Raw genomic sequence first — 115343 nt, 5'->3', positions numbered from 1 at the left:
GCTATTACACAAAATATACAAAAGCAAAGAATGCCCTTATTATGGTGCAAGAACAGTTAGAAAAAACGAAGGAAGAAATAGCTTATTTTGAAATGCTTGCTCAGCAAGTACAACAAGCTGCTCCTGGAGATATAGAAGAAATTCGCGAAGAATTAGCAGAACAAGGTTATTTGAAATTACGTCATGCAAGAAAAAAGAAAAAACAAACGAAACCAGAGCCTGAACGTTATGTCTCTTCTACAGGTGTAGCGATTTCTGTTGGGAAAAATAACAAACAAAATGACATGCTTACATTTAAAATGGCTAAACGTACAGATACCTGGTTGCATACGAAGGACATTCCTGGTTCACATGTTGTCATCCATACAAGTGAACCTGACGAAACAACATTACGAGAAGCTGCAACGCTTGCTGCCTATTTTTCAAAAGCAAGAGAATCTTCTTCTGTTCCAGTAGATTACACAGAAATACGTCAAGTAAAAAAACCAAATGGTGCTAAACCTGGTTTTGTTATTTACTTTGAACAAAAAACTTTATACATTGATCCAGATGAAACTGTCATTTTACAATTAAAAAAACAGTCTTAAAGCGTTGGAATACGATACGAGTTGTATCGTGTTCCTTTTTTATGGTGATAACCACGTAATCTGTACTATACAGCTATTGATTATAGTAACGTTAAAAAAACTTGTGATTATTCCGAACTGTTTATTTCGAGCGTTATTGACTTCTTCCTTTCTAAATTGCTAAATTTAAGTAAAAAAAGTAAATAGCATCTCAGAAAGGACGTAACTTTATGTCTGTAGGCAAAAAATTAAGCTTTGGTTTTTTAACCATCCTCCTGACCTTAATTATTTCATTGGTCATTATGTTTATTCAATTCTCAAATATTGATAAGAAGGTAGAAAATGCGCTAGAAAATCGTGTAGCTCTAGTAGAATTAGCTAATAATATTCAAACTGCTCGAGCAATGCAAGGTCTTTACATTCGGGCAATACTCATCGAAGACTCAGCAACTAATAAAGATAACTTTACAAAGTATTCTAAAATGCTAGATTCGTATGTAATTGAGACGATGGAAAAATCTGATTCATCCGAAATGGAGACTTATGCAAAAGATTTAAATACATATAATGAAGCTTTTAACAAAGCCGCTGAAGAAGCACTAGCACTTTATGATGCCAGAAAATTAGAAGAAGCGATACAAAAAGTTAATGGCGATGTCCAACAAGCAAATACAGATTTATTAGCAGTATCAGAGAAAATTGTAAGTTATCAAAAAAAACAACTTGATATTGTCACGAAAGAATCTAAACAAGCAGTGTCCATTTCACAAACAATCTCAATCATCGCTATCATCATTGGTGTAATACTTGGAGTATCACTGATGTTATATGTCCAGCGTACAATTTCACGACCTTTAAAATCCATGGTTCTTGCTGCCAATAATATTGCGAATGGTGAATTATATCATCAAGATATTTCCTATCAATCTAAAGATGAAATTGGACAACTATCTACAGCTTTTAACGTTATGAAAAGTAGCTTACGAGGTTTATTAACACATATTCAAGGCAATGTGGAACATTTATCAGCTTCCGCTGAAGAACTATCCGCCTCTATCGAAGAGATTTCAGCTTCTGCTGATGAAATTACGGTACGAATTAACGGGACGGCAAATGCGGCATCTACTGCTACAATTGCTGCCAATGAAAGTGCACATGCTATGGATGAAACAGCCGTAGGTGTACAGCGAATAGCAGAGGCTACTCAACAACTCCACCAAAGCGCAGTGACAACAACTGAATTGGCGAGTAACGGTACTAGTACAGTTGATGAGGCTCAACAACAAATGAACGTAATTTATGATTCTACCCAAATGATTAACAATCTCGTTCAAAAACTAAGTAAGCAATCAGAAGAAATAGGCAATATAACTACAGTCATTACTGCCATTACAGATCAAACGAATTTATTAGCGCTAAACGCTGCAATCGAAGCTGCACGTGCAGGTGAACATGGAAAAGGCTTCGCTGTCGTAGCTGACGAAGTTCGTAAGCTAGCAGAAGAATCAAAGCAATCAGCCAATCAAATTGTTACCTTAACACAAGAAATCCAAGAAGATACCCAAAATGTAGAAAAAGCTGTCGAAGATGGGCTACAATCTGTTACAGATGGTGTAAAAATCATTGGGGATGCTGGTAACTCTTTTGAAGCAATCGTAAAAGCGATTAATATGATGACAAATCAAATAGAAGACATTTCAGCTACTTCTGAAGAAATCTCTGCAAGCGCTGAGCAAGTAGCAGCCTCCGTTTCAGAAATTGCTCATGGTGCTTCTTCAAGTGCTGCTAATACACAAATCATAGCCGAAGCTAGTGAAGAACAAGCAGCAACTATGCAACAAATAAATCACGTTGCTACAGATTTAAGTGAAAAATCCTCAGACTTACAAACCCAAATTAACCAATTTAAGCTTTAATCATTTCAAGCAGAGAATTTTTTATTCTCTGCTTGTTTTTGTCCTAGTCCGCATTTCTAATCAAAAGCGTGAGGGCAACGAGAGGACACTAATAGTGACTAATATCGTTTAACACTTTGGTTACCCCCTACTTACTTAAGAAATCGTCCATCTATAACTATTGATTCAAATCACTTTGCTGTTTATTTTTAGGAAAACCTCCATTTAGCAATTAAAATATGGTAGAATTAACCACGTATATAGACAAAGTAATTTTCCACTTACGTAATTTTTAGTAACTATATGAAGAAGCTTTCCTCCTAAGCAAGACAAATGGACTTCTCCATAAAACAACAGCATAAAAGTAATGATAATTATGTATTTTTTTCATTTAGTATAAACTCAACCCTACACACATATAATTGATTCCATGCAACGTTTTTTTATACAATATTGAATATTCCAGTAATGTGTAAATTATTTCAAAAAAACATATTTTCATTAACTAACGTACATTTATTCTTTAAGAGTGGCACATTTTGTCATACATATACTCTACCTCTTCTTTGTTCTCTCTTATACTGGATATTCTTAAAAAAATACAAAACAAGTTTCTTATATATCATTAATAGATAAAAATATTCATCCTTCGAGATTATAATTTGCAAAAAAACACCTCCCCAAGAATCGAAATTACTCGATTTTGCGATAATCTTCTACAAATCGACACCAACCACCCATGTTATCAATATATGACTTTTGACTCATTTTTACTATAACAATAATATTATCTAAACAATATGAATTTTCTATATAGTAAGTCATTTCTGTATTTTTATTCTTTTTTTGATATTCAGAACGAATTAATATCAAATTATTGTTATGAAAGCGCTTTTATCCTTTAATGTGATGAATAGAAAAAATTTATTATCTTCTCAAATGTCAGATAATACTATATAAATTTGAATCTTTTTTATTTTGTACACAATGATTTTTTGGTATATTAAATAAGAGCTTCACAAAAGGCTTAAAATTGTATAAGGGGGATTCACATGGTTAAAAACAAAAAGTTTTTATTATTAACTGTCCTTGCAGTATTCTCACTGGTATTAGCTGCATGTGGCTTCGGTGGTGAAAAGTCTGATAATTCTTCATCTTCAGACGGCAAAAAAGATTCTGGTTCAAAAGCTAAAGAAATTAACTTAGCAATCGCTTCAGAACCACCATCTTTACACCCACAACTTGCAACAGATACTACATCTAGCGCAATCCTAATTAACGTTCTTGAAGGTCTGACTGTTTCAGACATTGATGGTAAACCTACTCCAGGTATGGCTGAGGATTGGACTATAAGTGAAGATAAAAAGACTTATACGTTCAAATTACGTGATGCAAAATGGTCAAATGGTGATCCAGTTGTAGCAGGTGACTTCGAATATTCTTGGAAATGGGCGTTAAATCCAGAAAATCTTTCTGAGTATGCTTCTATTTTCTACCCAATTAAAGGGGCTCAAGCATACAACGAAGGAAAAGGTTCTATTGATGCTGTTGGTATCAAAGCTGAAGATGACAAAACTTTAGTCGTAACTTTAGAAAATCCAACTCCGTATTTCTTAGAATTAACAGGATTCAAAACTTATTTACCAGTTAACCAAAAAGTGACTGAAGCTAATAAAGAATGGTACACAGACGCAGGTGAGAACTTCGTAACAAATGGTCCTTATAAATTAAGCGATTGGAAACATAATGAATCTATCGTTCTTGCAAAAAATGCAGATTATTGGGATGCATCAAATGTTGATCTTGATACTGTAAATATTGATATGGTTGAAAAAGAAGCAACTGTTGCTACTAAGTATAAAGGTGGCGAGCTTGACTATATCGGTGCACCATTCCAAACAGTAGATCTTAATGCTATTGATGAGTTCAAAAAAGATAAATCTTTAAGAATCAAAGACCAAGCATCTATTTATTGGTACAAATTCAATACAAAAGACAAAGTTATGTCTAACGCAAATATCCGTAAAGCTCTTACTCTAGCAATCGATCGTCAAAAATTAATTGACAACGTAACTAAAGGTGAACAAAAACCAGCTACAGGAATGGTACCTATAGCAGTTCCTAATTTTGAAGATGACCGTGGTTACATGAAAGATAACGATGTTGATGGAGCAAAAGCTGCTCTTGAAGCTGGTATGAAAGAACTTGGCATTAAAGACCCTAAAGATATTCAAGTGAATATTTCATTCAACACTTCTGAAGCACATGCTGCAATCGCTCAATTTATTCAAGAAGAATGGAAAACAAAACTTGGTATTACTTCTCAGTTAGATAATTCAGAATGGCAAGTTTATCTAGAAAAAATCAACACTGGTGACTACCAAGTAGCTCGTATGGGTTGGGTAGCTGACTATCTAGACGCATATACATTCCTTGAAATGTTCGATACTGCTAAAAACGGTAATAACGATACAGGATGGGAAAGCGCTGAATACAAAGGCTTCTTAGATAAAGCTATTGCTGAAGTAGATGAAGCTAAACGTATTGACTACTTAAAGCAAGCAGAAGCAGTCATTATGAAAGAACTCCCAGTTGCACCTATTTACTACTACACTAACTTGTCAGTAGTTAATGATGATATCGAAAACTTAGATCCAAATCCAACTGGTGATATTCATCTTAAATATGTAAAGATGAAATAATGATTTCTTTTTAAGCTCTAAGCGGAGAGCTGCCTCGTGGCCACTTCGGCGCGAGTCAGCTCTTTTTAAAATACGAAGGCACTTATTTGTCAGATAATTGACAAGTAGAAGGAGGAGTTTTATGTGATTAAATATATTTTGAAAAGGCTGATGTATATACTTCTCGCGCTTTTCGTCATCGTAACGGCTACGTTTTTCCTATTGCGTCTCGCTCCTGGTAACCCATTTGCATCTGAACGTAATTTCCCTCCTCAAATAGAGGAAAAGTTAAACGAAACGTATGGATTAAATAACCCTTGGTATATTCAGTACAAAGATTATTTAATCGATGCGGCCACTTTTGATTTCGGTGAATCTATGAAATATAAAGCGCGTTCTACTAATGATATGATTGCAGAAGGCTTCCCAGTATCTTTAACTTTAGGGATTGAAGCTATGCTGCTAGCTATTGGATTTGGTGTATTAATCGGTGTAGTGGCAGCGCTTTATCATAATAAGTTCCCAGATTATTTGGCAACGACCTTTGCGGTGCTCGGAATTTCCGTTCCATCTTTCATTTTAGCTGGTCTCATGCAGTATTTCCTTGCATACAAACTTCAGTTATTCCCGATTAGTGGATGGAAAGGCTTTAGTTATAGTATATTGCCAGCCTTAGCTATTGCATTTTCGCATATGGGCTTTATCGCTAAACTGACACGTTCAAGTATGCTTGAACAAAACAATAGCGATTATGTAAAAATGGCTCGTGCAAAGGGTTTAGGCAAATGGACAGTCGTCTTCCGCCATACTTTACGCAACGCCCTTTTACCAGTTGTTACCCATTTAGGTCCATTAACAGCCGGTGTTGTTACAGGAAGCTTCATTGTAGAGCAAATCTTTGCGGTTCCTGGTTTAGGTAAGCACTTTGTACAAAGTATTACGAACCGTGACTATACAGTTGTTATGGGGACAACCGTGTTCTACGCAATCATTCTTTTATTTGCGGTATTCATCGTAGATATTTTATATAGTGTAATCGATCCGCGAATTAAGCTGAAAGGAGCGAAAAAGTAATGACACAACAACAAATCGAAAAAGATAAGTTTAAAATCGTTGGCGGAAATCATGAAGCAACTGATAAATTAGCTGATAAATCTGTCTCCTTTTGGAAGGAAGTATTTCTTCGTTTTTCCCATAATAAAATGGCGATTTTTGGTTTAATCGCTTTAATAGGTATTGTGTTAATGGCTACCTTTGTGCCAATGTTTTCACAATACCACTATAGTGAGCAATTAGGTTCGTATAATGCTCCACCATCGGCAGAATTTTGGTTTGGTACAGATGATTTAGGTCGAGACATTTTCGTTCGAGTATGGGCTGGCGCTCGTATTTCTTTACTCATCGGTTTTGCTGCTGCCATTATTGATTTGATTATAGGCGTATTATGGGGAAGTATTTCTGGTTTAGCAGGCGGTCGTGTTGATAATATAATGATGCGTATTGCAGATGTTCTAACAGCTATACCCTACCTTTTAGTTGTTATTGTACTTTTAGTAGTATTAAAACCAGGTATTGTACCAATGATTATCGCATTATCTATTACAGGTTGGATTCAAATGGCTCGTATTGTTCGCGGTGAAGTTTTAGCTATTAAGAACCAAGAATACGTACTTGCTGCTCGTACTTTAGGTGCACGCACAGGGCATTTAATTTTAAAACATTTAGTGCCAAATGCACTTGGTGTAATTTTAGTAACAATGACATTAACAGTACCATCCGCTATTTTTACAGAGTCTTTCCTTAGTTATTTAGGGCTTGGAGTTCCTGCTCCACTTGCATCTTGGGGAACAATGGCTTCTGAAGGTAATGGTGCAATTGCAAATGCTCCTTGGCGTTTAATATTCCCTGCATTGTTCATTTCACTAACAATCTTTGCGTTTAACGCAGTTGGTGATGGCTTACGTGATGCATTAGATCCAAAACTACGTAAATAAGGAGGTGGCCGAAAATGAGTAAAACAATTTTAGAAGTAAAAGATTTAAAAATAAACTTTAAAACGTACGCAGGACTTGTTCATGCTGTTCGTGGTGTAAACTTTGACTTAAAAGAAGGTGAAACACTAGCAATCGTTGGTGAATCCGGTTCTGGTAAGAGTGTTACGAGTAACGCATTGATGAAACTAATTCCACAGCCACCTGGTATTTATGAGTCAGGACAAATTTTATTTAACGGTCGTGATTTAGTTCCTTTAAGTGATAAAGAAATGTCAAAAGTACGCGGAAATGAAATTGCAATGATTTTCCAAGATCCAATGACAAGCTTAAACCCGACGATGAAGGTCGGACGTCAAATAACTGAAGTTATTTTACAACATAAAAAAGTATCAAGAGCTGATGCTAAAAAACGTGCAATCGAACTTTTAACGCAGGTAGGTATCCCCTTCCCTGAAAAACGTTATACCCAATATCCGCATGAATTTTCAGGCGGTATGCGCCAACGTGTTGTAATTGCCATCGCACTTGCAGCTGATCCAAAGCTTCTAATTGCCGATGAACCAACAACAGCATTAGACGTTACAATTCAAGCGCAAATTTTAGAGCTAATGAAAGAAATCCAAAAAAATTCGAAAACATCTATCATTTTCATTACTCACGATTTAGGTGTAGTTGCAAACATTGCCGACCGAGTTGCAGTTATGTATGCAGGTCAAATCGTCGAATATGGTACTGTTAATGATATTTTCTATAATCCTAAGCATCCGTATACATGGGGTCTGCTTGGTTCAATGCCAGACTTAGATAACGATAATGATGAGCTACTACGCACGATTCCTGGTTCACCACCAGATCTTACTAACCCTCCAAAGGGAGATGCGTTTGCCGCTCGTAACGAATTTGCAATGGCTATTGACTATGAGCAAGAACCACCGATGTTCCAAGTAAGTGAAACGCACTTTGCAAAAACTTGGTTGATGCATCCTGACGCACCAAAAATCCCGCTTCCTGATGCGGTTGCTAAACGTATTGAAGGATATTTAGCAAAGGAGGCACAATCAAATGACTAAATCGAGCACAAAAAAAATTCTTGAAATTAAAAATTTAAAGCAGCATTTCGGTTCAGCAGGTAACCCTATTAAAGCTGTCGATGGTATTAGCTTCGATGTATATGAAGGTGAGACACTTGGTCTTGTTGGAGAATCCGGCTGTGGTAAATCGACAACTGGTCGTTCCATTATACGCCTGTACGACATTACAGATGGTGAAATTATTTTCGATGGTGAGAACGTCCAAGGGAAAAAATCTAAAAATGATTTAAAGAAATTTAATCGTGAAATGCAAATGATTTTCCAAGATCCATACGCTTCATTAAATCCGCGTATGACAGCTGGAGAAATTATTAGTGAAGGCTTTACGATTCACGGTCTTTACAAAGATAAAAAAGAGCGTCGTGAAAAAGTTAATCAGCTGTTAGAGGCTGTTGGCTTAAACAAAGAGCACGCAAACCGTTATGCACACGAATTCTCTGGCGGCCAACGTCAACGTATTGGAATTGCTCGTGCGCTAAGCTTAGATCCAAAGTTTATTATCGCCGATGAACCGATATCAGCACTTGACGTATCTATTCAAGCGCAAGTTGTTAACTTATTAAAGCAACTACAAAAAGAACGTGGCCTAACATATCTTTTCATTGCCCATGACTTATCGATGGTTAAGTATATCAGCGACCGTATCGCTGTTATGTACCGCGGTAAAATTATGGAAATAGGTAAAGCAGATGATATTTACAATCACCCTGTTCATCCGTATACAAAATCATTATTATCAGCAATTCCACTTCCTGACCCAATGTCAGAAAAACGTCGTCAACGTATTCCGTACAAGCATACGGAAGTTGACGATAGCGCAACATATCACGAAGTTGGCGAGCAGCATTACGTTTATGGTACTGCTGATCTTGTGAAAACTTGGGTTGCTAGTCGATAATAACTTACAAATCCACCCATTAGTATTTTCCAATGGGCGGATTTTTTGTTTCATTGAATGGACTATTTTAATAGATATTAATTATACTTGATAATAATGCTATGTTAATTTTTAATAGGGCGGTCATTTGGTTTTACCCTTTCTGACATATGTTACGCCTAGAATTGTATATATGTTTGCTTTATGAAAAACAGTCTTTCTCATATAAAGAAAGACTGTTCCTTCCATTCAATTATTTCAATGGTGCATCTGCTGTTAATTCAATTTCTTGCAGCTCTGTAGAATTTCCATACTCAACATTATAATTTTTTACACGCTTATTCACCGGAATAACTTCAATGCGGAAGAATGTTGGGAATACCATAGCTTGTTCACTCATATATTCTTGCCAAGCACGAAATGCTTTTGTACGTTTTTCTATATCCATCGAATCTTTAGAGTCGATATCTTTTAATAATTTTGTTAAATCGGCAGATACGAAACGGCTAAAGTTAAATTTAGCATCATCACTATATAAACCTGCTGGAGATGGGTTTGTCCCTGTGCCCCACGCTGCCATAAACATATCGATTTCAGGATCATCCGCTTGGACTTTATCATAGAAAGCATTAAATTCAATAGGGCGACCTGTAGTTAATTGCACATCTAAGCCAACATCTTTCCAGTTCTGACGGAAATATTCCCCAATCGCATCGTCCGTTTCAGAGCCAGCCTTTGTAGCTACACGAACTGTGAATTTTTTGCCAGCTTTATCTTCACGAATACCATCGCCATCCACATCTTTATAGCCTGCTTGATCTAATAATTTTATAGCTTTTTCAGGGTCATAATGATAGCCCTCTAACGTTTCATCATAGAATGAAAATACTGGCGGAATTAAAGAGTTCGCACGAACACGTAAACCTTGATAGAACTTTTCTGCAACACCCTCAACATCCATTGCATAGGCAATCGCTTGACGCAACTCTACATTATTCATTTTTGAATTTTCATCAAAAATATTAACTTTGTTTTCTGTATCATATTTCCCTAATTTAAAGCCGACATAATCATAAGCTAATTCCGCTCGACCTAATACAGATAAATTGTTTAAATCTTTAATATTATCATATTGGGTTGTGTCGAAACTTGATGCAAAATCATATTTCCCTGTTCTTAATGCTTCACTAATTGAAGCTGGTGGTACAACCTCAAGTACAACTTTATCAACTTTTGGCTTTCCTTTAAAGTAATGCTCATTTGCTACAAATTGTACAGACTCACCATTAACAAGTTTATCTATTTTAAATGCTCCAAGCGTTACAGGTTTTTTTCGTACCGCGTCGGAAGAAATTAATTCTTTTACTGGAATAGACTCTAATTGATGCTTCGGTTCCGCATACCCCCATAAACCATCACCACCATAATAAATAGCAGGTGATACTTCCTTAAATTTAAGTTGAATTGCTTTATCATTCAATTTTGTAATACCTGAAATTGTATCTGCTTTACCGTTATGATATTCTTCTGCACCGACAATATTTTTGAAATCACCATCATAACGTACACCAGGATAATCTGGGTGTCCGATAATTAAATATGGGTATATTAAATCATCTGCAGTTAATGGTGTACCGTCAGACCAGTTATAATCCCCTTGAATGGTTACTGTTGCTGTTTTCGCTTCCGTATCAACCTCTAATTTTGCAGCACCTTCATCATTAATTATAAAGTCGCCATCTACATTAAAAATTGAGTTAGTCATATAACCCATTATTTCTGAATCATATCCATCTTCATAAAGTTCTCTGTTAAAAATTCCTTGGAATGGTGAACTTGTGACGAGACCTACTCGCAATGTACCGCCCTGAATCGCTTCTCCTTCATTTGTCACTTCTGTTGGTAGTAAACTTTCCGTTTCTTTAGTTATTTCTTTTTCTTCTGTTTTCTCTTGACCATCAGATTTCGAGCCTTTATCAGTCCCACCGCCGCCCGTACAGGCCGCTAAAATAAGCATGAATGCAAACAGCACGGACAAGAATAACCAGTTTTTCTTCATGTGTAAATCCTCCCTTTTATCCTAATCGTTGTTTTGCGTCAGCCGAACGTCGTAGCGCTTGACCGACATAATTTATACCAAGCATCAATATTAAAATTAAAAATGATGCAGGCAACCATATCCACCACTTAGTAGATAACACAATTGGATTCGTTGCATAGCTTACGAGAGTCCCTAAGCTAGGTGTAGTTGGGGGTAAACCAAAGCCTAAAAATGATAGACCTGTTTCAATACCAACATTCCCTGCAAAATTTAAGGTTAATTCTACAATAAGCAACGAGCTCAAATTTGGTAATATCCCCTTAAACATAATGGCAATATCACTAGTGCCCATTGTTTTAGAGGCATTCACATAATCACGACGTCCTTCTGATAAGGCTTTACTACGGATTAAACGCGCTGTCCCTATCCATTGAAATGCACTTAATATCAGAACCAACTCAATAACACCATATTTAGGAATGATTGTAACTAGCACAATGATGATCATTAAGGTTGGTAATGTCATGAGAAAATCGATGATACGCATAAAAAAATTATCAATAAAGCCGCCATAATAGCCCATTATAATACCGAGTGCAATCCCGATTGTATTGGCGATAAGCGTAATAGCTATTGCAATTAAAATAGAATTTTTCGCACCGATTATAAGTTGTCCAAACATATCACGCCCAGCTTCATCCGCCCCAAGAACATAACCATTTATACCCGGCTTTGTAAAACGTTCAAATAATTTAATTTTTAATATTTCATCTTGGTTCATAAGCATTGCCATAATTAATATCGCAATAATTAGTAAAATTATGCCGAAGAATGAAAATAACGCTAGCTTATCTTTTCGAAATTCACGTATGATAACTTGTATCCCTGTTGACGGGGTACTTTCAATTGTCATTTTGTCATTTTTTTGTTTCATTTTTATTCACCTCTCCTTAAACATTAAATTTAACGGTTAGTCTATGCGGATACGTGGATCAACAATACTCATAATAATATCTGACAGTAGACTACCTAATAATGCTAAGAAGCCATAAAGCATAACGAGAGCAGTAATCACACTATAATCACGACTCGTTATAGAATGGATGAATAATTGTCCCATGCCTGGGAAGCCAAAAATCGTTTCTATGAAAATCGAACCACCCAATAAACCTGTAATTGTAAAACCAAGAAAGGCTGCAATGGGCAATAAGGAATTGCGAAAAATATGTCTTCTATAGATTCTTTTCATCGGTACACCTTTACTACGTGCTGTTTTAACGTAATCCTGTGTCTTAGCATCGATAATTTCCGAACGCAAATATTGAATAATCGTCGTTGTACCTAAAATTGCATATGTCATTGCTGGTAAAATTAAATGAAAGAGACGATTCCTGTAATATTCAAGCGTTCCTGGTTCTACACCTACATCAACTGTTCCACTCGTCGGGAACCACATTAAACGATAACCGAAAATATATAAGAAAATTAACCCCAATACAAAAGTGGGTATCGCGTAGCTTATAAAGCTATATAGTGTAATCGACTTATCGAACAAAGTATCTTGTTTGCGGCCAGCAATCATTCCTAATGGAATAGCAATCGTATAAACTAGAATCGCACTTAATAGAGCGAGCCAAAATGTATTTAATGCGCGCTCACCAATCAGCGTGGATACCGCAATTTTATATGTATAGCTTTGTCCAAAATCACCTTGAAAAGCATTTGTGATCCAATGGTAGTATTGCACATACCAAGGGTCGTAATAGCCTGCCTGAATTCGCAATTCTTCGATACGTGTAGGATCTGTTTCTGGTGTAATCAGCCCTGTAAATGGGTCACCTGGCATTTGCTTCGCCAAAATAAAGATAATTAGACTTAGCACAAACATTTGAGGAATCATTAAAATTGTTCGTCTAGCAATCGTTTTCCACATTTTAAATACCCCCTGACATCGCAACCATATGCGTTTCTGAAATGGATTTTAGCGGGTATACTTTTCCATGCTCATCATAATATTGATGTTGCTCATTCTGATAGTTCTCTTCTTCTTTTTGTCGAATTAATTTACGCTCCAAGCGTGTCTCTGGCGCAATATTTGGAATGGCAGACAAGAGACGTTTTGTGTAAATATGTTGCGGATCCATATAAATATCACTTCTCGTTCCTGTTTCCACGAAGCGTCCTTTATACATAATGGATATATGATCACACATATGTTTTACAACACCTAGATCATGTGAAATGAATAAATAAGTAAGTTCATACTCATTTTGAATATCTTTCATAAAGTTTAGCACCTGTGCTTGTACGGATAAATCCAGTGCAGATACAGGTTCATCAGCAATAATCATTTTTGGATTACAGGCAACAGCACGCGCGATTCCAAGACGTTGTTTTTGACCACCAGAAAATTCATGCGGATACTTTAACAATACATCTTCAGACATACCTACAATTGCAAGTAACTCTTTAATGCGCTTACGTTCCTCTTGATCACTCAGCTTCATAAAATTTCGAATAGGCTCTGCTAAAATGTCTAATACACGTTTTCTAGGATTCATACTTGAATGAGAATCTTGGAAAATCATTTGAATATCTTTGTTATAAGGTGAATCACGATTTCTGCGCTTGTTTGTAACATTCTCACCTTCATAGAGAATCTGACCCGAGGTGATTTTTTCTAGACCTATAATGGCCTTCCCAGTTGTCGATTTTCCAGAACCTGATTCTCCTACTAAACCATATGTTTTTCCTTTTTCAAATTCCATTGTGACACCATCAACCGCATATACCTTATCGATTACTGTATTAAAAAAGCCCCCTCGAATTGGGTAATGAACGTTTAAATCATTAATTTGCATAAAGCTCATATAGCCCCACCTCCTTCTTCACCTTCAAGATGAAAGTGTTTCCAGCAGGTACATCTAACAAAATGACCAGGTGCAATTTCATGTAATTGTGGTTTTCTTTCATGTGCAGATGTATCAATCCACGGTATTCGTGCTGAAAATCGGCAACCTTCCCGAGGTAAATTCACCAGCGATGGCACCATACCTTGAATAACTTCAAGCCTTTCATTTTCACTATGTGTTTGTGGAATAGAATTCAATAATGAACGAGTGTATGGATGTTTAGCATTTGTAAATAATTTTTGAACAGGCGCTTCTTCTACTACTTCACCTGCATACATTACCGCAACTCGATCAGCCATTTCTGCCACAACGCCTAAATCATGTGTAATTAAGATAATACCTGTTTCGGTTTCTGACTGAAGTGCTTTTAATAGATCAAGTATTTGAGCTTGAATAGTCACATCTAGAGCCGTTGTCGGTTCATCTGCAATTAAAATAGATGGTTTACATGACAATGCAATGGCAATCATGACACGCTGCCTCATCCCTCCTGACAATTGATGAGGGAATTGTTTTGCCACACGCTCTGGTTTCGCGATGCCTACTTGATTCAATAATTCTAATACTCTCTCTGCTCGCTGTTGCTTTGAAAGCTTTGTATGATACATTAGTCCCTCTGCAATTTGTTCACCAATGCGCATTAATGGATTTAGAGCTGAAAGTGGGTCTTGAAAAATAAAACCTATATCATTACCACGCAATCTATTAAAATTTTGTTCATTTAGTTGCGCTAAATTTTGATTATTGTAAAGAATATCCCCTGTTACCTTTGTGTTAATTTCATCGTTCAAACCTACAATAGTAGTTGCTAATGTACTTTTACCACAACCCGATTCCCCAACGATTGCTAATACTTCATTCTTTTTAAGTGAAAGAGAGACATCCTCTACAGCAGCGTGGTAAGTTTCTTTAATACGAAAACTTGTAGTGAGATTTCTAATTATTAATAAGTCATTTGCTGTATTCAAACAATCTCCCCTTTCTTAATAATAAAATTACGTTAATGTTTCAAATTGTTTATCCTTCCGTTCAACTGACTGCATAGCCACCATTGCTCCTCTAATCAATAATGCAAATTCACGCTTTTGTTGAGGTGTCAACATTTTTAAAAAAGCATCTACTTGTTCCACAACTTCTATTTCTTCTACTCTAAGGATTCGATCACTCATTTCACTCATCCCTTTCATATTCGATTGACGTTGCTACCGTCACGTAAACTTTAAACTTGAATAAGTTTTCGCTTTATCACCTCATTGGGTTGAATATATATTCTATTGAGGTAAAAGTCAATGTGTTTCAATTAAAAAAATATTGCAATGAGTTAAAAAGTAATATACAATAACTGTAAGAAAGGGGAAATATTTTTGAATAAGCGCTTAAAGTCACTAAGAAAGAGTCTTGGTTTAAATCAAAAAGAAATGGGCTACAGACTGAAACTTTCACAAACGCACATTTCTTCTTTAGAAAACGGGGCTAGAGAGTTAACGGATAGAATAATTTCTGATATTTGTCGAGTATTCAATGTAAACAAAAATTGGTTACACACTGGCGAAGGCGATATGTTTGTCCAATCCGCTACTTTTTCCTTAGATGAATACGCACAAAAAAACCAGCTCACTGAATTAGAACTGGATATCATTAAGAGTTATATGGATTTAAATAAAGAAGTGCGTCAAAGCATTCTTAACACTGCACAACAAATTTTCGGAAAACATGCAGAGACTACAGCTACTGTTGATGAAATTGATGTGGAAATAGCACATTATCGTTCGGAATTAGAGACTGAGAAAAAAACGAGAACGGCATCATCTTCACAAAGGCGCGAAACCAGTTAAGAAAGTTCAAATATTGGAAATAAGAAAGGTTTTGAATGGCTACTGAGTGATGATTTCTGATTGTTACAGCTATATAATCAGTTATCTGAGGGCGATAAAAAATCAGTATTTGACTTCATGGGCTTTACGACATTCGAACAAATCATTTACATCCGTGTTCTAATGGGTTTTTGAAAACCGGTCCATCTCGTATTGTAATGGAACATTTAAATGTAAATTATATATTTGATTTGTGGATTAAAGCTGGATAGAGATTTGAGCGCAAACATTAACGTAGCAAATTATTCAATCCAAGGATTTAACTGAAACTCATCTTCCCCCACCTACAAACATAAATATTCATGTAAATAAAAATGAAACACCTTTAAAAGTAAGAGCTAATTACTTTTAAAGGTGTCTCATTATCTCTAATAATGAATTCCTATTTTAACCAATTACCTTCTTGATTTTGGATTTAATGCATCCTTTAATCCTTCTCCAATAAAGTTAATTGACAAAATAACTAATGAAATAGCTGTTGCAGGTGGTACCCACATCCAAAGCTTATCCTTTAGTACATCTGAGTTTCTAGCCTCAAATAGCATATTGCCCCAGCTAGGTGTATCAGCCGGAACCCCGAGTCCTAAAAAACTTAAACTAGATTCTGCAACAATTGTCACCGCCATCAATAATGTTGCCTGTACAATAATCGTCGATGCAACGTTAGGCAATAAGTGCTTAACGATTATTTTTGAAGGTTTACAGCCAATTGACTGAGCAGCTAATATATACTCATTTTCCTTTTCAGTTAAAACCCTACTTCGTACTATCCTAGCAACACTTCCCCACATTAAAAGTGAAATAACAATTATTAATGTCCATAGACCAGATATTTTTCCTGAAAGTATCGTATTTAAAACAATACAGAAAACTAAAAATGGAAACATTAATACGAAGTCAGTAAATCGCATTAACATTTGATCTATTTTTCCTCCAAAATACCCTGAAATAGCGCCAACAGCTGTTCCAATCACTACAATAAAAATCATACAGCCTAATCCAACTGTTAAAGATGATCTACCAGCGTAGAGCATTCTAGTAAAAACATCTCGTCCATTCGTATCTGTCCCTAACCAATGCTCGCTTGATGGAGGTAGACTAATTTTCATAAAGTCGACACGTACAATATCTTTTGTTGTAATATATGGAGCTAAAAACGATAGAATGATAACTATTAGTAAAAAGATAAGACTAAGCATCGCTAATTTATTTTTAAAGAACTTCCGTCTCGCTATCACCCATGGCGAGGGGCTTTTTTTCGGTGTTTTTGGAGTTATAACTTCTTGATCAGTTACCAATGTCATAATACCCCCTCCTTAATCTAGTCTAATACGCGGATCTACCACACCATATAATATATCCGCTACCAAATTTCCAAAAAGTGTTAAAAACGAAAGTAACATAGTTATCGACATCATCACTGCATAATCTCTTCTTCCAACTGATTCTAAGAAGAGTGCTCCTACTCCTGGATAAGTAAAGATCGTTTCTGTTATTACTGCGCCACTGATCAATGTTGCGATATCAAAACCAAGAAACGTAATAATCGGAATGATTGAATTGCGTAAAATATGTTTGTTATAAATTTTTGTTTCCTTTGTTCCTTTTGCTCTTGCAGTTCTTACAAAATCTTTTCTACTATTTTCAATAATGTCATTTCGTAAAAATTGTGTATAGGACGCCGTTCCCATTAATCCTAATATAAGAGCTGGTAATAAAACATGATGGAACCTACTCAGGTAATATTCCAAAGTTCCTGCTTCCATGCCTACACCTACGGAGCCATTGAAAGGGAACCATCCTAGTTTAAAGGAGAAAAAGTAAATAGCAACAATCCCTGCAACAAATGATGGAATTGCTAAAGCTAAATAGTTATAAGTCGCAATCAAATTATCCCCAAGTGTATAAGGTTTTCTTCCCGCATACATTCCCATAAGAAACGCAAAAATGTACGTGAAAATTAATGATGTTAATGCCAAAAATATTGTATTAGGTATCCTCTGAGCAATAATCTCTGCTGCTGGTTTTTTATAAACAGTCGATTTTCCAAAATCCCCTTGTGCAAAATTAGAAATCCATCTACCATATTGCTTGATAACCGGATCATTATAGCCTAATTTTTCTCTCATTTCTTCGATGTATTGTGGATTCGTATTAGACGGATTGATTTCTCCACCAAACGGATCTCCTGGCATCATTTTAGCTAAAAAGAATACCACCAACGAAATAAGGAGTAGCAATGGGATCATGCCTAGTAATCTTCGAAGTGTGTATTGAAGCATATGACGTCTCCTTATCTAGAAATTTACTAACTAGGCCCAATTCAAGAAGTGGACCTAATTAGTAGGTTTAGTTAGTTTACAATTTATTCCTTAATGTGCCATTTGTAAACATCTGTTTGGAAACCAACAGCGTTGATATGAACACCTTGTAATCGATTATTAATGCCATATAAATCTAAATTTTCCCACAATGGAAGGGCTGGTAATTCTTCATTGAAGTATTTTTGCCATTCCACATAAGTCTTCATACGCTTCTCTTTATCAAATGCTTCTTCATTTAAGCCTTTTTCTAATAAATCTTGATTCTTAACATCTACATAGCGACCAAAGTTCCATTCTGCATCGTTACCCCATAATCCAGATGGGTCAGGATCTGCACCTGTACTCCAAGAGCCGAAGAATGCTTCTAGTGCAGCATCGTCATTATCTTTCATATCATTATATAGGTTAAATTCTATTAATGTACCAGTAGCTAATTCTGTTTTCACTCCGATATCATTCCAAGCTTGAATAATTGCTTGAGAGCGACCTTCGAAGGCAGCAGGACCTGCATAGTGACCAAACGAAATTTTAAATGGTTTACCTTTAGGATCCTCCACAAATCCATCGCCATCTGTATCTACATAACCAGCAGATTTAAGTAGCTCTTTAGCCTTTTCTGCATTGTATTCATATTGATTTAAGTCAGATTCCTTTGCAGCAGTCCAGAAGGCACGTGGAACTACAGTATTCGCAACGTCAGCTTTTCCTTCTAAGAAAGCATCGATCATTGCTGGACGGTTAATCGCGTATAATAGTGCTTGACGCAATTCTTTTGATTTAAACTTATCAAAATCTGCTACATTTTTAAGAGTAGCTTTATCACGATGACCAAAACGAAGACCGATATATGAGTAACTTACACCATTCGTTTCTTCAATGCGTACATTATCTAATGCTGACAATTCTTTTACAGCTTGTGGTTTAATGTCCATGATGTCAATTTCTCCGTTTTGGAACGCACCAGCTGCCAATGATGGGTCAATTACTTTTACAATTATCCCATCAAGCTGTGGCTTGCCCTTCCAGTAATCATCAAAACGCTCTAATTCAGAATATTCACCGTCTACAACCTTTTTCACTTTAAAAGGTCCTACGCCAACAGGATTTTCACGAACTTGTTTCGACTCGCTTAAATCTTTAACAGCAATACCTTCATAATGTTTCTTTGGCATAGGATACTGCCAAAGGTTTTCTAGGTTATTAATTTTCACTTTTTCAAAACTAATTTTCACAGTATATGGATCAACGACTTCAATTCCTTCGATTTTGTCAGCTTTCCCTGCTTTTTTTGCTGCTGCACCTTTGATATTCTCAACATAATTGTATCGTGGGCCATCGTAGTTCTTATCAGCTAGTGTCTCTAATGCAAATACCCAGTCATCAACAGTTAGCTCCTCACCATTGTGCCATTTTACACCTTTCTTAAGGTTAAACGTATACGTTAACTTATCCTCGCTAATGTCCCAAGTTGCTAAATTAGGAACATATTCTAAGTTATCATTTACATCATAAATACCATCAGTTGTAAATTTTTGGATATAAGAATCTACAATACTTCCACTAAAGGCCGGATCATATACACCTTCAGGTGCTTGGTCAGTACCAAAAGTTACAACTCCACCTTTTGCTGTTTCACTAGTCTTCGTGGAATCCCCCTTGTCTTTTTCCTTATCTTTGTCAGTTGTTGCGTTGTCGCTATTACATGCAGCTAAAAACAAAGCCATAACTAGCATAAGCATGAAAGACCATAATGCTGATTTTTTCATTCTTTATCCCCCTTGAATATTATTTTGAAAATAATTATTACACTATTCTTTTTGTTATTTTTTAATATAAATGGCACGCAACTCTATGCCCCTGCTTCACCTCCTTTAAAGTTGGTTTTGATAATGAACACTCTGTCATTGCCTTCGGACACCGTGGATGGAAAGGACACCCTTTTGGTGGATTAGCCGGACTAGGGATATCCCCTTCTAATACTATACGACTACTCTTTTTCCTTGGATCAGGTACCGGTATTGCGGAGATTAATGCCTGTGTATAAGGGTGCAATGGTTCCTCATAAATATGTTCCTTATCTGCAATTTCCACAATATTTCCTAAATACATAACACCGATTCGATCACTCATATGTTTTACAACACTTAAATCATGAGCGATGAATAAAAATGTTAAGTCAAACTCATCTTGTAACTCTTTTAGCAGATTCAGAACCTGCGATTGTACAGATACGTCTAAGGCTGAAACTGGTTCGTCTGCTATAATTAGTTTTGGCCTAAGTGCAAGTGCTCTCGCAATACCGATCCGTTGTCGCTGACCACCTGAAAATTCATGTGCATACTTGTAATAAGCATCTTCTGGTAAACCTACTTTTTGTAAGAGCTCCATCACTTCATTTTTTAAAGATTTCAGTGATTTTTTATGGAAATTCATGATCGGTTCAGCTATGATACTACCTACCATTTGCATCGGGTTTAACGATGCATAGGGATCTTGAAATACCATTTGGATATCTTTCCTTATTTCCCTTAATGATTTCCCATGTAATTTTGTAATATCCTGACCGTTAAAAATGATTTTTCCATCCGTTGAATCTAACAATCTTAAAATAGTGCGACCTGTTGTAGATTTTCCACAACCCGATTCGCCAACTAATCCTAATGTTTCACCGCTTTTTATGGAAAGAGAAATATTATCAACAGCTTTAACATAGCCAACCGTATGTTTGAAAAATCCACCTTTAATCGGGTAATAAGTTTTTAAATCAATTAACTCCAATAAATTTTCGTTATTTTGTTTCATTGTAGTTTGCTCCATGTTGTCAGCTCACACCCTTTCTAGAATTACAGCCTTCAAAAAGTAAACAAGAAACTTCATGATTGTCACCTATGAAGGCAAGTTGCGGCGTAACCTTGCTACATTCAGGCATAGCCGACGGGCATCTATCAATAAAACGGCAGCCTAGTTGAGGCATATTTTTTAAAGAAGGTACAATACCTTTAATAGTGGTTAATTCATTCACTTCTATATCAATCCTCGGAATCGACGCCATCAAGAGTTTTGTATATGGGTGTTTGGGATTGTGAAACAAATTATCAACATTTGTCCGTTCTACAATCTTCCCCGCATACATAATAATTACTTCATCACACATCTCCGCAACTACACCTAAATCGTGAGTTATTAATACAATAGACATGTTATTTTCTTCTTGAATATTTTTCAATAAATCTAGTATTTGAGCCTGTACAGTTACATCAAGTGCAGTAGTTGGTTCATCCGCTATTAAAAGTCTAGGATGACAAGCGATGGCGATAGCAATCATTACTCTTTGTCTCATACCGCCTGACAATTGATGAGGGTATTCATCTATAATTTTTTCAGCTCTTGGAATACCAACCTGTTTTAATAATCCAATCGCTTTATCTTTAGCCTCAGCCTTCGAAATCTTACTATGATTAAGCATAATCTCTTCAATTTGTGAGCCTATGGTAAAAACTGGGTTAAGGGATGTCATAGGTTCTTGAAAAATCATGCTTATATCTTTTCCCCTAATTTTATTCATCTCATCGATTGAATAACTTTCTATGTTTTTCCCATGGAATTTTATTTCTCCACCAGTGATTTTACCAATTCCGTTGGGAAGGAGTTGCATAATAGAAAGTGACATTACACTTTTTCCACAGCCAGATTCACCAACTACCCCAACAATCTGCCCTGATTTAACTGAAAATGAAACATCATCCACTGCATGATATATTTCTCCATCTATATCAAAGCCAGTCTTAAGGTTTTTCACTTCTAACATTAAGCTCATTTTATATCACACCTTTTAAAAGTTTTTACTTAACTATTGCTGCAAATGTAGTGAGTTAGATACGGCGCGCCAAGATTTTTTACAAAAAATCACTTTCGGGTTTTATTGATTTAATATTCCGAAAAAAATGTCGATTTCGATAAACTTATTTCACAATCATATCAAAATAAAAAATCATCAATTTACAATACTTTTAAAAACATTATTTCTTCTTTATAAAGGTTTTCTTACAAGTACCAAATGATATAATATTCAGATAATTAAGTATGCTATCATTTTATATAGAAATCATACATATAATCAAGAGAATTTTTACATTTCTTATATTCTTATATACAAAATAAACCATACAACTATTCCGATTTTTCTTAATAAATTTATTTTTCTCTTAGATACAAACTTGTTCAATCTTCACTTTATTGGTTTAAAGTATTATTTTTTTATTATCATAATATAGCAAATGATTTATTTACTCATTTTTAATCTCCCTCTCAATATCTAAATTTATTAGAATTTCTTTATTATAAAAGCTATTTAAACGAATTTTTATAAATTGCCATATTTAACCTCATTACCCAATTGCTATTAATGTATAATTTTTTTCATTTATCGCATTAACTCCCTGAAGCACAGAATGTTACCGCAGAAAAATAATTTAATCCAATTTCTCAAGTGATTTTTTTACGGACTTCTTCTTAATTTTTTTATGTAATAAATAAATAATTTCTTTGTATAAAAATAGATTTTAATTCTGATTCCGTTTTAATTTGATGAAAATAAAACTTTACTATCCCTAGCGCAAAGATTATTTTTCTTGCCCCTTAAGATAAACCAAGTTCAACATTTTGAAACAGCCTTATTAATATTTGGCTTCTTTTTATCGTGATTGTCCTTTTAAACGCTGACTACATTTTCATGTTCCCGGGCCCGCCCAAGAATCAAGAAGGAAACTTCCTATATTAAGTAATTTCGTAGATCCTATTTTAATACTTGAGGATTAATTCTCGTTATTTTAGCGATATGATTCGCTCATAACACTTAAAACGTAACAAGACACGTTGGCGTAGAAATGTCTCTATTGTAAAAAAAAAGAAAACATTTTATCATGAAGCTATTAACGTACAACTTTCTCTTGATTATATGTAAGAAAGAATAGGTGAAATGTATACATATGAAAAATCGCGTTGTCCAATTGCTATTTGTATTTTCAATAGCAGCAATTATGCTCATATTTTTAAATAAGTCCATTATTCCTTTATCTACCTTAATCGGCTTACTATGGCCTATCACACTTATTGGGATTGCCTTCATTATTTTTATTGAAAATCGTTCCCCGCAAAGTACATTGGCTTGGTTTTTAGTATTAACCATTCTCCCTGTTATCGGTTTACTTCTGTACTTACTATTCGGAAGAAGTCGCTGGAGAAGAAAGAAACATTTATCTCGTTCAGAAGAAAAAAGAAAGTTATTCCGCGAACTTTTAGCAGGAAGAAGTTTTAATTTAGAACCCTCTTGCCCTTTAAATGAACGATCCACCTATTTAGCACAAGTTATCCAAAAATTTGGCGGCGGTCCTCTTGCTAATGAGACAGCAACAAAACTCTTAACAAACGGAGATGAAACATTTACTGAAATCCTACAAGCGATTGAAAATGCTACACATCATATTCATATTCAATACTATATTTATCGATCAGATGAAATCGGCACTTCAATTCGAGATGCCTTAATAAGAAAAGCAAATTCTGGTGTGATCATACGCTTTCTTTACGATGGACTTGGAAGTAGTAAATTACGTAGGAGTTTCTTACAACCAATGAAAGACGCCGGAATTGAAGTAGTCGAGTTTGATTCTATTCTTTCACCTTGGCTATTAGAAACCGTCAATTATCGTAACCACCGTAAAATTGTTATTGTAGATGGGGCAATTGGGTTTACAGGTGGACTTAATGTCGGGGATGAATATCTTAGTCGATCGAAGAAATTTCCTATTTGGCGTGATAGCCATTTAAAAATAGAAGGAAGAGCATTATATAAGCTGCAGGCCATTTTCCTAGAAGATTATCTCTATGCCACTAGTAGTTTAAATACTGAGTCTTGGAATCACTTTATGAACAGCACGTACTTTCCAAGTCAAAAATTACATCAAGCAGAAGGTGCCGTACAAATCGTTGCGAGTGGACCTAGCTCAGAAGATACAAATATTCGAAATGCTTTATTGAAAATTATGGGCTCTGCTCAAAAGTCTATTTGGATTGCTACTCCATACTTCATTCCTGATCAGGAAACATTAACATTATTACGTTTGAGCGCACTTTCCGGCGTAGATGTCCGTATTTTATATCCTGGAAAAGGCGATAGCATCATTAGTGATCAAGCATCCCAATCATACTTTACACCACTATTAAAAGTAGGTGTCTCCATTTACCGCCTTAATGATGCGTTTATGCATGCAAAGATTGTTCTTGTTGATGATGAAGTTGCAACAATTGGTACAGCAAATATGGATATTCGTAGTTTTGAGCTTAATTATGAACTCATTGCAGTCTTATATGAAACTAAAACAGTTCTAGATATTAAAAATGATTTTGAACAAGATTTTAAAGACTCCATTGAAATTACATGGGCGTCATTTCAAAAGCGAAGTATTCAAAAACGCATGCTTGAATCTCTTATGCGACTCATTTCTCCGCTACTGTAAATTTAAAAGGATTCACACACAGTTTTGTGTATGAATCCTTTTTCGCTCTTTGGGCGGTGGATGTCGATAAAAATGAAAAGTTGGGTGATAAACTTCAAAATTTGGTCGATAATTCTTGAAAGTGTTTCGATAAAACTAAATTAATGATCAACATCAACAATGCGCCTAGCCTAGCGGAAATCAACCCCTCGTTTTGATCAAGGACTAACTTTATTTAACAGGACACCTTAATTTCAATAGCGTTTCAACAAATGAAAGAGGCTGGGACACAAGGATTTAGCCAATGAAAAACCCGAACTATATCACGAAACGCTCAGCCTGTGTTTCGTAATTGTTCGGGTTTTCTGTTTATATTCATTGCTAATTTAAAAATTATACGTTTTTCATAAAGTACAAATTAGTTATGTCCCAGCCACTTTTTTTCATTAAAGCTCGCCTGCTTTTAACTTTCCATGCCAGTCTTTTAGGAATGGAATATCTTCTTCTTGAATAGCACCTGATTCATTTGCTGCTTCAATTAAATAATCGAAATTTGTTAGCGATACATATTGAATGCCTGCCTCTTCAAATGCTTGTTCAGCACGTGGCAGATTGTATGTGTAGACACATACAACGCCTAGTACTTCACAGCCTGCTGCGCGTAAGGCTTCTACAGCTGTAATCGATGAGCCGCCTGTAGAAACGATATCTTCTACTACTACGACTTTTTGACCTGCTGCGTATTTTCCTTCGATTTGGTTACCACGGCCATGCTCTTTTGCTTTAGAGCGTACATAAACCATCGGTAAATCTAAAATATCACTTACCCAAGCGGCATGTGGAATGCCTGCTGTTGCTGTACCTGCTACGATTTCTGTTGGTCCAAAGTTTTCTTTAATAAGAGATGCTAGACCGTTTGCTAATTGCTTACGAATTACAGGGTCAGAAATTGTTAGGCGTGTGTCACAGTAAATTGGGGATTTAATGCCTGATGCCCATGTGAATAGTTCTGTTGGATTTAGTTCGACTGCGCCTACTTTTAACATTGCGTGTGCGATTTCATTTTGTAATGTCATATTTATGCCTCCCATAATTCATTTACGATTTTATATGCTGCTACTGGATCTTGTGCACCTGTAACGGCGCGCCCAACGACTATTAACGAAGAACCGTCACGTTTTGCGCCGTCTGGTGTTGCGATGCGCTTTTGATCGTGTGCGTCGCCACCCGCTAATCGAATACCAGGTGTCACACGTAAAAAATCTTCACCGCACACTTCAGCAATCGCTTGTGCTTCATGTACGGAGCAGACAACACCATTTAAGCCAGCCTGTTTGGTTAAGCTTGCGTAATGTAATACAGATTCCTGTAGAGATAAAGCAATTTTTTGCTCTGCTTGCATTTGCTCTTCTGTTGTAGAAGTCAGCTGTGTTACAGCAATTAATGCCGCACGTTCACGCCCTGTAGGAGTACCCGCTTCAAGCCCCTCAAGTGCTGCCTCCATCATCGGACGTCCGCCTGCCGCATGAACGTTGACTAAATCTACCCCTAATTTTGCTAGACCCTTCATAGCAGAGCCCACTGTATTAGGAATATCGTGTAGCTTTAAATCAAGGAAAATATCATGACCTAGATCTTTTACTTTACGGACAATATCTGGGCCTTCCTGCATATATAATTCCATACCAATTTTCACGAAAAGAGGCTCATTAAAATGTTTTAGAAAGTTAACTACTTCTGTTTCTCCAGGGAAATCTAGTGCAAGTATTGGTTTTGTATTCATGAACGGTGGCTCCTTCCGATAATTTCTGAAATATGCTCTACTCCTAATTGATCGAGCTTTGCTGGTAGTTCATCAATTATAGTTGGACAAACGAAATGATCCACAAAGTTTGCTGTTCCTACAGCAACTGCAGATGCGCCGGCCGACATAAAGTCTATAACATCCTGTGCTTCTGACACGCCACCCATCCCAATTATCGGAATATTGACAGCCTTATACACCTCATAGACCATACGAATCGCCACTGGCTTTACGGCAGGACCTGATAAGCCGCCTGTACCATTGGCAATCACTGGCTTACCTGTACGCTCGTCTAAACGCATACCGATTAGTGTATTAATCATTGTAATGCCATCTGCACCACCCGCTTCAACAGCTTGTGCAATTTCTACGATATTCGTTACGTTAGGAGACAATTTCACGTATACAGGCACTTCAGAAACAGCTTTGACAGCTGCCACTAGCTCACGTGCAGTTGCAGGGTCTGTACCAAATTGAATACCACCACATTTAACGTTCGGGCAAGAAATGTTAAGCTCAAGTGCTTTCACATTAGATGCAGTAGAAATGCGTTGCGCTACTTCTACGTAGTCAGCTGTCTCTGTACCAGCAACATTTGCAATAATTGGCACATCATATGCTTCTAGAAACTTTAATTCTTCGTTCATTACTTTTTCGATGCCGGGATTTTGTAAACCAATGGCATTCAACATCCCTGCCGCTGTTTCTGCGACACGTGGAGTTGGATTGCCAGGACGTGTTTCCACAGTCGTAGCTTTAATCATAATAGCGCCAAGCTTAGATAAATCATAAAGCTGTGCATATTCACGTCCAAAGCCAAAGCAGCCGGAAGCTGGCATTATTGGATTTTTTAAATCTAAACCTGGTAATTGAATGTTTAAACGACTCATAATGCCACCGTACCTTTCGGGAAAACTGGACCGTCAGAGCATACTTTGACATAGTCTTTTGCTACTTGGTCTGTTGTTTTACATACACAAGCGAAACAAGCACCGATACCGCAGCCCATACGCTCTTCAAATGATAAATAACCTTCTTTTTCTGGATAGAAGCCTTCAAGTGCTTTTAACATAGGTAGAGGACCGCAAGAATAAAAGACATCAAACTCCGGTGCTCGAGACTCTAAAACATTTGTCACAAAGCCTTTAGTTCCTTTAGAGCCGTCAACCGTTACATAATGCGTTTCTCCAAGGGCACTGAATTCTTCCTCATAGAAGCATACATCTTCCGTTTGAAAGCCAAGGACATGAATTGTTTTTACACCACGTGCGTTCAATTGCTTGGAAAGCTCGTGTAATGGAGGTACTCCGATTCCTCCACCAACTAGTAGGGCTGTGCCTCCCTCTTTTACTGCTTCTACCGGGAACCCATTACCGATCGGACCAAGGACATTGACAAGCTGCCCTTCACGATTTGTCGCTAAAACTTGAGTTCCGCGACCTTCCGCGCGATAAATCATTGTAAATTCGTTGTTGTCTTTATCTATGTTTGCAATACTAATTGGTCGACGTAAAAGCGGCTCCATTGAATCTGACACCTTTACATGGACAAACTGGCCAGGTGTCATATCCTGAACCAGTTCTCCACGAAGTGTCAATTCGAAAATGTTTGTCGCAATTTGCTTTTGAGAGACGACCGTCATTTTCTCTTGACGAATCATATTAATGTACTACCTCCGCTTTTGGCATATGTTCTGCTGTGAATGTCATCGATTCAATAACACGGACCATCGCTTCTGCTGTGTCTAATGAAGTTAAACAAGGTACGCCGTTTTCTACAGACTCGCGGCGAATTCGGAAGCCATCACGTGCCGGTTGCTTCCCTTTCGTTAATGTGTTGACAACAAGCTGTGCCTCACCGTTTTGAATTAAATCGATTAAAGTTTCACCTTTTGCACCGATTTTGCCAACTACATCTGTGCGTACGCCAGCAGCTTCAAACGCTTGAGCTGTACCTTCAGTAGCGACAATACGATAGCCTACTGTTGAGAAGCGTTTTGCAAGTGCAATTGCTTCTTCTTTATCTTTATCGGACACTGTGAACAATACTGTTCCTTCAGTGCGAATTTCCATACCTGCTGCAACTAAGCCTTTGTATAGTGCTTTTTCTAATGTTGCATCTTTACCCATTACTTCACCTGTTGATTTCATTTCAGGGCCTAGTGTAATGTCAACACGGCGTAATTTAGCGAATGAGAATACTGGTACTTTTACGAAGACACCATTTTGCTCTGGCGCTAAGCCTGTTGGATAGCCTTGTTCTACGATTGATTTCCCAAGAATCGCTTTCGTTGCAATATTCGCCATCGGAATGTTAGTAATTTTACTTAAGAACGGTACTGTACGAGATGAACGCGGGTTCACCTCGATGACAAACACTTCGCCTTTTGAAATAACATATTGAATGTTCATTAAGCCTATGATGCCCAGACCTTTTGCAAGGCGAGTTGTATAATCCACTAGCGTATCTTTTTGCGCTTGTGTTAATTTTTGTGGAGGGTATACAGAGATAGAGTCACCAGAGTGAACCCCTGCACGCTCGATATGCTCCATAATACCTGGGATTAATACATTTTCACCGTCACAAATGGCATCTACTTCGATTTCTTGACCAGTTAAGTAGCGGTCTACTAATACTGGATGATCTGGAGATGCTTCTACCGCGTTCTCCATATAGTGTTTTAATTCCTCTTGGTTGTAGACAATTTCCATCGCACGACCACCTAGCACGTATGAAGGACGAACTAGTACAGGGAAGCCTAGACGTTCACTAATCGCAAGAGCTTCCTCCGTAGATACAGCTGTTTGACCTAGTGGCTGTGGAATGTCCAAGTCACGTAATGCTTGCTCGAATTTGTCTCGATTTTCTGCACGGTCGATATCTTCAAGTGTTGTACCTAGGATTTTCACACCATTAGCAGCTAATTTATCAGCTAGATTAATAGCTGTTTGACCACCGAATTGTACAACTACACCAATTGGTTGCTCCAGGTCGATAATATGCATTACATCTTCGATTGTTAATGGCTCGAAGTATAATTTATCTGAAATCGAGAAGTCCGTTGATACTGTTTCTGGATTCGAGTTTATAATAATTGCTTCGTAGCCTGCTTCTTGGATTGCCCATACTGAGTGTACTGTTGCGTAGTCGAACTCTACCCCTTGACCAATGCGGATTGGACCTGAGCCAAGTACCACTACTGATGGCTTATCAGATTTAATCGATTCATTTTCATCTTCATATGTGCCATAGAAGTATGGTGTTTCAGATTCAAACTCCGCTGCACAAGTATCAACCATTTTATATACAGGGATAATGCCATTTTCTTTACGGTATGCATAAATTTCTTCTGGTGTTGTTTCCCAAAGCTCGGCAATTTTCTTATCTGCAAAGCCTAGACGTTTTGCTGTACGCATCACTTCTTTATCGTTTTTATTGTCAGCAAGTGTTTGCTCCATATCTACGATGTTTTTGAATTTATTTAAGAAGAACAAGTCAATGGCAGACCATTCATGGATTTGCTCAATTGTTACACCGCGACGAAGTGCTTCACCGATGAAGAATAGACGCTCGTCACCTGCTTTACGGATACGCTTTTCAATCCAAGAATCCGTGTTTTCTTCTGCATGTTTCAGCTCTAAGTGAACTTGGCCTGTTTCAAGAGAGCGCACTGCTTTTAGCATAGCTTCTTCAAATGTACGACCAAGTGCCATTACTTCACCAGTCGCTTTCATTTGTGTACCAAGATTACGCTTTGCTGATTCGAATTTATCGAATGGCCAGCGTGGAATTTTTGCCACGATATAGTCTAGAGCTGGCTCGAAGCAAGCATACGTAGAACCTGTAACAGGATTTTTGATTTCATCTAATGTTAAACCAACTGCGATTTTTGCTGCTAGCTTAGCAATTGGGTAACCTGTTGCTTTTGACGCTAATGCTGATGAACGTGATACACGAGGGTTTACTTCGATCACATAATAACTGAAGCTATATGGATCAAGAGCTAACTGTACGTTACAGCCACCTTCGATTTTCAGTGCACGGATAATATCTAAAGAGATATTACGTAGCATTTGGTTTTCACGATCTGAAAGTGTTTGTGTAGGTGCTACTACAATTGAGTCACCTGTATGAATCCCAACTGGGTCAACGTTTTCCATGTTACATACAACGATGGCGTTGTCAGCAGCATCACGCATTACTTCATATTCAATCTCTTTATAACCAGCAATCGATTTTTCTAGTAAACATTGTGTTACTGGTGAATATTTTAGACCAGATGTAACGATTTCCTCTAGATCTTGGTCGTTGTAGCAAATACCGCCGCCTGTACCACCAAGTGTGAAGGCAGGACGAACAATTACTGGGTAACCAATTTTCGCTACAAAGTTTTTCGCTTCGTCTAAGTTATGGATAATATCTGATTCAGGTACTGGAGCACCTAGCTCATACATTAAATTACGGAAAAGATCGCGGTCTTCCGCTTTATGGATAGCTTCTAATTTTGTACCAAGAATTTCAATATTAAGCTCATCTAAAATTCCTGATTTATCTAATTCGATGGCCATGTTTAAACCAGTTTGACCACCAAGTGTTGGTAGGATGGCATCTGGACGCTCTTTACGTAGAATTCTTGATACAAACTCAAGTGTAATTGGCTCAATATATACTTTGTCTGCAATTTCTGTATCTGTCATAATTGTTGCAGGGTTTGAGTTTATTAAAATAACGTGGTAACCTTCTTCTTTTAAAGAAAGACAAGCTTGTGTTCCTGCGTAGTCAAATTCTGCTGCTTGTCCGATCACGATTGGACCTGATCCGATTACTAAAATAGTTTTAATATCTGTACGTTTAGGCATGTTGTTTCCCCTTCCCTGCTTCTACTTCCATCATTTCGATAAATTCATCAAATAAGTGATTTGAATCCTCTGGACCTGGTGATGCTTCTGGGTGATATTGCACTGTGAAGACTGGATATTTCTTGTGACGTACACCTTCACAAGTACCATCATTTAATGCGATATGTGTAATTTCTAAATCTGTATCTTTTAATGAATCGATGTCGATTGCATAACCATGATTTTGAGATGTTAAGTCTGTACGGCCTGTGCGTAAATCTTTTACTGGATGGTTACCACCACGGTGACCGAATGGTAGTTTATAGCTTCGCGCACCGCATGCTAGCGAGAAGATTTGGTGACCTAAGCAAATACCGAACATTGGCACTTTTCCGATTAAATTGCGTACTGTTTCAACGCTTTCTGCTACATCTTCAGGGTTACCTGGACCGTTTGACAGCATAATGCCATCTGGAAGCCACGCTAAAATTTCTTCTGCTGAAGTATTGTAAGGGACAACGAGTACGTCGCAATCACGTTTGTTTAACTCACGAAGAATACCGTGCTTCATACCATAGTCAATTAATACGACGCGTTTGCCACGACCAGGTGATGGGTAAGCTGCTTTCGGTGATACTTCACGAACATGATGTGTAATCTCAGGTGTTACCTGTAATTTCGCTACGATTTCATCTACATTCACTTCTTCATCAGCCGCTGTTAAAATAGCTTTTACTGAACCTTTACTGCGAATAATGCGTGTTAATTTTCGTGTATCGATTCCTTCAATCCCTGGGATATCCTTGGATGTTAAGTACTCATCTACTGTTAAGTCACAGCGGAAGTTTGAAGGTGTTTTTGCTAATTCACGGACTACAAATCCACGAATAGCTGGTGAGATTGATTCAAAATCATCACGGTTAATACCGTAATTACCGATTAAAGGGTAAGTTAACGTTACAATTTGTCCGTAGAATGAAGGATCTGAAATTGTTTCCTGATAACCTGTCATCCCTGTTGTGAATACAACCTCACCTTGTGAAGCGCGCTCACTACCGAACGCTGTACCTGTAAATACTGTGCCATCTTCTAAAATAAGTAAACGTTTTTTCATTACTCTACCTCCTGGTATACGATATTGCCTTCAAAAATTGTAAGGACCGGCCATCCTTTTGCTGTCCAACCATTGAATGGTGTATTGCGTCCTTTTGATACAAAGCCTTCTGCATCAATTGTTTGCTCTTTATTTAAATCTATTAAAATCATATCTGCTGAAGCTCCAACTTCTAATGTGCCATATGGTAGATCAAAAATTTGAGCTGCCTTTACAGACATCCAGTCAATCAACTGTTTTAAAGTCCATTTTCCGGTTTCTACAAACTGCGTGTAAAGCAGTGGGAATGCTGTTTCGAAGCCTACAATGCCAAATGGTGCACCAACCATACCACAGCATTTTTCTTCTACTGTATGTGGAGCATGGTCTGTAGCGATACAATCGATCGTGCCGTCTAGCAGCGCTGCGTGAAGTGAGTCTTTATCATCAATTCCACGTATCGGAGGATTCATTTTCCAGTTTGCATCATCCGATGGAATATCCATTTCTTCAAGTAATAAATGGTGTGGGCAAACTTCTGCTGTGACACGTATTCCTGCTGCTTTCGCATCTCGTACTGCACGTACAGATTCCTTCGTTGATACGTGACATACGTGGTAGCGTGCTCCAGCTGCTTCTGCCAGTAGAACATCTCGGGCAATTTGAACGGATTCACAAATCGATGGAATTCCTGGTAAACCAAGCTCTTTATTACGTTTTCCTTCATGCATTACGCCGTCGTAAATTAATGAGTTATCTTCACAGTGTGCGACAACAACCACATCGTGCTGTGCTGCATCCTTCATTTGCTCATACATTGTTGATGCAAGTTGGATCCCAACACCATCATCTGAAAATGCGACTGCTCCATGTGCTTTTAATTCTTCAATATTTGTACGAACCTCACCTGAGATGTCCCTTGTTAATGAGCCGTATGGAAGTACTCGAATTGCTGCACTTTCTTTAATAAGACCGTTAATTAGCTGCATATTTTCTACTGAATCTGGCACTGGTTTTGTATTTGGCATCGCGCAAATTGTTGTGAAGCCGCCTTTTGCTGCTGATGCTGAACCTGTAGCAATTGTTTCTTTATGTTCAAAGCCCGGCTCACGTAAATGTGTGTGAACATCCACAAAGCCTGGTGCAACAACTAAACCATTTCCTTCGATTACTTCTGCGCCTGCTACAGTTACATTTTGACCTATTTCAGTAATTTTGCCGTCTACCATCGCGATATTTACTGTTTGTAGCTCGCCTTGTTCATTTACCATTTGTACATTTTGAAGAACTTTTGTCATGTTACTCTCTCCCCTTTAAAATTGTTTCTACAATAGCCATTCGTGTATAAACACCATTTCGAACTTGCTCGAAAATTCTAGAACGCTCGCATTCTACTAGCTCCGAAGCAATTTCTACATCACGATTGACCGGTGCTGGATGCATGATAATTGCCTTTTCTTTCATTTGTTTCTCACGTTCAACTGTTAAACCGTACTCTTCATGATAGCCCTCTTTTGAGAAGCTTTTATTTACTTTATGACGTTCATGCTGCACACGAAGTAACATAATCACATCGCTTATTTCGATTAAATCATCCCAAGAATGATGCGCTTCGAAACTTCCTTGCCACTCTTCCGGACAAAGGAAATGAACATTTGCCCCTAGTCGTTGTAACGCTAACGCATTCGATTTCGCTACACGGCTATGGCATATATCTCCAGCGATTGTCACATTTAACCCTTCAAAAGAACCAAACTCTTTTTTGATTGTATAAAGATCTAATAGTGATTGAGACGGATGCTGACCAGTGCCGTCACCTCCGTTAATAATTGACACATCGATGCCTTCAAGTAGTTCATTGTAATACGCATCTTCCTTTGCGCGAATGACTACTGCGTCTATACCAATCATTTCTAACGTCTTTACCGTATCGTACAATGTCTCTCCTTTAGAGACGCTCGAAAAGCTACCGTCAAACGGGATAACGGTACAGCCAACTTTGCGCTCTGCCATTTCAAAGCTTGTTTTCGTGCGCGTACTTGGTTCAAAAAATAAATTTGCAACGTTGTATGGGCGAGATAACGATGATGCCTCACCATTCTCAAAGGCTTGCGCACGATCTAGAATGTGGTTAATTTCTTCAATTGTTAAATGTTCCATCGATAATAAGTTCTTCATTGTAACCTCCGTAGGGTGTGTTTCATGAACGTTATGAAACGTTTTCTAAAATAAAAGCCCCGTTGATGTCATCAACGAGGCATAAGGAGGCGCGACAAACTACAGCAGGATCCATTCCTACTTTTAGACTGTCTACAACTTCCCTTTTTTTGCCTCTCTGGACAATTCATTAAAAGGTACTTTTATGAATTTTTATTTTGATTGTACGGTATTGGTATATCCGCTTCTTTTTTACCTGGTAGGATGGCATTTAAAAGAACACCGATAATCGCTGCTAATGCCATACCTTCGATACTTAGTGATTCTGAAACAACGAACTTCGCACCACCGATACCGATGACCAAAATAACTGAGGCGATGACCAAGTTACGACTATTACCAAAGTCGATATGGTTATCCACTAACATTCGTAATCCACTTGCTGCAATTATACCGAAGAGTAAGATGGAAACCCCACCAAGTACAGCTGTTGGAATTGTTGCAATAACTGCCATTGCTTTCCCGAAGAATGACAGTAAAATGGCTACGACTGCTGCACCTGCAATGACATACACACTGTAAACTCGAGTGATCGCAAGGACACCGATATTTTCACCGTAAGTTGTTTTCGGCGGACCACCGATTAGTGCACTAATAAATGTACCAAGACCGTCCCCTAATAACGAACGATGTAAGCCTGGCTCTTTAATATAATCTCGATTGACCACTTTACCTAATACTAACTGGTGACCAATATGCTCGGAAATCGTTACGATAACGATTGGCACCATTGTTAGGAGCAGCGTTGTTGTGATTTCAAACTCATAGTGCACACCTGGGATTAAGAAGTCAGGTAGTGCAAAGAAATCAGCTTTCGCAATTGGTGAGTAATCAACTATGTCGATCATCATTGAGTAAACATATCCTACGATTAAGCCAATTAAGATTGGCATTGTGCTTAAAATGCCTTTAAAGGCAATCGTGAAAATAATGGCTGTAAATAAAGTCACTAGCGCTGCTGAGAAGTGTAAAAAGTTATATTTCCCATCTACATTCATCGCCATATTGACCGCTGTCCCTGATAGTCCAAGACCTATTACCATAATGACAGGGCCCACCACAATTGGTGGTAAAATTTTCATAATCCATTTATAGCCGCTTTTCCAGATGATAAGGGATACGATGCCATATGTAATCCCTACTGCCATAGCACCAATCATTGCATGACCAGGATTTACACTGGAACCATCTTTATTTAAGCCACCTGCCGCTAGTAAAATCGGCGCAATAAAGGCAAATGATGATCCTAAATAAGCAGGTACTTGAAATTTCGTAATTAATAAGAAGAACAGTGTAGCAATCCCACTCGTTAATAGAGCAATCGCTGGACTAAGACCAACCAACTGAGGAACTAAGATCGTTGACCCAAACATGGCGAACATGTGCTGGAAACTTAATGTCACTAGTTGGACTGGGGTCGGTTTATCTTTAACATCTAATACTGCATTTGACATAATGTTTCCTCACTTTAAGTTAGTCTTCTTTATAAATAATGACGCAATCTTCTCCGTCTACTTCTTGTAAATTTACGACTATACGTTCAGCTCCAGATGTCGGAACATTTTTACCAACATAATCAGCTCTTATTGGTAGCTCTCTATGCCCTCTGTCGATCAGTACTGCAAGTTGAATTTGACCTGGTCTCCCTAGATCCATCACTGCATCTAGCGCTGCGCGTACTGTTCGTCCCGTATAGAGTACATCATCGACTAAAATAATTTTTTGATTGACGACCTCATAATCGATATCGACTTGCTCAACATGTGCCTGTTCATTATCATGCTTTGTCGTTAAATCATCTCGATAGAGAGTGATGTCAAGCTCCCCCGTACGGATTGGTTTGCCTTCAATTTTTTCAATCCGTTCTGCTAGGCGTCTTGCAAGATAGGCACCTCGCGTTTTAATACCAACTAAAATACATTCGTCGATCCCTTTATTGCGTTCAATAATTTCGTGTGCTATGCGCGTTAACGCTCTTGCCATAGATGGTCCATCTAATAACTCATTTTGTGCCATGTAAGTTTCCTCCTCTCTTCTATCTATTATTGGGTCATGTGTCCATAAAAAAACCTCTCGAGGCGAATAGCCTGAGAGGGTTATATACGTGTTTAAATAGCGTGTCAAAAAAAATTTGCAGCACAAATTTTTCGCAACACTTTCACATGTACCTTCTCAGCCTCTCTGGACTGCCATTAAAGGTGAATATTTAGTTAAGTTGTTCATTCACTTTTGTTAGTATAGACCTTCTTTACCTATACGTCAATGCTTATTTCTTAAATCTAGTAATAATTGTTCATAATCAGCAGGAAGTTGCGCTTCGAACTGCAAATATTCACCTGATGTAGGATGATCGAAGCCTAATACACCCGCATGTAATACTTGTCCACCAAAGTCGATCGTCTTTTTCGGTCCATATTTCGGGTCACCAACAAGTGGAAATCCAATATAATTCATATGGACACGAATTTGGTGCGTGCGTCCTGTTTCTAAACGACATTCTAGTAATGAATAGTCGCCAAAGCGTTCGATAACTTGGAAGTGGGTTACTGCATGCTTACCTTTGTCGACAACTGCTTGTTTTTGACGATCTTTTTGATCTCGACCAATAGGTGCATCAATTGTTCCTTTATCATGTGCAATATGCCCGTGAACGAGCGCAGTATATTTACGTGTCACTGTTTTATTGACTAGCTGATTCACTAACGATTCATGAGCTGCATCATTTTTAGCCACCATCAATAATCCTGATGTATCTTTATCAATACGATGCACAATTCCCGGACGCATAATGCCATTGATACCCGATAAATCCTTACAATGGTACATTAAACCATTAACGAGTGTACCCGTCATATGTCCAGGCGCTGGATGGACAACCATGCCCTTTGGTTTATTCACAACAAGGACATCCGCATCTTCATAAACAATATCAAGATCTAAGTTTTCAGCAATGACATCTAATGGCTCCGCTTCAGGTACATCGATTTCTACAACATCCCCTACTTTTACCTTATACTTCGCCTTTACAGTCTCTCCATTTACTTTAATAATACCATCAGTAATCCAATTACCAATTTGTGTACGCGACCACTCTGATTGCACACTCGAAAGCGCCTTATCAATGCGCTCTCCCTTTTGTTGTTCTTCCATTGTATATGATACTTGCGTCATTTTTTCACCTGTTTCTTTCCTTTTTTATCTTCCATTATTATGCCAATCATTAATATTACTACCGCCATTGTTAAAGCTGCATCCGCAATATTAAAGATCGGGAAATCATAATTAATTACTGGAATTAATACACTTACAAAATCGACCACTTCACCTCTAAATATACGGTCAATAAAATTCCCTATAGCTCCGCCTAATAAAAACATTAGGCCAACTTGAAAAATCGGTTTACCTTTAGCCTCTTTATGATAAAAGTATAGAATGGCACAAATAACACCTATCGTGACAATGCTAAATAACCACATTTGGCCTTCTAACATTCCCCATGCTGCTCCTCTATTTCGATGAGACAATATCCCAAACCATGGATCCCATACTGAAATTCGTTCACCAAACTCCATATTTTTCACAATCAGCCACTTTGTCCATTGATCTAAAAGAATCACGAATGCGGCTAATCCATAATATTTATACACAGACACTCCTCCGTTCGCTCAACATCTAACCTATTCTACCATAACAGCCCATCTCAGAATAACTAATATAGCATGAAAATATAGGTCATCACCATATTGTAGGGTTGATTTTTGCTTGGATTTGGGTGTGCTTTCCGTAGTTTCGACTGTTCTTTCCGTCGCTCTAGCAGTTTTATCCGTCACTTCAGCTGCTTTATCCGTCACTCTGGCTGTTCTTTCCGTCGACCGGTCTTCTTTCCGTCACTTCGGCTGTTTTATCCGTCGCTTCAACTCTTCTTTCCGTCACTCTGGCTGTTCTTTCCGTCGACCTGTTCTCCTTCCGTCCCTCTGACAGTTCTATCCGTTGCCCGCTCTTTTTTCTGCCGTCAACTTCACTTCAATAAAAAAGCTATCGCCATCACTTCATAAGTAATGGCAATAGCTTATCAATTTTTATTCAAATTATATCGTTTTAAGCTGTTTCAGACTCTTTTGAATGCACACGCTTCATGAAATCATTGACATCAGCCGGTACTTTTCGATCTAATAATGACACAATAATAACGGATAAGAATCCTACAGGCACTGTGATGATGCCTGGGATTTTAAATTGTAAGAAGCTTGGTAATGTTCCTGGAAGAAAAATCATCCACATCGATACACCAAGACCAATGAGTAAACCCGCAATTGCTCCTTTTTCTGTCATTCCTCTCCACCAAATACCTAAAATAAATATTGGTGTAAATGTACTCGCCGCAACAGTAAAGGCAAGTGCCACTAAATGGCCAATGGATGCATCCTTAACTAGTAAACCCAATGCTCCATATAAAATACCTAATAAAACGATGGCTACTTTCCCTGCAACTACTCGTTGTTTTTCTGTAATATCCTTTTTCATAACGCTTGCATATAAATCATGGGCTAATGCACCTGAGCTTGTAATAAATAACCCTGATAAATTTGAGAATATGGCCGCAAACGCACCTGCTATGACTAGTCCAAGCAGCCATTTACCTCCTAGTGCAAGTGCTGTTGTAGGAATCACCATATTGTTCCCACCAAGCACTAGATCACGCATGACTTCCTCACTTGCTGTACCCGAGATAAAAATAGAACGACCTACAACTCCTAAATATACTGCTAATAAGAAAAACGTACTGGCAATCCCAATCGCCATCAATGCTGATTTACGAGCCGCCTTCGCACTTGGATTCGTATAGAATCTTAGTAGAATATGTGGCAGACCAATTGTACCTAGCGCTAAACCAATTGTCATACTGATAGTTTGCCAAAATGTTGGGAAATAGAAACCTGTTCCCGTCCAAGCAGCACCATCAAAATTAACATTATTTCCATCTAAGGCATATGGTGATGTTCCTGTAATAGGACCGCTGAATGAATTAATAGCAGCTAAAATCTTATCGTAATGCAAACCACTATACATTGCCGCAATCAACATAACAGCAAACGCTCCAAGACGAATCCAAAGCTCTAAAGCTTGGTTGATTGTTGTTCCTTTCATACCGCCTATTCCTACATAGAAAACCATTACAATACATGTAAAGATAATGCCGAATTCATATGAAGTCCCAAAAAACATACTTAAAATTTGTGCCGCCCCTAATAATTGTGGCGCTGCATAAAAACCAGAAATCGCCAAAACAACAGCTACTGCTACTAGCCGAGCTCGTCTACTATGAAAACGATAAGCTAAAAAATCGGCAACGGTAAATGCCCCAAATCTTCTTAACGGGCCTGCCACAAAAATAGCTAGCAACGTCAATCCGATGGAGAAGCAAAATGCATAGTAAGCACCGTCATACCCTAATTGGAAAGTCAAACCGGCTATCCCGAGAAATGTAGCAGCACTTAAATAGTCTCCCCCAATTGCCGAACCATTTGTAAACCATCCAAAACTGCGTCCCCCAACAAAGAAATCGGATGCTGTTGCATTTCTTTTCGTTAAATACGTAATGTATACAATTGTCCCCATTAAAGCAATAGTCATTAACATCTTCGGTTCTAATAGAGCTTTCATCATTCTACATATCCCCCTTAGCTAAAACTACTTATTCAGTGTTTCGTATTTCTTAAGGCGCTTCTCGTACAATGTTGTATGCACATACGCAATAATAAAAGCCATTACCATCATCACGACGGTTGTCACAAACCATGTTACTGTCATACCGCCCAAAATTTTCTTGAAAGCAAGCTCTGGAGCAAACCAGTTCATAACCGGAATACTAAAAATTAAAATGAAATAAAATACCGTTAAGCTAAAACCTGTAGTAAACTCATCTTTCATAATTTTGTTAGTAGTTGCATCTAGTGGTGGAAGATCCTTAACATCGATAGTTCCAGCTTCCACATATTCATAATCATTACTCCCTACTTCTGCCATATTTCAGCTCTCCCTTCCTGTTTCAGTAAATAATTGTCTGAAATTTCAAATTATTATTTACTACAATTATTTTATTCTATTTAATCTATAAAATAGTTACAAAATACTGCTGTATTAGTACAAAAAAATGCTATTTTAAGTTAAAATATTTTTATTATTCCCTATTTATAATAGAAGGGTGATGTTAGCATTTTAAATATTGTTTGGTACATTGAAAATTCAAATGAACAACAACAAATGAGCTACTGGCTAGATGAGTTCCTGCCCAATACTTTTATTAATTGCGAAGAACCCAAAACAGAGATTTCCGCTATCATTGTCTATGAAATTAACCGTTTATTTGACTGGGTAAAGATAAACCGGTTAAAAAGAAATTATCCTAATAGTATAATTGTCCCTATTGTTGCAGAACACCTTACCTACTCAACTGGTATAGCCATTGAACTAAACTTGACTGCACTTCTCATAAAACCGTTACAGAAAGCAAAATTTCTACGCATTGTTAAAAAGCTTTATACGTCCTATCAAGCAAAACAAGCAAGTACTCTTACAATGCTTGAGTTATCACAGCAAATTTCCCAAGATCATACTTCGCCATTCCGAGAAGCTTTTTTAAAACGACTTATACGTGGAGAGGTTGAAAGTGAGCAGGAAATAATCCAGTCTTCTTCTTTTTTATCGAGGCATTGTATCCCAAATATCGTGTTTTTAATCCAGGGTTATATAGATGTGAATGAAGATCGACCTTACCCTCATGATGCAAGCAGTGTGATCACCAATGTGTTTCACCAAAACTTTGCTAATAAAGTACCTATATCTTTTTTACATTTTGAACGTTATTTACTGTTGCTTATGCGCATTCCTAATGAATACACATCATTTAAGCATTGGTCGGAGGGGGTAGCTTGTTTACTTAAGGTTATTGAAACGTTAAAAAAAGATTATTGCATCCATCTTTTTATGGGGATTGGTGGCGTTTTTCAGGACGCCATGCAAGTAAAGGAATCCTATAGCCAAGCTCGAAAAGCTCGAAGGAAACCTCCTGTTCATAGTATTCATGTACGGTTTTATGAGGATTTAACAAAGCAAGAACAGCTCCAAAAAGCTATTCAATATATCGAGGAGCACTATGATGAACAACTTGCGATCAGTAACGTTGCCAAATACAGCAATTTTAGTGCTACTCATTTTAGCAGATTGTTTAAAAAAGAGATTGGCCGCAATTTTGTTGATTATGTAGCTTTTACACGTATCATAAAGTCACTACCGTATTTGCGAAAATACGATTATACCATTGAAAAGATCTCCTTCATCTGTGGCTTCAACACACCTAATTATTTCAGCCTTACGTTTAAGAAATATGTTGGTATATCCCCAACTGACTACCGCAATACACAAGAAATATTCTTTAAATAGTGCTTCAAATTTCTTAGAAATCACTCCATGACAAAAAAGAATCTGCTAGACCTCAGGTGACAAAATAAAAAACGCAAGCCCCCCATCATCAAGGAGACTTGCGTTATTAATTACATAGAATGCAGATTCTTATTTTTAAATTAAGCGTAATACGTTTCTACAACTTCTGCACAACGCGCGCACACTGTTGGATGTGCTTCATTTGAACCGACTGTTTCAGAAATTGACCAGCAACGCTCACATTTTTCACCTGTTGCTTTTTCTACAACGATCGAAGCATGTTCTAAAGCTAATGCATCTGCTGGCGCAGCTTCTATTGATGCTACTTCAAAGGCAGAAACGATTGAAAGTTGTGCAAAATTAATGCTTGCATCATTTAATAATGCTGCCACATCTTCATTCGCATAAACTGTCACTTTCGCTTCAAGTGATTTACCAATTGTTTTTGCATTACGAGCTTCCTCTAATGCTTTTAAAACATCATCACGAACATCAATAATTTTTACCCATTTCTCACATAGACTTTCGAAGTTTTCATGCTCATCTACCTCTGGGAAGTCTGTTAATTGTACAGATACCTCTTCTACAACACCTTGAGCATGTAAGTAAGACCACATCTCGTCACTTGTATGAGGGATAATAGGTGACATTACTTTTACTAACGTCATTAATGTGTCATAAATAACCGTTTGCATTGCACGACGGTCTTTGTTGTCATGACCTTCGATGTACACAACATCTTTTGCAATATCTAAATAGAATGAAGATAATTCTACAGCAACAAAGTTATTCACTGCATGATACACAGCCGCGAAATCATAGCGATCATATGCAGCACGAACAGTTTTTAAAACATCTTGTAAGCGCATATAAACGTATTGATCCATTTCACGAAGGTCTGCATATGCTACACGATCTTTCGTCGCATCAAAATCAGCTACATTTCCGTGTAAGAAACGGAATGTGTTACGGATTTTTCGATAAACCTCAGAAACTTGCTTCAACATATCCATTGAGATTCGAACGTCTGCTGTATAATCTACAGATGCAACCCATAAACGAAGAATATCTGCTCCGTATTGATCCATCACCTTTTTAGGGATAATGACATTTCCTAAAGACTTACTCATCTTACGACCTTCACCATCTAGAACGAAACCATGTGTTAATAGTCCCTTATATGGTGCATAGCCATTAATAGCTACAGAAGTAATTAATGATGAGTTAAACCATCCACGGTGTTGGTCAGAACCTTCTAAATATAAATCAGCTGGATACTTCATACCACGCTCTACTAGCACACCTTGGTGAGAAGAACCCGAGTCAAACCAAACGTCCATAATATCGTTTTCTTTTGTAAATTCACCGTTCGGGCTACCAGAGTGTGTGAAGCCTTCAGGTAATAATTCTTTAGCTGTTTTTTGGAACCAAATATTTGACCCATGTTCACGGAATAAAGCTGAGATATGAGCAATTGTTTCTGGTGTAATAATTGGCTCTCCATTTTCAGCATAGAAAATTGGAATTGGCACGCCCCATGCACGCTGACGTGAAATTACCCAGTCTCCACGGTCACGGATCATATTATAAAGTCGAGTTTCACCCCAAGCAGGTGTAAAAGTTGTTGATTTTACAGCCCCTAGTAACTCATCACGGAATGCATCAACCGACGCAAACCATTGTGGTGTTGCACGGTAAATAACTGGTTTTTTCGTACGCCAGTCATGTGGATATGAGTGTGTAAAGAAGTTAAGCTTTTCTAAAGCACCTACTTCTTTTAATTTTTCAGTGATTAATTTGTTGGCATCATTATAGAATACACCTTCAAAACCAGGTGCTTCATCTGTATAGCAGCCGCTATTATCAACTGGGCTAAGAATTGGTAGACCATATTGTTTACTAATATGATAGTCATCTTCACCGTGTCCTGGTGCTGTATGAACACAGCCAGTACCCGCTTCAGCAGTTACGTGCTCTCCAACCATTACAAGAGATTCACGGTCATAGAATGGATGCTGTGCAACAACTCGGTCTAACGCTTCACCTTTAACTTCTTGCACAACTTCATATGCTTCCCATTCAAGTTCGTTAGCAACTTTTTCTAATAATTCTTTTGCAATGATGAATTTTTTATCTGCAACTGCCACAACAACATAAATAAATTCAGGGTTTACAGAAATCCCTAAGTTCGCTGGAATTGTCCAAGGTGTTGTTGTCCAAATGATCATTTTAGCATCTGCTGGAACTACACCTTTAGCATCTTTAAGCGCAAAGCTTACATAAATAGAAGGCGATTTAACATCTTGATATTCAATCTCTGCTTCTGCCAGTGCAGATTCAGAAGATGGAGACCAGTAAACTGGTTTTAAACCTTTATAAATATAGCCCTTTTCAGCCATCTTACCGAATACTTCGATTTGACGTGCTTCAAATTCAGGCTTTAATGTAATATATGGATTTTCCCAATCACCACGAACACCTAAACGGCGGAATTGTGTACGTTGGTTGTCAATTTGCTCGTATGCATACTCTTCACATAATTTACGGAATTCAGCAACAGACATTTCTTTACGCTTTACACCTTTGTTCGTAAGTGCTTGCTCAATTGGTAAACCATGAGTATCCCAACCTGGAATATAGTTTACATGATAACCATTCATAGAACGATGACGCGTAATCATATCTTTCAGCACTTTATTTAAAGCGTGACCGATATGGATATCACCATTTGCATATGGAGGTCCATCGTGTAACACATATTCAGGACATCCTTCTGTACGCTCCATCTGCAATTTATTAATGTCCATTTCGTCCCATTTTTCTTGCATCTTCGGTTCATTTGCCGGTAAGTTTCCACGCATTGGGAAATCTGTTTTTGGCATTAATAAAGTATCTTTGTACTCAACCATTTTTCAATTCCTCCTTTATGTTTACAAACAACAATTAAATGCTCATAGGCGCTCATACACTTACGACAGTTATTAGGCTTATCATTATAGCGTGTGGTTGAATTTCCGTTCCGGCTGGGCGCTACATAGAACCATTTCGAGAAATGCCCTCAAGTTCTAGTTATCGGCAAAATCAACACGTTTTAACAATGGATGTATAAGTTCAAACATAGGATTTAGCCATTTCATACTAATAGAGATGAAGCCAACCGTCATTTGAACATAAAAAAGCCTCTCAATCCCTGAAAGGGACGAGAAGCTTATACTCGCGGTACCACCCTAATTGTAGCACAAAATTGTACTACCACTTAAAGCACATTAACGTCGTGCACTACGAAATAACTTACTACATTCAGTTATTTAGCTCCGAAGTGATGTTCATTGTTATTTGTTTGTTTGGGCTCACACTATCCCCAAATCGCTTAACTACGCCTAACAAATACTGTCTTCGTCTTTGCCTGTTTGCATATGTGTTCAAAATAATTACTATTACCATAGTATATGAAAATCATACAATCACGTCAAGTTTCACTTATTGCTTCACAATGTCTACAATATAGATAGAATCAACTATGCCTCGGCATAATTGTGTCGGATTCGGCTTTGTGCTTAGTCCTGCGTGAGGGCCGACACGATGTCGGTCATTTCGGTAATGCCACGTTCTTAGACTGATTCCCTCTATTTCAGCAGGTGTTTGGACACCCACTGAAAAAGCAACTTAACTCGCATTCAACACACAACTTATAGAGGTGGAAGATGAATGCTGAAAAAAGTTAAACTTGATCGGCTTCTTGTGCTTCTTCGACAGATGCTTGAATTTCAGTAAGGTCAATATCATATTGTAGCAAATGATCCCAGTCATCTGCATTTAGTAAATCAAGCTGTGCCTCTACAAGCATTTTAAAACGATTACGGAATACTTTTGATTGCTTTTTCAGCTCATCAATTTCAATTGTCACTTTACGAGCCTTCGTTAAAGCCTCATTGATAATTCGATCAGCATTTTTTTCTGCTTCTTTTACAATCAGTTTAGCTTCTTTTTGAGAATTTCTTCGTACTTCGTCAGCTGCCTCTTGCGCAACAACAATTGACTTTTGTAACGTTTCCTCTAAAGAATTAAAATGTCTCGCTTGTTCTAAGGAAATCTCCAGTTGTCTGTCTACTTCCTTCTTTTCCCGTAACAAAATCTCATAGTCTTTAATAATTTGATCTAAAAATTCATTTACTTCATCTTCAGCGTAACCTCTGAAGGATTTAGTAAACTCCTTATTATGTATATCAATAGGTGATAACGGCATACGATCCTTCTCTCCTTTACATGTACATTCATACTTTCTATTATACAATTGTTCCAACAACTTAGCAGTAAAAATTAATGAAATTTACTTGATTTTCAGCTTTTTTGGGCCAATCGACCGATTTGTAATCGAATTTTATCTTTTTTTGTACGTCCTTCCGTCATCATAATTTTTATTCGACCACTTCCACGTACAGATAAAATGTCTCCTTCTTGTAATTCAAACGCAACTGTATCCCGTTCAGTCCAATTGATACGTACCTTTTTACCTGTAATTAATGCTTGTGCCTTCTGGCGAGAAGTATTTAATACCGTTGAAATAATAACATCTAAACGCATAGAGGAAACAGTATGAGATTCTTCTATCCACTCTTCCTCGTTTTGTAGCAGCGCCTCTGTCTCTTTAATCGATTCTACATGTACCTTTACTTTGCCGATGCCTGTTAAATGTAAGCGTACATATTCCGCTACCTCATTCGCTACTACAAATTGTACTAGATGTTCATTCACACGAATATCACCGAATTTGCCCCGATTCAGCCCTAAAGATAATAAAGCTCCAAGAACATCCGGATGTCGTAGTTGGACAAATTTCACAGGGTATTGAATCGTAAATACGGTAAGCTGAAAATCTTCTTCCACAGGCTCATAATAGGTAGGATAAATCAGCATGCGTTGTCTCTCTGCATTATCAAAGAGCCCAGCATTAGCTGTTTTCAATGTGTCATATTGTCCAATAATCGATGTAACAATAAAACGTTGACGAGGATCTAGAAAATCAGTAAGCTTTGGAGCGTATCGATCCTCTACTTCATGCTGCCAGCTCACAACCTGTTCAATAAAAGGCTGTTCATCTTTTCTAAAATGCTGTATTAAATGCTCCATGTTTACTCCACCTTTATTATCTCTCATTTACTAGCACAATTTTATCGGTATTTTTTGGTTTTATATCAAAAAATATTGGTTATCTTTTTTTGAACATACAAATTAATCAGGGGGCTCTGATTTCCGCTACGGGCTACTCGCTTTCCCGTGGGAGTCGAGTAGCCCTACGCTACAATCAGTAAAATGGGTATATTCTGCAAAATATCCACAAAAAATTGTTATATTTAATAATAGTTGTAGCGGACCCCATCACTCAAATCAACATTACGTTTAAACTAATGCCACCTCAACTTTTAGTGAATAAGTAAAAATATATGTAATTATATTAGGGATGCATTTCATACCAACAATACTTTTTAATTTTAGTATTGTTCCTTAAATTCAGTTAGATTTGCTTTAGTAATGCCCGAACACTAATCTATACTCCTACTTAGGCATTCTAGGAATAATGACAATAAAGCAACCTTTTTTGTTAAATGTAGTATTCCCCATAAATAAAAAATCCCCACCGTTCGTGAGGATTTTTTTTAAATCAACATTTCGTAAATTTTTAAAATAACAATAAACAGCCCTTTTTGAATATAGTTAAGGAGAAATATTGCTACGATAGGTGAAATATCAATCATGCCGATTGGCGGAATAAATTTTCTGAAAATTCCAAGATAGGGTTCACATAATTTTGTTAAAATACGTCCAACTGATGTATTTTGAACAGCAGGCACCCAGGACATTAACACATATGCGACTAGCATTAGTGAGTATACATAAAATGCTATAGACACATACTTCAAGATTAAATAAAATGTCATATAAACTACAATCCTCGCTATTAATTATCGTCTAAAATAAAATTCGAAATTTCGCCAGATACTTCTACATTTTCAGGTGTGCATAGGAAAATGTCTTTACCGATTCTTTGAATATCGCCGCCGAGTGCATACACTGTGCCACTTAAAAAATCAATAATTCGTACACCTTGATCTCGCTCAATTCGTTGTAAATTGACGATCGTTGCACGCCTATTTTTTAAATGTTCTGCAATGTCCTGCGCTTCGGCATAAACTCTAGGTTCAACTAATACAACTTTTGCACCTTTAGAATTCATTGCTGCCTGCAAACTAACAATATTGTTTGTAGGCGTTGTACTCTGCGGAAAAATTTCCTGAACCGGTGCCTTACGCTCCTTCATAACTTTTTTAGGCTTTACCGATTGGATTTGTTGCTGTTGTTGTACGGGTTGCTGCTGTTGAATAGGAGCTTGAGTAATTTCTTCTTCTATTTCTTCCTCAAGATAAAAGAAATTTTTAATTTTATTTTTCATGCTCATCCTGTTCCCCTCTTTCATTTCCAACAAGAGCCGTTCCAACTCGTACAAATGTAGCCCCTTCTTCTACCGCAATTTCAAAGTCATTAGACATGCCCATTGATAACTCGGTACAAGGCGCATGTGCGAATCCTTGCTCGGCTATTTGCTGTTGACATTGTTTTAATTGCTTAAAAACAGAGTGAATAATTGTATCCTCATCAGTATTCGGTGCCATCGTCATTAAACCAACAACTTGAACTTTCGTAAAACTTTTTAATGATTCAATAAAAGGGAGGACTTCTTCAATCGATAAACCATGTTTTGACTCTTCGCCCGATACATTAACTTGTACAAAGCATTTAACAGGTTTGTCTGCTCTTTTTTCAATTTCTTGCGCTAAACTTAAACGATCTAGTGAATGTAAATAATCGATACTGTTAATGACCTGTTTGACCTTACGTGTTTGTAAAGAACCGATATAATGCCAATGTACATCAGCTTGAATCGCTTCAGTTTTACGATTTAAGCCTTCTGGACGGTTCTCTCCTAAATGAATAAGGCCTGCATCAATTGCTTCTTGTGTTCTTTCTACAGAAACTTCTTTTGTCACTGCAATAATTTGAACTTTCTCTGCTTCACGATTTGCACGTTTTTTTGCTGCTTGTATAAGATCATTAATTTTCTTCAAATTTGTTAAGATTTTTGTCAATGTTTTTCCCAACTTTACAACAATAGTTTCTTATATTGTAACAAGCAATGCTTGAATTATCAATGAATAGCCTGACCTATGTGAAAGTACATTTTACCCTGGCAACGCTTTAAAATGCTTAGATTTTTAATATGCATAATAATTTTGTCTTTTAGGATATTGCTTTTACTAAAATGACATCCTTTCCAACTACAAGTACATCTTTCATATACACTTTCCTAACCGATTCTTCCCCGCGAAAAAGCCCTAAATATTTTCGGGGCTCTGCAATCATAAAAGCCGTTACATAGCCTGTTTCTTTGGATACCTCTGCATCTACCACAAATCCTAAAAAGCGTCCGTTCCCTGCTTCAATTACTTCTTTTTGCTGTAACATCGAGAAACGCATTTTATCCCTCCTAAATCAATTACTCTCAACATCGTTTTTATCTCAACAAACTATGTTTTCTCTTTATATTTATGTGTTTATTGTTGGTTAAATGAAAATGAAATGATCAAGTAATCTCTCTTTGGCAAAACGAAGGGGCGATTTCCGTTTCAGGCTACTCGCTTTCCTGCGGGCGAGCGTCGAGCCGCTTCCTTCGCTACGCTTCGTGCAGGGTCTCGCTGTCTCGCTTTCCCACTGGAGTCGAGTAGCCTTCCACTCCAATCAGCGATGGCGTAGAATTTCAATAGTGGACGGTATAACAACAAACCTTAAGTTAACACTTCGCCTTCGCATAGACAAAACCCTTTTGCTAAAGTTCGTTTTATCACTTAAATTATAGCGATTGGAAGGGGATACATGCTATATGAATTTGTTGATCTTCGTTACGACTGGGCGACTCCTTGGGGATTAGCAATAGAGGAGCGAAGGCTAAAAGCACCCAGTCGGAACGGAAATCGCCCCCTCGTCTTGCTGAGGGGCCCTACTTAATTTATACCATTGACATAAATTAAAATGCGCACCGAGAACTCGGGTGCGCATTGTGTTTTTACTTATAATCTTTCTGCATTGTTTCAATTGCATTTTTTTCTAGACGTGAAATTTGCGCTTGAGAGATCCCCAATTCTTTTGCAATTTCAGTTTGTGTCTCACCGTAATAAAAACGCTTTGCAACAATCATTTGTTGACGATCATCTAACTTTTGTAAACTTTCCTTTACCGACACGTAGGCTACCCATTGATCTTCTGATACATCATCATCACGTAATTGATCCATCATATAAACAGCGTCTCCGCCGTCTGAATAAATAGGCTCCTGTAAGGAAACTGGATCTTGAATGGCATCTAAAGCAAATAAAACATCTTCCTTTTTCATGTCAATCATATCAGCAATTTCTTCAATCGTTGGTTCTCGTAAATTATCGGTTATCCATTGCTCTTTTGCCTGCATTGCCTTATATGCAATATCTCTTAGAGAGCGAGAAACACGCAATGCATGATGATCACGCAGATGGCGACGAATTTCACCTATGATCATTGGCACAGCATATGTTGAAAATCGTACATTATGCTTCAAATCAAAATGATCAATGGCTTTCATGAGGCCAATACAGCCTACTTGAAATAAATCATCTGCCTGTTCACCCCTATAGGCAAATCTACCGACAATACTGAGCACTAACCTTAAATTGCACATTACAAGCTCTTCCCTAATCTCAGTTTCTCCAGCTTGTAAACGAATAAATAGTTCCTTCATTTCCTCGTGCTTTAAAATTGGCAAAGTCGATGTATCTAAGCCGCAAAGATCTACTTTAGTTCGCATATATTCGATTCCTCCGGATGTTATTCTCTGACTAAACCGTTACATCAGTTTGTCCGAGAGAAACGAGAATATGCACAAAAGCTACGACCAATTTTAGGTAGGGTAAATTTCCCTCTCTAAGAAATTGGTTGATTCAAATTTTCACGTAGATCTTGAATAATTTTCTTCTCTAATCGGGAAATATATGATTGTGAAATACCTAAATGATCAGCAACTTCTTTTTGAGTCATTTCAATTTTTCCATTGAGGCCAAAACGACATTCCATAATATATCTTTCACGCGCGCCTAGTAAATTAATCGCATGAAACATATGTTGACGCTCAATTTTCTTCTCTACATTGTCTAAAATAATATGCTCTTCCGTTCCTAAAATATCAGACAATAACAATTCATTTCCATCAGCATCTGAGTTTAATGGTTCATCTAATGAAACTTCACCCTTCATGCGACTTGTTTTACGTAAATGCATCAAAATTTCATTTTCAATACAACGTGATGCGTATGTGGCAAGCTTAATATTTTTATCAGTATTGAACGTTTCAATCGCCTTAATTAAACCGATTGAGCCAATACTTATTAAATCCTCAATCGGTGTTCCCGTATTATCAAAACGTCTAGCAATATAAACAACAAGACGCAAATTACGTTCAATTAGTGTATCTCTAGCTCTTAAATCACCATTCATAAAGGATGCAATGACTGTAACTTCTTCTTCTCGACTTAATGGCACTGGCAATGAATCATTTCCCCCTATATAGTACGTTTCACGACTCCGAAACTTACTCCAAAATTTTTTCAAGCTAGCAAGTAGCCTAAGAAGCAATAGTTCTCCCCCTCTATGAGTTATTTGAAAGCGCTGAAAAATGTAAAATTGCTGCTGTGCTGTGCGGAAAATTTTTAGCCTTTTTTGTTAATACGATATATTCATTCGTTTTCACTTGTGAGTGCTCCCCTTTTATATGCCACTCATCAAAGCGGAAACCTAGTACAACCGACTGCTGTTGCACTGTATTGACATGAATAAATCGAATATAACGCTGATAATCTTCTGAAAACATGGATACATTATACGGATCAGTTTCTTGCCATTCTATCAATGATTTGCAGAATGCTGCAGGTAAATGTGAGCGTAATGCTGCATAAGAGACAAAGTGAACAGGTTTTCCTGATAGTGGCTCAATTGCTTGATTCCCTGTATCTACAAATGCAGAAAGTGGTATCGTGATATCAAAAATTTTTAAATTCGTATCAAACACAAACTGACCACTTAACCGCTCAAGCTTTACAAATCCCCATTGCTTATAAAAAGCAGCAAGGTTACCAACTGCTAATAGTAGGCAAATAATTATAAAATGGACAGCAGAAAGATTTTTTAAATACGGTTGTAACGCTGTTAATAATCCACCAATAATGATTGTTGCTGTTAAAACAATCGGTCCTTGCTTCTGAAAGCTTCGAATCTTAAAGCGAAAAGCTATGCCGATTAGTAAGATAAAGCTCAGTATTGTCATTAACAGCATTTGACCACCTATTACAGCTACAAAACTACTACATATAGAACTCATTAATAATCTCGTGTTCTTTACAAAAACCCCTGTTACTCTCGCTGTAAACGTAAGTATCGCTAGATTAAAAAGTGTATTAATGAGCACCAGCCATTCTCCATACATAACAGCCGCCTCCTACTTACAAAGTTAGCATGTTACACCCACAAATATTGTCAAACAATCGCATCATTTCATAAAAATGTTTTGACAAAATACATCCTTTCCTTACACATTTGAACATAATTAATTTTTAAGTCACTGGAAATATCAATGAAATAATGCTGTCATATTAAATGAAGTATATGTTTTTTTGCAAAACGAGAGGTTGATTTCCGTTCCGACTGGGCACTTTGTTTTTGTGTGAAAGTGTACTCTTAACGGAGTGACAGTGACAACACAATGAAGGAAACGGCTCGATGCTCGCCACTGAGGAAAACGAGTAGCCTGGAACAGATAAAGAGGCAACAACATTCATAACATAATAGTTTTCAACAACACAAAAAAGCTCGTATTTCACATAATGTAAAATACGAGCTTTATAAAGTTTGGATGCTGACTTATCCGCGATTTTTACGATTGCGTAAAAATGCCGGTACTTCAAGCGTGTCATCCTGTACATAATTTTGTTGATTTTGACGTGGTAGTTCTTGCTGCACATGCACTTCTTGACGTTGCTCACGGATCGGAGCTTGCTGTTGTTGCGTAGCTTGTCTATTTGCATTTAACGTCGGTCGTGGAGCATTACGCTGTTGCTGTAAAGCTTCCTCTGAGAAGCCAGTTGCAATTACTGTCACAATAATTTCATCTTTTAGATTTTCGTTAATAACAGAACCGAAAATCATATTTACTTCTTCATCTGATGCTGATGCTACAATATCTGCAGCCTCTTGTACTTCAAATAGGCTAAGATTTGATCCACCAGTAATGTTCATAAGGACACCTTTAGCGCCATCAATTGATGATTCAAGTAATGGACTTGAAATTGCTTTTTTAGCCGCTTCTGCAGCACGATTTTCACCTGTAGCAATACCAATACCCATTAACGCTGAACCTTTGTTAGACATAATTGTTTTTACGTCTGCAAAGTCTAAGTTAATAAGACCTGGCGTTGCAATTAAATCTGAAATACCTTGTACACCTTGTCGTAAAACATTATCTGCTTCACGGAATGCTTCTAGCATTGGTGTAGATTTATCGACAATTTGTAATAACTTGTCGTTCGGAATAACGATTAAAGTATCAACAGACTCTTTCATGCCACCGATACCACCGATAGCTTGTGTTTGTCGTTTGCGACCTTCAAACGTAAATGGACGAGTTACAACACCAACTGTAAGGGCTCCTAGATCGCGAGCAATTTGTGCGATTACTGGCGCGGCACCAGTACCAGTTCCTCCGCCCATTCCAGCTGTAACGAATACCATATCTGCACCACGAAGAACTTCCTCTAATTGTTCACGGCTCTCTTCTGCAGCTTTTTTCCCTACTTCAGGATTAGCACCTGCACCTAATCCACGTGTAAGTTTTGTACCAATTTGTAGCTTAATTTCTGCCTTCGATAAATTTAAGGCCTGTGCATCTGTGTTTACTGCGATAAAGTCAACACCTTGTACACCATGTTCTATCATTCGATTGACAGCGTTGTTACCGCCGCCACCAACACCAATGACTTTTATTACTGCAAGTTGATCAACACTTGTATCAAATTCTAACATTTCTTTTTCCTCCCACGGTAACTCGACTCTGTATCATTCATTACGCATTCAAGATCAATTATGCCTCGGTATAATTGCGTCCGGAATCGGCTTTGTGCTTAGGCCTGCACGAGGGCCGACACGATGTCGGTCATTTCGGTAATGCCACAGGACGTGGCGTTTTTACCGATGCAGGTCAGTTAGCCGTTATCGCATGGATGCGATGATCTTAGGCTAACATCCCCTAAGAACTCATTTCCGATTCCGTGACATCCGCCGGAGGCATTAACTTCTTTCAGCAGGTGTTTGGACATCTGCTAAAAGTAGCTTAAATCCGCATTCATTTCACCACCTATAGAGGTGGGAGACTTCAGCTGAAAGAAGTTAATCAAAAAACTTATCAAATAATTTTTTTGCTCTTCCGATTACGCTTCCTTTTGGTTCTGAAGGTGTAGCATATTCTTGCTTTTTAGGTGTGGCTGCAGGAGATCCTACAACTGCATATTCAATAGGTTGCGTATTAGCACTTTTTCCATAAAAATCATCTTCTAAATAGGCGTAACGAATAAGTCCAACTGCCGTCGTAAATGAAGGCTCTCTAACGCCAATATAGTCAGGTGTATATATTCTAACACGAGTTTGCAGAATCTGACGTGCCAGTTGAGCAATACCGTCAAGCTTTGCAACGCCTCCAGTCAAAACAACACCACCTGGTAAATCTCTAACACCTAGACGGGCTAACTCGTCAATGACTAATTCAAATAATTCTTCCAAACGAGCGCCAATTATTTCTGAAATATAGCGCTGGCTGTACTGATCTGTTGAATCTGTCCCTACAACCGGTACTTCGAAGAGTTCTTCATCAGATGCATCATCATAATAGGCATGTCCAAATTGATGTTTAATTTGCTCTGCCTGTTCTGTTGGTGTTTTTAAGACGATTGAAATATCTTTTGTAATATGATCGCCACCAATTGGAATGACACCTGTATGTGTTAATAATCCCTCTTCAAATACTGCGATAGTAGTTGAACCGCCTCCTAGATCAACAAACGCGGTTCCTTGGTTTTTTTCATCCTCCGATAATGCAAAAAAACCTGCGGCTAATGGTTGCAAATATATTTCTCGAATGCTTAGACCTGCACGTTCTACACAACGTAGAACATTGTGTAAAAGTGTTTTTGAAGTAGTAATCATTGTGGCATCCATTTCTAAACGGATGCCAATCATGCCTCGTGGATCTTTAATCTCATCTAAATTATCCACAATAAACTGTCTTGGAATAATATTCACTAATTCACGTTCAGGAGGTATTGACATGACTTGTGCAGATTCTACTACTCTATCTAAATCATCATCTGTAATTTCTCTATTTTCACTATTTACAGCGACTACACCTTTAACCAGCTGTAACATCGTCTGGTTAGCTGGAACACCTAAAACGACTTCATTAATTTGATATCCTGTCATTCGTTCAGCTTGATCTATTGCTTTTCGAATTGATTGAACTGTTGCATCAATATCAACAATCGCACCTTTTCGAACTCCATTCGATTTTACATTTCCGACCCCAATTACATGTAACTGACCGTCGCTCATTTCACCTATTAATACCTTGATAGAGGAAGATCCTATATCAAGAGAAATATATAAATCTTGCTGATTCAATTCGCTGCACCTCCTCGAAAAAATGCTCTTATTCTCATTCTATTGTAAATTCGGCATAATGTCTAAGCAAATCGAGCATTTAGCTCAACTTTTCTCTCATTCTATGGAATTTTTGTTCCTTTTGTGACGTTTCTCATCTATCTTAGTTAGTAAAATACGCCTAATTATTGCTATATTCTGGAACAAACGTACTCCGAAAGCGAAAATGGCCGCTAAATACAAATCTATTCCTAAATACACACCTAAAAAGGCTAATCCCGCTGCCAGAATTATATTAAAAAAGAATCCAGATACAAATACTTTATCGTCATATACTTGCTGTAATTGAGCACGAATACCGCCAAATAATGTATCTAAGGCTGCTAAAACAGCTATTGACAGATAATTTTCATAAATAGAGGGTATTTGCATATTTGTTAACAAGCCAAGGGCAAGTCCAAATATCAAACCTAGAAATGGTAGCCACATATATTATTCTCCTTTTTTCACCTCTGTTAAATAATCATTTGTCAATGGCTGATCAAATGCTGGGATTATTAAATGCTCTGTTGGTTCCTCTATTATTAAGTTAAAGTTGTCCATATAAAAGGAATCAATAAATGTGGAAGCCTGTAATGAATTGTACATTTTTTGTGCTTCCTTAAATGAGCTTGTCCCAACAAAAATTTCAAAGGGTGGTGCTGACAGTGGTACACTGTTCACTGTCGTCTTTCCATTTATGTCTCGAATGGCTGTTGTCTGGACAACTCGATTTCCATCTATCGAGACACTCGCTGCATTGTTTTTAAACAGAGCATTTAGTAATTGGGTTAGTAAATCAGGCGAAATTTCTTTGATTTCATACCCCATTTCTACTAATTCGGGCGCTGGTTCTACACGAAGTGCAACTCCGGGCCCTGTCACTTCCGTTAACCCGGCCTGTTGCTTTAAACGATTCAGCGTTTGATATAATGCCGACTGTAAATTTGCTTTCTCAGATTGCTCATAGCGACCCACTACTTCATTAAGTGAACGAATTTCTGCTAATAATGTGGAATGCCTTTGCTTTTCTTCTGCTAATTCCTCTCTTATGGCCCAAATATCTCGTGTATCTCGCTCAGCTGGTTGCTTTATGGTATTGTATTGTACCGCTATCATCAAACCGATAATAAATAGCACGATCGTTATTCGGGTATACATATTTTTTTTCAAAATAGCCCCTCCTAGACGTATCGTAACCCCTTACAGATTTACGCCTTAGATCTTAAATTAGAAAAATCGTTTAACTTTCTACTTTTGCTTTTGGCATCGTTAGCTTTTGCTCTTCTTCAAATGATACAACAATATTGTCATTTAATAATTGATCCACAACGCCACCTTTTAAGTTTAAGGAAGCTTTGAATGTTGCTGAATCTCCTACAGCCTCGATGACGAATGGAGCTGGATGTTGCTTGCCATCAATCGTAATGACTGGTCCATTACAGCGTATATAAGAATTCGCCAAAACACGTTGACCATTAATAGCAATTGCTTGAGCGCCAGAAATTTTAAGCTCATTGAGCAATTTAAAAATATGGCTTTCATGCACGATATAATCATTAGGATTAGCAGATTTTGGATCGTAATCACCATCTTGAAGAGTTATACGTATCCCTTTTCCTTCTGAATTTAAATCGCCTAACAACAAACGTAAATCCTCTGCTTCTTCAACAAGTTTTGTATAATCCTTTTTGCCAGCGACGAATGATTTTTCATACTTACGAATTTTTTCCTGCAAAGCATTCGCTTCTTCTGATAATTCTTTATTGCGCTCTTGCTGTGCAATTAACTCCTCACGATATGAATCCTCTTGCTCCAAAAGCTTTGGATTGGTCGAACCTGCATCTCGATTATCTTTTGCCTGGTTGTAGGAATAGCCAATGATAAACCCCATAGTTACACAAACAATAAGCAACTGAAATTGTTTTCTTGAAAAGAAATTTTCTTTGCTATTCTTTTTCTTGTTCATCTTTTTCCACTTCCTGGTCGGCCGCATCGGTATCTATATCAATAGCTGCTTGGTTGTACTCATTATTGAAAGGACGATAATACGAGCCTACCTCTAAATCGATAACTCCCTTCTCCAAATTTGAAATTTGTGCCACAAGTGAAGGGTAATGATTTAGCTTTTCTGCTAATGTTTGAATAACAGCTCGAACTTCATAGCCATCGTTCATATAGAGCTTGACTGCATTAGGGTTTGAGTTATTGCTATTAGTATTGACTTGAGAAATGAGAGTTAATACTTCTGGATTTAATTGTGCTAACTGCTTTACAAGTTTCTTAATTGTCTTTTCGCCAGATATGCCGATAAATACAGGTGCATCAATCGGGATTTCATCTCCAGCTTGATCAAAACGCTTGCCATTTTCAAGTAATGGATAATAAGTACCGTCACCAGCTAAGTACGCAACCTTTTTCCATTCTTTAATTTCTATTGCCACGCCTTGAGGCCAATTACGTTTAACATGTGCTTCTTTCACCCATTTATCCTTTAGTAATAATTTCTCTACCTCTTCTTCTTTAAATCCCCACATTGACTTCCCAGTTGCAAGAGTACTTGACTTCAAATAATATTGTTCTTCTACTAATCGAGCGCCATTGACTGTAATTTTGTTGATTTTACTGTAAGGAGATTGAAAATAAAGGAGTACTGCTAACACGATAAAGAAAAGTAATATTAGCACTATAAATTTCCGATTTGTACGCTTTTTTCGTCGCTTTTTTAGCGTAGGTATGCGATCTTCTATGTCAATTACTTTCTCCAAAAAGTACTCCTCCTTTATATTTATTTCGCTAATTGATAAATAATACCTATTATTAGCCACATTGTTACTAAAGATGTTCCTCCATAGCTGATAAAAGGTAATGTGACACCTGTTACAGGCACTAAACCAATCACTACTGCTATATTTAGAAATGCTTGTACGGCTAACATTGTTACAAGTCCGATGATCGCGTAATAAGATGTTCTTGTTTTAGCCTGCACTGCAAATTTATAGCCTGCATAAATCGTCAGTACGAAAAGTGCTAAAATAACAAGTCCACCAAACAATCCGACCTCTTCAAGGATTATTGCGTAAATAAAGTCATTTTGTGGTTCGGGTAAATATAAAAACTTTTGCCTACTTTGTCCAAAGCCATGCCCGAAAATCCCAGCCGGACCTATAGCCATTAACGACTGCACAGCCTGAAATCCACTTCCTAAAGGATCTAACCACGGATCAATAAATGCCTCAATTCGCTTTAGTCGGTATGGCGCTGTGACAATCAAGCCTACTAATCCAGCAATTCCAGCAATCATAAACATTGCATAAAGCTTTAAAGGATACCCTGCCACAAAAAACAATAAAAACACAGAAACAACGAGAATAAAAACTGAACCAAAATCGGGCTGTAGCATAATAAGTACAACGGGCAATAATAAGATCAATCCATGCCGCCAATTAACAATCGACGTACCCGTTTTATGCTGCGCTAAAATATGGCTCATGTATACAATGACGGTAATTTTCGCTAATTCAGCTGGCTGAATTGTTAGGGGACCTACGCCAATCCAGCTTTGAGAGCCATTTCGTACAAGTCCAATTCCCGGTATAAGTACAAGGACTAGTAAAACTAACGAAAATATATAGGCCATTTTCCAAAAGGACTGCTCTTTCAAAATATTTAATCGAACAGTGATTAAAAACACTACAATAGCTACGGCAAAGTATAGACTTTGCTTCATATAAAACGGCATTTTTCCACTATAATGAACGGCACTCCAATAGGTACCTGCAGAATAGACGAAAATAATGCCGATTATTGAAAGCATCAATGTTGTGACGAGCAATAAATAGCTTTCTTTTCCTCTCAGTAATGCCATCCTTCCAAGTCAAGTATATTCTAAAATAGTTACAGGCTCGTTACAGCTTCATTACAGCATCAATAAAAACATCGCCTCTTATTTCAAAGCTGTCATATTGATCCCAGCTTGCGCAAGCCGGAGATAGTAAAATAACATCGCCTTCTGCTGACATCGGCGCAGCATAGTGTACTGCATCCTCAACATTTTGGGCAATGACAGTTTGCTGTACACCACATGATTTTGCAAATTCTACAAAACGTAGTCCTGTTTCTCCAAAGGCAACAACACCTTTTACATGGCTCATACATGGACGTAATTCTTCAAACGAATGTCCTCGATCTAATCCACCTGCAAGTAAAATAACAGGTGCTTGGAATGCATCTAAAGCACTTTTTGTAGCTAAGCAATTTGTTGCTTTGGAGTCGTTGTAAATTTTGCGTCCGTTCCATTCACGCACAAATTGAGTACGATGACGAACGCCCCCAAACTTCGCTAGCACTTCTTCCATTTTAGCTTTGTCACAGCCAATTAAAATACAAGCTGCGACAGCTGCTAAAATGTTTTCTAAGTTATGCTTACCAGGCAAAGCGATATTCGCTCGATCTAAATACGGCTCACCTTGCCAATAAATTGTTGTGTCATCCGCACTAATTCCTTCATCCGTGCGTCCCTTAGAACTAAATGGTACCTTTTGAGCTTTTGATTTTGTTGCATAGCCAACAACAACCGGCTGATCAGCATTATAAATAAAATAATCGGTTTCATCTTGATTACGTGTAACACCAAATTTTGCATCAGCATAGTCATCAAATGTCCCGTGATAATCAAGATGTGCATCATAAAGATTTGTTAATATAGCAATCTTCGGCTTAAACGTTTTAATCCCCATTAATTGGAAGGATGATAACTCTGTAACAATTACATTATCCTTTTGTGCTTCTCTTGCAACACCACATGCAACTGTTCCTATATTCCCTGCAATTAACGGTTTTAAACTTCCGTTATTCAGCATGTCGAAAATTAACGTTGTTGTAGTTGTTTTACCGTTTGATCCTGTAATACCGACAAATGGCGCTTCACTAATTAAATAAGCAAGCTCAATTTCTGTCCAAACAGGGATTTCACGGCTTATTGCATCTGCTACTATTTTATTGCTATAAGGAATCCCTGGATTTTTCACAACTATTTCAAAGCCTTCATCTAGTAAATCTTCTGGATGACGCCCACAAATAACTGTTATCCCCTTTTGCAATAGACCTTGCGCATCTGGGCTTTCGTCAAATGGTTTTGAATCATTAACCGTCACAAAGGCGCCAAGCTCATGTAAAATCTCAGCTGCAGCCACACCACTTTTAGCTAGACCTAAAACAAGGACTTTTTTATGTTGTAAATCTGTAAAATTTCTCATAAGAACGCCTCCGATAAAACTCCAATCAATGCTACTGCTAAAGCCGTTGACCAAAAGACAAGTACTACCTTCCATTCTGACCAACCTGATAATTCAAAATGATGATGAATAGGACTCATTTTAAAAATACGTTTTTTACGAAGTTTAAAGCTGCCTACCTGTAAAATAACGGATAATGTTTCAATAACAAACACCAATCCAATTAATAACAGTAAGAGTTCTGCTTTTACTAATACAGAGATCATAGCTAAAGCTCCACCTAATGCTAGAGAACCTGTATCTCCCATAAATACTTTTGCAGGATTCGCATTAAAAAGTAAAAACCCTAATAATGCACCTGTTACTGCGAATGTAAATAAGGCGATATCAGCTTGTTCTTGGAATAGAGCAATAACACCAAATGCTGCAAAGGCAATGGATGCAGTACCTGCTACAAGCCCATCTAAACCATCTGTTAAATTCACAGCATTTGAGAAGCCTACTAACCAGAAAATTAAAAAGGCTACATAGAAAATACCAAGATCAATCGTCCAATCTGTAAATGGTATTGCAATTGATGTATCAAACGATCCATGTAGTAAGAAATAAGCCAAGACTGCAATGGCAATTTGACCAATAAGCTTTTGAAGAGATGTTAATCCTAAATTACGTTTAAAAACAACCTTTAAGCTATCATCTAACAAGCCGATTAACCCAAACCCTACTAATACTAGTAGCAGTACGACGGTATATGTTGTAAATAAATCTAAATAGCTTCCTACTCCAACAGTAGTGAGGATAATGGCAATTAAGTAAATAATGCCCCCCATTGTTGGAGTACCAGCTTTCTTCATATGGGATTTTGGCCCCTCCTCACGAATACTTTGACCGAACTTTAATCGGCGAAGAAGTGGAATACTAATTGGTGCCAGGATAACTGTTACTATAAAAGCAAGAGCTAAAATGGTAAGCGTTGTTGCGAGTTTCATTGAAAAATCTCCTTTAAATCTTGTTTCACTTTCTTCTTGAAGAAAAAAGCACAAACTTTCATGTATTTATTACTACCCTTCATAATAATAGTGGTTCTTTCCCATTTTTTAAAGGTAAAGTTAATTAGTTTTCTAAATAAAGATGAATGGTGCCATCTTGTTTGATAACACTATCCACTTCAGGCAGTTGATTGCCAATTTTGGTCCCTTCCCCATGCCATACAATGCGGAATGGATAATGTTGCTTGGCAATATCGTCCTTCGTTTGACCAATAAAACTTGGTACCTTCACAGTGATTGGGTCACCCCATCGATAATCCTTTTCAAGCTGTTCCTTCGATTTTTCAATGCCAACAAAAGGTGCAATATCTTCAATAATTTGACCAACGATTGGAGCTGCTATCACACCGCCAAACTGTGTTCCCTTTTTCGGGTTATCTACTGCTACATAAACGACAATTTGCGGATTATCCGCAGGTGCGAAGCCAATAAACGATACGATATATTCACCGTCTTTATAACGGCCATTCTCTACTTTTTGTGCCGTACCTGTTTTACCACCGATTCGTAATCCATCTCGGTAAGCTTGACGTCCTGAGCCCTTTGCGACAACAGATTCTAATGCACCTCGAACCTTTGCAGACGTCTCCTCACGAATAACTTGTTTTTTAACTTCTGGTTTAGTCTCTTTTATAACGTCCCCGGTATTGGGGTTAAAAACCTTCTTCACAACATATGGGGTATACAGCTTGCCCCCATTTATTGCTGCGCCTACTGCTTGCACTTGTTGAATTGGTGTAACGGCAACCCCTTGGCCAAATGAAGTTGTGGCCTGCTCAACAGGTCCAAAAGCTTCCTTGGAAAATAAAATCCCTGAAGCCTCACCAGCAATGTTAGAACCTGTTTTTGTACCAAAACCAAAATCTTTAACATACTGTAGTAGTTTTTCATTACCTATTCGCTGACCTAATTCAATAAAGCCAGGGTTACAAGAATTTTCTACCACTTCAAGGAAGGTTTCAGATCCATGACCTTCACGCTTCCAACAACGCAATCTTGCTCCTGCAACCATTGAATAGCCTGGATCATAAAAAGTATCCTTCTCTAAATCCACTACGTTTTCTTCTAAAGCAGCACTAAGGGTTATAATTTTGAACGTTGACCCGGGCTCATATGTCATCCAAACCGGTAAATTTCTATTGTAGATTGTTTGCTCTACCGTTTGATATTCTGCTGGATTGAAAGTAGGGTATGAGGCTAATGCTAAAATTTCTCCATTGTTTGGATTCATGGCAATGGCCATTGCTTGGTCAGCATCATAACGCTTCATCGCCTGTGATAATTCACGTTCAACGACCTGTTGTACATCTACATCTATCGTTAGCTCGACCGTCGCGCCATCTTCACCAGCCTTCCAGGCACTCTTTACATTCGGTAAATTATTCCCTTTCGCGTCTGTAAAGATTCGTATAGCCGAAGAATTAGCCTGTAAAAGCTTATCGTATTCATATTCAATTCCCGCTAAACCTTGTGCATCATAGCCTGTGAAACCTAAAAAACGAGATAGTAGGGTACCATATGGATAATCCCTTGAATAATCGACACCACTATATAATCCCTCAATCTGCATACCTTGTAACTCCACTGCTTTTTCATAAGGAATATTTTTTCCTTCTGGTGCCAGCTTTACTAAGTACACTTTCTTCTTCATTTTTTCCAAAAGCTTTTGTTCATCTACACCTAAAACTTGTGCAATTTTGGCCGCTGCACCTTCAATATCCTTACTTTGAGAAGGCATGAAATATAAAGTTGGTGCAAGCTTATTTGTGACAATATTTTTCCCCTTACGGTCAGTAATATGCCCTCGCTCATTGGCAAAAGGAATTTCTCGGTCCCAATTCTCTTCGGCTTTCTTTGTCAGTTCTTTTTGATCTAATACTTGCAAAAAGAACAGCCTAATAATAATCGCAGCGGCCACAAACATAAACAATACATATAAAACACGCAAACGCTTTTTGGAATGGATAGAAATCCACTTCATTCGACATCACACCTTGTTTTTTACAACGTATGAAATAAAGTGGGCTTCTATTCAGTCTTTATTCAGTTTCACCCTCAGTTGGGGCTTCTACATCTTTGATAAAGCTTTCAGCTGGCGTTTTCAGCTTCACGACAATCGGTGAACGATCTGAGACTACAGTACCTGCCGAGACGCTCTGACTAGCTACAAAGCCCTCCCCAACGACTTCAAGTTCTAACTCTGCCAATGCCTTAAAAGCAAGTACATTACGCAACGACCAGTTAGTGAAGTCTGGAAGTACTACATCGCCTGCTGTTTTTAAAAACACAAAATTACCTTTCACAAGTTTTTGTGGACCTTTAGGATATTGGTCAATAACTTTACCGCCACCACCAACAATAATTGGCTGTAGACCATCATTCTGAAGCTCTACTTGTATAGCTTCAGCACTTTGACCTGTGTAATCTTGTATTTTTGTATCGTCAACTTGCTTTACATCTTCCGGGTTAACATTTAAATACTTCAAACTATTTAACATAACAGGGTTAAATACTTTTGCAACTGGTATAGAACCAGCTTCCCCCTTTAACTTTGGCCTTTTTACGGAGACATACATAATGAGCTGAGGATCATCTGCAGGAGCCATCCCTAAAAATGAAAACAGATACTCGTTTTCGAAATATCTACCATTACCATTTGGCCTAGGAATTTGGGCAGTACCTGTTTTCCCTGCAACTTCATATTCATCAAGAACAAAATCCGTCGCCGTACCTTTCTCAGCTGTTAACGTAGAGGCAAGGATTTCTTTTACTTGCTTGGCTGTGTCGGCTGATACTGGTTTTCCCTTTACAATCGGCTCATGCTTTTTAATCGTTTCTCCTGTCGAAGGGTCAACAATACGATCGATCACATACGGTTGCATCATTTTCCCGTCATTCGCAATCGCTGTCAACGCTTGAATTAATTGAATCGGCGTTACCGTAGAACCTTGACCGAATGTTGTTGTCACTCGTTCCACTGGATAATTCGATAAAAGTTTTCCTGATGCTTCATTCGGTAAATCAATACCTGTTTTTTTACCAAAACCAAATCGATCTAAATAGTCAAAAAATACATCCTCACCAATAAGCTTTAATAAGTGTGCCATCGCAGTATTGGATGAACGTTGGAAGCCTTGTAAATAAGTAATATACCCCCAACCAACTTTATTGTAATCTTTAATTACACGATCATGGACTCTGTATTGACCTGACGGATACCATTTATTTGGCTCCCAAACCCCTGTATCAATCGCAGAAGCGAGCGTAAATGTTTTCAACGTCGAACCTGGTTCTATAGTCTCTTCAATAGCTTCGTTCAGCCACTTCATATTATCGCCTTCCCGTATATCAGGATTAAACGTTGGCCGCTGTGACATTGCTAAGATTTTGCCGGTTTTTGGATCAGCGATAATAGCTGTCATCGATTCAGGGTTATATTCCTTTTCAACCTCTGTCATCTTTTCCTCTAAAAAGCTTTGAATTGTTTTATCAAGCGTTAAATAAATGTCATCACCATTTTTGGCAGGGGTCACCATTTTTTCGCTATTCGGTAATAAATAACTGAAAGCATCTGTCTCATATTCTACCTTACCATCTTTTCCAGTTAGTTCTTTGTTGTAGGTAAGCTCAAGACCCATTTTCCCTTTTGTTGTAAAAGTACCATCCTTATTTTCCTCTTTGACAGTAAAACCAACTAAGTGCGATGAAAAAATACCATTTGGATAATAACGTTTTAAATCGTTTACAAATAAAATCCCTGGTAAATTCTCTTCTTTGATTTTATTCATCGTCTCATGACTTAATCCACGTCCCGCACCGCCAAATTCCACTTGATAAGGCTTTTCGCCATCATCTTTTACTCTAGTAAGTTGTTGATAGATTTTTTTTTCGTCCATAGGGATATATTCTGCTAATATTTTTGCTGTTTTTTCTGGATCTACTACATGTCGAGGTTTTTTTGAATTCGTCGTGGCCTCTTTATTGACAATTGCGATTAGTCGATAACTAAGTGTATCCTCCGCAATAACTTGTCCATTTGCATCAAAAATTTTCCCTCGATTTGCTGTTATTACACTTTCTTTGCTATATTTTGCAGCTGCCTTTGCCGCAAGCTCTTGACCTTCCACTTCACCTGTCGCTTGTAACGTCACCATTCTCGTGAACAATAGAAAAAAGAGCCCTCCATAAAAAATAATTAATAGAAAGGCTCCCCATTGGAATCGAAATCTCTTTTTTTTCATTCTCCCGGCACTACCTTTACATTTTTCTCATTTTGAGTTAAACCGAGTTCTTTAGCTTTGTTCCATATGTTTTCGAATGTAGACAGTTCACTTACACGAACTGTCAAGTCAACATTCTGTTTAGTAATCTCTTCTGCTTCAGTTTCGATTTTTTGAATGTCCATGCTGGTTGTCTGAATGGCTGCTTGCTTATTTAACACTAGTACTGACATTACAGCGATAATGCTAACTAAAGCAATTAGCATTGTTTTTTCAAACTTCTGATTCGATTTTTTACGACGTTTGATAGTGGGTTGTGGGCTAGGGGGTGTTATTGGTTGTTGCACTTGCTGTTGCTGGTGCTGCCTTACACGAACTGCTGCCATTTACTCACTCCCTTTGTCGTTAATTTTCTCTACCACTCTAAGCTTTGCTGAGCGAGCGCGATTGTTTACAGCTAGTTCCTCATCAGAAGGAACGATCGGCTTTCTCGTGATAAGCTTTAAAGTTGGCTTCATGTCATCAGGAATTACTGGTAAATTCGGTGGTAATTCCGGTAATGATGACGCTTCCTTAAAAATAGTCTTGCATAGGCGGTCCTCCAATGAATGGAACGTAATGACACTAATGCGTCCACCTACGTTTATCATATCAATCGCATCGACTAATGAATCCTCTGCTGCGCCTAGCTCATCGTTAACAGCAATTCGTATTGCCTGGAATATGCGCTTCGCTGGATGTCCACCTTTACGGCGAGCCGCTGCTGGAATACCCTCTTTAATAAGTTCTACAAGTTGGGCAGTTGTTTCAATCGGTGCTACCTTACGTGCCTCTTCGATTTTACGAGCAACTTGTTTTGAAAATTTCTCTTCCCCATAACGGAAAAATATACGTACTAAATCTTCATATGCCCATTCATTTACGACATGAAATGCTGTAAGGGATGCCGTTTGATCCATGCGCATATCTAAAGGTGCATCATGGTGATAACTAAAGCCTCGTTCTGGTGTATCAAGCTGTGGCGAAGATACGCCTAAATCATATAAAACACCATCAACTTGCTCAACACCAATCGCCAATAGCTCTTCTTTTAAATAGCGGAAATTCGAATGAACAAATGTCACACGTTCAATATATGGCGCCAATCGAATTTTTGCATTGTTAATAGCTGTCATATCTTGATCAAAGCAAATCAAACGACCTTTTTCAGATAATTGTTGTACTAAATACTCACTGTGTCCTGCCCCACCTAACGTACAGTCCACATACACACCATCAGGATCGATGTTCAACCCATCAACTGTTTCTCTTAATAACACGGTTGTATGATCGAACATACCACTCGCTCCCTTCAGGCCTTAACTTCATCTAGCTGACACTTAAGTGTCTAAAAAAGTTAAAAATCAAAGCCAATCATATTTTCTGCAATTTCATTAAAGGATTGCTCCGACTCACTAAAGTAAGTCTCCCAAGCATCTTTCGCCCATACTTCAATCCGATTCGAAACTCCTAACACGACACATTCTTTCACAAGATGTGCATGCTGCATCAGAGTTGAAGGAATGTTAATGCGCCCCTGCTTGTCTATTTCTACTTCCGTTGCTCCAGAAAAGAAAAACCTTGCAAATGCACGTGTATCTTTTTTGGTCATCGGTAAGCCCTTTAATTTTTCTTCGAGTTTTCGCCATTCATCCATAGGATAGCCAAATAAACAATTATCAAGTCCGCGTGTTACAACAAACGTTTCACCTAAGGCTTCACGAAATTTTGCGGGCACGATTAATCGTCCTTTTGCATCAACAGAGTGTTGATATTCTCCCATGAACATGCTATTCACCCCACTTTATTAAATAATGTACCACATCCCCCCACTTTCCTCCACTTTTTTTAAAAAAAACTTGACATTTTAACAATTAATGTACGATTAGACCTTTAACAAATTATTGGAACTGTGCTAAATGACTCAAAAAAAGAGCTATCCTTAGTAGGATAGCTCTCTATTTACTATTTATATCGACATTACCCATCAAATTCACATTGTATCAAATTATTAATTAGGTATATAGATACAAATATTGGATTATAAATAAATTATATAGTGGTGATTACCAACGCTATAATTTTGTTTCAGCATATCAGTAATTAACATAGGTCCAAACTCATTAAAATATTGATATGGACTATAAGTTCTTTCCTGGAACCCCTCATTTGGATACAGCTCATTTTGTAACGTCATAAATTTCCGGATCGTCGTTTCATGTTTGTTAAGAACAGTTTGTTCAACCTTTTGCTGTAAATACTCAAATTGCTTTAGGTGATTCTCTTTATTTTTCTCAAGTATTTTATCTAATAATAACTGTTGTTCTTCTAAATAAAGTTGAAGTGCATCATATTTTTCTAAAAGGTCTCGTTGCATCGTTTGAATTTGGCGCTTCGCTTCAGTGTCCTGTACGTCAGCAACATACTGCTCTTTAAGCTGCAACACTTTGCCATCCCAAACGTCAGCAACAGTTAAACGATATTCACGTAAAAGTTGTTCTACGTGACGTGTAACAAGTGTAATATGAAGACGCGGAGCAAAAATCGGCATTTGTAAGCCTAATACCGAAAATGCATCCTTCAATGTCGCCCAGTAGGCAAGCTCCCCTGGTCCACCAACAAATGCTAGCACAGGCAATGTCATTTCCTGCATTAACGGACGCGTCACAACATTATTACTTAGCTGCTCAGGATGTACTTCAGCAATTTTCAAAACTTCTTCACGAGATAGTTTGATATTTGCAGCTAGATTGACAAAATGCTGATTTTTTCTTTCTAAAAGATGACGCTCTTCATCTTCTACATAAAATAAATTGGCCGCTTCGTTTGTTGCCAAAATAGGCTGGCCATAACCTGCACGTTCAAGCTCCGCTTCCTTCTCCGTTACCACTCTTGCAATTTCTTCATTTTTATGAATGATACGGGTAAAATTCCCACTCTCATATTGACGGAATTTAAAGTCCGCTGCATCTATCATCAATAAACCTTCATCTTTAAACAAATGGTTCATAAGTTGCGCAAAGAAGTCCGTAAACGTGTCACTCTTATTTAGTGTATCTACTAATTGTTTAATAAGCATTTCAGTGAATTCTGTTTCACCCATATCCTTCACAATAGCATTTATTAATTGTGTCATGGATTCTTTGTTTATACTTGTTTCAGAAGCCATTGTTTTACGTCTTGAGCGTTCCCCGTATGCACGTTTTTTAATATCTACACCCTGCACTGTATACGTATGGTTAATTTCCTCTAAATCATGATCTTCTCCAGCTATCCAAAAAACAGGAACAACCGGTCGCTGTAGCTTTACACTTTGCTCTTTCGCTAATGCAATAACCGAAATCGCCTTATGCACCGAGTAAAGAGGGCCTGTTAAGATACCTGCTTGTTGCCCACCAACAACCGTAATAGCTCCTTGCTCTAGTTGTAACAAATGTTCATTCGCTTTCTCCGAAATACCAAGAGGCTCCATAAATTGACGTATGATGGCTGTTAATTCTTTTTGATCATACGCATGCTGATCAAGATATTGTGCGCGTTTCTCAAAAGATTTATCGTTATATTCGTATTCAAAAAACTCACGGATGGCAGTATTCGGTGACCAATAATCTGCTAGCAAACGATTTTTTATGGGTACTTGGATTGACTCCAGTTTCATTTAACACAAACTCCTCTACCTAAATCATCTTCTTACTCTTTAATAAGCAAAATAAAATAAACTCCCAGAAAAAAGTTAAGTAACAATTTTCAACAAACCTCAAACACTTAAGTACTTTGGAATTTCACTTCATATTTTTGCACATCTAGAGTTATTACTAAAAAAAACAATTTATAATGCTATTATTTTAACGCTTATGGCTTCAACATGAAAAGAAAATGCTTAGACTGCCTGTAAATATTCTATAACAGATCGAATAACACCTACTAAACAAATAATAATATACGCCGTACTTAGGACTAAAAATTGAAAGCGCCAAATTTTCCTAAGTAGCGGTTTTACTTCAATTTCCTTTTTTGTTCGCCAATCAATATATGTAAAAATTATTGCCATCACTACCGTCAATGTAACTAAAAGTGCGCTAACATCGACATTCCACAGCACCCTAATTGCTAGTGGTACTGAAAAATACAAACACAATGTTGTCGCGTCCGATGCTACTCCAAAAGCATGAGTGCCTCGAATTTTAACCTTTCGACCAAATAAATAGACAATCACAAAAAGGAGGATTGGACAAATAATAATGACACTTATCATAATATGTAAAAAATCTTTCAACGTCTTTCACCGCTCTCCTCTATCGCAAGTACTTGGTGATATAAAGTACGTAAAGTTGGCAAATCGTGACCATTCGCTAGAGCTTTTTCTAGTATTACTCCTACAATCGTGTCAATTTCGCTTTTCCTCCCTTGCACCCGATCCGCTAGCATAGAGGATGTATTACTTGCTGTTTGTTCACATAAGTCTATCACCTTGAAAAAAGGTATAGTTTGTTCTATGCCTTCAAAAGCTTCCGTAATTTCTCGGTAAAGAGTTTGCATTAATAGAAACGCTTGCTTATTCGTAACTAACTCTCCATTCTTCAGTTGCAGTATAGCCGTCAATGGATTAATTAAGCAGTTGAATACAGCTTTCTCAAATAACATTTGTTCCGCATTAGCAACTAGTCTAACTGGATATAAGGAATTTTTTAGTTGTAACAAATAGGTAAAAGCATCACTATCTCCTCGCTCTATCGCAATTTTACAAGTACCTACACCTCTATGTTGCACAGTTGTCTGATTGATCAATTGAGCACCGAAAGATACAGAACAAAAAGCAATATTCTTTTGTGGCAAACGTAATGCCTCGTCATAGTGCGCCAGACCATTTTGCATAAACAACAACGGTACCGTACTCGGTAATACAGATAATTGTTTGTAAAGCTCTTGTAATTGACCGTATTTAACAGCAATTACAATTAAATCTTGTCGTGGTAGTTCCGCTAATTTCGTAGTTGAAGTAACTTTTTGCACAGTTTTCGTTCCATCAACATTCATGCGCGTTAAATACTTTTCATGAAGTTCATCTACCTGTTCCTGCCTCCTCGCAACCAACGTTACAGATATACCAGACTCAGCTATAAAACTTGCCGTTAACTGACCTACAGCCCCGGCACCAATAATCGTTACACCCACAATACATCACACCTCCCACATTTACAACGGACGATCAAACATAAGAGAACGCCCCCACTCGGCATAATTGCGTCCAGAATCGACTTTTCGCTAGGCCTACTCGAGAGCCGACACGATGTTAGTCATTTCGGTAAGCTACAGGACGTGGCGTTTTTACCGATGCAGGTCAGTCAGCCGTTATCGCACGGATTCGATACTAACATCCCCTAAGAACTCCATTCCGATTCCGTGACATCCGCCGAGGCTTCGGCCCAACAAGAAGTTGGTCACTCCGTCGTTGCCACAGGACGTGGCGTTTTTAGACTGAGTTCCTCTATTTAAGCGAATGTTCGGACAGCCGCTACCGTCCATCATTACACAGTCCATTTCGCCCACTCTACAGAAGGAGGTGCCTTAGAATGATTCCTAAGGCACCTCCTATGCAGGTTCTTTTATTATACAAGATTGGCTAAGTGTTTACGACAATATATAAAGCGAAACTTTAATCAGCGGGTTTTTCCACTGATCATTAGTCTTAACAATCTGACTTTTACGGGCAGTTACTCTCACACCTAACTTCTTTACTTTCATTACATTTCAAGGTGTGTGTTTCGCACCTGGCGCTTCGCATTCGGTACAGATAAATCACTGCCTATAAATTCACTTAGCACAGCATTATGTTTTAATCTAACTTATATTCTTTCTAAGTAACTTACTCTATCGCACTCGTAACCTTCATCTGCTTCCTTACTTTAATCTTTCATTAAAGAATATCCTTGCTGTAACCATTTCACTAGTTTTTCATGTTCATTTTGTAATTCACGGTGTCTTATTTCGAGACTTTGATAGGCCTCTGTTAATTCATCGAAACTTGTTAATGCCAATTTCAAATGACTTCGCATAGATTGTTGCGGCTGATTTCGTACAGCTAGTAGTGACTGACTATATTGACTACGTAATGTTTTATTCCAACGGAAACCACATGCCTGTTTTGTACGACCTAGTTCATTAGCAGCCATTTCAAAAGCCTCTAGCTGTGTTTTGCCATTTTGCACATTATGCAACACGATTTCTGCTAATCTTTCATCATCTTCCTTTGTCCATTGATCTTTTCTTTTTTTCAATTCCATAATCTATCACCCTCGCATTTTTTACTACTATATGCATGGGCGAGCAAAATAGAATCATCGAAATAAAAAAGACAGTGATTATGTTTTGTTATAATCACTGCCGTTATACATTATTTATTGTTTTTCTTTGCTAGGAAATTAGCAACTGCCTCGTGGTGAGCTTCACTTTCCCACAATTTCGCACACGTACGAACTTCCTCCATAACACGTTCATACATATTACGCTCACGCCACTTTCGAAGCTCAATTTCTTTATAAGCCTTATGAACAGAAGGATGAATTTTACGCATGTGTTCGATAAAATCATTCAACGCCTCTTCTTTTGAATCTTCGAAAACACGCATTGCCCAGCCAATTTCATATAGCAATTCTGCTGGATAAGGCTTCGCATCGACTAGCATCTTCATTGCACGATCATGGCGTAACCCACGTTCGAATAAGTATGTACCGCCTCCCCAGCCGCTCGTAATCGCTAATGTCCCCTGTATAAAACCACATTTCGCATGACTTGCCACTAGACGAAAATCGCAAGCTGTTGCAATCTCACAGCCTCCACCAACCGCTGTTCCATTAATCAACGCAATCGTCGGCACAGGCAAAGTCGCAAGGTCGTATAATATTTTGCCCATCTTACTCAACATCCCGAACGCCTCATCCTCCGTTTCAAGCGAATGAAATTCAGATAAATCGCCCCCTGAGCAAAATGACTTATCTCCAGCGCCCGTCACGACTAAAAAACGGACATCATCATGATGTCGGATATATGTAATAACTTCTTGAAGCCCGTCCATAACCTCATCATTAACCGCATTCCTTTTTTCTTCCCGATCAATCGTAAACGTCATAATACCATCTTTGTTATCAATTATATAAGCCATACTATTTCCCCCTTTGTCCCGATGGATAAATTGTATCATACAATTATTATAGTACTATATATCTTTCTGTTATTGCCGAAAGATTCCGTCTTTTCTAGTCAACAAAAAGGCTAGTAAAGAGCCATGGTCTCTTTACTAGCCTTTGACGTGAGCAAACACTGAATTATTTGCTTACTACTTCTTTACCTTTGTATTGTCCGCAAGCTTTGCAAACACGGTGTGATAATTTTGCTTCACCACAGTTTGGGCAAGCTACCATACCAGGTACAGATAGTTTGAAATGCGTACGACGCTTTCTTTTTGCAGTTTTAGAAGTTCTTCTAAATGGTACAGCCATTGATGGCACCTCCTTACAGATCGTCTATTCGTCTGTTTGATCAAAATACTTAGCTAAATCAGCCAGTCTTGGATCCACTTTTTGTTCGTCAGCTTTTTTGTGTAGCTGAACGTCTTCATCTGTTGCGTAAGTCCAGTTTTTACCACCATGCACTTGCCCTTCGGTATTATCCTTGAACACTTGCATAGGTACTTCGAGAAGCACTAACTCCTCGAGAACCGGCTTCATGTCGATTACTTCACCAACTATGTAGTGAATATCTCCGCCATCTTCCCCACGTTTTTCTTCGTCAACCCAGCTGAAAATTTCAACTGTCTCAACTTCGATAGGAAACTCAACATCTTCCCACGTGCGTGCACATGGAAGTGTTAACGTCGCTGTCACTGTTAGCTGACATGTCATTTGCGATGCACCGAAAGTACATAGCCCTTTTACATGAACGGGCGAAATTGCTCGAATATCCTGGTTTCGCTCCATCACCTCGTCCAACTGGACATAGGCATCGATTGGCATCCCGTTTTGGCGGTATTTAGATAATTGATGAATTGACCATTTCATTCGTTTAATCACCTCGAGACAACACTGTTGATTATATAATGTGTAAAAATAGATGTCAAGATAATTTCTTGTCACCACAATAAAACCCACCTATAATTATATATTATTAAATGTGTATTTGCTCCAAACCGTTCTATATAAGCAAAAATGCTCCTTAGAACGAGAAGCAAATGATATAGATAAAGGGGGCTTACATTTGCAAGCAGTCGGAATAGTTGTTGAATACAATCCTTTTCACAATGGACATGCCTATCATTTGGAACAGGCGAAGAAAGTAGCACAAGCAGATATTGTCATCGCTGTCATGAGCGGGGATTTTTTGCAACGTGGTGAACCAGCCATGGTCGATAAATGGACACGCACAAAAATGGCTCTCGCAGGTGGTGTCGATATTGTCATTGAACTACCGTACGTATATAGTACCGCACCTGCAACTGATTTCGCAAAAGGAGCCATTTCCTTACTTTCTGGAATTGGTTGCGATTCTTTTGCTTTCGGAAGCGAAGATGGCTCCATACAACCCTTTATGAATACGTTTCAGCTCATTAATAATCACCGCACTGAATATAACGCTCTTATTAAAGAAAGCCTTAAAACGGGTGCAAGCTATCCTAAAAGTCTACATTACGCCTATGAACAGCTTTCTCAAAAGTTCCCTGCTGCATACATTGATTTAGGTCAACCAAACAATATACTTGGTTTTCACTACATTGAGGCTGCCAAAACTTTAGGTAGTAACATTAAACCTTTAACGATCCCTCGCATCGTTGCAGGTTATCATGACGCTATACAAGAAGGTGCATCCATTGCTAGCGCCACAGGAATACGCAAAGCACTAGCAACAACAAGTGCTCTACAAAATGTGCAAGAGTTTCTACCTAAGGCATCATTCGTTCATTTAGCGGATTGGCATGGAAAATATGGTGAATTTGCAAATTGGGAAACTTTTTGGCCATTATTACAGTTTACACTTATTCGGCACACACCTAGTGAACTGACGCGCTATGCTGAGGTAACAGAAGGCATTGAGAATGCACTTATTAAAGCAGCGAAAACAAGTCATTCTTTCGGTAGCTTTATGGAGAAAATTAAATCTAAACGCTATACTTGGACACGACTTCAACGTATGCTCACGCACATTTATACTGGATTTACAAAGGAACAATTGCAAAGCTTTGATGCGCCTTCTAGTATACGTTTACTTGGTATGAGTAAGCAGGGACAAGCGTATTTGGGTATGCACAAAAAAGACATACCTTTACCTTTAATCAGTCGTGTTGCAGCTATGGATGATGCTATGCTTGCTGTAGATATTCATGCAGCAGAGGTATACAATTTAAGTATAGAGCAAAGATCAAAAGGGCAAAGTTTGCCTAAAGATTATCAAACACCACCCATTCGTTTTTAAGTAATAGTAGATCTCAATAAAAGGATGCCAGAAATTTTTCTAGCATCCTTTTATGTTGTAGAAAAACAATTATGTCAATGAAATGAAAGGTAACATAGATAGCTCTCGGGCAAAACGAGGGGGTGATTGGGCGCTTCGCTTTCGCGCAGAGCAGAGCTTCCTGGGGGCGTCCAATGAGCCGCCCAGTCGTAACGAAGATCAACCAATTCACTCAGAATGCATTCTCTGATATTGTTCTCTAAATTATTGTGATGAACACAACTTTAGCAACAATGAATGGTTTGCGCGAAAGCGAGACACAGCAGATGTATTTAACGTTACTGTTATTTTATCAGCGTTCGATTATAGTGAGCAGCTATAGCATTGACTTTTGAAATACATAAATTACAGAGTGGATGTTTCCATAACAGGAACCCCCAAAAATAAAACATATAGCTTGGAACAGAAATTACTTTCATTTGAAACGCAACAACATTCATATTATTTTCTACACAATCAATTTTTGAGCTGCAGTTAAGATTTATCGAGAACTTTTGATTGTTTATCGAAAACTTCTGATTGTTTATCGAAAACTTCTGATTGTTTATCGAGAACTTCTGATTGTTTATCGACCAACTTTCGAAAAATATCGACATCTACCTTCATGCAACACTATCTACCGCGCTAATAATTTACGTATAAAAAATTTTCACATAAAAAAAACGCGAGAAATCAACGTTTCTAAATTGATTTCTCACACTTTTTAAGATTTTGATCAGTTTTGTACTTCTTATTTCGGCTGTAGCTGTTTTAAATATTCGATTGCATCATCCACAGTTTTAACCGGAACTATTTTCATTTTTGTTTTAATTTCTTTCGCTACCTTTACTGCTGTTGCATAATTTGATTCTAGCTCAGGATATTTAGCTTTCATTTCTGGAGTAATTTCATCATCTGGCGCGAAAAAGATTTCCATACCATCACGATCAGCTGCAATGACTTTATAGTCTATTCCACCAATTCTTCCAACAGTGCCGTCAACCAGCATCTCTCCTGTCCCAGCGACAGCATAGCCCTTCGTTAAATCTTCTTCGAGAAGTTGGTCTAAAATTTCTAAAGTAAACATTAGTCCAGCAGACGGACCTCCAATATCCTCAGTTTTCATTGACACATTTGGATTTGTTTCAATAGATTTACTTTCAGCATAAGTAATACCTAAACCAGCCCTTGTTTCTTCTGATCTAGGGATTTCCTTTAATGTTATCGTTACCTCTTGTTCTTTTTTATTACGTATAAATTGAATTGTCACTTTCTCGCCAAGCTGCTTCGGCTTTAAAAGATCTACAAGCATTTGTTGATTTCTAATTTTTTGTCCATCAACTTCAATAATCTCATCACCAGCTTTTAAAAAATTTTCCGAAGCACCGCCCTCTAGAACATTTAATACAAAAACACCGTTAAAAAGAATTTTTGTTTGAAGGCCAGCTCTCTTAAAAGCTACATATTTTGCATTAAATTGAGAATCAGTCATTAATTTAAGCTGTCGAACATTATATTCCTCTTCATCCTCTAACGGATTTCGAACTTGGGTAATATCCATTAATTTTTGGTATTTTTGAGTTTTTGCCCAAAGATATGAAAAAGGCGTAGCTTGCTGCATGGCCACCGTCATTAAGCTCAAGGAACCTTTATCATTCGTGTGGCTATTTTCAACGTTAACAAATTCACTGACATCATAAGCACTTCCAGGCTTCATAATATAAGCGTCTAATCGGTATAACATAAAAAAACAAATCACGACTAACACCATTGCATAAATACTAATTTTTTTCTTCATAAGAAAAAACCTCCTAGGACGCTTGCAAAACCTTACGTTCATTTTTTTGCCTTTTTTACATATATTGATTTTAGCATTTGCCTATGTGAATGACAAAAAGTTGAAACGAGATGATAACATGTACGCGACAATTCAAATAGCGATTTGCATAGTTCTTATTCTATTACTCTTGTTATTCCCACAAACAGCTCATACAGGTACTGATTTAGGTTTAAACCTTTTTATGGATGCTCTATTCCCGTATTTATTACCTTATCTTATTTTAACGCAATGGCTTCTCCGTTTAACGGCTCCTATGCGCACGAAAACAAAAAGAGCTTCTTTATACGTACAAGCCTATATTATTAGCGCACTCGGAGGGTATCCGTCTGGAGCAACAACCATTGTTTACTTAAAAAACAGCGGGCAATTACACGCTAAAGAAGCAAATTTTTTATTAGCCGTATGTCATGCACCAAGCCCTCTTTTCGTGCTAGGCTTTGTAAGCCTTGATTTATTACACAGTAATACGTTCGGATGGTTGTTTTTATGTTTACTACATAGTTTTAATATTTGCTGCTTACTAACTGGTTACTTTTTATTTCGTAAAACAGACCCTCCTAGCATCTCAATACACAATACACCTTTGAATACAGCACCATTCTCTGAAAGCATAAAAGAAACAGCTCCGACAATACTATTAGTTGGAACGACAATAATTTTTTTCACTACCATCCAGACGATTGTCCAGCAAGGCTTAGATTCACTGCTACCTAATCTTCCCTACGCAGCTGAACTTTCCATAGCCGCAATTCTTGAAGTTACAAATGGTCTTAAAATGACCGTCTCAGCTTTTCCAAATCTTTCGTATTTGCCATTACTAGTTGTTATGTTGTTGACCATGCAAAGTATAAGCATTCACTTACAAATTTTCGTCATTGCAAAGTCAGCCAAGCTGTCTGTTCGACCCTATATAAAATTCCGCCTACTTAGCATAATCATTGTACCTACTATTTATGCTCTTTTTTTCTTAAAATAAATAATCATCTGCATGGTTCAGCATTATACGCAGGATACAAATTGCTCCTCAAACTAAAATAAGGATGTCTTAAAAATAAGACATCCTCTTAGTTTCTTTTATTTATTTAAACTATACTTTTCTTTCAAAGCTTCTACGACACAAGCAGGAACAAGCTCGCTAACATCACTACCGTATTTCGCAACCTCTTTGACAATGCTTGAGCTTAAGAATGAATATTGATTTTTTGTCATGATGAAAAACGTTTCAATGTTTTTATCAAGAAAACGGTTCATCGAAGTAATTTGCATTTCGTATTCAAAATCCGAAACAGCACGTAAACCACGGACAATCGCTTTTGCTTTTTTTTCCTTGGCATAGTCTATTAATAGTCCAGATGAACTTTCAATACGTACATTAGGCAATGTTTTAGTCACTTCAGCCATTAATGCCATACGCTCTTCTACCGAAAATAATGGCTGCTTGGATGAATTATTTAATACAGCAACATAAACTGTGTCAAATACATCTGCCGCTCGTTTAATAATATCTAAGTGACCATATGTCACCGGATCAAAACTCCCAGGAACTACAGCAATTTTCTCTGACAATCTATTCCCCTCTTTCTTTTGCATAACGATCCATTTCACCTTGGCTGCATACGTGGCCACTCTTGCTTTTTCACAGGATGTGAAGTTCTTAGCCTGAGTTCCTCTATTCAGTGAGTATTAGGATACCCTACGAATGAAGATAAACGGATATAATCGTTCCGCCATATGTTTCTTGTCTTTTTAATTCAAAGTCCCCAAACCTCTGTGGTAATTCTACTTCTTTTGCATGCTCACATAAAATTACGCCATCATGTTGAATTTTATCATTGTCGACAAGAATCTGCACTAAGTCATAATATTCTTTGTGGTGATATGGAGGGTCTAAAAATACTAATTTAAACGAAATATCACGTTTTAATAGCGCTTTCACAGCACGCTTCGCATCTATACGAAATAGCTCAGAACAATCCTCGTAACGACATTTCTTTATGTTTTCCTGAAGTACTTGGAACGCCTTTGCATCCTTTTCAATAAAAACGGCGTGCTCAGCTCCTCTACTTAAAGATTCAATCCCTAAGCCACCGCTCCCTGCAAATAAATCAAGCGCTATACCTCCATCAAAGAATGGACCAATAATATTAAAGATGGATTCCTTTACTTTATCAGTTGTAGGTCTCGTCGTATTCCCTACAATCGCCTTTAACGGCATCCCTTTACGTTCTCCTGCTACAACTCTCATAGGCAAATCACCGTACTTTCTTATTCCATATAACAATTTCACCTTGGCGTAATTGTTATTATTTATTGTGTTGTCGCTTCGCTTTTGCACAGTCAAATTGCCACATGACATGGCGTTCTTAGACTGAGTCCCTCTATTTCAGCGGGTGTTTAGCACTCACTTTTAAGAAGTTAAAAGTATTTTTGCAGCGAAAGACGAACCTCCGCTGCAAAAATTTATTCTTCCTCTTGTGTTAACATCTTAATATTGATACGACCATCACTTTTTTGTAATTCTACTAAAAATAATCGTTGTAGCCAAGCTTCTTCAACATAATAATGATTGGCAATTTTTATAATTGGTTCTGAAATTGTAGAATATCTACGTTGATTAAATACATAAAACCCAGGCTCTTTCGGGAATCGGAAGGTGCGATTATCACTATTAATATAATATCCATTTTTCCCTTCACCAACCGTATATCCTAGATACGGCAACAATGCATCAGCAGTATACAATACTTGTCCTTCAGAAAGGATCACATGAACATCTTTTCTCAAAACATCATTCACATAAACATTTCGATCATCCTCAAATAAAAGTGGATATGTCCCGTTTACTTGGGCCGCATTCAACTTAAAATAAGACGTTTTTGCATTTAATACCTTTGATAAAAGATCGTCCATTAATGCAGGGGAAATCGGCTCTTCCCCAAGCTTATCTAAAGATTCTTGCCATGCTGACTCTTGATCTGCTGTCATATATTCTTTTAACGTCTTCACAATTTTCTTTGCTTTATCGGAACCAATCGTATCCTTCACTAAATAGGATGCCACAACTTCCGGCAACCATGTTGGCGAATCTTTAAACTTATATTGTGACTTTATTTGTGACAGTATAACTTCCTGTACAACTGCTTGTTCAGTTAGCTCAGGCATAAATAAAAGTCGGTCATCATGTTCTTTCACTGGATTCTTTTCTTGAATAATAGCAATGTGTTGATCATTCAAAAATTTGATGTTTTCCAATGACTTCAATAAATCCTTCGAAATAGCTCCTCGTGCATAAATAGATAACACAGGGGTTTGCTCTTGCGCTTTTAAATTACCCTTTTGCCAATAAATATCGCGAACTGTACCATCTCCACTAAACATTGTATAGTTAACAAGTGATAGTTTTTGCTGACCTACTAAAGGCAATCCCGTGATCCACTGACCAACAATTTTACTATCGGTTGAAATATGTACTACGGAATAAGATGCTTCACCATTCGTTAATGTGGCGAAAGCATTTTGGATGAGCATTTTATCTTTTAAGCCACCCTCAATCGGAATTATGTATGAAACAGATTGTGATTTAGTCTCTCCTTTTTTAAAATAAGAGACTTCTTCTGATAAACGCTCACAGCTTTTTTCGTTATCGATAAAGCAACTAGGGTTCACTGCATTTTCCGGCCACTTTATTTTCACTTTTTGGTTTGGTAAGTTTTTAAAATGTTGACGAATATCCAAGCTATTTTCTCGATAGACAATTTCTATCTCCTGTGAATAACGGAATTCGCCATTGCCTGCTTCTAAATCAGATGAATAGGCATGGTACTGAAAAAATAATGTTCCGGAAATGATTAGTACTAGAATGGAAAAAAAACTCATTGCAAATTTCATGTGCTTGACCTCCCGCAGCATGATACTATGTGTATTGGAAAGGATGTGCAATTTTTATGCCACAACAATTTATAGAATTAGGTGAAGGCTATGGTGATGTTTATGAGCTACTTGAAATAGTGAAAACCAATCAAGATCGCTTCCACCAAGCTTTTATACTAACATCCACTAAAGAAGAAAAAAAGTTTGCCTCTTTAGCAATCGCTTTAAAACCAGTCGGTGAAAGTAAATTCATGCCGATTTATATTTGTCGAGAAGGCATCCCTTATAATGAAGAGCAGCCTTCACAGCGACAAAAAATGTTTGAAGAAAGTATTAAACGACTAGATAGAAAAGCGGTTGTTGTAGAAATAAAGCACTCTTCTATATTTTCGGAATCAAAACTATTTTATCAATACTTAATCGGAATAATGAGACTTCATCACTATATACCAGCTTTAACATAGTATTATAGACCTGCTTTATAGTCATATTCTTTCGCTTTATCTGGTTTCGCATTTTCAAATTCAGTTTTAACAAATGGACGATAAGACTTTACAACGTCTTTCACAAATGGAAGGCGTTGTAGTTTTGTTGTCATTGATTCAATTTCCTCTCGCTCGCAATAAAGAACTACATATTTTTGCCTCCGAGAAATATAAAGAACATGACCATATTTTCGAAGAGACTTCGCATGTTTTAATTGATGGACGTAAACGATTAGTCCTTGGCGTTCGTTCATAGTATTCCCCTCATTTCTTACATAAAAGAATACCATAGACCAGAAAATGATAGCAACAGAGTTTAGCTGACAGAACGCTTGATTTTCCGTTATAATGGAAAAGCATACAACGTTGACTAAGATTTTTACATTCACTTATGCAAGTTAATAGAGCACTAGTTTAAGTTATAATTTTTTGTTTGCTCACTGAAAATTTAAAAGTGAAATTGTCAGTACTATTTATATTATTTTAATTGTTAAGGAGGACGAATATGGGTAAGAAAACAAAGATTGCGCTTGCAATCGCAGCAGCAAGTGCAGCGGCTTGGGCAGGTAGTAAAGCTATTTCTAAACCTCAACAACGAGAAGGTAAACAAGCATTACAATTTGATCACCCAATTATTCTTGCACATCGTGGCGGTGCTCATTTAGCACCTGAGCATACAATGCCTGCTTTTGAAAAAGCCATGCAGTTAGGTGTTCAGGGCTTTGAAATAGATATTCGCTTAACTAAAGATGAGGAAATTATCGTTTTCCACGATGATACTGTTGATCGTACGACAGATGGCTATGGACTTGTTGCAGATATGACTATAGCAGAAATAAATGCATTAAACCACGGTTATCAATTTGAAGATTTGGATGGAGAATTTCCTTATCGAGATGAAAAAATAGACGTTGTAACTTTACGCGAACTTCTACAATCTTATCCAAACATGTTAGTAAATATTGATATTAAAGATGCGCCAGATACGTATGAAGGAAGTTTAATGCCGTCTAAACTATGGCGTTTAATTGAAGAGCTTGGTGCTGAGAATCGAGTAGTTGTCACAAGCTTCTACGGCGAACAGATTGATCGCTTTAATTTATATGCTCAAAATCAAGTAGCACTAGGTGCAGGCGAATCAGATGTTCGTAAAGCATTCGCTTCTTTCTCAAGCCAGTTCGGACATTTATATCATCCAAAGGTAGATGTATTCCAAATACCACCTAAATCAGGAGTAATTAACTTAGATTCTCCGAAGTTTATCCAGTTTTTAAGCAATTTAAATATCCCTGTTCATTATTGGACAATCAATGACGTCCCAACAATGAATAAATTAATTCACAATGGTGCAAAAGGTATTGTTACAGATCGACCTGATATCGCAGTAGGAATACTGCAAAAACAAGATTAATGGAATGGAACTTAACTTCCATTAGGTTAACGCATTGATGGGTAAGGGCTGCTTTTTATAGCCCTTACCTTTTATTTTAATATTTTCTTCTTATAAAATTTGCAGGTACCGGGTATAGATTTAATTCTCTCGCCCATACAGAAAGCTGCCCTATATGATGAATTTCATGTGCAATAGTATGGTGTAAAATATCATTTTTTGTATACGTATTTATATCCCAAGAGACCTTTACGATTTCATCATTTAAATTCTCGTTATGCTTCAAAAATTCGATAATTTCGTCTTGTAATTCAATTGAAAGATTTTTTACTTTTTCAAGCGTTCTATATTCATCAAAATCGAACATTCTGTCTTTTTCTCCCATAATGCCACGAATCCAGCTATATTCAACTTCAATAATATGAAATAGTGTATATAGAATACTACCTACTCCACCAATTCTTTTCTGCAACAATTCCTCTATACTTAGCTGATTACACCACTCGAACCATTCGTCTCTTACTTGCCAGTTATACTGAAAAAACTTGATCATGTGACCCTTCACCCCTTAGATTTTTTAGTAAGTTTTAGCAAAAACCAATAAACAGTCGAGCTGATGAAAATCCCACTGTTTAAAATTCTATCATTACCATAACGCTGATCTCCAAGGAGTCACCCAGTCGTAACGAAGATCAACTTATATGCATACATTTTAACAAATGATCTGCACAACTTTTGATGATAAATTTCTATACTTTTCTTTATTGTAAATGATGCAATACCGCATCCGTTACATCACGTAATGTTGCTTTTCCTCCTAAATCACCTGTTTTAATACCTTGCGCTAATGTTACTTCCATCGCATTCAGCACTTTGGTACCAACTTCATGATAGCCTAAGAAATCAAGCATCATTTTTCCTGTCCAAATTTGTCCAAGTGGATTTGCGATTCCTTGTCCCGCAATATCAGGAGCAGAGCCATGAACTGGTTCAAACATGGATGGATATTGTCGTTCTATATTTAAATTTGCAGCTGGCGCAATACCGATGCTGCCCATAATTGCACCACCTAAGTCGGTTAAAATATCCCCAAATAAATTTGATGCAACTATTACATCAAAGTTTTCTGGCTTCATCACCAAAAAAGCAGCTAAAGCATCAATATGATTAGATACTTGTCCTATATCCTCATAATCTTTACCAACCTGAGCAAACACCTCATCCCAAAAAGGCATACTATACGTAATTCCGTTAGATTTTGTGGCACTTGTAACATGCTGACGTCGATTTTTCGCCATTTCAAATGCATATCGCATTGCCCGCTCTGTTCCCTTCCTCGTGAAAATAGCATTTTGGATAGCAACTTCATCTTGTCCACTATGTATTCTGCCACCACTCTCAGCATACTCTCCTTCTGAGTTTTCACGTACAACTACAAAATCAAAGCCATTTGGGTTACGTAAAGGTGAAGGCAAACCTTGAAGTAGCTTTGCTGGACGCACATTAATAGATTGTTTCATCTCACGGCGTATTTTAATCAGTAGTCCCCATAACGAAATGTGATCTGGTACTAAATCGGGCATACCTACAGCACCTAAAAAGATTTGATCATAACCTTTTAAAATTTCAATACCATTATCAGGCATCATTTTACCTGTCTCTAAATAATAATCACAGCCCCATGGAAATGTTGTCCATTCAAATTGAAAGCTGCCATCTAGTTGAGCAGCTTTATTAAGCACTTCTATCGCCGCAGGCACTACCTCTTTACCAATCCCATCTCCTGGTATAACGGCAATTCGATAAGTCTTCATCTATTTATCCTCCTTTAATTTCTATATAGCCTATTCAATTACTATACAATTTTTATTCAGCAATTTCATCCAGATGTATGTTGCTGTCGCTACAACATAATATAGTAAAAAAAAAAACTATATACAAACTCAATCGAGTTTTGTATATAGTCTATTAAAAAGCATTACCTTGTGTTAAGCAGAGCATGAGCAAGAACCACCTGAGCCACATCCTCCACCACATGAAGAACCTGATGCAAAGAACGGATTACTTACAGGAACTTTTACCGCTTCAGAAACAGTTTTCCCTATAAGTAAGCTTATTTGGTCAAGCAAATCTTGAAAATCGTTCTCAGCAAGTTTCAATGCCGAAACCTTTTCATTTAAATCGAGTGCGCGCTTTTGCTGACGAATCGATTTCATAATTGTATGATAGTCCGGATGATATTTTCCGAAACGTTGTACATCTTCGTACTGCTCTTTCATGCGATTGAAAGCGTAAATAGCTTCCACTATTTGGACGTCGCTATACACATCATCATAAGCTTGTTGCAGCGCTTTCGCAGGCTCAGAGGAAAGAATCATCTCACAAAGCTCATCGGCCTCATCCAAAATGATTGCCCAGTCAGAGGTCATCATCATTTTTAATTCCCCCAATCTCTTTTCCATCATAACAGATTTTATGGTAATTTTACATTATTGATACTTTTAAATGAAGGAGTTTTTAAATTGGTACCATCATCTAAAGAACAAATAGAACAATTACTTGCAGAGATTTTACAACATAGCACAGCTGAAGATGAGGAAGTCTTACTACATTTATTGTCTGGACTTCGCGATAAACAACAAGGTATACATCGACGTTATATTAATGCTGCCTTACATATGGTAGGCAAATTTGAACCCGAAGTTAGTGAAGTTCGCATTCCCATTACACCTGTTATCCATAATACTATTAAGGTACCACACGGTGGGATTATTGCAACAATTGCAGATGCAGCAATGGGCGGACTTGCTTCGCGTTCAGTGCCAGAAGGCTTTAATGTTGTCACAACAAATATGAATATCTCTTATATTGCTACAACAACGAACAAGGAACTAATCGCTCGTGGGCGTTTCGTCCATAAAGGGCGCCAGACACTTGTGATGGAATGTGATATCGAGGATGAGACTGGACGAAGACTTGCTATTGCGACTGGATCTTTCTTTGTTATTCAACGCCGTCCTTAGACATAAGATTTAAAAAGTAATCTCGAATACATTGTTGATCGGAAAAAGGGAATTTTTGATTTTTTATTTGTTGGGTTTGTTCATGCCCTTTTCCGGCAACAAGTACAATATCGCCTTTTTCTGCCTTTGCTAGCGCTTGATGAATAGCAACTTTTCGATCTAAATAGATTTCATAATATTGCTGCTCAGTAAAACCAGCAATAATACTTTCATTAATTAAAATAGGATCCTCATCACGTGGATTATCCGTTGTTAAAAAGATGACATCCGCATACTTACTAGCTACCGCTCCCATCGCAAAACGTTTCGCCTTATCTCGATTCCCCCCACAGCTAAATACAAGGTAAAGGTTTTTAGAACGATCCAAAGTTTGCAAAACAGCCTGTAATGCCTCGGCCGTATGAGCATAATCTACATACACATCAACCCCAAATGGATTGTCTATTTTCTCAAGCCTTCCTTCTGGTAGCCTTAACAACCACACATGCTCCGCTAGATCTTCAATTGAAAAACCTAGTCGCCATAAAGTCATTAATGCAGCTACAGCATTTTGTACATGATATTTTCCGTTAAAAGGAATTTCCACGATATGTTCACTCGAGGACGTTTGTAAACAAAGCACCGTTTTTCCAATTGATTCACTAACAATTTGGATATGTAAATCATTATGATTATCAAAGCCGAATGAGCAGGATTTTTTCTTATCATAAATACCAACGGAACGGCAAAAATTATCATCCCCATTTAGCACAAGCTTTTTTGACAAATCTGCCAACCTTTTTTTCGCACGCTTATAAGCTTCAAGTCCTCCATGATCCTCTAAATGGTCCTCCGTTAAATTTAAAAAAACACCACAATCGATATCACAATGATCAAGCCTATGTTGCTGTAACCCCATTGACGAAGCTTCTAAAACAACATGTGTAACACCATTTCGTACACATTGCTTTAAAATAGGATGCAACTCTTTTGCCTGTAATGTAGTTAATTGCTCATGCACTGTTTGCTGTTTCTGTTCATTGATGAAAAATCCTACAGTTCCAATAACCGCGACGTTTTTATGTAGAGCTCTTAGCAATTGGCTCACAAAATGACTCACTGTTGTTTTACCATTTGTACCCGTAACCGCAATGACTGTTAATGCTTCCGCTGGAAAGGCCGAAAGCTTTGCACTCGCATACGATAAAAATAAGGATGTATTCGGAACCCAAACAAAAGGAATACTTTGATCAGTAATAGGTATTGAAATACTTTCCTCTGATACTATAGCGGCAGCTCCCCGAGCTAATGCTTCTTTTACAAAACGACTTCCCGATGTTTTCTTCCCTTTACGTACAATGAAAATATCCCCAGGTTTTACTGCCTGAGCATAGTCCTCAACGCCTGTAATATTTGTACGAATAGATCCTCCAGTTACACTACACGGCCAGTCTTTTAATAGCTCAGCTAATTGCAAGCTTCATTCCCCCTTTCGGTTCTCTAGCATATGACGGCGTATATAATGGTGTGACGAATATTGTAGTTGGTCATTGTGCATTTCTTTTTCGTCTAACTGAAAAGACTGAAGATACACTTGATTTTACCAAGTATATCTTCAGTCTTTGATTTCTATATATTCCAGCATTTTAGATGTACCGAAAGCGGAACGAGATTCACTGTCTCGTAAACGCTTGATTATTGAAAACTAATAATCAGTGAGGTGAAGAAGAACTCCTTAGATTAAGGTGATGATTCATCAATATTTTCTACTGGTTCCTCAGAGTCTTTATTCTCACTATCCAGCTCCTGTGAAGAAGACTCTAACAATATTTGCGTATAATAGTTTAAAAAGACTCCAGATCCCACTGTAGTATATAAATCATTTAATATGATTTTTCGATGCTCAGATGAATTTAGCCAACCATGCATTGCTTCGATAGCATCAAAATAATCAGTCGCAAGATTTTCATTCGCCTCACTATATTCGATTTCCTGTGTTTCTAATCTCTTTTTTAAATCTCCATTTGTTGGTGATTCATGACCAACGAAATTTTGAACCTTCATATCTTCACTATGCATATTTGCAACTTTTTCTATTGATTCATCAATATTTAATGGAGATAAATCATGTTGAACTCTTGCTACATTGATTAAATCGTCAAGTTGCGCAGCACTTGCTTCATTAATTTCCTTCTGTAAAAAGGAAGAAGGTGGTGTTGGTATAACTAACTCGCCTTGATAAGTCATTTCATAAGGTTGATGAAGAACAAGCGTTTTACTATTAGTAAAGCGTATGCCTTGTAGCTCACTCGTTTCTCTATCGAGATAGAGTTGTGCAAACAGCCCATCGAATTTTACAAGCAACCGTGTCTGCATATCTTCTTCACTCATCGAGAAAGAGAAAATATTTTTACCAACATTCGCCGTTACTTCGTAATCAATGATAGTCATTCGGTATATATCATCACGCTTCTGACCAACCTTAAAAGGAGAAGCATCTAAATCTTCACCAGCTAGATAAACTTGTGTCACCACATTATTTTCAACGCCTACCATAAAAAATTTGGAAGGACTTGCATTGTAGATCCACCAATCATAGCCAAAGGACGATGGTTCCTTTCGCACTGGTTCACCATATTTATCTGAAACTACCTTTATTTCTTTACCGATTAATGTCGACATCCCGCTTTTCGGACGTGGCATTGCCCCCATTTCAGGTTGCGTTAACTCGGTTTTGGGAATGATATTTGAATTGGCATTCGGGCCTTTTAGCGGCTCATTTTCACGTGGTGTATTAAAAAACATAAAGCCAATCAACGCAATTGCAGCACATGCCATAAAAATGCGAAATAAAGCTTTCATATATGACTCCTTCTTATCACGATTATTCTAAAACTATTATATCAATTGTAGTTGGGTTGACACAATGTTGTCATTGCAACAATGTCGAATATGCTCTATTATAAAAATGAGCGTATACTTTGTACGAGAACCTAAAGGAGGATTAGAGATGTATTTTGAAAATACTAACCTTGAAAATTTAACAGCTGATCAAGAACTTATTGTAAGCGTCATGAAAAAAAACGGTTTAGAATGTGATGGCGGCTGGGACTACGAACGTATGACATTTGATAAGCGTTTCGATACTCGTGAGGGACGTTATTACCTACGTGTATTCTCATACGCTAAATCAGGTGATGTTGGTGCACACGATGCAATCCTAACATTAATGAAACCAGCACTTGGTAAGTACTACTATCCACACGGTGTTGAGTATGGTGATGATGAAGTTTATCCAGCTCATCTTGTAAAAAAATGTGAAGAAATCTTAAAAAAGGTTAAATTAGACTTACAAGATTTTGAAATTCGCGCTTAATTTTAGATAGTTATTTCACGGTGCATATATGTCGATTAAACATCGAAATCATTTTTATTTTTTTATCAGGTAACAGTAACGGCAATAGCATGCAGTGCAATAGCTAAACTGAAAAGACTGGTGGTCCAGTCTTTTTTATTTTGAGTAAAAATTTTATTTCTTCTCATACTAACTATATCTTTTACATGATGTAGGTGAGATAAATGTTACAATTTTTAAAAAGTCCTTTTTTTCGCCATCCGATAATCGTTATAGCGATTGGAATTGCAATTCTCTGGTTTATATCCCTGTCATTACCGATACTGCTTGCCTACGTAACTGCATTATTATTGGAACCTGTCATCATACGAATTAGTAAACGGTTCCGAAAAAAACGAAAAATAGTCGCATCCATTTTTTTTATGATCTTTTCAATTGTGACATTATTATTATGTATTCTCATCATATTTATAAGCTGGAAACAATTTTCAATATTTATCATTGATATTCCAGAGTACCTCAATCAACTCTCAGCAATATGGATTCAAATGCAATCCAAGCTCTCCAACTACACGCATCGTTTGCCCTTAGATCTTGTTATACAAATTCAACTTATGATAGCACAAGCTCTTTCTTCAATTGAGAAATATGCTCTTTCTTTAACAAATGTGAATGTTTGGTCATCTTTACTTACGTATATTACTTCTCGTTTGTTTGATATTTTTGTTTATTGGATTGTGTTATATATGTTTCTTTTAGAACTACCGAATATTAACCGGAAAATGTTAGCACCTATTTCGTTTCACTATCAACAAAAAATACTATTTATTGGACAGCGTGTGAAACTGGCTTTATTTGGTTTTATGAAAGCACAATTTTTTGTTGGTATTTGTATTTTAGCTATATCTTTTGGGACTTTTTATTTTCTTAAAACTCCATTCCCACTTGTTTTATCACTCTTGCTAGTCATTTTAGACTTCGTTCCTTTTTTAGACTCATTCATTTTGCTTCTTCCTTGGGCACTATACAAAGCATTTACAGGTGATTATATTTTTGCTGTTATGCTAGTCGCCTTAACAATCGCGCTATTTTTAGTTCGACGTATGATTGAACCTAGAGTAATTGGAAATAAAGTTGGACTCTCCTCACTCACAACCTTTATTGCAATGTTTATCGGTTTTGAAGTGTTTGGATTTGTTGGTATTTTAATCGGTCCTTTACTCTTTGTTGTTGTCCTGTCCCTATTTAATCAAACATCTATAAAAAATCTCCCTCCTTCTCAAAAATAAAAGGAGGGAGATCTTTTTGATCAATTATGCTTCTGCACAATGACACCAGCTGAAAGAAGTTAAAAGCCTAAAATTGCTTTAATGACAGATGTTGTTTCACCTGGCTCAAATAAAACATAAAGTAACAAGTAAACAAGAACTCCGGTAATAGCTACGAAGAACCAAATAATACTTGTAATCGGTCCAATACGACGGTGAAGCTTAAGATTCATTTTCAAACCAGAGATGATACTAACAATACCAAATACTGCTCCGGTTGTTGCAAGCGTAATATGGAAAATTAAGAAGAACGTATAATATGGTTTTAAATCTTCTCCGCCACCAAACGCTGTGTTACCAATAAAGATTGTACGTGAAGCATAAATAATAAAGAAGATAAGTGCTGCGACACCTGCTGCAAGCATTACTTTTTTATGTGCCTCCACTTTTCTTTTTATAATTAAGCCCCAACCAATAGCTACAAGTACAGCACTAATAACAATGAATGATGTACTTATAGTAGGCAAAATTTGTAATTCCATTGACAAAACCCCTTATACTTTAAAATCAATTCTGACTCGGCATAATTGCGTCCGGAATCGGCTTTGTGCTTAGGCCTGCACAAGGGCCGACACGATGTCGGTCATTTCGGTAATGCCACAGGACGTGGCGTTTTTACCGATGCAGGTCAGTTAGCCGTTATCGCATGGACGCGATGTTTTTTAGGCTAATATCCCCTAAGAACTCCTTTCCGATTCCGTGACATCCGCCGGAGGCTCTAGGCCAACACGATGTTGGTCACTCAGTCGTTGCCACAGGACGTGGCGCTCTTAGACTGAGTTCCTCTTTTGTACCGAAAGCGTAGCGACAGGTACTTGGACACCCGTTGAAAGAAGTTAAACATTCTTTTTTTACAATTAATGTTGCTGCTGGCTTTCCCATTTCTTTTGATGCTCTTTTAAAGCATCGGCAGTAATTTTATCCGGATCCTTTTGTTCTGCACGATACCAATTAAGGAAAATCGCCCCTAGTAATACACCAAAAATAAGCTCTTGTAAAATCTTCATTAAAACGCCGCCTAATTGCTGATCAGCAACAGATGTCATATTTGTAAAGAGCTCTGGTCCTGAAAGAGATAAACTAGATAGTGTGGCAACTGGTACACAAAGTTCCATTGCTTTTAGCCATGCTTCACCATTTGTATATGTTTCATACATAGCGTTTGGTGCAAAAATAATTAACGCACACGCAGGTGTAATTAATACCGCATTAGCAATGATATAGGCTAATTTATGCAAAGGCTTCATTTGTGGTTGATTTGGCATCTTTTGAATCAAAGGCCAGTACATTAAGACAGCAGAAACAAATAATACAAATGTATATGTACCATGTAGAGTTTCGTTTAATTTAATGTAGTCTAACACTGCAGGTAAGTGATAGAAAGAAAATAGACCAATAAACACAAATACTGCAGCGACGGGAAATGTTAGTACTTTAAATAAAGATCTAACAACTGGTGCTTCAATCGCAACTTTCCATACCCACCAAGGAATCCCCTTAATTAAGAAAATCGGTACAAGTAACAATAAAATAGCCATTTGCACCATATGCATTGTAAACATAATGTGCGCCATTAAATCTATTGGAGATCCTTTAATAATATATATCGTTACCATCGCCAGTACAAAATAAATAGCCTCTCCTTTTTTCAAAGGCTCACTTACTTTAAAATCCTTGCGCCACTTTGTTGTGACTAGAAAATAGATGACTGTTATAAAAACAAGAACCCCTATTAAATATGGGCTCCATAAAGCTTGGAAACCAAATATACTAAGTGGCATACAAAACGCACTCCTTTAACTTCAGTATCCCTATTATAGAACGCTTACAAACATTCTGCAATGAACGAAAGGTGAACAAATTACTAACGACAATATAATACTCGAACAAGCTAGGTCACCTATTCAGCAATATTGGTTATCTGTGCGAAAGTGAAGCGGCAGCAACAAATGTTTTATCTGTGCGAAAGCGAAGCGGCAGCAACAAATGTTTTATCTGTGCGAAAGCGAAGCGACAGCAACAAATGTTTTATCTGTGCGAAAGCGAAGCGACAGCAACAAAGCGAGTAGCCTGGAACGGAGATCATTCTCATATGAATTTATATTAGTTCTTACCGGCTCATTCACTTAAACGTGAATAGAACCCAAAAAGAAAAGCACGTTCCTACAGTAAGTAGAGAACGTGCTTTTTTGGTGATTACCACCAAATAATTGTTAAAAATGCTAAGAAGAATGTAAATGCGATTAAAATACCCATCCACATGAAGAAGCCAATTACACCACCGAAGTGTGTTTTTTTGTCTTCTAAGTGCATGAAAGAGTAAAGTTGAAGAACAACTTGAACTCCAGCAAGCAATAAAATAAGCGGTAATATTAAGTATTTAGAAAAATCAGCTGCAACTACTGCGAATGCGATAAACGTAAAGAAGATCATAAGCGCAAAGTTGATTACTTGTTTACGCATATGAACGGCATTATGATGACGATCATACTCGTATTGTGCCTGTGACTTAGCAACTATAGGTGTATCGTGTGATGACATATTATCCGATCACTCCCATCAAGTAAACTACTGTAAAGATGAATACCCAAACTACGTCGATAAAGTGCCAGTATAATGCAGCCACGAAGAATTTAGGTGCATTGTATAAGTTAAGACCACGCTTAGCATTACGAAGCATTAACGTAGCAATCCACACAAGACCTAATGTTACGTGGAAACCATGTGTACCAACTAATGAATAAAACGCAGTTGAGAATGCAGATTGGTCAAATGTAAAACCAAGACCTACATAATGATTGAATTCATAAATTTCAAGACCTAAGAATCCAAGACCTAAAAGTAATGTTATACCAAGCCAAGTTTGCATTGCCTTAAAGTTAAAGTTACGCATATGGTAAATGGCATAAACAGACGTTAGTGAAGATGTTAATAATAACATCGTCATAGCGAAAGCTAAAGGTAATTCAAATAAACTTTGTGTTGTGAACTCCATGCCAGCTGGCCCTTTGTTCTTAAGCGCTAAGTAAGTAGCGAATAAACTTGCGAAAAGTACAACTTCACAGGCAAGGAAAATCCAGAAACCAACAACTTTATTTTTCCCTTCCATCGTAGCTTGTTCAGGATGATCTGGCCAAGTATGAGGAGTAAATTTAGTATTGAAATCCATTATTTATTTCCTCCTTTGCCGTAAAGATGTTCTTCAATTTCAAGAATTTCTTCTTTGTGTAAGTGGAAGCCGTGATCGTCCTTAACAGAACGGAAAATCATAGCACCAAATGTAATTGCAAGACCAGCAATTAAAATATAAATTGACCATGGTTTATCTGCATCTGGATTGTAAAGAGCACCGAATGCTGCGATAAACATACCCATCGAAATAACAAATGGGATAGCTGAGTTGTTTGGCATATGAATATCACCGATTGGCTCAGCAAATGTAACTTCTTTATTACCTTCTTGCTTTTCAATCCACCAAGGATCTAAACCACGAACAAGAGGTGTTTGACGGAAGTTATAGAATGGGATTGGTTGTGGAATTGACCATTCTAAAGTACGTCCATCGCCCCATGGATCGCGACCTGCTGGTTTGCCTTTGATTGACATTAAGCAGTTGATTACCATTAAGATAACCCCTACACCCATCATTAATGCACCGATTGTAGAGATATAGTTGAACTGATCCCAACCTTGACCTTCCATGTAAGTGAATACGCGACGTGGCATACCCATTAAACCTAAGAAGTGTTGAACGAAGAACGTTAAATGGAATCCGATAAAGAATACCCAGAAAGTAATTTTACCAAGTGTTTCGTTTAACATACGGTTGAAGAAAATTGGCCAGTAGAAGTGCGCTGAACCAAATAACGCTGTTACGATACCACCAACGATTACGTAGTGGAAGTGAGCAACGATAAAGTAAGAATCGTGTAATTGGTAGTCAAGTGGTGCAGATGCTTGCATTACCCCTGTAACACCACCCGCAACGAATGACGGGATGAAACCAAGTGCATAAAGCATTGGTGTTGTAACTTTAATAGATCCGCCCCAAATAGTTAAGATCCAGTTGAATACTTTCATACCTGTTGGAACCGCAATCGCCATTGTTGCAACAGCAAAGATTGCGTTAGCTGTTGGCCCAAGACCAACTGTAAACATGTGGTGAGCCCAAACCATGAACCCTAAGAAACCGATTAAAATTGTTGCGAATACCATTGAAGAGTATCCGAATAAACGCTTACGAGAGAACGCTGGAATAATCTCAGAGAATAAACCGAACGCTGGTAATACTAAGATATAAACTTCTGGGTGTCCAAAGATCCAGAATAAGTGTTCCCAAATAATTGTGTTACCACCCATTAAATGGTCAAAGAAGTTACCACCGAACATACGGTCAAATAACATCATTAATAAACCAATTGTTAATGGAGGGAATGCGAATAGGATTAATGCACTTGATACTAGAGAAGTCCAAGTGAATAATGGCATACGCATAAATGTCATACCTGGAGCACGCATTGTAATAATCGTAACGATAAAGTTAAGACCTGAAATTAACGTACCTGCACCTGATATTTGTAAACCAAGAACATAGAAGTCAATACCATGTCCAGGAGAATATAAAGATAATGATGCATAAGACGTCCAACCCGCATCAGGAGCGCCACCCATAAAGAATGATAGGTGAAGGAATACTGCACCTAGGAAGAATAACCAGAACCCTAAAGAGTTAAGGAACGGGAATGCTACGTCACGTGCACCAATTTGTAATGGTACAAGCATGTTCATAAATGCGAATAGTAATGGAGTCGCAGCTAGGAATAACATTGTTGTTCCGTGCATTGTTAATAATTCATTGAAAAAACCAGCTGATACGAAGTCGTTATTTGGTTTCATTAATTGAATACGCATTAATAACGCTTCAAAACCAGCGATAGCAAAGAACAGTGTACCGGCTAATAAATACATTACTGCTAACTTTTTATGGTCAACAGTTGTAATGTAGTCCCAGACAGTTGCTCCAAAGCCCTTTTTCTGTGTGTATGAGCTCACAACTTTTACCTCCCTCAAAGTTTGTTACATAAAACATCAATTGTGCCTTGGCATAATTGCGTCTGGAATCGGCTTTGTGCTTGCACAAAAAACTCCTTTCCGATTCCATGACATCCGCCGGAGGCTTTAACTTCTTTCAGCGGGCGTTTGGACACCCTCTGAAAAAAACTTACATTCGCATTCATCTCACCACTAAAGAGGTGGGAGATTCTGCTGAAATAAGTTAAAATTATTTCTCTACAGATAAGCCCATGATATACGTTGCAAGAGCTTGAATTTCTTCATCAGTTAAGTCGCCATAAATTGGCGCAGTACCTTCTGGATTCATCATTAAGTTACCTGGTTTGAATTTGCCAGGATCTTGAATCCAATCTTTTAAGTTTTCTTCATTGTGTTCTAAGAAACCAGCAACACGGTTACGGTCACCAAAAGTAGTTAAGTTAGGACCTGGTGTGCCTGCACCAGTTGTACCTGATACAGCATGACAACCCATACAACTCTGAGCAAATGTTGCTTCCCCTAGATCTGTTGAAGCTTTGTCAGCCTTTTTCCCATCTGTTGCTTTCATTGAAGCTACCCATGTATCGAATGCATCTGGGCTTAATGCTTTAACTTTGAAGTCCATTAATGCATGTGAAGGACCACATAACTCAGCACATTTACCATAGAATACGCCGTCTTTAAGGTCTTTTGATTCTTTATCGAATTCTAGATAGAACTTGTTCAAGTTATCTACGTTCGTATCCATTTTACCGCCTACAGCAGGAATCCAGAATGAGTGCTTAACATCGGCAGCTTTTAAGTTAAAGTAAACTTTTTGACCTGTTGGTACTACTAATTCTTGTGCCGTTACAATACCTTGGTTAGGGTATTCAAACTCCCACCAATATAATTTCGCAGTTACATTTACTGTAAGTGCTGTTTTGTCACCGTTTTCATCTACTTCGTCCATCGCAGCAACATCTGCAAATTTGTAAGTAGCCGTAACAACTGGTACAGCTAAGATTAATAATAAAATAATTGGTATAACTGTCCAAATCACTTCAAGTGTGTGACTTCCTTCTACTTGCTTAGGAATAACATTTTCGCCAACTTTTGCGCGGCGGAATTTTAAGAATGCAAGTAAATAGACAACGGATACTACTACTACAACTAACGTCATAATTCCAGTAGCTAGCATTAATAGATTGAATTGTTCTTTACCTACTTGGCCAGACGGTTTCAGTGCAGAAATATAATCTTCACCACAACCAGAAAGGAAAACCATCATCACTGCTAGTAGTGAAAAAAGACGCCACTTTTTAAGGCCTTTCATCATAGCTTAATTAAACCCCTCTTTCTTTGTTGTATTTTCATGTGTACCTAGGACATCAGTTCTGTCTATATGAATTCTTTAAGAAAAGAAAGAATTCCTACATTTAGCTAAACAACGCAAAAATTATGATGGATACAAATAGTATGGTCATATGATTCAAAGAATAGATAAACATTTTATTTGCCCATTTCATATCATCTTTTGTCGTAAAGCCTTTAAAAGCTAGAATCAACCAGCCCAAGTTCAATGCAGTCGCAAGAATCAAGAAGCCAATCCCAAGCTCCTGTAAAAGGAAAGGTAACGGTAATAATAAAAGAATCCAGAATAACATTGAGTACTTAGTTCGTTTAAATCCCTTTACTACTGGTAGCATTGGTATATTAGCTGCACGATATTCCTCAGTACGTTTCATAGCAAGTGCATAAAAATGCGGTGGTTGCCATGCAAACATGATCAGGAATAAGGCAAGTGCTCCAGCACCTAATGTAGGCTCAACAGCTGCAAACCCAATAACTGGTGGGATTGCCCCCGAAATACTTCCTACAACCGTGTTACTAACATGCTTCCTCTTTGACCACATTGAGTACAGAACAACATAAGCAACTATTCCTACAAGTCCCCACATGCCGGCCGCAAACGATGCCGCAAATAACAAAATTTCACCTACAATTAAAAATGAGAGGGCAATGGTCAGTACAAAATTCGGCTTAAATCTACCCGTTACTGTCGGTCTTGCCTTCGTTCTTTTCATGATTGGGTCAATATCCTGATCAATAAAGTTATTCATTGCGCCCGAGCCACCTATAATCAATGCTGCACCCAGCATGGTGAACAATATGACATCAAGCTCTTGCAAGAAGTGTCTACTAGTAAATTGAAATGCCAGCCACATCCCTGTAAACGTTGTGACAAGATTCGAGTTAACAATTCCAATTTTTATCAGTGCTAAAAAATCTTTCACAACAGATGTTGATGCTGGTCCACCATTTCTAGTAGCCGTCAGTGCACGACCGTTTGACATGATACCTCTCCTTTCATTTTTGTAAGCATATTCCGCTACCAATTACTATAGCGAAATTTGCGATTGATTTCTAGACATTAAGTGAAATTTAGATGAAGTTGTAAAAATTAGCTTTGTCTAGAAATATAATAAAAACAACATATCTATAGTAAATCATTTTCCAAAATGAATTGTGAAGGATAGAGTACGAAATTATGAACAATTTGTGAAATGGAATCGACATCTAATACTCCCTACTCTTTACAAGTTGTTTTTTACCTGTATTTTCGATATCATCTATTAGCAGAAACATTACTTTCATGTAATGTTCATAGATAAAGTAGGTGACTCATTTTATGCAACACAACAAGTATATGAAATGGTTTGCTGTTGCCGCTACAGTTGGAATGCTCCTTATTTTATTAGGAGGAGCACTTGTTACCAAAACAGATAGTGGCTTAGGCTGTGGTCGAAATTGGCCTGATTGTAATGGTTCTCTTATTCCAAAAGATATAACACCAGAAGTCTTAATTGAATTTTCTCATCGTCTTGTAACTGGCGTTGTATCTATTTCGATTCTTGCGTTAACGGTTTGGACATGGCGTAAACTCGGTCATATTCGAGAAGTAAAATTATTAGGTTTCTTAGCGATGTTTTTCTTAATCGCACAAGCTCTTATTGGAGCAGCTCAAGTGTTGTGGGGACAAGGCGATTTCATATTAGCGCTCCACTTTGGGATATCTCTTATTTCCTTTGCTGCTGTGCTCCTTCTTTCTATGATTGTATTTGAAGTCGATCGGAAATTTGATGCCGATAACGTATTTATTGGTAAAAAGTTACGTTGGCATACAATTGCTGTCACAATTTATTCTTATTTAGTCGTTTATACAGGGGCGCTTGTTCGCCATACAGATTCTAGCTTAATATGTCCTGACTGGCCATTTTGCTATAACGAAACACCATTCGCACCGTTTAATAATATGTACGAATGGGTGCAAATGGGGCATCGCCTAGCAGTTCTTATCTTTTTCATTTGGATTGCATACATAACTTGGCACGTTGTAAAAGAATATAAAAATCAACGCGTTATTTACTATGGCTGGATTATTGCCTTTACTATAGTAATTTTACAAATGATCGCAGGTATGTTAGTAGTCCTAACTAAATTGAATTTAACAGTCGCATTACTTCATTCATTATTCATTTCAATTCTATTTGGTCTACTTTGTTACATGATAATGCTAGTTGCACGTAGCAATTATAATGAAAAAAGCAAATAATAGTAGAAAAAGATTCGCTACATTTTTCAGTAGTGAATCTTTTTTATTTCGGCAATCACTTCTACCATTTATGTGTAATAAAATCAACAAGTTTATTATTACAATATAGCAAATTTTGGCGTATTATCTCTTCAAAAACATTTGTAACTGACGCTTTGCTTTCGCTACACAAAACAAACATTTGCTGAATAAAGATAAAAAGGTTATTAGTATGCTGTAAAAGCCATCTAATAACCTTCTTTATTATCAATTATTCGATTTCAATTAACAAATCACCTGTTGAAATAGCATCGCCCGCATGAGCGTACACTTCTTTCACGATACCGTCTTTCGGCGCTTGGACGGTTGTTTCCATTTTCATCGCTTCGGTAATTAATAAGTGATCCCCACGTTTTACATGGCTTCCTTTCGATACGACTACTTTTAAGACCGTTCCAGGCATCGTTGCGCCAATTTGATTTGGATTGCTTGGGTCTGCTTTTAATGCCAGACTGCCATCTACTTCGACAGTCATATCTTGAATCACTAGTTCACGAGATTGACCGTTCAGCTCAAAGTATATAACACGCGTACCATCGTGCTGCGGTTCTCCAATAGAAACAAGTTTAATGATTAGTGTTTTTCCTTTTTCAATCTCGACTTCGATTTCTTCGCCTAGTTTTAACCCGTAAAGGAATGTTGGCGTATCTAATACCGAAATATTCCCGAAGGAGTTCACTGTTTTTGCATACTCTTCAAACACTTTAGGATACAAAGCAAATGCTAGCACATCCTGCTTTGTCACGGGACGATTTAATTTCCCCTCTAGTATCGCCTCTAATTGCTCAAAATTCACAGGCTCTAATAGCTCGCCAGGACGTACCGTAATTGCTTCACGATCCTTTAACACAACCTTTTGAAGTGCCTCTGGGAAGCCACCATGTGGTTGTCCTAAATAACCTTGGAAGAATTCAATCACAGAATCCGGGAAATCGATTGTTTCCCCTCTTTTCAGGACAGAGTTTTCATCTAAATCATTTTGCACCATAAATAACGCCATATCACCGACTACTTTCGAAGATGGGGTTACTTTGACAATATCGCCAAAAAGAAGGTTTACGCGGGAATACATACGCTTCACTTCTTCCCATCGATCTCCAAGGCCTACTGCTTTGGCTTGCTGTTGCAAGTTACTGTACTGACCACCTGGCATTTCATGGACATAAATTTCAGAATGCGGGCTAATCATGCCACTTTCAAAATCCTTATAATATTTACGTACATCTTCCCAGTAGTACGATAATTTTTCAAGCGCATCGATATCAGCACGAACCTCGCGCTTACCGCCCTTCATTGCATAATACAAGGAGTTTGCACTTGGCTGTGATGTTAAACCTGCCATTGAACCGAGTGCCGTATCAATGATATCTACCCCTGCTTCGATCGCCTTGGCATATAAATAAATACCATTGCCACTTGTATCATGTGTATGCAGATGGATTGGCAGACTTGTTGTCTCTTTCAACTCTGAAATTAAACGATAGGCTGCTTCTGGCTTCAATAATCCAGCCATATCTTTTATCGCTAAAATATGGGCACCTGCTGCCTCTAACTCTTTTGCCATTTCCTTGTAGTATTGAACTGAATATTTCGCTCTTGATTCATCAAAAATATCTCCTGTGTAACAAATCGCAGCTTCAGCAATTTTACCTGATTGACGTGCTGCATCAATGGCTACTTCCATTCCTTTAATCCAGTTCAAGCTATCGAAAATGCGGAATACGTCAATGCCTGATGCCGCTGATTCAGCGATAAACTCACGAATTAAATTGTCTGGGTAATTTGTGTAGCCAACTGCATTCGCACCACGCAATAACATTTGGAATAGTACATTCGGTACTTGTTCACGTAGCTTAGCAAGTCGCTCCCACGGATCTTCTTTTAAGAAACGGTACGCCACATCAAACGTTGCGCCACCCCACATTTCAAGTGAGAAGAAATCATGCATCATGCGCGCTGTTGCATCTGCAACTTCGAACATATCCTGTGAACGCACACGTGTTGCAAGAAGTGATTGGTGTGCATCTCGGAAAGTTGTATCCGTTAATAGCACATCCTCTTGCTCCAAAATCCATTTCACAAGCCCGTCTGCTCCTTGGGCATCTAAAATTTGCTTTGTCCCTGCCGGAGGAACGATTAATTTATCGACTTTTGGGATGCTCGGCTGTACAAAAATTGGCTTCGATTTCTTTTCTACACTAGGGAAGCCATTTAGCGTTACATTGCCAATATAGCTTAAGAGCTTTGTCCCACGGTCCTTACGCTCAGGGAAATTAAATAGTTCAGGTGTTGAATCGATAAAGCTTGTATCAAATGCACCCGTTAAAAATTTCTCGTGCGTTACGACATTATTTAAAAATGGAATATTCGTTTTAACCCCTCGAATACGGAACTCTTTTAAGTTTCGGTCCATTTTTGCTGCCGCTTCTTTAAATGTCATCCCTGTCGTTGAAATTTTAACTAGTAGCGAATCATAGTACGGCGTTACAACAGCTCCTTGGAAGCCATTGCCGGCATCTAATCGGACGCCAAAACCACCGCTTGAACGATACACCATAAGCTTCCCTGTATCAGGCATAAAATCATTAGCTGGGTCTTCCGTTGTGACACGCGCTTGAATCGCATAGCCGATCATTGGAATATCTGCCTGTTGTGGAATATGGATTTCCTCACTATGCAGACCGTACCCTGCTGCCACTTTAATTTGGGCGTGCACAATATCGACACCCGTAATCATTTCAGTAATCGTATGCTCTACTTGAATACGAGGGTTGACCTCGATGAAATAAAACTCATCGCCTGCAACTAAAAATTCTACTGTCCCTGCATTTATGTATGAGACATTTTTCATTAATTGAACCGCAGCATCGCAAATTCGGCTTCTTAAATCTTCCGAAATTGAATTAGATGGTGCGATTTCTACAACCTTTTGATGTCGACGTTGAATCGAGCAATCACGTTCATATAAATGAATGATATTGCCCTGTTGATCGCCAATAATTTGGACTTCAATATGCTTTGGCTTAATAATCGCCTTTTCTACATACACCTCATCAGAGCCAAATGCTGCTTTCGCCTCTGATTTTGCACGTTCATAGGAGGACGCTAACTCCTCTGCTGTATGAACAAGGCGCATTCCACGACCACCGCCGCCTAGTGCTGCCTTAATCATAATTGGATAGTCATATGCGCTAGCAAAAGATTCTACCTCTGCTAAATTAGCTACTGGACCATCTGTACCTGGAATAACAGGAATACCTGCAGCAATTGCTTGTTCACGCGCCTTCACCTTATCCCCAAACATATCTAAATGCTGGGAAGTAGGTCCAATGAAAACAATCCCCTCTTCTTCACATCGACGTGCAAATTCTACGTTTTCTGATAAAAAGCCATAACCTGGATGAATCGCATCAACATTAGCATCTTTCGCGATCGTAATAATGCCCTCAATATCTAAATAAGCATCAATTGGTTTCTTGCCAGCTCCTACTAAATAGGCTTCATCTGCTTTAAAACGATGGAATGCCCCACTGTCCTCCCGCGAATAAATGGCTACAGTTTGGATATTCAACTCCGTACATGCACGGAAAATACGAATTGCAATTTCTCCTCGATTGGCTACGAGAATTTTGTTGATTGATTCCATTGATATCCCCCTTTATGATTGTGTCTTTCTCCTTTCTACCTTTTCAAACATAGAAATATTGATTAATATTCCCATCGCTAAAGATAGAATAATTATAGATGTCCCACCATAGCTAATAAAAGGTAGCGTGACACCGGTTAACGGGATTAACCCAGTTACACCCCCAAGATTGATAAACGTTTGCCAGCCAATCCAGCTCGCAATACCAGCCGTAATCATACGTGCTAGTGGATCTTTCGTGCGCAACGCAATCGAAAATCCTTTATATACAATAAACCCTAAACCACCTAAAACGATAAGAACTCCCCAAATTCCTAGTTCCTCCATAATAATTGCCATAATAAAATCGGTTTGTGGTTCAGGCAAATACCCCAATTTTTGAATCGATTGACCGAGACCTCTTCCTTCTAAACCGCCTCCGCCAATGGCATAATAACTATTGACAACTTGATGACCACTACCAGTCTCATACTCAAACGGGTTAATGAATGATTTAAGACGTCCCAAACGGTTTGTCGTTAACATATTTCCTTTAAACAGCATTAGTATACCAAAGATGACTCCTCCAAACGCGCCCAACACTCCAAAAAACTTCCAAAATGTTTTAAATGGAATACCACTCGCTGCTACAACACAAACAGCAATTCCACATAGAATAATACTTGCTCCCAAGTCGGTTTCAAAAGCTACACCAGCAACAACAAGAATCCAGAGGAATATAGGATAAAATATTTCATTTGGTTGTAGCTTCTCAAGCGTATATTTTTGTCCTTTCCGATAAAAAGCTGCAGCAAAATATAAAATTATAAATAGCTTCGCATATTCAGAAGGTTGAAAATTACCAAAACCCGGGACATGTATCCAACTTTTAGAACCTATCCCTTCCGTATCACCGTTACCAGCAACTTTTACCCAAGTAAATAGAACAACTAGCACAGCCGTAAGTAACAACATAACATTTTTATTCGCATAATGTTTATACGGGAAAAATGCAGCTACTAAAAATCCAAGAAAAGCTACAATTAAATTGATTACTTGCTTGTGATAATAGAAATCTGGAGCTTCTCCTTTTTGTGCAATCGCCACCATCATACTGGAGCTATAAATCATTACTAAACCAAATAAGCTTAATAATAGAACAGTAAAAAACAACGGATAATCAAAATTTTGTGCATAACGTTTTAAGTATTGTTTCATCGGAAAACCTCATTCTAGAAAAAAAACTCAAATCGCAAATGCGTTTGAGTTTTTTCTTTTTATTTGTCTGTATACGCGTCATGTAGTACAGAAAGTTCTTTCTCGAGTGAATCGAGAATTTCTTTGCCTTTTTCGCGTTCAATGAGTCCCAGCTTCACAGCAAATTCAATTTCACGTGAAAGGCCGAACATTTGTGTATCTAATACTTCTTCATATAGAGGGCATTGTGGCATTGTTAAATGATCCATTTGTACTCGAATGAGGCGAGCAATTTTATCTGCATCAGCAACTAAAAGCTCCAAAGCCTTCTCTTGAAAAGAAGTTTGTGATTTAGTATCCATGAGGACGCCCCCATTATCTGATATTTCTTCGATTCTATCTTAATAAAGTTTATCTTTTAGTCGTTAAAAATGCAAGTGTCTACATTGGAAAATAGAGAAATCGAATTATATTTCTTTATTATCTCTAGTCATTAGCGTTATACTATTTCATGGATATACAAGATTTAAGGAGGATTTCTATAATGGAGACAATAATTCCTATTAAGGGCGCAGTTACATTCCAATTAACATTAGATCCCACTGTTTGGATTTTCGATGATCGTAAATTAGATTTAAAAACGTACTTCGACACAAAAGAAGTTGAAGAAGATTCGGATATTAAATATATGCGTGAGGTAGGTGCTCACTGGTCACGTGAGATTATGGAAGGAGCTACTTTCCCACCAACATTGAAATCAGAACGAAAATTCGACCGCAAAGGGATGGAAACAGGCACTTTCGGAATCGAATTAAGTCACTTCTTGAAAAATGCTGTTATTAAACCTGAAGCAACAACAATCGTCATTGAATGTGAAGATAGCAAAGAATATCCATTTACAATCGAAGAAGCTTATACATTAATTTTAAAATATAGCCAAGATGGTAAGCCATTAATGGAAGATGGTCCTGTTCATGTGCTATTTAGAGACGGTTCAAATGTAGACAACCCTATCAAAAATGTATTAGCTATTCGTGCTGAGTAGGAGGGAATGCAATGCGCGTAAAGTGCGTTATTTGCGATACTATTAACAATTTAGATGATAATTTACCGTTAGCAAAAAAATTACGCAATCGACCAATTAATACGTATATGTGTGAAACATGTCATGACCGTATTGAAGATAATACCGTCGCACGCATTGAAACCGGAAATTTCCGTTTTTATCGTACTTCACCACAGATGGATAAAGAGTTTTAACTGATCAGCCGAAGGAGGTGACCCATTATTTGAGTCACCTCCTTTATCGTTCAGGCTACTCATCAAGATTTATCGGAACAAAATCTCATTTTATCGGAACAATTTTAGCTTTTATCGGAATAATATCTCGTTTTATCGGACCAATTTCAGTTTTTATCGGAATATTATCAACATGAAGGAGGTGACTCATTATTTGAGACACCTCCTTTAACCATCTATCCATTATTTTTTATAATCGCCTTCTCAATCAACTCGACAACCTGATACATAATCGTCGCAAAAAAGGCGATGATGAGAAGTGACATAAGCACAAGATTAAAATTAAACACTTGGAAGCCATAAATAATTAAATAACCAAGCCCTTTTGAGGCAACTAAAAATTCACCAACTATAACACCTACCCAAGACAGGCCAACATTTACTTTCAAAGTAGAAATAATCGTTGGGAAGGAAGCAGGTAAAATAACTTCTTTAAATATTTGCCACCGGGTTGCCCCAAAAGTTTGTAACACTTTGCTGTAGTTAGGATCAACCCCTTTAAAAGCCGTATAAACTACGATGGTTGTAATAATGATTGAAATCAACGCACCCATTGCAATAATCGAAAAATAACCTGGACCAAGGGCGACTATTAAAATAGGGCCTAAAGCAACTTTAGGCATAGCGTTTAAAATAACTAAATATGGATCAAGTACCTTTGATAGCATCGATGACCACCACAATACGGTTGCTATTAATGTACCCAGTAGTGTTCCGGCAATAAAACCAATAATCGTTTCCATTAAAGTAACGCCAACGTGAAGTGTTAGCGTACCATCACTCACTTTTCCTACTAATGTACGCCATACATGCGTCGGCGAACTAAAAATTAAACGGTCAATCCATCCAAATCTTGAAAGAAGCTCCCATCCACCGAAAAATACAAGTAAGATGATAAGCTGATATAAACGAACATAGCGCTTTTCTTTTTTTAGCATTTGCTGATACTGTTTAAACATTGTATTATCCAAGACTCTCCAGCTCCTTCCAAATAATTTGGAATATGTCTGAATATGCTGGATGCTGTCGAACATCAAAAGGTGAAAGCTCTTGCAACTCTGAAGGTATATCAAATACTTTATGCAATGTACCTGGATTTGCAGAAAATAGAAATACGCGTTCACTCATCGCAATGGCTTCACCAATATCATGTGTCACCAGAATTGCCGTTTTTTGATAGGCCTTTAACGTTTCAACAACCAAATCCTCCAGTTTTAATTTAGACTGATAATCAAGTGCTGAAAACGGTTCATCTAGCAATAAAATTTTAGGATCAACCGCTAAAGTTCTTGCAAGTGCTACTCGTTGACGCATGCCACCCGATAACTCTCTCGGATAATTGTTCCCTACATGCGGTAAACCAATTTCTTGCAAAAGTGCATTTGCAGTTACTTTATGCGTTTTATTGCTTCGCTCCATGATTTTCAAACCGATCGTGACATTTTCTTCGATGGTTTTCCAAGGAAACAAATAATCTTGCTGAAGCATGTAGCCAATGAGAGATTGATTGTGTGTTGAAATTTCCTCACCATCGATGTATACTTTGCCCTCTGTAGACGAAAATAAGCCCGCAATAATAGATAATAACGTTGTTTTCCCACATCCACTCGGTCCTATAAAAGAAACAAACTCACCTTTTCGAATATCTAAATTAATATCACGTAAAACTTCCTTTGCCTGCGTTTTCGAAAAATAACTATGGTGAATATTTTCTACTTTTAAAAATTCCATCTTACTCAGCTGCCTTTTTAGCAAAGGTTGTATTTACAAGCTTTTCATAATCCACCCGTTGAGGAAGTTCACCCGCTTCTCCCATAATCGTTTGCAAGTTATCCCATTCCCCCTTATCCAAAATAGGATCTGTAGCATAGGAACCCTGTGATTTATAACGCTCTACCACTGTTTCGATTAATTCAATATCTACATTTTCAAAGTATGGCTGAATAATTTTCGCTATTTCCGCCGCACTCGATTTTTGCACAAAATCCTGTGCTCGCTTCAATGCATTTGTAAAGCCTTGAACTGTTTTCTCTTCGTCCTTTAAATAGCTGCTTTTCGCCATAAACGATGTATACGGCAATTGCCCAGATTCTGTACCAAACGAAGCGACAATATAGCCTTTACCTTCTTTCTCAAACATACTTGCTGTTGGCTCAAATAGCTGTACATAATCCCCCGTTCCAGATGCAAAGGCTGTAGAAATATTAGCAAAATCAATATTTTGAATAAGTTTTAAATCATTGGCAGGGTCAATGCCATGCTTTTTCAGTACGAACTCACCTGCCATTTGTGGCATTCCACCTTTACGCTGCCCTAAAAATGTGGAACCTTTCAACTGATCCCATGAAAAATTATCCACCTTTTCACGTGCCACTAAAAATGTTCCATCTGTTTGTGTTAACTGCGCAAAATTTTGAATCGGGTCATTGGCACCTTGGAGCGTTACATATATAGAAGTTTCCGATCCAACTAAGGCGATATCAATTCCATCAGATAGTAACGCCGTCATTGTCTTATCCCCGCCCGCAATTGTTTGTAGCTCAACGGAAAGCCCTTCATCCTTGAAGAACCCTTTTTCAAGGGCTACATACTGCGGCGCATAGAAAATTGAGCGCGTCACTTCTCCAACTTTGACTTTTTCTAGCTCCGTTTTATTACACGCTGTTAAAGAAAGGAGTAATAAAGTAATAACACTAAATAGTAAACTTTTTTTAAGCCTACGCATTCCATTTCCTCCTTAATTAATGAAATAAGCCTATCGACATTAACTTATTCACACTAGAAGATTTCGGTGCCAATCAATTTAGTTTTGAGAGAACAATCGATTGAAAATGGGTTCCGTAGCCAATCGTTTATATGTAGATTGCTTAAAGCGATAATTTTTTTTACTATACCAAATAAAACAGCCTTAGCAAATTAATGCTAAGGCTGTTTTATTACTTAAAAACTCAATACAAGTTTCACGGTATAGGAGCCAAGCTACTCTCATTGGTTGGCAGCTTGTTGCTCTTCTCTTTTTTCACGCCACATACGTGTTTTATATACAATCAAAATTAACGCCGCTACGATGAGACCCTCAATCATAGGTAGGAATAACGCGAAAAATGTCAACATAATACATCCTAGGAATAGGAACACATAAATGACAATAGTTTGAGATAGCTTTAACTTCTTTGCAAAGCCTAATTTATAGACAATTGCAGAAAGTACAAATACAAGGAGAAATACAACGAAGCCTGCAATTTCATAGCTCGGTAAATTTTCATATAAAAATCTTGTTATACCTGCCATTCTCTCATAAACCTTTGTTGTTTCCTCTGAATTTGTTGATGCAGCAACTTGAATAACATTTAGTTCACCCAATAAAGCGGACTTTATATCCAAGACTCCTCTTCCTTTCATGTCAGCGGAAAATTATTGTTCTGCGTTACGTAATTTTTTCGCTGCTTTCTCACGTTCGTTTTTATCTAGAATTTGTTTACGAAGGCGAATAGATTCTGGTGTGATTTCTAAATACTCGTCATCACCTAAGTATTCAAGCGCTTCTTCTAGTGATAAAATACGTGGCTTTTTAATAACATTCGTTTGGTCTTTGTTTGCTGAACGGATGTTTGTTTTTTGTTTCATTTTTGTGATGTTTACAGTGATATCAGCGTCACGAGTGTTTTCTCCAACGATCATACCTTCGTAAATATCTGTACCTGGCTCCAAGAACAGTGTACCACGGTCTTCAATTTGCATCATACCATAAGTTGTTGATTTACCAGTTTCCATTGAAACTAGTACACCTTGGTGACGGCCACCGATTTTTCCTGGTATTAATGGTTGATAGCAATCGAACGTATGGTTGATAATACCGAAACCTTTTGTCATCGACATGAATTCAGTTGTATAACCGATTAATCCACGAGCTGGTACTAAGAACGTTAAACGAACTTGACCACTGCCGTTGTTCACCATATCAAGCATTTCACCTTTACGTGTACCAATTGATTCGATAATTGAACCAACATTTTCTTCAGGCACATCGATTTGAACGCGTTCGAAAGGTTCACATTTCACACCGTCGATTTCACGCACGATTACTTGTGGTTTTGACACTTGTAATTCGAAGCCTTCACGACGCATGTTTTCGATAAGGATAGATAAGTGAAGCTCCCCACGACCTGAAACTGTCCAAGCATCTGGAGAATCAGTATCTTCAACACGTAAAGATACGTCTGTTTGTAATTGAGCACGTAAACGCTCTTCTACTTTACGAGAAGTAACCCATTTCCCTTCACGACCTGCGAATGGAGAATTGTTTACTAAGAAAGTCATTTGTAAAGTTGGCTCATCAATACGTAATGGCGTTAGCGCGTCTGGATGCTCAACAGGGCAAACTGTTTCACCAACGTTGATGTCTTCCATACCTGAAACGGCGATTAAGTCACCAGCTTTTGCTGTCTCAACTTCTTCACGTTTTAAGCCGAAGAATCCAAAGATTTTCGTTACACGGAAGTTTTTCACTGTTCCGTCTAACTTCATAAGAGATACTTGTTGACCTACAGAAATTGTTCCGCGGAATACGCGACCAATACCGATACGTCCAACGAAGTCATTATAGTCAAGTAAAGCTACTTGGAATTGTAATGGCTCTTCTGAGTTATCAATTGGTGCTGGAATAGCTTCGATAATTTTCTCAAATAGACATTTCATATCCGCTTCTTGCTTAGATGGATCAGCGTCTAAAGAAGCTGTACCATTTACACCTGAAGCATAGACAACAGGGAAGTCTAATTGATCTTCATCTGCACCTAGTTCAATGAATAATTCAAGTACTTCATCTACTACTTCTAGTGGACGAGCTGAATCTTTGTCCACTTTATTAACAACAACGATTGGTGTTAAACGTTGTTCTAATGCTTTTTTCAACACAAAACGTGTTTGTGGCATACAACCCTCATACGCATCGACAACTAGTACAACGCCATCTACCATTTTTAAAATACGTTCTACCTCACCACCGAAGTCAGCGTGTCCAGGCGTATCAAGGATGTTGATACGAGTTCCTTCATAGTTTACTGCTGTATTTTTAGCTAAAATCGTAATACCACGTTCGCGTTCAATATCGTTAGAGTCCATTGCACGTTCTTCAACACGTTCGTTTGAACGGAATGTACCTGATTGTTTTAGTAATTGGTCGACTAAAGTAGTTTTACCATGGTCAACGTGTGCGATAATTGCGATATTGCGAAGATCTTGACGTAAGTTTGTCATTATTCCACTCCATATTCTTTTTTCGAATGTTTAACTGTGATATTATAGCACAAGAAGGATAGAAATGTCCTTATTAGAATTTTCCTCATTCTAAAAAATATATTTAATTTACAAATTTTTAATATAGGAGGCTCGGCTATGAATCGTGCAAAATTCGTAATGGCCATTTACGCATTAGCTGCTGTTTTAGCAATGTGTTCTATCGGGTATTCAGTAGCAATTAGCAGTGTATTAGGTATAATAGCAGGCATTGTGGCTACTTGTGTCATCTTCATGACAGCCTTTAAAATGAAACGTAAACTACGTGAACAAGGTTTACTATAATATGAGTTGATTGCTTAAGTAAGAAGGAGCCTGTCTAAAAAATAGACGGCTCCTTTTTTATTCATAAGGCACAATATAATTTTCTAATAGCTCTTTGTGTATAGAAGGATTGGCAATGATAAAAGTATCCTGATGCAAAAAGTCAAAGGTCTCTCCATGTAAATTAGTGGTGATGGCACCAACTTCCTTAGCGATAATAGTTCCCCCAGCAATATCCCATGGTGATAGTCGCATCGATACATAAGCATCTAGTTTACCACTGACAACAAACGCTATTTCCATTGCCGCTGAACCATATGACCGCGTACCACGTACTTTCCGAACCATTTCAATGACTTTTTCATGGTGAATATGTCGATTGGGTGCTACCCAATGAGCGTTTATACCAATGACAGATTCCTCCATTTTGACTGACTGCAACTTACGTAATGGAGAGTCATTGTACCATGCCCCTTGACCTGCAATAGCATAAAATAAATCTTCACGCATGACATCGAATATGTAACCTAGCTTGCCTACCCCATTAACAAAAATACCGATAGAAATCATAAAATGACGATGTTGCTTCACAAAATTCATTGTGCCATCGATCGGATCAATAATCCATACGACACCTTCTAACGACTCTACTTTCTCGCCCATTCCCTCTTCCCCTAAAATTTTGTGGGTTGGATCAAAACTTCGTATTTTTTCGATAAAAAATAATTCTGTTTCACGGTCAATATTTGTAACAAGGTCATTGGCACTTGATTTTGTCTCAATAATTAGATTGTACGAAAAGGCCTCCCGAATACGTCTCCCCGCTTCAACTATAATACTTTTCGCAAACTGATCAATTTGTTGTAAATCCATAAAAACCCACCCTTCGATTATAAGAAAAGGCCTCACACATTTTTTAACTTTCTCACTACTTAAGGCTTGATTTCTCATGACGTTTTGTTAATACGTAGCACCTAGTACTTCCTTGAAATTAAAACTTCTTATTATGATATACAGTCTATTTTACCCTTTATAGCAATAAAAATCACCTGCTGTCGGAATATTCAGCAAGTGATTTTTCAAATCGGTATAAAATATTGACTACGCATAGACGTGCAAGCTTTCAAGTTCAAGCTGAATTTCAGCCAGACGTTTTTTACTTTTTTCAATTTCAAACTCATTTTTTTCATTCATTGCCGAAAAGAGTGAGGCTAATTCATAATCTAATTCTAATTGTAAAATGTGTTCATATTGCTTTTCAATGTCGACTTTACGTATAATTTTTACGATAGGTTTCATAAAAATCACTTCCTTTTTTTATTTTTTCACAATAACAACTTCGAGAAAGTTCTTGTTATAAGATTTTTTCCCATTTTCGTAATAAAATAAACCTTATAAATCGAAAGGAGTAAATAAAAAATGACGAAAATAAAATGGACGAATAAAGACTTCAATGTTTTTCAAATAGACGGATTAGAACAGAGAATGGATGCCTTAAATGAATGTGTAAGACCAAAATTCCAAACTCTTGGAGAGGATTTTTCTTCCTTCTTTTCGAGTCATCTTGGAGAAGAATTTTATCCTCATGTTGCAAAGCATGCACGTAGGACAGTAAATCCTCCGAATGATAGCTGGGTTGCCTTCGCTCCGTACAAAAGAGGTTATAAATCATTACCTCACTTTCAGATTGGTCTTTGGAGCACACATTTATTCATCGTCTTAGCTATTATTTATGAAGCTCCACAAAAAAATGGGATGGCAGAACGTTTAATCGCCAACAGAGCAATGTTACAGCAACTTCCTGATGACTTCATTATCTCTGGAGATCATATGTCTCCAGCAGCAATCTCCATGCAAGATGCAAAGGAAGACAAGCTAGATGAATTACTTATTCGTTTACGCGATGTAAAAAAAGGTGAGTTTTTAGTAGGTCGACATATTCCAAAAGATCAAGCGGTCAAGCTGTCAGCTAGTGAACTTCATCAATTAACAGAAGATACCTTTAACCGTTTACTACCGATTTATAACATCATTGTTGGAAAATAAAGTTTAACAGATTGTCCTTCAAGCCTTGTGGCATAATAACTAAAACAATTTTCATGATTTTATTTATATTTTGTGGAAAATTTACGTTATTATCCCTAGCAAACGAAAATTTGTTTGAGGAATATTTTTATGGGTTTGAGTTGAGAGAAGGGAATTATTATTTTTTCTCTATTTTTCAAGAAATTTGAAAAAGCTTGATTTTGTTTATGTAGTATATGAAACGCGCTTATTTTTAACACTGGCATAGTGTATAGCGATTAGATAAAAAATATGGGATGGGAATACTCACATCCACATTTTTTGTATTTAAAATCAAAGTAGTCAAAATACATGCCTGTGAAGTAGTTGATTGGAGTAGAGATTGGGCGACTCCTTGTGGATTAACAATAGAGGAACGAAGGTTAAAACCATCACGTCCTGTGATAACTCCTTCGTGACCAACATCCTGCCGCTGTCGCTACGTTAGCACTACGCTTTCGTGCAAAAAACATCTGTTGTCCCAAGCGGCTCATCGGACGCCCCTAGGAAGCTCTGTGCGAAAGCGTAGCGGCAGCTACAAATGTTTTATCTGTGCGAAAGCGTAGCGGCAGCAACAAAGCGCCCAGTCGGAACGAAATCACCCCCTCGTTGTGCCGAAGAGACATCTGAATCGACACCTGACAGTATATTTTTAAAGTGAAATTGAAAAAATCCACATCAGAAAAGCGCAAGAAATCAACGTTTTTAAAATTGATTTCTCGCGCTTTTTAAGTTTTGACCCGTTTTATTTATCTACGTTGCTTCGGGGCAACTTTAATAATTGTGCCGTCAGTTGCGTCTTTTGTTTGTTTCACAACAGGATAACTGACATAGCCACTCGCTTCTTCAAATTCACGGAAAATTGTTTTTTCCTCGGCCTGTGATGGAACAATTTCTTTAAAACGACGATATTTCGCCATCATCACTTCACGCTTAATGCCTTTTTCATAAGCTTGTTCAATTCCTTCAAAAAATTGGACAACATCTACAATTTCCTCCGTTGACCAATCCGTCGAAAACGGATAAGAGTATTCCATTGGACATAACCACCTTTACGTTATTGACCCGATACAAAAAACATATACATTTCTAAAAAAAATGTAGACATCTCTACAGTGACACAACTTATATCTTTTGACTTTCGCTTTTGTGTCTTCCTTATTCTCCGAGCCTAGTTTCGCCGAAGCTACTGCCAATTAGTATGGCTCTCCAAAGGCGATTACAATATGAGATAGCTTGGTTTTCACAATCTCATTAGAACACTGATGTAAATGATTTGTTCGTATGTCGTTATACCCATTTTACCCGGATACTCTCTGCTTCTGCAACCATTCGAGTGATCAGCTCCTCGACAGTTGGAATATCATGAATCATTCCTGTAACTTGTCCAGCCCAACCAATGCCTTCTTCTTTTTCGCCCTCATAAATAAAACGTTTATTTGCTTTCCCGCTAATATAATCTTTTAACGCCTCATACGTAGGTGTAGTGCGTTCAATTTCTAAAATCTTTTCCGTGAATTCACTGCGTAACGCTCTTGCTGGTGCACCTATAGAGCGTTTTATAACGGTCGTATCTGCCTCGGTGCTTGCGAGTAACGCTTCTTTATATGCCTCAGAGGCATCAACACATTCTTTAGTCGCAAT

The 115343-nt window shown here is 37.7% G+C and carries 108 protein-coding genes and 1 other annotated feature (2 of these 109 cut by a window edge); of the genes, 22 read left to right on the top strand and 86 right to left on the bottom strand.

Translation table 11 applies throughout. The features are described from left to right. The 7 genes from ACVYAD_RS00790 to ACVYAD_RS00760 form a co-directional block, all read left to right on the top strand. Positions 1-587 carry the end of an Rqc2 family fibronectin-binding protein gene (locus ACVYAD_RS00790; protein ID WP_476423978.1) on the top strand. The gene continues 1111 nt to the left of window position 1, outside the view, so only the last 587 of its 1698 coding nucleotides appear in the window; its start codon lies beyond the left edge, outside the window; it ends in the stop codon at positions 585-587. Positions 588-796: 209 nt separating this feature from the next. After that, entirely contained in the window at positions 797-2482 is a 1686-nt protein-coding gene (locus tag ACVYAD_RS00785; protein WP_476423976.1) for a methyl-accepting chemotaxis protein, read from the top strand. A 1031-nt stretch (positions 2483-3513) separates the two neighbouring features. Beyond that, positions 3514-5163 carry a peptide ABC transporter substrate-binding protein gene (locus ACVYAD_RS00780; protein ID WP_349658883.1) on the top strand — a complete coding sequence of 550 codons (1650 nt, stop codon included), beginning with the start codon at positions 3514-3516 and terminating at the stop codon, positions 5161-5163. Between the two features lie 123 nt (positions 5164-5286). After that, positions 5287-6216 (top strand): ABC transporter permease, encoded by a 930-nt coding sequence (locus tag ACVYAD_RS00775; RefSeq protein ID WP_079560401.1) that lies wholly within the window; start codon positions 5287-5289, stop codon positions 6214-6216. Next, entirely contained in the window at positions 6216-7136 is a 921-nt protein-coding gene (locus ACVYAD_RS00770; protein ID WP_079560400.1) for an ABC transporter permease, read from the top strand. Before ACVYAD_RS00775 ends, ACVYAD_RS00770 begins: the two co-directional genes overlap by 1 nt. Before the next feature lie 14 nt (positions 7137-7150). Continuing rightward, positions 7151-8206, top strand: coding sequence for an ABC transporter ATP-binding protein (locus tag ACVYAD_RS00765; protein ID WP_349658885.1), 1056 nt, complete (start codon positions 7151-7153; stop codon positions 8204-8206). After that, entirely contained in the window at positions 8199-9125 is a 927-nt protein-coding gene (locus ACVYAD_RS00760) for an ABC transporter ATP-binding protein (RefSeq protein WP_476423973.1), read from the top strand. The genes ACVYAD_RS00765 and ACVYAD_RS00760 overlap by 8 nt, the downstream gene beginning before the upstream one ends. A gap of 232 nt (positions 9126-9357) precedes the next feature. Here ACVYAD_RS00760 and ACVYAD_RS00755 read toward each other — a convergent pair whose 3' ends face one another. From ACVYAD_RS00755 to ACVYAD_RS00730, 6 genes are read right to left on the bottom strand one after another with little or no spacing between them, the layout of a single operon-like run. Beyond that, positions 9358-11163 carry an oligopeptide ABC transporter substrate-binding protein gene (locus ACVYAD_RS00755; RefSeq protein WP_476423971.1) on the bottom strand — a complete coding sequence of 602 codons (1806 nt, stop codon included), beginning with the start codon at positions 11161-11163 and terminating at the stop codon, positions 9358-9360. 16 nt (positions 11164-11179) lie between these two features. Further along, on the bottom strand, positions 11180-12079 hold the full coding sequence (locus ACVYAD_RS00750; RefSeq protein ID WP_476423970.1) for an ABC transporter permease: 900 nt from the start codon (positions 12077-12079) through the stop codon (positions 11180-11182). Between the two features lie 36 nt (positions 12080-12115). Then, positions 12116-13078 (bottom strand): oligopeptide ABC transporter permease, encoded by a 963-nt coding sequence (gene opp4B / locus ACVYAD_RS00745; protein ID WP_476423968.1) that lies wholly within the window; start codon positions 13076-13078, stop codon positions 12116-12118. Between the two features lies 1 nt (position 13079). Further along, a complete protein-coding gene (locus ACVYAD_RS00740) occupies positions 13080-14015 on the bottom strand; it encodes an ATP-binding cassette domain-containing protein (protein WP_476423966.1) in 936 nt (311 codons plus the stop codon). After that, the gene (locus ACVYAD_RS00735; RefSeq protein WP_476423964.1) at positions 14012-15025 is read right to left on the bottom strand and encodes an ABC transporter ATP-binding protein; all 1014 of its coding nucleotides are present in this window, start codon (positions 15023-15025) and stop codon (positions 14012-14014) included. The genes ACVYAD_RS00740 and ACVYAD_RS00735 overlap by 4 nt, the downstream gene beginning before the upstream one ends. Positions 15026-15052: 27 nt before the next feature. Beyond that, the gene (locus ACVYAD_RS00730; RefSeq protein ID WP_476423962.1) at positions 15053-15226 is read right to left on the bottom strand and encodes a hypothetical protein; all 174 of its coding nucleotides are present in this window, start codon (positions 15224-15226) and stop codon (positions 15053-15055) included. Between the two features lie 195 nt (positions 15227-15421). Between ACVYAD_RS00730 and ACVYAD_RS00725 the strand changes: the two genes are divergently transcribed. Further along, on the top strand, positions 15422-15892 hold the full coding sequence (locus ACVYAD_RS00725) for a helix-turn-helix domain-containing protein (RefSeq protein WP_476423960.1): 471 nt from the start codon (positions 15422-15424) through the stop codon (positions 15890-15892). Between the two features lie 434 nt (positions 15893-16326). Here ACVYAD_RS00725 and opp4C read toward each other — a convergent pair whose 3' ends face one another. The 5 genes from opp4C to ACVYAD_RS00700 all read right to left on the bottom strand — a co-directional run bounded on the left by opp4C (position 16327) and on the right by ACVYAD_RS00700 (position 22072). Then, positions 16327-17235: an oligopeptide ABC transporter permease gene (gene opp4C / locus ACVYAD_RS00720; RefSeq protein WP_476423959.1), complete on the bottom strand. Its 909-nt coding sequence runs from the start codon at positions 17233-17235 to the stop codon at positions 16327-16329. Positions 17236-17247: 12 nt separating this feature from the next. Next, complete coding sequence (opp4B, locus tag ACVYAD_RS00715; RefSeq protein WP_197141810.1) at positions 17248-18213, bottom strand: oligopeptide ABC transporter permease; 966 nt, start codon at positions 18211-18213, stop codon at positions 17248-17250. Positions 18214-18296: 83 nt separating this feature from the next. Then, positions 18297-20021 (bottom strand): oligopeptide ABC transporter substrate-binding protein, encoded by a 1725-nt coding sequence (opp4A, locus tag ACVYAD_RS00710; protein ID WP_476423957.1) that lies wholly within the window; start codon positions 20019-20021, stop codon positions 18297-18299. A gap of 61 nt (positions 20022-20082) precedes the next feature. Further along, positions 20083-21072 (bottom strand): ABC transporter ATP-binding protein, encoded by a 990-nt coding sequence (locus tag ACVYAD_RS00705; protein WP_476423956.1) that lies wholly within the window; start codon positions 21070-21072, stop codon positions 20083-20085. Positions 21073-21076: 4 nt separating this feature from the next. Continuing rightward, positions 21077-22072 (bottom strand): ABC transporter ATP-binding protein, encoded by a 996-nt coding sequence (locus ACVYAD_RS00700; RefSeq protein WP_476423954.1) that lies wholly within the window; start codon positions 22070-22072, stop codon positions 21077-21079. A 1171-nt stretch (positions 22073-23243) separates the two neighbouring features. Between ACVYAD_RS00700 and ACVYAD_RS00695 the strand changes: the two genes are divergently transcribed. Continuing rightward, complete coding sequence (locus ACVYAD_RS00695) at positions 23244-24773, top strand: cardiolipin synthase (protein WP_476423952.1); 1530 nt, start codon at positions 23244-23246, stop codon at positions 24771-24773. A gap of 425 nt (positions 24774-25198) precedes the next feature. Here ACVYAD_RS00695 and pyrE read toward each other — a convergent pair whose 3' ends face one another. From pyrE to ACVYAD_RS00625, 14 genes are all read right to left on the bottom strand, one after another. After that, positions 25199-25828 (bottom strand): orotate phosphoribosyltransferase, encoded by a 630-nt coding sequence (pyrE, locus tag ACVYAD_RS00690; RefSeq protein ID WP_427415724.1) that lies wholly within the window; start codon positions 25826-25828, stop codon positions 25199-25201. A gap of 2 nt (positions 25829-25830) precedes the next feature. Continuing rightward, entirely contained in the window at positions 25831-26535 is a 705-nt protein-coding gene (pyrF, locus tag ACVYAD_RS00685) for an orotidine-5'-phosphate decarboxylase (protein WP_476423951.1), read from the bottom strand. Further along, a complete protein-coding gene (locus ACVYAD_RS00680) occupies positions 26532-27446 on the bottom strand; it encodes a dihydroorotate dehydrogenase (RefSeq protein WP_197141797.1) in 915 nt (304 codons plus the stop codon). Before ACVYAD_RS00680 ends, pyrF begins: the two co-directional genes overlap by 4 nt. Further along, complete coding sequence (locus tag ACVYAD_RS00675; RefSeq protein ID WP_476423949.1) at positions 27443-28216, bottom strand: dihydroorotate dehydrogenase electron transfer subunit; 774 nt, start codon at positions 28214-28216, stop codon at positions 27443-27445. The genes ACVYAD_RS00680 and ACVYAD_RS00675 overlap by 4 nt, the downstream gene beginning before the upstream one ends. 1 nt (position 28217) lies before the next feature. Then, a complete protein-coding gene (carB, locus tag ACVYAD_RS00670; protein ID WP_476423948.1) occupies positions 28218-31415 on the bottom strand; it encodes a carbamoyl-phosphate synthase large subunit in 3198 nt (1065 codons plus the stop codon). After that, positions 31408-32508, bottom strand: coding sequence for a carbamoyl phosphate synthase small subunit (locus ACVYAD_RS00665; protein ID WP_349658901.1), 1101 nt, complete (start codon positions 32506-32508; stop codon positions 31408-31410). Before ACVYAD_RS00665 ends, carB begins: the two co-directional genes overlap by 8 nt. Further along, a complete protein-coding gene (locus ACVYAD_RS00660; RefSeq protein WP_476423946.1) occupies positions 32508-33785 on the bottom strand; it encodes a dihydroorotase in 1278 nt (425 codons plus the stop codon). The genes ACVYAD_RS00665 and ACVYAD_RS00660 overlap by 1 nt, the downstream gene beginning before the upstream one ends. Before the next feature lies 1 nt (position 33786). After that, positions 33787-34665 carry an aspartate carbamoyltransferase catalytic subunit gene (locus ACVYAD_RS00655; protein WP_349658903.1) on the bottom strand — a complete coding sequence of 293 codons (879 nt, stop codon included), beginning with the start codon at positions 34663-34665 and terminating at the stop codon, positions 33787-33789. Between the two features lie 182 nt (positions 34666-34847). Continuing rightward, complete coding sequence (locus ACVYAD_RS00650) at positions 34848-36158, bottom strand: solute carrier family 23 protein (RefSeq protein ID WP_349658904.1); 1311 nt, start codon at positions 36156-36158, stop codon at positions 34848-34850. 19 nt (positions 36159-36177) lie between these two features. Next, entirely contained in the window at positions 36178-36720 is a 543-nt protein-coding gene (gene pyrR / locus ACVYAD_RS00645; RefSeq protein WP_349658905.1) for a bifunctional pyr operon transcriptional regulator/uracil phosphoribosyltransferase PyrR, read from the bottom strand. Positions 36721-36963: 243 nt separating this feature from the next. After that, positions 36964-37875 carry an RluA family pseudouridine synthase gene (locus ACVYAD_RS00640; protein ID WP_349658906.1) on the bottom strand — a complete coding sequence of 304 codons (912 nt, stop codon included), beginning with the start codon at positions 37873-37875 and terminating at the stop codon, positions 36964-36966. Beyond that, positions 37872-38351: a signal peptidase II gene (gene lspA / locus ACVYAD_RS00635; protein ID WP_349658907.1), complete on the bottom strand. Its 480-nt coding sequence runs from the start codon at positions 38349-38351 to the stop codon at positions 37872-37874. The genes ACVYAD_RS00640 and lspA overlap by 4 nt, the downstream gene beginning before the upstream one ends. 451 nt (positions 38352-38802) lie before the next feature. Continuing rightward, positions 38803-40371: a sodium/solute symporter gene (locus ACVYAD_RS00630; protein ID WP_386826861.1), complete on the bottom strand. Its 1569-nt coding sequence runs from the start codon at positions 40369-40371 to the stop codon at positions 38803-38805. 24 nt (positions 40372-40395) lie between these two features. Further along, positions 40396-40731 (bottom strand): hypothetical protein, encoded by a 336-nt coding sequence (locus ACVYAD_RS00625; protein ID WP_476423943.1) that lies wholly within the window; start codon positions 40729-40731, stop codon positions 40396-40398. Positions 40732-40968: 237 nt separating this feature from the next. Between ACVYAD_RS00625 and ACVYAD_RS00620 the strand changes: the two genes are divergently transcribed. Next, positions 40969-42147 (top strand): helix-turn-helix transcriptional regulator, encoded by a 1179-nt coding sequence (locus ACVYAD_RS00620; RefSeq protein ID WP_476423941.1) that lies wholly within the window; start codon positions 40969-40971, stop codon positions 42145-42147. Positions 42148-42287: 140 nt separating this feature from the next. Here the strand turns inward: ACVYAD_RS00620 and ileS are convergent, their stop codons facing one another. The 31 genes from ileS to ACVYAD_RS00465 form a co-directional block, all read right to left on the bottom strand. After that, positions 42288-45056, bottom strand: coding sequence for an isoleucine--tRNA ligase (gene ileS / locus ACVYAD_RS00615; RefSeq protein WP_476423939.1), 2769 nt, complete (start codon positions 45054-45056; stop codon positions 42288-42290). Positions 45057-45339: 283 nt separating this feature from the next. After that, positions 45340-45559 (bottom strand) — a binding site (T-box leader). A 309-nt stretch (positions 45560-45868) separates the two neighbouring features. Further along, positions 45869-46393 (bottom strand): DivIVA domain-containing protein, encoded by a 525-nt coding sequence (locus ACVYAD_RS00610; protein WP_132357526.1) that lies wholly within the window; start codon positions 46391-46393, stop codon positions 45869-45871. A 95-nt stretch (positions 46394-46488) separates the two neighbouring features. Beyond that, positions 46489-47277 carry a YlmH family RNA-binding protein gene (locus ACVYAD_RS00605; RefSeq protein WP_476423937.1) on the bottom strand — a complete coding sequence of 263 codons (789 nt, stop codon included), beginning with the start codon at positions 47275-47277 and terminating at the stop codon, positions 46489-46491. Between the two features lie 527 nt (positions 47278-47804). After that, on the bottom strand, positions 47805-48086 hold the full coding sequence (locus ACVYAD_RS00600; RefSeq protein ID WP_197141782.1) for a YggT family protein: 282 nt from the start codon (positions 48084-48086) through the stop codon (positions 47805-47807). Positions 48087-48106: 20 nt separating this feature from the next. After that, positions 48107-48604, bottom strand: a complete 498-nt coding sequence (locus tag ACVYAD_RS00595; RefSeq protein WP_349658915.1) for a cell division protein SepF — start codon at positions 48602-48604, stop codon at positions 48107-48109. Then, complete coding sequence (locus ACVYAD_RS00590) at positions 48588-49292, bottom strand: YggS family pyridoxal phosphate-dependent enzyme (RefSeq protein ID WP_349658916.1); 705 nt, start codon at positions 49290-49292, stop codon at positions 48588-48590. The genes ACVYAD_RS00595 and ACVYAD_RS00590 overlap by 17 nt, the downstream gene beginning before the upstream one ends. A gap of 151 nt (positions 49293-49443) precedes the next feature. Further along, complete coding sequence (locus ACVYAD_RS00585; protein WP_079559778.1) at positions 49444-49680, bottom strand: PRC-barrel domain-containing protein; 237 nt, start codon at positions 49678-49680, stop codon at positions 49444-49446. Positions 49681-50266: 586 nt separating this feature from the next. Beyond that, positions 50267-51040: an RNA polymerase sporulation sigma factor SigG gene (gene sigG / locus ACVYAD_RS00580; RefSeq protein WP_349658917.1), complete on the bottom strand. Its 774-nt coding sequence runs from the start codon at positions 51038-51040 to the stop codon at positions 50267-50269. A gap of 116 nt (positions 51041-51156) precedes the next feature. Next, positions 51157-51864 (bottom strand): RNA polymerase sporulation sigma factor SigE, encoded by a 708-nt coding sequence (gene sigE / locus ACVYAD_RS00575; RefSeq protein ID WP_049668349.1) that lies wholly within the window; start codon positions 51862-51864, stop codon positions 51157-51159. Between the two features lie 13 nt (positions 51865-51877). Continuing rightward, positions 51878-52711: a sigma-E processing peptidase SpoIIGA gene (locus ACVYAD_RS00570; RefSeq protein ID WP_386826867.1), complete on the bottom strand. Its 834-nt coding sequence runs from the start codon at positions 52709-52711 to the stop codon at positions 51878-51880. A 434-nt stretch (positions 52712-53145) separates the two neighbouring features. Beyond that, positions 53146-54303, bottom strand: a complete 1158-nt coding sequence (gene ftsZ, locus ACVYAD_RS00565; RefSeq protein WP_349658919.1) for a cell division protein FtsZ — start codon at positions 54301-54303, stop codon at positions 53146-53148. A gap of 363 nt (positions 54304-54666) precedes the next feature. Beyond that, the gene (gene ftsA / locus ACVYAD_RS00560; protein ID WP_349658920.1) at positions 54667-55950 is read right to left on the bottom strand and encodes a cell division protein FtsA; all 1284 of its coding nucleotides are present in this window, start codon (positions 55948-55950) and stop codon (positions 54667-54669) included. 96 nt (positions 55951-56046) lie between these two features. Then, positions 56047-56418, bottom strand: coding sequence for a small basic family protein (locus ACVYAD_RS00555; RefSeq protein ID WP_079559774.1), 372 nt, complete (start codon positions 56416-56418; stop codon positions 56047-56049). A gap of 3 nt (positions 56419-56421) precedes the next feature. Next, a complete protein-coding gene (locus ACVYAD_RS00550) occupies positions 56422-57141 on the bottom strand; it encodes a DUF881 domain-containing protein (protein ID WP_349658921.1) in 720 nt (239 codons plus the stop codon). A gap of 70 nt (positions 57142-57211) precedes the next feature. Next, the gene (locus ACVYAD_RS00545) at positions 57212-57937 is read right to left on the bottom strand and encodes a DUF881 domain-containing protein (RefSeq protein WP_386826872.1); all 726 of its coding nucleotides are present in this window, start codon (positions 57935-57937) and stop codon (positions 57212-57214) included. Further along, positions 57918-58736 (bottom strand): cell division protein FtsQ/DivIB, encoded by an 819-nt coding sequence (locus ACVYAD_RS00540; RefSeq protein WP_349658923.1) that lies wholly within the window; start codon positions 58734-58736, stop codon positions 57918-57920. The genes ACVYAD_RS00545 and ACVYAD_RS00540 overlap by 20 nt, the downstream gene beginning before the upstream one ends. Before the next feature lie 20 nt (positions 58737-58756). Beyond that, positions 58757-59836 carry an FtsW/RodA/SpoVE family cell cycle protein gene (locus ACVYAD_RS00535; RefSeq protein ID WP_349658924.1) on the bottom strand — a complete coding sequence of 360 codons (1080 nt, stop codon included), beginning with the start codon at positions 59834-59836 and terminating at the stop codon, positions 58757-58759. A 40-nt stretch (positions 59837-59876) separates the two neighbouring features. Further along, positions 59877-61226 (bottom strand): UDP-N-acetylmuramoyl-L-alanine--D-glutamate ligase, encoded by a 1350-nt coding sequence (gene murD, locus ACVYAD_RS00530; RefSeq protein ID WP_476423931.1) that lies wholly within the window; start codon positions 61224-61226, stop codon positions 59877-59879. Next, entirely contained in the window at positions 61223-62194 is a 972-nt protein-coding gene (gene mraY / locus ACVYAD_RS00525; RefSeq protein ID WP_197141765.1) for a phospho-N-acetylmuramoyl-pentapeptide-transferase, read from the bottom strand. The genes murD and mraY overlap by 4 nt, the downstream gene beginning before the upstream one ends. Before the next feature lie 124 nt (positions 62195-62318). Beyond that, positions 62319-64235, bottom strand: coding sequence for a stage V sporulation protein D (locus ACVYAD_RS00520; protein ID WP_476423929.1), 1917 nt, complete (start codon positions 64233-64235; stop codon positions 62319-62321). A gap of 58 nt (positions 64236-64293) precedes the next feature. After that, positions 64294-66495, bottom strand: coding sequence for a penicillin-binding protein (locus ACVYAD_RS00515; RefSeq protein ID WP_476423927.1), 2202 nt, complete (start codon positions 66493-66495; stop codon positions 64294-64296). Further along, entirely contained in the window at positions 66492-66860 is a 369-nt protein-coding gene (ftsL2, locus tag ACVYAD_RS00510; RefSeq protein WP_476423925.1) for a cell division protein FtsL, read from the bottom strand. Before ftsL2 ends, ACVYAD_RS00515 begins: the two co-directional genes overlap by 4 nt. Further along, a complete protein-coding gene (gene rsmH, locus ACVYAD_RS00505) occupies positions 66861-67811 on the bottom strand; it encodes a 16S rRNA (cytosine(1402)-N(4))-methyltransferase RsmH (protein ID WP_349658929.1) in 951 nt (316 codons plus the stop codon). It lies immediately after the preceding gene. A 59-nt stretch (positions 67812-67870) separates the two neighbouring features. After that, complete coding sequence (mraZ, locus tag ACVYAD_RS00500) at positions 67871-68302, bottom strand: division/cell wall cluster transcriptional repressor MraZ (RefSeq protein WP_079559763.1); 432 nt, start codon at positions 68300-68302, stop codon at positions 67871-67873. Positions 68303-68554: 252 nt separating this feature from the next. Further along, positions 68555-70171 carry a bacillithiol biosynthesis cysteine-adding enzyme BshC gene (gene bshC / locus ACVYAD_RS00495; protein WP_476423922.1) on the bottom strand — a complete coding sequence of 539 codons (1617 nt, stop codon included), beginning with the start codon at positions 70169-70171 and terminating at the stop codon, positions 68555-68557. 222 nt (positions 70172-70393) lie between these two features. Beyond that, positions 70394-70789, bottom strand: coding sequence for a DUF3397 domain-containing protein (locus ACVYAD_RS00490; RefSeq protein WP_349658931.1), 396 nt, complete (start codon positions 70787-70789; stop codon positions 70394-70396). Further along, positions 70786-71688: a ketopantoate reductase family protein gene (locus tag ACVYAD_RS00485; RefSeq protein ID WP_476423919.1), complete on the bottom strand. Its 903-nt coding sequence runs from the start codon at positions 71686-71688 to the stop codon at positions 70786-70788. Before ACVYAD_RS00485 ends, ACVYAD_RS00490 begins: the two co-directional genes overlap by 4 nt. A 731-nt stretch (positions 71689-72419) precedes the next feature. Next, complete coding sequence (locus ACVYAD_RS00480; protein WP_386826882.1) at positions 72420-72797, bottom strand: transcriptional regulator; 378 nt, start codon at positions 72795-72797, stop codon at positions 72420-72422. A gap of 110 nt (positions 72798-72907) precedes the next feature. Then, the gene (locus ACVYAD_RS00475; protein WP_476423918.1) at positions 72908-73675 is read right to left on the bottom strand and encodes an enoyl-CoA hydratase/isomerase family protein; all 768 of its coding nucleotides are present in this window, start codon (positions 73673-73675) and stop codon (positions 72908-72910) included. Positions 73676-73838: 163 nt separating this feature from the next. Further along, complete coding sequence (gene rpmF / locus ACVYAD_RS00470; RefSeq protein ID WP_010858320.1) at positions 73839-74012, bottom strand: 50S ribosomal protein L32; 174 nt, start codon at positions 74010-74012, stop codon at positions 73839-73841. Positions 74013-74036: 24 nt separating this feature from the next. Beyond that, a complete protein-coding gene (locus ACVYAD_RS00465; RefSeq protein ID WP_349658935.1) occupies positions 74037-74570 on the bottom strand; it encodes a YceD family protein in 534 nt (177 codons plus the stop codon). A gap of 196 nt (positions 74571-74766) precedes the next feature. Between ACVYAD_RS00465 and ACVYAD_RS00460 the strand changes: the two genes are divergently transcribed. Beyond that, positions 74767-75978 carry a nucleotidyltransferase gene (locus ACVYAD_RS00460; RefSeq protein ID WP_349658936.1) on the top strand — a complete coding sequence of 404 codons (1212 nt, stop codon included), beginning with the start codon at positions 74767-74769 and terminating at the stop codon, positions 75976-75978. Positions 75979-76491: 513 nt separating this feature from the next. Here the strand turns inward: ACVYAD_RS00460 and ACVYAD_RS00455 are convergent. Together ACVYAD_RS00455 and ACVYAD_RS00450 are read right to left on the bottom strand one after the other, a co-directional pair. Beyond that, positions 76492-76623, bottom strand: a complete 132-nt coding sequence (locus tag ACVYAD_RS00455; protein ID WP_476423915.1) for a hypothetical protein — start codon at positions 76621-76623, stop codon at positions 76492-76494. Between the two features lie 124 nt (positions 76624-76747). After that, positions 76748-77794 (bottom strand): SepM family pheromone-processing serine protease, encoded by a 1047-nt coding sequence (locus tag ACVYAD_RS00450; RefSeq protein WP_476423913.1) that lies wholly within the window; start codon positions 77792-77794, stop codon positions 76748-76750. 100 nt (positions 77795-77894) lie between these two features. Here ACVYAD_RS00450 and ACVYAD_RS00445 point away from each other — a divergent pair, with 100 nt between their 5' ends. After that, positions 77895-78812 carry a hypothetical protein gene (locus tag ACVYAD_RS00445; RefSeq protein WP_476423911.1) on the top strand — a complete coding sequence of 306 codons (918 nt, stop codon included), beginning with the start codon at positions 77895-77897 and terminating at the stop codon, positions 78810-78812. A gap of 98 nt (positions 78813-78910) precedes the next feature. On the opposite strand, the gene coaD is transcribed toward ACVYAD_RS00445, so the two are convergent. The 3 genes from coaD to ACVYAD_RS00430 form a co-directional block, all read right to left on the bottom strand. After that, positions 78911-79426 carry a pantetheine-phosphate adenylyltransferase gene (gene coaD, locus ACVYAD_RS00440; RefSeq protein WP_349658939.1) on the bottom strand — a complete coding sequence of 172 codons (516 nt, stop codon included), beginning with the start codon at positions 79424-79426 and terminating at the stop codon, positions 78911-78913. A 103-nt stretch (positions 79427-79529) separates the two neighbouring features. After that, positions 79530-80081: a 16S rRNA (guanine(966)-N(2))-methyltransferase RsmD gene (rsmD, locus tag ACVYAD_RS00435; protein ID WP_349658940.1), complete on the bottom strand. Its 552-nt coding sequence runs from the start codon at positions 80079-80081 to the stop codon at positions 79530-79532. A gap of 215 nt (positions 80082-80296) precedes the next feature. Continuing rightward, complete coding sequence (locus ACVYAD_RS00430) at positions 80297-81724, bottom strand: RNA polymerase II (RefSeq protein WP_349658941.1); 1428 nt, start codon at positions 81722-81724, stop codon at positions 80297-80299. 56 nt (positions 81725-81780) lie between these two features. Here ACVYAD_RS00430 and ACVYAD_RS00425 point away from each other — a divergent pair, with 56 nt between their 5' ends. Then, the gene (locus ACVYAD_RS00425; protein WP_197141747.1) at positions 81781-82170 is read left to right on the top strand and encodes a DUF7147 family protein; all 390 of its coding nucleotides are present in this window, start codon (positions 81781-81783) and stop codon (positions 82168-82170) included. Positions 82171-82172: 2 nt separating this feature from the next. Here ACVYAD_RS00425 and ACVYAD_RS00420 read toward each other — a convergent pair whose 3' ends face one another. Continuing rightward, positions 82173-82445, bottom strand: a complete 273-nt coding sequence (locus ACVYAD_RS00420) for a YlbG family protein (protein ID WP_197141746.1) — start codon at positions 82443-82445, stop codon at positions 82173-82175. 251 nt (positions 82446-82696) lie between these two features. Here ACVYAD_RS00420 and ACVYAD_RS00415 point away from each other — a divergent pair, with 251 nt between their 5' ends. Continuing rightward, positions 82697-83602, top strand: coding sequence for a glycerophosphodiester phosphodiesterase family protein (locus ACVYAD_RS00415; protein WP_349658942.1), 906 nt, complete (start codon positions 82697-82699; stop codon positions 83600-83602). A gap of 76 nt (positions 83603-83678) precedes the next feature. On the opposite strand, the gene ACVYAD_RS00410 is transcribed toward ACVYAD_RS00415, so the two are convergent. The 3 genes from ACVYAD_RS00410 to ACVYAD_RS00400 all read right to left on the bottom strand — a co-directional run bounded on the left by ACVYAD_RS00410 (position 83679) and on the right by ACVYAD_RS00400 (position 86016). Then, positions 83679-84134, bottom strand: a complete 456-nt coding sequence (locus ACVYAD_RS00410; RefSeq protein ID WP_476423907.1) for a DinB family protein — start codon at positions 84132-84134, stop codon at positions 83679-83681. A gap of 208 nt (positions 84135-84342) precedes the next feature. Beyond that, positions 84343-85395, bottom strand: coding sequence for a tartrate dehydrogenase (locus ACVYAD_RS00405; RefSeq protein ID WP_349658944.1), 1053 nt, complete (start codon positions 85393-85395; stop codon positions 84343-84345). A gap of 174 nt (positions 85396-85569) precedes the next feature. Next, complete coding sequence (locus ACVYAD_RS00400; protein WP_349658945.1) at positions 85570-86016, bottom strand: YlbF/YmcA family competence regulator; 447 nt, start codon at positions 86014-86016, stop codon at positions 85570-85572. Between the two features lie 87 nt (positions 86017-86103). On the opposite strand from ACVYAD_RS00400, the gene ACVYAD_RS00395 reads away from it, so the two are divergent. Further along, complete coding sequence (locus ACVYAD_RS00395) at positions 86104-86604, top strand: PaaI family thioesterase (RefSeq protein ID WP_349658946.1); 501 nt, start codon at positions 86104-86106, stop codon at positions 86602-86604. On the opposite strand, the gene ACVYAD_RS00390 is transcribed toward ACVYAD_RS00395, so the two are convergent. Further along, a complete protein-coding gene (locus ACVYAD_RS00390; protein ID WP_349658947.1) occupies positions 86585-88060 on the bottom strand; it encodes a UDP-N-acetylmuramoyl-L-alanyl-D-glutamate--2,6-diaminopimelate ligase in 1476 nt (491 codons plus the stop codon). The genes ACVYAD_RS00395 and ACVYAD_RS00390 overlap by 20 nt on opposite strands. Positions 88061-88323: 263 nt before the next feature. After that, complete coding sequence (locus tag ACVYAD_RS00385; RefSeq protein WP_476423905.1) at positions 88324-89445, bottom strand: CAP domain-containing protein; 1122 nt, start codon at positions 89443-89445, stop codon at positions 88324-88326. 148 nt (positions 89446-89593) lie between these two features. Here ACVYAD_RS00385 and ACVYAD_RS00380 point away from each other — a divergent pair, with 148 nt between their 5' ends. Together ACVYAD_RS00380 and ytvI are read left to right on the top strand one after the other, a co-directional pair. Continuing rightward, a complete protein-coding gene (locus ACVYAD_RS00380) occupies positions 89594-89959 on the top strand; it encodes a YugN family protein (protein WP_349658949.1) in 366 nt (121 codons plus the stop codon). A gap of 203 nt (positions 89960-90162) precedes the next feature. Continuing rightward, positions 90163-91227, top strand: coding sequence for a sporulation integral membrane protein YtvI (gene ytvI / locus ACVYAD_RS00375; protein WP_349658950.1), 1065 nt, complete (start codon positions 90163-90165; stop codon positions 91225-91227). A 59-nt stretch (positions 91228-91286) separates the two neighbouring features. Here ytvI and ACVYAD_RS00370 read toward each other — a convergent pair whose 3' ends face one another. From ACVYAD_RS00370 to cyoE, 7 genes are all read right to left on the bottom strand, one after another. Beyond that, on the bottom strand, positions 91287-91748 hold the full coding sequence (locus ACVYAD_RS00370) for a DUF420 domain-containing protein (RefSeq protein ID WP_476423902.1): 462 nt from the start codon (positions 91746-91748) through the stop codon (positions 91287-91289). A gap of 375 nt (positions 91749-92123) precedes the next feature. After that, complete coding sequence (gene ctaG, locus ACVYAD_RS00365) at positions 92124-93047, bottom strand: cytochrome c oxidase assembly factor CtaG (RefSeq protein ID WP_476423900.1); 924 nt, start codon at positions 93045-93047, stop codon at positions 92124-92126. Positions 93048-93462: 415 nt separating this feature from the next. Continuing rightward, complete coding sequence (locus tag ACVYAD_RS00360; RefSeq protein WP_349658953.1) at positions 93463-93807, bottom strand: cytochrome C oxidase subunit IV family protein; 345 nt, start codon at positions 93805-93807, stop codon at positions 93463-93465. A gap of 1 nt (position 93808) precedes the next feature. Further along, a complete protein-coding gene (locus tag ACVYAD_RS00355; RefSeq protein WP_197141720.1) occupies positions 93809-94435 on the bottom strand; it encodes a cytochrome c oxidase subunit 3 in 627 nt (208 codons plus the stop codon). Continuing rightward, positions 94435-96318, bottom strand: coding sequence for a cytochrome c oxidase subunit I (ctaD, locus tag ACVYAD_RS00350; protein ID WP_197141718.1), 1884 nt, complete (start codon positions 96316-96318; stop codon positions 94435-94437). Before ctaD ends, ACVYAD_RS00355 begins: the two co-directional genes overlap by 1 nt. 229 nt (positions 96319-96547) lie before the next feature. Further along, the gene (gene coxB, locus ACVYAD_RS00345) at positions 96548-97636 is read right to left on the bottom strand and encodes a cytochrome c oxidase subunit II (protein WP_476423897.1); all 1089 of its coding nucleotides are present in this window, start codon (positions 97634-97636) and stop codon (positions 96548-96550) included. A gap of 100 nt (positions 97637-97736) precedes the next feature. Then, complete coding sequence (gene cyoE / locus ACVYAD_RS00340; protein WP_476423895.1) at positions 97737-98654, bottom strand: heme o synthase; 918 nt, start codon at positions 98652-98654, stop codon at positions 97737-97739. 335 nt (positions 98655-98989) lie between these two features. Between cyoE and ACVYAD_RS00335 the strand changes: the two genes are divergently transcribed. Further along, complete coding sequence (locus tag ACVYAD_RS00335) at positions 98990-99913, top strand: COX15/CtaA family protein (protein WP_349658955.1); 924 nt, start codon at positions 98990-98992, stop codon at positions 99911-99913. Positions 99914-100163: 250 nt separating this feature from the next. Here ACVYAD_RS00335 and pyc read toward each other — a convergent pair whose 3' ends face one another. From pyc to ACVYAD_RS00320, 3 genes are read right to left on the bottom strand one after another with little or no spacing between them, the layout of a single operon-like run. After that, on the bottom strand, positions 100164-103598 hold the full coding sequence (gene pyc, locus ACVYAD_RS00330) for a pyruvate carboxylase (protein WP_476423892.1): 3435 nt from the start codon (positions 103596-103598) through the stop codon (positions 100164-100166). A gap of 12 nt (positions 103599-103610) precedes the next feature. Continuing rightward, positions 103611-104795, bottom strand: coding sequence for an FtsW/RodA/SpoVE family cell cycle protein (locus ACVYAD_RS00325; protein ID WP_349658957.1), 1185 nt, complete (start codon positions 104793-104795; stop codon positions 103611-103613). Between the two features lie 59 nt (positions 104796-104854). Next, complete coding sequence (locus tag ACVYAD_RS00320) at positions 104855-105136, bottom strand: Fpa/YlaN family protein (RefSeq protein ID WP_079559730.1); 282 nt, start codon at positions 105134-105136, stop codon at positions 104855-104857. Between the two features lie 182 nt (positions 105137-105318). Here ACVYAD_RS00320 and ACVYAD_RS00315 point away from each other — a divergent pair, with 182 nt between their 5' ends. Next, positions 105319-105819, top strand: a complete 501-nt coding sequence (locus ACVYAD_RS00315) for a peptidyl-prolyl cis-trans isomerase (protein ID WP_349658958.1) — start codon at positions 105319-105321, stop codon at positions 105817-105819. Positions 105820-105830: 11 nt separating this feature from the next. Then, positions 105831-106034 carry a YlaI family protein gene (locus tag ACVYAD_RS00310; RefSeq protein WP_349658959.1) on the top strand — a complete coding sequence of 68 codons (204 nt, stop codon included), beginning with the start codon at positions 105831-105833 and terminating at the stop codon, positions 106032-106034. A gap of 215 nt (positions 106035-106249) precedes the next feature. Here the strand turns inward: ACVYAD_RS00310 and ACVYAD_RS00305 are convergent, their stop codons facing one another. The 5 genes from ACVYAD_RS00305 to typA form a co-directional block, all read right to left on the bottom strand. Then, complete coding sequence (locus tag ACVYAD_RS00305) at positions 106250-107044, bottom strand: ABC transporter permease (protein WP_349658960.1); 795 nt, start codon at positions 107042-107044, stop codon at positions 106250-106252. Then, positions 107037-107804: an ABC transporter ATP-binding protein gene (locus ACVYAD_RS00300; RefSeq protein WP_349658961.1), complete on the bottom strand. Its 768-nt coding sequence runs from the start codon at positions 107802-107804 to the stop codon at positions 107037-107039. Before ACVYAD_RS00300 ends, ACVYAD_RS00305 begins: the two co-directional genes overlap by 8 nt. Position 107805: 1 nt before the next feature. Then, entirely contained in the window at positions 107806-108798 is a 993-nt protein-coding gene (locus ACVYAD_RS00295; protein ID WP_476423888.1) for an ABC transporter substrate-binding protein, read from the bottom strand. 260 nt (positions 108799-109058) lie between these two features. Next, positions 109059-109457: a YlaH-like family protein gene (locus tag ACVYAD_RS00290; protein ID WP_349658963.1), complete on the bottom strand. Its 399-nt coding sequence runs from the start codon at positions 109455-109457 to the stop codon at positions 109059-109061. A gap of 30 nt (positions 109458-109487) precedes the next feature. Then, positions 109488-111332 (bottom strand): translational GTPase TypA, encoded by a 1845-nt coding sequence (gene typA, locus ACVYAD_RS00285; RefSeq protein ID WP_349658964.1) that lies wholly within the window; start codon positions 111330-111332, stop codon positions 109488-109490. A 138-nt stretch (positions 111333-111470) separates the two neighbouring features. On the opposite strand from typA, the gene ACVYAD_RS00280 reads away from it, so the two are divergent. Next, positions 111471-111656, top strand: a complete 186-nt coding sequence (locus ACVYAD_RS00280; protein WP_079559722.1) for a DUF5325 family protein — start codon at positions 111471-111473, stop codon at positions 111654-111656. Positions 111657-111713: 57 nt separating this feature from the next. Here the strand turns inward: ACVYAD_RS00280 and ACVYAD_RS00275 are convergent, their stop codons facing one another. Both ACVYAD_RS00275 and ACVYAD_RS00270 read right to left on the bottom strand, forming a co-directional pair. Continuing rightward, on the bottom strand, positions 111714-112508 hold the full coding sequence (locus ACVYAD_RS00275) for an inositol monophosphatase family protein (RefSeq protein WP_476423886.1): 795 nt from the start codon (positions 112506-112508) through the stop codon (positions 111714-111716). A gap of 228 nt (positions 112509-112736) precedes the next feature. Continuing rightward, positions 112737-112934, bottom strand: coding sequence for a hypothetical protein (locus tag ACVYAD_RS00270; protein ID WP_079559720.1), 198 nt, complete (start codon positions 112932-112934; stop codon positions 112737-112739). Positions 112935-113054: 120 nt separating this feature from the next. On the opposite strand from ACVYAD_RS00270, the gene ACVYAD_RS00265 reads away from it, so the two are divergent. Then, positions 113055-113681, top strand: coding sequence for a YktB family protein (locus ACVYAD_RS00265; RefSeq protein WP_476423883.1), 627 nt, complete (start codon positions 113055-113057; stop codon positions 113679-113681). Positions 113682-114448: 767 nt separating this feature from the next. On the opposite strand, the gene ACVYAD_RS00260 is transcribed toward ACVYAD_RS00265, so the two are convergent. After that, a complete protein-coding gene (locus ACVYAD_RS00260) occupies positions 114449-114736 on the bottom strand; it encodes a UPF0223 family protein (protein ID WP_079559718.1) in 288 nt (95 codons plus the stop codon). Between the two features lie 253 nt (positions 114737-114989). After that, a protein-coding gene (locus ACVYAD_RS00255) for an NAD(P)H-dependent flavin oxidoreductase (protein WP_476423881.1) crosses the window boundary here: on the bottom strand, positions 114990-115343 show its 3' portion. It continues 603 nt past the right edge of the window; only the last 354 of its 957 coding nucleotides appear in the window; the start codon falls outside the window, past its right edge; its stop codon occupies positions 114990-114992.

The sequence above is a fragment of the Lysinibacillus sp. G1-3 genome (assembly GCF_056322905.1).
This window is presented reverse-complemented; position numbering and strand designations above follow the sequence as displayed.

Excerpts from the sequence above, each read along its gene's own strand:
- ACVYAD_RS00475 (WP_476423918.1), bottom strand. The coding sequence starts at position 73,675 with ATGGCTTATATAATTGATAACAAAGATGGTATTATGACGTTTACGATT.
- murD (WP_476423931.1), bottom strand. The coding sequence starts at position 61,226 with ATGAGAAATTTTACAGATTTACAACATAAAAAAGTCCTTGTTTTAGGT.
- ACVYAD_RS00650 (WP_349658904.1), bottom strand. The coding sequence starts at position 36,158 with ATGTCAAATGCAGTATTAGATGTTAAAGATAAACCGACCCCAGTCCAA.
- ACVYAD_RS00370 (WP_476423902.1), bottom strand. The coding sequence starts at position 91,748 with ATGGAATTACAAATTTTGCCTACTATAAGTACATCATTCATTGTTATT.
- ACVYAD_RS00545 (WP_386826872.1), bottom strand. The coding sequence starts at position 57,937 with ATGAACAAGAAAAAGAATAGCAAAGAAAATTTCTTTTCAAGAAAACAA.
- ACVYAD_RS00380 (WP_349658949.1), top strand. The coding sequence starts at position 89,594 with ATGTATTTTGAAAATACTAACCTTGAAAATTTAACAGCTGATCAAGAA.
- ACVYAD_RS00750 (WP_476423970.1), bottom strand. The coding sequence starts at position 12,079 with ATGAAACAAAAAAATGACAAAATGACAATTGAAAGTACCCCGTCAACA.
- ACVYAD_RS00620 (WP_476423941.1), top strand. The coding sequence starts at position 40,969 with ATGAGCTACTGGCTAGATGAGTTCCTGCCCAATACTTTTATTAATTGC.
- ACVYAD_RS00605 (WP_476423937.1), bottom strand. The coding sequence starts at position 47,277 with ATGGAGCATTTAATACAGCATTTTAGAAAAGATGAACAGCCTTTTATT.
- ACVYAD_RS00700 (WP_476423954.1), bottom strand. The coding sequence starts at position 22,072 with ATGAGCTTAATGTTAGAAGTGAAAAACCTTAAGACTGGCTTTGATATA.
- pyc (WP_476423892.1), bottom strand. The coding sequence starts at position 103,598 with ATGGAATCAATCAACAAAATTCTCGTAGCCAATCGAGGAGAAATTGCA.
- ACVYAD_RS00335 (WP_349658955.1), top strand. The coding sequence starts at position 98,990 with ATGCAACACAACAAGTATATGAAATGGTTTGCTGTTGCCGCTACAGTT.
- ACVYAD_RS00410 (WP_476423907.1), bottom strand. The coding sequence starts at position 84,134 with ATGATCAAGTTTTTTCAGTATAACTGGCAAGTAAGAGACGAATGGTTC.
- ACVYAD_RS00400 (WP_349658945.1), bottom strand. The coding sequence starts at position 86,016 with ATGATGATGACCTCTGACTGGGCAATCATTTTGGATGAGGCCGATGAG.
- ACVYAD_RS00600 (WP_197141782.1), bottom strand. The coding sequence starts at position 48,086 with ATGACATTTTATTTAATCTTGAAGTATGTGTCTATAGCATTTTATGTA.
- ACVYAD_RS00665 (WP_349658901.1), bottom strand. The coding sequence starts at position 32,508 with ATGAAAAAACGTTTACTTATTTTAGAAGATGGCACAGTATTTACAGGT.
- ACVYAD_RS00570 (WP_386826867.1), bottom strand. The coding sequence starts at position 52,711 with ATGTATGGAGAATGGCTGGTGCTCATTAATACACTTTTTAATCTAGCG.
- ACVYAD_RS00535 (WP_349658924.1), bottom strand. The coding sequence starts at position 59,836 with ATGGCATTACTGAGAGGAAAAGAAAGCTATTTATTGCTCGTCACAACA.
- ACVYAD_RS00360 (WP_349658953.1), bottom strand. The coding sequence starts at position 93,807 with ATGTCATCACACGATACACCTATAGTTGCTAAGTCACAGGCACAATAC.
- ACVYAD_RS00260 (WP_079559718.1), bottom strand. The coding sequence starts at position 114,736 with ATGGAATACTCTTATCCGTTTTCGACGGATTGGTCAACGGAGGAAATT.
- ACVYAD_RS00405 (WP_349658944.1), bottom strand. The coding sequence starts at position 85,395 with ATGAAGACTTATCGAATTGCCGTTATACCAGGAGATGGGATTGGTAAA.
- ACVYAD_RS00280 (WP_079559722.1), top strand. The coding sequence starts at position 111,471 with ATGAATCGTGCAAAATTCGTAATGGCCATTTACGCATTAGCTGCTGTT.
- ACVYAD_RS00585 (WP_079559778.1), bottom strand. The coding sequence starts at position 49,680 with ATGCGTTTCTCGATGTTACAGCAAAAAGAAGTAATTGAAGCAGGGAAC.
- carB (WP_476423948.1), bottom strand. The coding sequence starts at position 31,415 with ATGCCTAAACGTACAGATATTAAAACTATTTTAGTAATCGGATCAGGT.
- ACVYAD_RS00300 (WP_349658961.1), bottom strand. The coding sequence starts at position 107,804 with ATGGAATTTTTAAAAGTAGAAAATATTCACCATAGTTATTTTTCGAAA.
- ACVYAD_RS00630 (WP_386826861.1), bottom strand. The coding sequence starts at position 40,371 with ATGATGAAAGCTCTATTAGAACCGAAGATGTTAATGACTATTGCTTTA.
- ytvI (WP_349658950.1), top strand. The coding sequence starts at position 90,163 with ATGTTACAATTTTTAAAAAGTCCTTTTTTTCGCCATCCGATAATCGTT.
- ACVYAD_RS00595 (WP_349658915.1), bottom strand. The coding sequence starts at position 48,604 with ATGAGCATGAAAAATAAAATTAAAAATTTCTTTTATCTTGAGGAAGAA.
- ACVYAD_RS00655 (WP_349658903.1), bottom strand. The coding sequence starts at position 34,665 with ATGAAGAACTTATTATCGATGGAACATTTAACAATTGAAGAAATTAAC.
- ACVYAD_RS00695 (WP_476423952.1), top strand. The coding sequence starts at position 23,244 with ATGAAAAATCGCGTTGTCCAATTGCTATTTGTATTTTCAATAGCAGCA.
- opp4B (WP_476423968.1), bottom strand. The coding sequence starts at position 13,078 with ATGTGGAAAACGATTGCTAGACGAACAATTTTAATGATTCCTCAAATG.
- opp4C (WP_476423959.1), bottom strand. The coding sequence starts at position 17,235 with ATGACATTGGTAACTGATCAAGAAGTTATAACTCCAAAAACACCGAAA.
- pyrR (WP_349658905.1), bottom strand. The coding sequence starts at position 36,720 with ATGGCACAAAATGAGTTATTAGATGGACCATCTATGGCAAGAGCGTTA.
- ACVYAD_RS00555 (WP_079559774.1), bottom strand. The coding sequence starts at position 56,418 with ATGTGGCTACCATTTCTAGGTTTGATATTTGGACTTGCCCTTGGCTTG.
- ACVYAD_RS00295 (WP_476423888.1), bottom strand. The coding sequence starts at position 108,798 with ATGCGTAGGCTTAAAAAAAGTTTACTATTTAGTGTTATTACTTTATTA.
- ACVYAD_RS00480 (WP_386826882.1), bottom strand. The coding sequence starts at position 72,797 with ATGGAATTGAAAAAAAGAAAAGATCAATGGACAAAGGAAGATGATGAA.
- sigG (WP_349658917.1), bottom strand. The coding sequence starts at position 51,040 with ATGCGAACTAAAGTAGATCTTTGCGGCTTAGATACATCGACTTTGCCA.
- rsmH (WP_349658929.1), bottom strand. The coding sequence starts at position 67,811 with ATGTTCGATCATACAACCGTGTTATTAAGAGAAACAGTTGATGGGTTG.
- opp4A (WP_476423957.1), bottom strand. The coding sequence starts at position 20,021 with ATGAAAAAATCAGCATTATGGTCTTTCATGCTTATGCTAGTTATGGCT.
- ACVYAD_RS00385 (WP_476423905.1), bottom strand. The coding sequence starts at position 89,445 with ATGAAAGCTTTATTTCGCATTTTTATGGCATGTGCTGCAATTGCGTTG.
- ACVYAD_RS00415 (WP_349658942.1), top strand. The coding sequence starts at position 82,697 with ATGGGTAAGAAAACAAAGATTGCGCTTGCAATCGCAGCAGCAAGTGCA.
- ACVYAD_RS00765 (WP_349658885.1), top strand. The coding sequence starts at position 7,151 with ATGAGTAAAACAATTTTAGAAGTAAAAGATTTAAAAATAAACTTTAAA.
- ftsZ (WP_349658919.1), bottom strand. The coding sequence starts at position 54,303 with ATGTTAGAATTTGATACAAGTGTTGATCAACTTGCAGTAATAAAAGTC.
- ACVYAD_RS00780 (WP_349658883.1), top strand. The coding sequence starts at position 3,514 with ATGGTTAAAAACAAAAAGTTTTTATTATTAACTGTCCTTGCAGTATTC.
- ACVYAD_RS00660 (WP_476423946.1), bottom strand. The coding sequence starts at position 33,785 with ATGACAAAAGTTCTTCAAAATGTACAAATGGTAAATGAACAAGGCGAG.
- ACVYAD_RS00270 (WP_079559720.1), bottom strand. The coding sequence starts at position 112,934 with ATGAAACCTATCGTAAAAATTATACGTAAAGTCGACATTGAAAAGCAA.
- ACVYAD_RS00315 (WP_349658958.1), top strand. The coding sequence starts at position 105,319 with ATGGAGACAATAATTCCTATTAAGGGCGCAGTTACATTCCAATTAACA.
- rpmF (WP_010858320.1), bottom strand. The coding sequence starts at position 74,012 with ATGGCTGTACCATTTAGAAGAACTTCTAAAACTGCAAAAAGAAAGCGT.
- ileS (WP_476423939.1), bottom strand. The coding sequence starts at position 45,056 with ATGGTTGAGTACAAAGATACTTTATTAATGCCAAAAACAGATTTCCCA.
- typA (WP_349658964.1), bottom strand. The coding sequence starts at position 111,332 with ATGACAAACTTACGTCAAGATCTTCGCAATATCGCAATTATCGCACAC.
- cyoE (WP_476423895.1), bottom strand. The coding sequence starts at position 98,654 with ATGTCAAACGGTCGTGCACTGACGGCTACTAGAAATGGTGGACCAGCA.
- ACVYAD_RS00730 (WP_476423962.1), bottom strand. The coding sequence starts at position 15,226 with ATGAGTGATCGAATCCTTAGAGTAGAAGAAATAGAAGTTGTGGAACAA.
- ACVYAD_RS00275 (WP_476423886.1), bottom strand. The coding sequence starts at position 112,508 with ATGGATTTACAACAAATTGATCAGTTTGCGAAAAGTATTATAGTTGAA.
- ACVYAD_RS00455 (WP_476423915.1), bottom strand. The coding sequence starts at position 76,623 with ATGAAGGTAGATGTCGATATTTTTCGAAAGTTGGTCGATAAACAATCA.
- ACVYAD_RS00675 (WP_476423949.1), bottom strand. The coding sequence starts at position 28,216 with ATGATTCGTCAAGAGAAAATGACGGTCGTCTCTCAAAAGCAAATTGCG.
- ACVYAD_RS00755 (WP_476423971.1), bottom strand. The coding sequence starts at position 11,163 with ATGAAGAAAAACTGGTTATTCTTGTCCGTGCTGTTTGCATTCATGCTT.
- ACVYAD_RS00785 (WP_476423976.1), top strand. The coding sequence starts at position 797 with ATGTCTGTAGGCAAAAAATTAAGCTTTGGTTTTTTAACCATCCTCCTG.
- ctaG (WP_476423900.1), bottom strand. The coding sequence starts at position 93,047 with ATGCCACTTAGTATATTTGGTTTCCAAGCTTTATGGAGCCCATATTTA.
- rsmD (WP_349658940.1), bottom strand. The coding sequence starts at position 80,081 with ATGAGAGTTGTAGCAGGAGAACGTAAAGGGATGCCGTTAAAGGCGATT.
- opp4B (WP_197141810.1), bottom strand. The coding sequence starts at position 18,213 with ATGCTTCAATACACACTTCGAAGATTACTAGGCATGATCCCATTGCTA.
- ACVYAD_RS00625 (WP_476423943.1), bottom strand. The coding sequence starts at position 40,731 with ATGGCAGAAGTAGGGAGTAATGATTATGAATATGTGGAAGCTGGAACT.
- bshC (WP_476423922.1), bottom strand. The coding sequence starts at position 70,171 with ATGAAACTGGAGTCAATCCAAGTACCCATAAAAAATCGTTTGCTAGCA.
- ACVYAD_RS00430 (WP_349658941.1), bottom strand. The coding sequence starts at position 81,724 with ATGAAATTTGCAATGAGTTTTTTTTCCATTCTAGTACTAATCATTTCC.
- ACVYAD_RS00515 (WP_476423927.1), bottom strand. The coding sequence starts at position 66,495 with ATGAAAAAAAAGAGATTTCGATTCCAATGGGGAGCCTTTCTATTAATT.
- ACVYAD_RS00450 (WP_476423913.1), bottom strand. The coding sequence starts at position 77,794 with ATGAAGAAAAAAATTAGTATTTATGCAATGGTGTTAGTCGTGATTTGT.
- ACVYAD_RS00325 (WP_349658957.1), bottom strand. The coding sequence starts at position 104,795 with ATGAAACAATACTTAAAACGTTATGCACAAAATTTTGATTATCCGTTG.
- ACVYAD_RS00680 (WP_197141797.1), bottom strand. The coding sequence starts at position 27,446 with ATGAGTCGTTTAAACATTCAATTACCAGGTTTAGATTTAAAAAATCCA.
- ACVYAD_RS00310 (WP_349658959.1), top strand. The coding sequence starts at position 105,831 with ATGCGCGTAAAGTGCGTTATTTGCGATACTATTAACAATTTAGATGAT.
- ACVYAD_RS00760 (WP_476423973.1), top strand. The coding sequence starts at position 8,199 with ATGACTAAATCGAGCACAAAAAAAATTCTTGAAATTAAAAATTTAAAG.
- ACVYAD_RS00425 (WP_197141747.1), top strand. The coding sequence starts at position 81,781 with ATGCCACAACAATTTATAGAATTAGGTGAAGGCTATGGTGATGTTTAT.
- mraZ (WP_079559763.1), bottom strand. The coding sequence starts at position 68,302 with ATGTTCATGGGAGAATATCAACACTCTGTTGATGCAAAAGGACGATTA.
- ACVYAD_RS00465 (WP_349658935.1), bottom strand. The coding sequence starts at position 74,570 with ATGAAATGGTCAATTCATCAATTATCTAAATACCGCCAAAACGGGATG.
- ACVYAD_RS00740 (WP_476423966.1), bottom strand. The coding sequence starts at position 14,015 with ATGAGCTTTATGCAAATTAATGATTTAAACGTTCATTACCCAATTCGA.
- ACVYAD_RS00705 (WP_476423956.1), bottom strand. The coding sequence starts at position 21,072 with ATGGAGCAAACTACAATGAAACAAAATAACGAAAATTTATTGGAGTTA.
- mraY (WP_197141765.1), bottom strand. The coding sequence starts at position 62,194 with ATGAAACTCGCAACAACGCTTACCATTTTAGCTCTTGCTTTTATAGTA.
- ftsL2 (WP_476423925.1), bottom strand. The coding sequence starts at position 66,860 with ATGGCAGCAGTTCGTGTAAGGCAGCACCAGCAACAGCAAGTGCAACAA.
- ACVYAD_RS00320 (WP_079559730.1), bottom strand. The coding sequence starts at position 105,136 with ATGGATACTAAATCACAAACTTCTTTTCAAGAGAAGGCTTTGGAGCTT.
- ACVYAD_RS00265 (WP_476423883.1), top strand. The coding sequence starts at position 113,055 with ATGACGAAAATAAAATGGACGAATAAAGACTTCAATGTTTTTCAAATA.
- ACVYAD_RS00420 (WP_197141746.1), bottom strand. The coding sequence starts at position 82,445 with ATGAACGAACGCCAAGGACTAATCGTTTACGTCCATCAATTAAAACAT.
- ACVYAD_RS00610 (WP_132357526.1), bottom strand. The coding sequence starts at position 46,393 with ATGCCGTTATCACCTATTGATATACATAATAAGGAGTTTACTAAATCC.
- ACVYAD_RS00770 (WP_079560400.1), top strand. The coding sequence starts at position 6,216 with ATGACACAACAACAAATCGAAAAAGATAAGTTTAAAATCGTTGGCGGA.
- coaD (WP_349658939.1), bottom strand. The coding sequence starts at position 79,426 with ATGCAAAAGAAAGAGGGGAATAGATTGTCAGAGAAAATTGCTGTAGTT.
- pyrE (WP_427415724.1), bottom strand. The coding sequence starts at position 25,828 with ATGACATTACAAAATGAAATCGCACACGCAATGTTAAAAGTAGGCGCA.
- coxB (WP_476423897.1), bottom strand. The coding sequence starts at position 97,636 with ATGATGAAAGGCCTTAAAAAGTGGCGTCTTTTTTCACTACTAGCAGTG.
- pyrF (WP_476423951.1), bottom strand. The coding sequence starts at position 26,535 with ATGAATACAAAACCAATACTTGCACTAGATTTCCCTGGAGAAACAGAA.
- ACVYAD_RS00640 (WP_349658906.1), bottom strand. The coding sequence starts at position 37,875 with ATGACGCAAGTATCATATACAATGGAAGAACAACAAAAGGGAGAGCGC.
- ACVYAD_RS00520 (WP_476423929.1), bottom strand. The coding sequence starts at position 64,235 with ATGAAGTGGATTTCTATCCATTCCAAAAAGCGTTTGCGTGTTTTATAT.
- ACVYAD_RS00355 (WP_197141720.1), bottom strand. The coding sequence starts at position 94,435 with ATGGATTTCAATACTAAATTTACTCCTCATACTTGGCCAGATCATCCT.